The sequence below is a fragment of the Bradyrhizobium sp. USDA 3311 genome (genome assembly GCF_054062495.1).
In genome coordinates this window covers 6701197-6814740 of the sequence record NZ_JBSSFI010000001.1, presented here as the reverse complement: position 1 = coordinate 6814740, position 113544 = coordinate 6701197, and the positions used below count along the sequence as shown (strand labels likewise).

The following is a 113544-nucleotide window of genomic DNA, read 5'->3' as shown; positions in this document are numbered from 1 at the left end:
CGCTCGCGGCCAACACTGCAACCCTGCTTGCAATCCAGTCGACCTACAGCGCGGACTTTGCGTCCTACGCCAATTCCGCCGTTGCCTTCTTCGTCGGCATCGTCGTCGCCGAGATCGTGACGCGGATCGCGCGCGGCGTCGGCGCGGAATGGATCGCCAATCGCCTGGTGCTGTCGAACTGGAAGTCGATCGCGGTCGCCGCCGAACGGCGCGGCAAGCGCGACCGCGCGGAGTTTGCGGGTCTCATGCTGCACCGGCTCGGGCTTCTGGTGCAGCGTATCGCGTTTCTGTCGGAGAGCGATCGCCGCGATACCGACAGCCTTGTCCAGCTTCGTATCGGGATCAACATCATCGACCTGCGCCGCGCGCGTTACGGGCTTGCGGCATCCACCATTGCCGTCATCGACGACATGCTCGATCGGCTCGCCGTCGCTTGCCGCGGCTACGCGGGCGACGGAATGCCGGCCGAGCTGCTGACCAGCGTCGACCGGGCGCTGGCCCAGGCGGTGAAGGATCCCAATGACAGCGCGCGCGAAGACGCCCTGATCGGCCTCGTCGGCATCAGGCGCGGCCTGTTCCCGGATGCACCGGCCTATCGGCCGCGGGCAGAGAGTGTTGCGGCATGAGATATGTGATCGACATCTACGGCGTGCTCGTGCCGTCGCTGCTGCTGTGGATCATTGTTGCTTACGTCCTCAGCGCGATTCTGCGCCGGCTCATGCAGCGCTTCGACCTCTACCGGCTGGTCTGGCACCGCGCGCTGTTCGATTTTTCGATCTTCGTCTGCCTTCTCGGCGGCGTCGTCTACCTCTCGGAGTATCTTTCATGAAGGGCAATTTTGCCTGGCTCGGCCGCCTCGCGCTGACCCTCATCGTTGTCGTCGCCGCGCTCGCAGTGGGCCGCGAGCTCTGGGTCTACTACATGGAGCAGCCCTGGACCCGCGACGGCCGCGTGCGCGCCGACGTGGTCCAGGTCGCGCCCGACGTGTCCGGATTCGTGACCGAGGTGCTGGTCAAGGACAACCAGAAGGTCCGCCGCGGCGACGTGCTGTTCCGGATCGACCGCGAACGTTTCGCGCTGGCGCTGCGCCAGGCCGAGGCGTCGGTTGCGGGTCATCAGGCGACGCTCGATCAGGCCAATGCCGATCTGAAGCGTTACAACGCGCTGACGACCGACGCGGTGTCGCAGCAGAAGCAGGAGCAGGTTCTCGCCACCCAGCTCCAGGCCAAGGCATCCTTCGATCAAGCCGTGGCCGATCGCGCGTTGGCGCAGCTCAACCTCGACCGCAGCGAGGTCCATGCCTCCGTGAACGGTGTGATCACCAACATGGACCTGCGCCCCGGCGCCTACGTCACGGCCGGGAAGGGCGTGATGGCGCTGGTCGATACCGACACGCTGCATGTGGAAGGCTACTTCGAGGAGACAAAGCTCGCGCGCATCCGCACCGGTGACAAGGTCCGGGTCCGCCTGATGGGCGAGAAGGTCACGCTGTCAGGCCGCGTCGAGAGCATCGCCGCCGGCATCGAGGACCGCGACCGCGCGGAGGGAGCCAGCATGCTCGCCAATGTCAACCCGACCTTCAGCTGGGTGCGGCTGGCGCAGCGTGTCCCGGTGCGCATCGCGCTCGATCCGGTGCCGGAGAACATGTCGCTGGTCGCCGGCCGCTCCGCGACGGTGGAGGTATTGGACTAGCGCAGCGAGCAGATGGATCGCGCCTGGCTTGGGGAAAAGCCGGCAATAAGCGTTTCAATGCCAAATCGTAGGGCTAATCCTGATTCGCGTGTGTGAGTCGGGGGAGCGTATGGGCGTTTGGTTTTTAGTCCTAGCAGCCTGCGTCGTCGGCGCGTTGCTCCTTTTGGCATTCTGCCGATAGGGCCGACTGCGGATGCTCTTGTTGCCGCGAAACATCAGCGAGCCGCTGAATAGCGGTTCCAGACCGATGGTTTTTGACTGTGCATGGATGAGCGCGTTCACTTCCAGCGTTGGAGGCGGACGTGAGTTGGTTGCTTGTGCTTATCATCGCTGCGAGCGCAATGGTGTTGATCGCTCATGCGATTGACGCGATGCGTTCCTGATACTCTTTGAGACCCGGTTTCATCGGTAGTCAAGTAAGCCAAGAGAATGTTCCGCGGCCAGCGAGTGTCAATTTGAGGAACTTGGCCCCGCGAGCCAAGGTTGTCACAGCAGGAGGAATACGATCATGCTTATGTTTTACCTGCCGATCATAATCTTCAACGCAATGCTCGAAGCAATTACGAAGCAGAAGAATGTGCCGGTATCCATCGATGAGCCGCCAAGCTTCGATTAGACTCCGATCTCAATGCGTTGGCTTCGATGCTTGCTGAGGCCAACGTCCCCTCAGGCATTTGAATACTTCTTCAGCTCGAACCGTGCGATCTGGTTCCTGTGTACCTCGTCCGGGCCGTCAGCAAGGCGCAGCAAACGTGCGGTGGCATAGGCCTGAGTCAGGCCGAAATCGTTCGAGGTGCCGCCGCCGCCATGGGCCTGGATCGCCCAGTCGATGACCTGGCAGGCCATGTTGGGCACGGCGACCTTGATCATCGCGATCTCGCTTTTCGCCACCTTGTTGCCGACCGTGTCCATGGCGTAGGCGGCGTTGAGCGTCAGCAGCCGGGCCTGTTCGATCATGATGCGGGATTCCGCGATGCGCTCCTGCGTCACTGTCTGCTCGGAGACCGGCTTGCCGAAGGCGACGCGGCTGCGCACGCGGCGGCACATCTTTTCCAGCGTGCGTTCAGACAAGCCAATCAGGCGCATGCAGTGGTGGATGCGGCCGGGGCCGAGGCGCCCCTGCGCGATCTCGAAGCCGCGGCCTTCGCCGAGCAGCATGTTCTCCTTCGGGACCCGCACATTGGTGAAGACGACCTCGGAGGCGCGGTCGGGCACGCCGTAGAAGCCGAACACGGGGAGAGGACGCTTCACCTCGATGCCTGATGTATCCATCGGCACCAGGATCATGGATTGCTGCTTGTGGCGGTCCGGATTGTCAGGATCGGTCTTGCCCATGAAGATGCAGATCTTGCAGCGCGGGTCGGTCGCGTTGGTGGTGTACCATTTGCGCCCGTTGATGACGTAATGGTCGCCGTCGCGCACGATCGAGCTCTCGATGTTGGTCGCGTCGGACGAGGCGACCGCAGGCTCGGTCATCGCGAAGCAGGAGCGGATCTCACCCGCGAGCAGCGGCTTCAGCCAGCGCTCCTTGTCCTCTTTCGTGCCGTAGCGCTCGAGCACCTCCATGTTGCCGGTGTCGGGCGCCGAGCAGTTGAACACTTCGGGCGCAAGATGCGAGCGGCCCATCACTTCGCAGAGCGGGGCATATTCTAGATTGGTGAGGCCCGCGCCGTGGCTCGATTCCGGCAGGAACAGGTTCCAGAGGCCTTCCGCGCGCGCGAGCGGCTTCAGTTCTTCGACGACGGGATAGACCTTCCAGGGCCCGAGCTCCTCGGCCTCGCGGTAGAACCGTTCCTCATTGGGATAGATGTGCCGGTCCATGAAGCTTTCGAGCTTGCGCTTGAGCTCGACGACTTTGGGCGACATCGGGTAAAGCATCTTACGTCTCCTTGATCGATGGACGGCGCGGACTTCAGCGTGATCGCGTGCCGCTTCAAGCGACGCGGTATTCCCTGAACTTCTCGCGCAACGCCGATTTGAGCACCTTTCCGGTGCCGGTCATCGGGAATTCGTCCAGGAACTCGACGGCGTCAGGCATCCACCAGCTCGCGATCTTCGGGCGCATGTGGTCGAGCAGCGCCTTGCCGTCGACGGTCGCGCCCTTCTTGCGAACCACGAGGAGCAGGGGACGCTCCTGCCACTTCTCATGCGCAATCGCGACCACGGCAGCTTGCAGCACGTCGGGATGAGACAAGGCGACGTCCTCGAGCTGGATCGAGGAGATCCACTCGCCGCCGGACTTGATCACGTCCTTGGAGCGGTCGGTCAGCGTGACGTGGCCCTGCGGGTCGATCACGGCCATGTCGCCGGTGATCAGCCAGCCGTCGCGGTCGAGGCCTTCGTCGAGCTTCATATAGCCCGAGGCGACCCAGGGACCACGCGCGCGCAGATGGCCGACGGTCTTGCCGTCGCGCGGCAGCTCGACGCCGCCGTCGTCGACGATGCGCAAGGCGGTGCCGAAACAGGCCCGGCCCGAGACCTGTCGGCGGTCGAACTTCTCCTTGTCGCTGAGGTGCTCCGAGCCGGGACGCAGGCCCGGCATCGAGCAGCCCAGAGCCTCGGTCATGCCCCAGGCCTGGATGTAGTCGATGTTGTAGTCGCGCTTCAGCTTCTCGACCATGGCGCGCGGCGGGGCCGAGCCCGACGACAGCGTTGCACGCAGGGTGGAGAATCTGTTGCCGGTGCGGCCGAGCCAGTCGAGCAGGATCAGCCAGAAGCTCGGCACCCCCGCCGACAGCGTCACCTTCTCGCCTTCGAGCAGCTCATACAGCTTGTCGGGCTCATAGTTGCGGCCGGGCAGCACCAGCTTCGAGCCGGTATAGGGCGCGGTGAACGGCATATTCCAGCCATTGCCGTGGAACAGTGGCGCCATCGGCATCATCACCTCGCGCACGCCTTCGACGTGCCCGGGCAGGAAGTCGAAGCTGCTGCAGGTCATGGTCTGCAGGATCGCGGCGCGGTGCGAATAGATCACGCCCTTGGGATTTCCCGTCGTCCCCGAGGTGTAGCAGATGGTGGAGGCGGATTTTTCGTCGAACTCCGGCCAGGTGAAGCCGGCGTCGTTCTCTCGTCCGAGAAGCTCCTCGTAGCAATGGACGTTTACAAGCTTCGTCTCCGGCATCCGCTCGCGCGAGGACATCACGACGTAAGCCTCGATCGTCTTCAATTGCGGCGCGATCGCCTCGACGATCGGCAGCGTGGCGCGGTCGACGAACAGCAGGCGGTCTTCGGCGTGGTTGATGATGTAGACGAGCTGCTGGGGAAACAGGCGCGGATTGACGGTGTGCAGCACATAGCCCATGCCCGGCGTGGCGTAGAACATCTCGAAATGGCGGTGGGTATTCCAGGCCAGCGTGCCGACGCGGTCGCCTTGCTTCATGCCGAGACGCTTCAAGGCCAGCGCCATGCGCTTGATGCGTGGGAGAGCGTCCGCATAGGTGTAGCGATGGATGTCGCCCTCGATCTCGCGCGCGACGATCTCCGCCTCGCCGTGATAGTCGGCGGCGTACTGGATCAGGCCGCTGATCAGGAGCGGCATGTCCATCATCAATCCCTGCATCATTTCCTCCGGATCGCCATGTCGTTGTATGGCGCTTGTGATTTGCGCGCGAGGTTACCGGAACGTCACGCGCCGTTCACGCAAAAAACGGCAGACGTGATTGCATGCGTCACTTTTTCAAGGCTAACGTGAGGAGAGCTGCCGGCGAAGCAGCGTCTGTCGTGGAGGAAATGGATGTCAGCGGAAAGACACAAGACCGGCGCAGCCGGCGCACCTACGGTCGATCTTTCCGCACTTCGCGCGCGCTATCGCGACGAGCGCGATCGCCGTCTGCGCGCCGAGGGCAAGGCGCAATATGTCGAGGTATCAGGCGATTTCGGCCGCTATCTCGACGATCCCTGGGCCGATCCCGGATTTGCGCGCGATGCCGTCAGCGAAGCGACCGAAGTGCTCATCGTCGGCGGCGGCTTTGGCGGCCTGCTCTGCGGCGCGCGCCTGCGCGAGGCCGGCATCGCGGATTTTCGCATCGTGGAAAAGGCCGCCGACTTCGGCGGCACCTGGTACTGGAATCGCTACCCCGGTGCGGCCTGCGATACCGAGAGCTACATCTATCTGCCGCTGCTGGAGGAGACCGGCTATATGCCGGTGCGCAAATATGCGCGGGCGCCGGAGATTTACGAACACTCCCGCCGCATCGGCTGCCACTTCGGCCTGTACGAGCGCGCGCTGTTTCAGACCGTCATCTCGCGCATGGAATGGCAGGAGCGGGAGGCGCGCTGGCTGGTCGAGACCGATCGCGGCGATCGCATCCGCGCGCGGTTCGTCATTCTGGCCGGCGGCCCGCTGAGCCGGCCGAAGCTGCCGGGCATTCCCGGCATCGAGAGCTTTGGGGGACACAGCTTTCACACCAGCCGCTGGGACTACGCCTACACCGGCGGTACGGCTGAAGGCGGTCTCGCCGGCCTTGCCGACAAGCGCGTCGGCATCATCGGCACCGGCGCCACCGCCGTGCAATGCGTGCCGCATCTCGGCCGCTCGGCGAAGGAGCTCTATGTCTTCCAGCGCACGCCGTCGGCGATCGGCGTGCGCGACGACCGGCCGACGGATCAGACCTGGGCGCAGAGCCTCAGGCCCGGCTGGCAGCGCGAGCGCATGGACAATTTCACCGCGGTGATCTCGGGCGAGCCGTTCGAGCAGGATCTGGTCCAGGATGGCTGGACCGGCCTGCTTGGCGAGATCCTGCTCGCGCCGCGCCGCCAGCCACAGCCGGTGACCTCGCTGGAGGAGGCGTTGAAGGTCATCGAGCAGGCCGACTACCGCAAGATGGAGGAGATCCGCGCGCGCGTCGATGCCGTGGTGAAGGACGAGGCGGCCGCGGCCGCGCTCAAGCCCTGGTACAAGGCGTTCTGCAAGCGGCCCTGCTTCCACGACGAATATCTCGACACCTTCAATCGCCCCAACGTGCATCTCGTCGATACCAAAGGGCAGGGCGTCGAGCGCATCACGGAGAATGCCGTGATCGTCGATGGCAAGGCCTATGAGCTCGACTGCCTGATCTATGCCAGCGGCTTCGAGGTCGGCACCGATTACGCCCGCCGGATGGGCTTCGAGGTCTATGGCCGCGACGGCATGAGCCTGTCCGAGCGCTGGCGCGACGGCGTCAGGACGATGCACGGCTTCTACAGCCGCGGCTTCCCGAACTGCTTCCTGATCGTCACGGTGCAGGCCGGCCAGAGCGCCAACTTCCCGCACATCATCGACGAGCAGTCGCAGCACATCGCCTATGTGATCGATCAGGCGCGCAAGCGCGGCGCCAGAACGCTGGAGCCGACGCTCGCTGCCGAGAACGCCTGGGTCGAGGAGGTCGTGAAAGCCGCGCTCGGCCGTCAGACTTACTTGGCCGAATGCACGCCCGGCTATTACAACAACGAGGGCGTGTTCGATCCGATCGCGGCAAGAAACAGCCAATATTGGCGCGGGCCGGTGGCGTTCCTGCGGTTGCTCGACAAGTGGCGCAAGGAGGGCAATTTGGAGGGGCTGGAATTGAGTTACGAGACCGCTGCGGAGGCCCGGGCTTGAGCGGCATGATCCCGGCCCCGTCAGGCGCCACGCGGCTCCACGTCATCGTCGGTGATCCCATCGCGCAGGTGCGCTCGCCCGCGGGCGTGTCAGCCGCCTTCGCCGCACGGGGGCACGACGGCATTCTCGTGCCCGTTCAGGTCGCCCCGGGGGATTTGCCCGACTTCCTCTCGGTGGCTGCGCGGCTGAAGAACCTCGACGGCATCGTCGTGACCATCCCGCACAAATTTGCCTGCTACCAGGCCTGCACGAGTGCGACCGATCGGGCGCACTTCCAGCGCACCGTGAACCTGATGCGCCGGCGCGCCGACGGCTCATGGCATGGCGATATGGTGGATGGCCTCGGCTTCCTCGGCGCGGCGCGGGCAAAGGGGATCGATCCCAGCGGCATGCGCGCCCTTCTGGTCGGCGCCGGCTCGGCGCTCGCGCTCGCGCTGGTCGAGGCCGGCGTCGGCGAGCTCGCCATTCACGACAGCATGGCCGAGCGCCGCGACGCGCTGATCGGCCGGCTCAATGGGCTCGGCAAAGCGCCGGTGCGGACCGGCACCATGGACCCCGCCGGCTTCGACTTTGTCGCCAATGCGACGCCCGCCGGGATGAAGGACGGCGACCTGCTGCCGGTCGACGTCGCGCGCCTTGCGCCAGCCGCCTATTGCGGCTGCGTCATCACCAGGCCCGAAGTCTCCCCCTTCATCGCCGCGGCCCGCAAGATCGGCTGTGTCACGGGGACCGGTACCGACATGTACCAGCAGCACCAGAGCATCATGGTGGATTTCCTGCTGGGAACGGAGGCTGCGTGATTTGCGGACGTCGCGACTTGCCGGTGTCAAGAGCTTTGCTTGGATCGATTGGTCCTGTCGGGACTTGAGCGATCGCAACCGACGTAGGATCATGCGCGTGCGCGAGCCGGTCGCACCCTAAGGAGAGGAACGAGCAATGATCAAGGGCAGGATTGTGGCGACGGCGGTGATCGGCGCGGCCGCGCTGCTTCTCTCTCTGCCTGCGGCCAACGCCGCGCAATGCGGCAGCTCGCCGGCCGGGTTCGAAGGCTGGAAGCGTGAGTTCAGTGCAGAGGCGCAGGGCAAGGGCATCGGCCCGACCGCGATCTCGGCCCTGATGCAGACGAACTACGCCAGCGCGACCATCGCAGCCGACCGCGGCCAGCGCAGCTTCTCGCTGTCGCTCGACCAGTTCCTGGCCAAGCGCGGCGCCACAACGATCGTCGCCAAGGGGCGGCAGCTCAAGCAGTCGCAGGCGGCCCTGTTCGCCTCGATCCAGCAGCGCTACGGCGTTCCGCCCGGGCCGCTGATCGCGATCTGGGGCATGGAGACCGGCTTCGGCAGCCAGCGCGGCAACCAGAACATGCTGTCGTCGATCGCGACCCTTGCTTATGACTGCCGTCGCCCCGAGTTCTTCACCGACCAGCTCTATGCCGCACTGAAGCTGATCGACCGCGGCACCCTGTCGGGGGCGACCCGCGGCTCCATGCACGGCGAGGTCGGCCAGACCCAGTTCATGCCCAAGAACATCCTGGCCTATGGCACCGGCAATCTCGAGGTTGCCGCCAATGCGTTGAACTCGACTGCGAATTTCCTGAAGGCCCATGGCTGGCGTGCGGGAGCCGGTTACCAGCCGGGCGAGCCGAATTTCGCCGCGATCGAGGCCTGGAATGCGGCCGGCGTCTATCAGAAGGCAATTGCGTTGATGGGACGACAGATCGACGAGGGCGGAACGGCCGCCTCGCGCTGACGAGAGCCCCTTCAAACGGGGCTCTCGATGCTTGTTTTGACGCGTTTTCTTGACGCGAACCGGCATCCACTTCGCTCGAAAACGCTCTTGCTCAGCAAGGCGTGATGCGCCGGCGCGAGAAAGTTGTTGCTATCAGGAACTGACGGCATGAGGTTTGCTTTGATCAGATTCAGGGCTGGGCATGAGGAGACTCAACATGGCAACCCAGATCGTGATGGACCAGACTGGCGACACACGCCACGAGTTTGATCCTGGCAATGCCGAAGCGCTGGCGCGGGCCGAACAGCGCTTTCGGGAGCTGACCGGAGCCGGCTTCACCGCCGCCTTCCGTACCGGGCCCGGCGAAGTGACCCGTATCAAATCGTTCGACCCGACCGCGCAGGAAACGCTGTTCTATCCCCGCTTGGTCGGCGGTTGATCTGAGCTGCCCATGTTCGCGGCACTCCGGTTCCGCGCGCCAGCGCGTGCTCGTTTGCATGCGCTGCGCGAACTCTACCGTCGCTTCTTCGGCGAGAACACGCCGGATGCGCGCGGCCGTCGGCTTCTGGCCGATTGGCTGTCACCGGCGCAGCGCGCCCAGTTCGAGCAGCACCGGTATTTCGATGTGATCGGCTGCGATACCGGCAAGAGGTATCGCATCCACTACGGCACGGCCGCCAACGTCCACGAAATCGACGACGCCGGCATGGCAACGATGGGATGGTGCTTCGTCCCGACAGGCTTCCTGGTGCCCGGCGACGTGATGCTCGCGCAGAAGATCGCGCTCGAGACGGATGAAAAGTCAGCGCTGGCGCTCGCCAACAGGTTTCCGCCGGCAACGCATTCGGAGCATTTTTACCGGCGGCCGTTCTAGCGCCACGCGCGCAGGGCGCTCAGGAGTGCGTGGTGCGATAGGCATCCAGCGCATGCGCCGCAAAGACGCCGATGCTGCAAAGGGCGAGGAGGGCGGAGATCAGCTCGATCATAGCTCATCCTCCCGCGGCGGCTGGGCGACGAGATTTTGGCAGCAGGAATAGTCCAGGATCAGATTGAGAAGGAATTGCATGGTGGCCGTCCCTGTATGATTTTGACAACCAGATAACCGGCCATCTGTTTCAGGCGTGTTTCGTCGCACCGGAAAAGGGGTTTCGCGGGGAACCCTGGGCTGGTTTGTGCGCGGCAGGCCCGCTACATCGCGCTTTTAGTTCAATTCCTTCGGGCCGCGCGTCTTCGCGGGCGGTCCTGCTTTGCGAGGCAAAATCATGGCGCAGGTCGAGTGGTTCGACGATCTCAGCATCGGGATGCGGTTCAAATCGCCGGAGGTCGAGGTCACCGAAGCCGACATCAAGCGCTTCGCGGCCGAGTTCGATCCGCAGCCGATGCACCTCGACCACGAGGCCGCCAAGGGGACCCTGTTCAACGGGCTCGCTGCATCAGGATGGCACACCGCCGCGATTGCCATGAACCTCGCGATCCAGACCCGGCCCTTCGGTCCGCATCCGCTGATCGGCGCGGGCGTCGACGGGCTGCGCTGGACCATTCCGGTGCGGCCCAATGACCGCCTGCATCTGGTCGGCGAAGTGATGAGCCTGACGCCGTCGAAGTCGAAGCCGCAGGGCATCGCGCTGGTGAAATGGACGATGTTCAACCAGAACGGCGAGGAGGTTTACACCTTCACCCCGATCGCGATCGTGCCGCGGCGAGCCTAGGACGCAAGCCGCCTGCCGCTGGCCTTGCCCGCGGCCTGAAGCCCTTGCGGGTCGTCGGCAGAGGTGGTCATCTCGGCCCCGGGAACACGCTGGAGGCCGACATGAGACGATTCCTTCTCGCCGCCGGAATGCTCGCAGGCGCCTTGAGCGCAGCCGCCTTGAGCTCGAGGCCCGCGCTGGCGCAACAATCCAAGGTCGGCGACTGGACCATCGAGAAGCGTACGCAGGATACGCATTGCAATGCGAGCCGCGGCTACAAGGACAAGGAGGACGAGAACCGCGACTACGTCATCGTCATCACCTATTCCGACAAGGCCATCGTGATCGTGATGATCTACGACGGCTGGGAGTGGGACAAGGTCGGCGAGATCCTCCGAGCCGACGTCGCCACCGATGACGCCGATATCATGAAGAAGGCGAAGTGGGAGGTGATGGACAAGACCACCGTGCGCGGCATCTTCGAGTTCGACCAGGCGATCATGGATCGCCTCTCGAAGGCCAGGCGTCTCACGCTCGATTTCGAGGACGATGACGAGGACAGCATCGAGATGCAGATCCCGCGCGCCGGCGAGGCGCTCGCCGCGCTGAAATTCTGCGAGGAGAACCGGAAGTAAGTCGCAGAGGCCGGCCCGCAAGGCGGGCGGGCGACAGCAGGCGATCGCCGCGAGCGGGCGCGTGACTCGTCGCACACTGTCCGGTCGCTGTTCGCATTAATCCTAGTCTTTGGCGGAAACGTCCAAGCCGCATCCTGCGGTTGACGTTACGCAAGGATGATGTTCGATATTCCAGCATTGCGCTGTCGCATTTTTTCTCCGTCCAAGGCGGCGATCGGCCGGCCTGCCTCCTTCAGTTCCCGACGCGCTCGTCCCCCTCGCCACCGGGGCAACACGCAGACCCCATCGTCCATCCGATGACGATCCTCCAGGCAAACCGGTTCTCGTCGCTCGTCGGCGAGATCTACGATGCAGCGGCCAATCCCGCGCTGCGGAGCGCCGCCTTGGAGCAGGTTTCGAATTTCGTCGGTGGATGTGCCGCGACCATCCTGTCCAGGGATGCAGCCAGGCTCTCGATCGAGATCCACGAGCATTTTGGCACGGACACTCGGTTCCGCCAGCTCTATCGCGACAGATATGTCGAACTTGATCCCTTGCTCGACCGCCATCTCGACTTCGCCGCGGGCCAGACGGTCGGCGTGGCCGACGTCATGCCCCAGTCCGACTTCGAGGCGACCAGCTTCTACCGAGAGTGGGTGGAGCCGCAGGGAGCGATAGACCTCGCAACCGTGACGCTCGAGAAAACGGTCGCGCGCACCACGATCTTGCAGGTGCTGCGTCACCGGTCCCGCGGGACCGTCGACGACGCGATGCGCGAGCGTATGCGCCTGCTCGCGCCTCACATCCAGCGGTCGCGGGTCATGGGTCGCCAGATCAGGGCGCGCTCGCATACCGTGGACGATCTTGCCGATGTCCTGGACGGACTGAGCACGGCGATCTGCCTGCTCGACGCAGAAGGGAGAGTCGTCCATGCCAACGCGTCGTGCCGTCAGCTCTTCGTCGACGCCAATCTCCTCGCAATGGTCGGCGACAGAATAGTTGGCCGCAACACCCAGGCTGACAAAATATTCCGCGGCCTGTTCGAATTTTCCGCGGATGCAGGAACTCATTCAAACGGTCGCCGTCAGGTCGAGCTCGTGACATCGTCCGACGGACATCATTATCTGCTCCATGCCGTTCCGCTGAGGCGGGAGCGCCATCTGCCGCGTGACGGAGCTGCCACCGTGCTCTTCGTTCAAAGGGCCACGATGGTGTCATCGCTCGTGCCCGATGCGATCGCAGTGGCGTTCAGGCTGACGCCGTCCGAATTGCGCGTGCTGATGGCGATCGTCGAGATCGGCGGGGTTCCCGACATTGCGGCCAAGCTCGGTATCGCCGAGACGACGGTGAAGACGCATCTCAGCCGGCTGTTCGAAAAGACGGGCGCCGGCAGGCAGGCCGACCTCGTCAAGATCGCCGCCGGATTTGCGGCACCGTTTGGGCGGCAGACCGGCGCCGGCGATGCGGTGTGATCCAATTCACATCGCGGATCATGAGTTCGCGCCATCTCAATCCATTGTGATGAGCAAGGTGCGTGTGTCCTCCGAACGTATGACGCGTATCATTTGATACTTTCGTATATGGCCGCCACTTGAAATGAGAAGGGCAGCGTGCGCCATGGAACAATGCGCACCGGCACCGAACGCGGGTGCGGGGAGATAACAGCGCGTGGCCGGGCCTGCTCGTTGGTTGGAGAGATTGCAGTGAGCGGCAAGGATGAATTTTCAATTTTCAATGTTTCAACGGACCACATTCCCGAAGACGAGCGCGTGCCGCTCCTGCGCGAATTCTACTGCCGCGGCGTGCTGAAGGCGGAGGTCGAGGCAAGGGAAGGAAAGCCGGCCGCGGCGAGCTTCACGTCCCACGTCTTGCCGGAAGCCCAGTTGCTGATCGGCGGATTGTGCGGAGCGCGGGTCGTTCGCACGAAGCATCTGGTTGCAGATGGCGACGACAGTCTCGCCCTGATCGTGAACAGGTCGGGCGTTCTCGGTATATCCGAGCGGGGACACGATTTGAGGCTTCGGGCGGGAGAGGCGGTCCTGACCAGTGCGGAGGACGTCACGACCTTCGAGCGCCTCTCGCTCGGAAGCGGCTTCTCGCTGCGCGTGCCGAGACGCGTGCTGGCCCCGATGATCGTGGATGTCGACGATGCGGTGATGCGCGTCATCCCGGAGAGCACCACCGGGCTACGGCTGCTCGTCGACTACGCGATCGCGCTGGTGCACGAAAAGGTGCTGGCGGTGCCTGCGATGCGGCAGCTCGGCGTCGCGCATCTGCATGATCTCCTGGCGCTCGTTCTCGGCGCCCCGGATCACTCCCGGGAATCGACCGGACGGCGCGGCATCAAGGCGGCGCGACTCCAGAAGGCGAAATTCCTCATCGTCAACAATTGCTGGCAGCAGGATATCTCGGTGGCAAATGTTGCCCAAGAGCTCGGCGTGACCCCGCGCTATCTCCAGCGGCTGTTCGAGGCCGACGGCAAGACCTTTTCGTCCTTCCTCACCGAGCAACGCCTCAAGCGTGCCCATCGCATGCTGCGCGAGCCTGACTTCGCCGAGCGGCCGGTGAGTTCGATCGCCTACGATGTCGGTTTCGGAGATCTCTCTTATTTCAACCGCTGCTTCCGGCGGGCCTATGGCGCGACGCCGAGCGACGTCAGGAGCGGCGAAGCGCTGTAACGCACCCCGACCGGATTTAGTAGATCATGACGCAGCGTTGCGTGCGGAAACGGCGCTGAAGCCGGAGTGTTGAATGCACCGTTTCTTCTTCGACCTCCTGATCGGCAATATCGTGAAGATCGACCCGGGCGGCATGGTGTTCGAACATGCCAAGGCGACCATCGTGGTGGCTGACGAGATGGCGCGGCATCTCTTCGTCTGGCGCGACGACCTGCGCGATCGCGACGCCTGGATCCGCGTCAGGGACAACCGCGGGCGCGAGATCTATCGCGCCGCCGTGTGGGCCGAGAGCGCGGAGAGGGCGGGCTGGGACTAGGTGTGAGCCGCGCAGGCGGTGTCACAACTCTGCACCAGTTCCGGGCGAAGCGCGCTCGGTTCGTTCTGAGCCGCGACCCGGTCGCCTCCGTCCAAGTCGAATACGACGGACATTTCTACTTTAGCGCTCAGCGAATCCAATTCGCAGCGGCAGCCTCCTCCGTTTGGAGGCGGGGCTGCCGACAACGTGCCTGTGCGCCGGTGGGGCGAGATGGCGGCGACCGAGGGACTGGAAATGAATGTGACGGCAACGGCGATCTGCTGACGCCGACGGCGCGGCTGCGCTACGTCGCGGGCCGGTTCGATGGCTACAGCGAGACCGGCTCGGCGCAGGGATTGTCGGTCGGCGGCCGCACGCTGCAGAGGAGCGGGCGAGGTCGATCTGTCCTGCGTGACCAGCCTCGCCGGCGGCGAGCTCAAGGCCAACATCCATGGCGGCGTCATCGCGCTCCAGCGCGTCGGCGACACCACCATCAGCACGGTGCTGCTCGTCTTTCGTGACGCCCGGTAGCCGCAGCACGGTGGGTGCCGTCGCCGGCTTCGGCTTCGACTACCGTACCAGGCGCAACGTGTCCGTGTTCGGCGCGGTCGAGGGCGTGATGATGTCCGACCAGAGCCGCACTGGCACCGCGAGGGGCGGCGTTCGCGTCGCGTTCTGAGCCGGCATTAGCCCCGGCGGCTTGAACGCGACGCGCGCTGGCCGGGCTCCATCCGCCCGGCCGGCGCATCCTCCGATCGGAGGATGCCGCGTGCCGCGGCTGTGGTACGCTTGGTGATATTGATCACTCATGCCATTCATTGCCATGCACGGACCTCGTAAGCTGCCCGTTGCTGGATTCTCGAATCCGCTCGTCAACTGATCGGTGAAATCACGATCGGAGTTGAACCTTTTGCTCCCGTGACAGACTCAACTAAGCCGCCGGGCACGAAGAACATTCCACAGTCTCGATGTTTGACCACTGGCTCTTCCAATGCCCCGACCTCCCAAACATGACGAGTTGATCGAGAGTATATATGACGCGGGTCTCTACCCTGAGTTGTGGAGAGATGTCGTCGTCATGGTTAATGCGTTCATCGGCAGCCAGGCCTGCGGCCTGATTTCGAAGGATCCGGTCAGCAAGTCCGGCGCGACGCATTTCTATTGCGGGGTCGATCCGCACTACATCCAGCTCTATTCCGAGACCTACGCCCGCTACGATCCTCTCGCCAGGCTCCCCCGGTACGGCGAGGTGCGCAACATCCCGGATCTCGTGAATTTCGAGGAATATCGCCGCGGCCGCTTCTATCAGGAATGGCTGCGTCCACAGGGCTATGTCGACGTGGCGAACGTGGTGCTGGAGCAGTCGAAGTCGCCGTGTCCGATGTTGCTGACGGTGATCCCGGGCAGGGAGATGCTCAATGCGGAGCAGCGCGCGCGCATGCAGTCGCTGGTCGCGCACGCCAGCCGGGCGCTGCTGATCAACCGGGCGATCGAGCGAAAGCAGCAGCGAGCGATCGCGCTGGCCGATGTCGTGGACCGGCTCAGTGCCGGCGTCATCCTGCTCGATGCCGCCTGCAATATCGTCCACAGCAATCCTGCCGCGGAAGCCATTCTGGCCGCGGCTGACGTCCTGCGGTCGGTCTCGGGCCGGCTCGTGGCGCGATCCGCCGAGGCAAATCTGGCCCTGCGCGATATCTTCCGCGACTCCGGCGAGGTTGCCGTAGCTGCGGCGGCCGGTCGAAAAATCCCGCTGAGATCCGATGGCGGTTCCTACTATATCGCGAACGTCATCGCGCTGCCGTCGTTGCTGCGTGATGGCGCGACGGAGCGCACGCCGGCCGTCGGAGCCCTGTTCGTCTGGAAGGCGGAACTCGACGGCCGCTCGTGTGCCGGCCTCGTCGACCGCACGTTCGACCTCACTCCGGCGGAATTGAGGGTCTTGCAGTCGATCGTCGAGGTCGGCGGCGTGCCGGAGACGGCGATTGCGCTCGGCATCGCAGAGACGACGGTGAAGACGCATCTGCATCGCGTCTTCGCCAAGACCGGCGTTTCTCGTCAGGCGGATCTCGTCAAGCTCGTGGCGGGATTTTCCAATCCGCTCGTGCACTGACGCGCCTTCGCGTCGCGGGCGGCGTCGCTGTAGCCCGCCATAGGTTCAAACAGACACATCATTAGAAAGTTATCGCGGGTCATTCGATCGAATGACGCGATTTGCCGCGTGCCCCTCTAGGAGATGTCACACGATCTCTTGTTCGACGCGTTCGTGTTTTTGTGAAGCAACTCACAGCGAGCGGAAGTGAATCCCGTCAATCTCTGGTGTAGGTCGAAAGGAGATTGTCATGCGAACGACGTCACCGGTTCTGGCTCGCAAGTTCCGCGACATCGTCGCGCGTATCGGCGCGGCGTTCCGCGCGCAGCGCGCGATCGACGCGCGGCGCGCGTTGCTGCGCTATCGCCATCTGCTGGAGCAGCCGCACGACCCATTGCCTTTGAATGAAATCATTCCGGTCAGCAACAAAGAGGATATTGCAGACAATGCCCACGGATCTGATGCGCGCGAGCGCGCCGCCGGCGACCCCACGTTCGAGCGTGCGTAACGTCAACATCGTCGCAATCGCCGCGACCGTGGCACTCGTCACGCTTCAACTGGTTGGCCTTGCGATGCTGGAACGCTCTCACGCGCACGCGATGCATGTGTCGTTTCCACGCGAACCGCAAGTCTGCTCGGAAAACGTCGACGCTGCCGTCTCGCAAATTCCCTACGATTGACCGGAGGACGGTCCGTGCCTGATGTCACGACACTGGCTCTGCTCAGCGTTGCCGTATTCGCCGGCGCCTTTGTTTCGGGGCTGTCGGGATTCGCATTCTCGGCCGTAGCCGGCGCCATCCTGCTCCGGGTGTTTCAGCCGCTGGAGGCCGTGCCGCTGATGATGGCGTGCAGCATCGGCGTGCAGGCGACCAATCTGTGGGCGCTTCGGCGCAGCATCCGCTGGGAAGGCAGTCTGCTGCTGATCGTCGGCGGATTGATCGGCGTTCCCATCGCGGTGTCGCTGTTGCAATCCACCGATACGCATCTGCTCAGGCGCGGCTTCGGCGTCATCGTCGCGCTCTATGCCGCCTACATGCTGCTGCGTCCGACGCTGGTGACGGCCGGCGAGGCCGTCGGCCGGCACTGGGTTGCGCTGATCGGATTCGGGGGAGGGCTGGTCGGCGGGCTGACGGCCATGCCGGGCGCGATCCCGACGATCTGGTGCGACATGCGCGGCATGCCCAAGAGCGAGCAGCGTGGCCTGGTGCAGCCGTTCATCGCGGCGATGCAGGTCTTCGCCATCGCGCTGCTGGTCGGACATCAGGACCTGTCGTCAAAGGTCTTCGTCGATCTCGCGGTCAGCCTGCCGGCGCTGTTCGCCGGCTCCGCGCTCGGTGTGATCGCCTTTCACCGCGTCAACGAGACGGTCTTTCGCAAGACCGTGCTCGTTCTGCTGCTGGTGTCGGGGATATCACTGATCTAGTGCGTGAGTCCCTGGACCGGCGCTGCGCTAGTGTCGCTGCCGTGGTGCGTCAGCGGCTTCATGCCGGTGACGGTCCGCAGCAGCACGTAGAACACCGGCGTCAGGAACAGGCCGAACACGGTGACGCCGATCATGCCGGAGAACACGGCAACGCCCATGGCCCGCCGCATCTCGGAGCCCGCGCCGGTCGAGAGCACCAGCGGCAGGACGCCCATGATGAACGCCATCGACGTCATCAGGATCGGACGGAGCCGCAGCCGGCTCGCCTCGATCGCGGCGCGGATCGGGGTGCGCCCGGCGAATTCGAGCTCGCGCGCGAATTCGACGATCAGGATCGCGTTCTTGGCCGAGAGCCCGACGAGAACGATGAGGCCGATCTGGGTGAAGACGTTGTTGTCGCCCTTCGAGAGCCAGACCCCGAACATCGCCGCGAGCAGACCCATCGGCACGATCATGATGATCGAGAGCGGCAGGGTCAGGCTCTCGTAGAGCGCGGCCAGCACCAGAAACACCAGCAGGATCGCCAGCGGGAACACCCAGATTCCGGAATTGCCGGCGATGAACTCCTGATAGGTCAGGTCGGTCCATTCGAAGGCAAAGCCGGGCGGCAGCACTTCCGCCGCGATCCGCGTCGCGACTTCCTGCGCCTGGCCCGATGAAAAGCCGGGCGCGGCCGCCGCGTTGATGTCGGACGACAGGAAGCCGTTGTAGCGGATCGCGCGCTCCGGACCCGCACTCTGGCGGATCTTGAGCAGTGCGGACAACGGCACCATGTCGCCGGAGGACGAGCGCACCTTGAGCTGCCGGATGTCGTCGGCCCGGGCGCGGAACGGCGCGTCGGCCTGGACGCGGACGGAATAGGTGCGGCCAAACTTGTTGAAGTCGTTGACGTAGTAGGAGCCGAGGTAGATCTGGAGCGTGTTGAACACCTCCGTCACGGGCACCCCGAGCTGGAGCGCCTTGGTGCGGTCGATGTCGGCGAAGAGCTGGGGCACGTTGACCTGGAAGCTCGAGAACACGCCGGCGATCTCCGGCGCCTTCTGCATCGCCGCCATGAACGCTTTGGTCGCCTCGTTCAGCGCCTCATAGCCGAGGCCGGCGCGATCCTCGATCTGCAGCTTGAAGCCGCCGATGGTGCCGAGGCCGTTGACCGGCGGCGGCGGGAACATGGCGATGAAGGCTTCCTGGATGCCGGCGTATTTCTTGTTCAGCTCGGCCGCGATGGCATTGCCGCTCAGGGCTGCACCCTTGCGCTCGTCGAACGGCTTCAGCGTCGAGAACACGATGCCGGCATTGGACGAGTTGGTGAAGCCGGAGATCGACAGGCCCGGGAAGGCGACAGAGCTCTCGACGCCTGGCTGGGTCAGCGCGACGTCGCTCATCTTGCGGATCACCTCTTCGGTGCGGTCGAGCGTTGCCCCGTCGGGCAGCCGCGAGAAGCCGACCAGATATTGCTTGTCCTGGCCCGGCACGAAGCCGCTCGGCACCTGCTGGAACAGGAAGGCGGTGAGGCCGACCAGCACGACGTAAAGACCCATCACCGCGGCCTTGCCGGAGATCACCTTGGTGACGGTGCCGCTGTAATTCTCGGATGAACGCGTGAAGGCACGGTTGAAGCCGCGGAAGAACCAGCCAAGGCCCTTTTCCATGATGATCGTCAGCCGGTCCTTCGGCTCATTGTGGCCCTTGAGCAGCAGTGCCGACAACGCCGGGGACAGCGTCAGCGAGTTGACGGCGGAAATCACGGTCGAGATCGCGATCGTCAGCGCGAACTGCTTGTAGAACTGCCCGGTCAGGCCGGAGATGAAGGCGAGCGGCACGAACACCGCGATCAGCACCATGGCGATCGCGATGATCGGGCCGGAGACCTCGCGCATCGCCTGATAGGTGGCATCGCGCGGCGACAGCCCGGCCTCGATGTTGCGCTCGACGTTCTCGACCACGACGATGGCGTCGTCGACGACGATGCCGATGGCGAGCACCAGGCCGAACAGGCTGAGCGCGTTGATGGAGAAGCCGAACACGTGCATCACGGCGAAGGTGCCGACGATGGAGACCGGCACCGCGAGCAACGGGATGATCGAGGCGCGCCAGGTCTGCAGGAACAGGATCACGACCAGCACCACCAGCGCGATTGCCTCCAGCAGCGTGTGGATCACCGCCTCGATCGAGGAGCGCACGAACTGGGTGGGGTCGTAGACGATCTGGTAGGACACGCCCTCGGGCATGTTCTTCTTGATCTCGGCCATGGTGGCGCGGACGTGGTCGGAAATCTGGAGCGCATTGGAGCCGGGCGCCTGGAAGATCGGGATCGCGACCGCCTGCTTGTTGTCGAGCAGCGAGCGCAGGCCGTATTCCGACGCGCCGAGCTCGATGCGCGCGACGTCGCGCAAGCGCACCACTTCGCCGCGCGCGCCGGTCCTGACCACGATGTCGCCGAACTGCTCCTCGTTCGCGAGCCGCCCTTCCGCATTGACGGACAGTTGCAGGTCGATTCCCTTGACGTTCGGGGAGGAGCCGACCACGCCGGCGGCGGCCTCGACGTTCTGCGCCTGGATCGATTTGACGATATCGCTCGCGGTCAGCCCGTGTTCGGCCGCCTTCTGCGGGTCGACCCAGACCCGCATCGAATAGTCGCCGGCACCATAGAGCTGGACGTCACCGACGCCGTCGATCCGCGCCAGCCGGTCCTTGACGTTGAGCACCGCATAGTTGCGCAAATACGTCATGTCGTAGCGGCCGTTCGGCGACAAGAGATGCACCACCATGGTGAGGTCGGGCGAGGACTTCTTGGTGATGATGCCGAGCTGGCGCACCACGGCAGGCAGGCGGGGCTCGGCCTGCTGCACCCGGTTCTGCACCAGCTGCGTCGCCTTGTCGGGGTCGGTGCCGAGGCGGAACGTCACCGTCAGCGTCATCGCGCCGTCGGTGGTCGCCTGGCTCGACATGTAGAGCATGCCTTCGACGCCGTTGATTTGCTCCTCGATCGGCGTCGCCACCGTCTCCGCGATCACCTTCGGATTGGCGCCGGGATAGGTCGCGCGCACGAGGACGGAGGGCGGCACCACGTCCGGGTATTCCGAGATCGGCATCGCGAACAGCGAGATGAGCCCTGCGAGGAAAATCAGGACCGACAGCACACCGGCAAAAATCGGACGATCGATGAAGAATTTTGAGAGATTCATGGCCTTGCCCCTGGGCAATATCTTGGTCGTCTCCACACAGCTCCGCCGTCATTCCGGGGCGCGCGAAGCGCGAACCCGGAATCCGGAGGTGATGTGCTCGGAGTTTCGTAACTTCGAGATTCCGGGTTCGCGACTTCGTCGCGCCCCGGAATGACGGTGATTAACGTTGCACCACGTCCTGGTTGCTGCGGTTGGCCGCTTGCTGCCCCCGCGCGCCCATCGCCGCGACCTCCGTCTTGAGGAGGGCGCCGGGACGCACGCGCTGCAGGCCGTTGACGATGATGCGATCGCCGGGCTTCAGGCCCGCGGTGACGATGCGCAAGCCGTCGACCGCGCCACCGAGCGTGATCGGACGGTAGACCGCGCGGCTGTCGTCGCCGACCGCCATCACGAACTTCTTGTCCTGGTCGGTGCCGATCGCGCGCTCGTCGATCATCACCAGCGTCTGCTGCTTCGGCTGGCCCATGCGCACGCGGGCGAACTGGCCGGGGATCAGACGCCCGTCCTCGTTCCTGAACACCGCGCGGACACGGATGGTGCCGCTCTGGCCGTTGACCTGGTTGTCGATGAGCTGGATGTGGCCTTTCGCCGAAAGGCCGCCTGAGGTCGCCATCTCCACCGGGATCTGGTCGAGATTGCCGCGCTTGCCCGAGGCGTCCGCGATCGAGTTCAGCGCATGCAGCACGACCTCTTCATCCGCATCGAAGGACGCGTAGATCGGATTGACGGAAACCAGCGAGGTCAGCACCGGGGAGGCGGTGCCGGCGGCAACGAGATTGCCGACGGTCACCTCGATCTTGCCGACGCGGCCGTCCACGGGCGCGCGCACCTCGGTGTAATCGAGATTGAGCCTTGCGGTCTGCAGCGTCGCTTCCGCCGCCTTGACGTTGGCGATGGCCTCGCGATTGGCGTTGTCGCGCTGGTCGTAGTCGCGCCGCGTGACGACCGCGTTGCCGACGAGCTGCGCACCGCGCTCGAGCTCGCTCTGGGTGAACACCACGCGCGCCTTCGCCGCCTCGAGCTGGGCGTTGGCCTTGTCGACCTCGGCCGCGTAGGGCGCCGGATCGATCTTGAACAGCACGTCGCCGGCTTTCACCAGCGCGCCTTCGGTGAAGTTGGTCGACAGGATCGCACCGGCCACGCGCGGACGAAGCTCGACGCGTTGGATGGCCTCGAGCCGGCCGGAGAAATCATCCCACAGCACGGTCGGCCGTGGCTCGATCATCGCGACCGTGACGGAGACGGCCTGCTCGGCCGCGGCAGCTGTTGCGGTCGCCTGCGCAGCACGAAAGTAATGGCCGGTCGCGATCGAACCGGCCACGGCGAGGGCGCCCACGATGGCGGCGCCGCCGAGAAGGCGGCGGATACGGCCAGGGCGAGAGGTATTTTGGGAGGGGGGCATTTGCGCGCTCCAGATATGTAGTGTTCACTACAGATGTGGAGCTGGATACCGCAGCGCAAGATACTTATGTACCGTTTGCTAAGAAAATTGTAGCCGCTTACCGCAAGCATTGGAAGGCGGAAGAGAAAATAAAGCTAGAACAAATAGATAGGATTTGACGTTAAGCTTCACGCAGAACGTGAATTCCGAGGAGACAGGCACATGGGCATGGGACGCCCCCGGGAATTCGACGCCGAAACGGCGTTGGACCAAGCGATGGAAGTGTTCTGGCGCCACGGCTATGAGGGCGCCACCATCGCGCAGCTCACCGAAGCGATGGGCATCAACCCGCCGAGCCTTTACGCCTGTTTCGGCAACAAGGAAGGCCTGCTGAAGGCCGCGCTCGACCGCTACACCAAGCTGCGTAACGTCTGGATGGACGGCGTGGTCTCGGCGCCGACCGCCCGCGAGGTCGCCGAGCGGATGCTGATGGGCATCGCCGACAAGCAGACCGATCCCGCCAATCCGCCCGGATGCCTGCTCGTGCAGGGCGGCATCGCCTGCGGCAGCGGCTCCGAGAATGTCCCCTTCGAACTCGCCGCCCGCCGCGCTCAGAACGAAGATCAGCTCCGCGACCGTTTTGTTCGCGCCAAGGCGGAAGGTGATCTCAAGCCGGGCTCTGATCCCGCCGCGCTCGCGCGCTACGTCTCTGCGGTCTCCGTCGGCATGGGCGTGATGGCGTCTTCGGGCGCAGATCGCGAAGCGCTGCGGCAGGTGGCGAGCGTGGCCGTGCAGGCGGTCGAGGCGCAATCGGCCGGGAGAACGTGACGGCTGCCAGCGTCGCCGGCTTCTGTCATCTTGTGGACTACATGGCAGGGAGCGACGGCGGCGGGACGAAGCCGCCGAACTCGCGCTCGATCAGCCCGGCCAGCGCAATCGTCGTGCGGTCCTCGAGGTAAGGCCCGATGATCTGGACGCCGATTGGCAAGCCCGTCGCCGTGCGCTCGATCGGAACGGCGGTCGCCGGCAGGCCGCAGGTCGATGCGGGATCAGCCCAGATGAAGCACGCATCGGAGTAGTTGTAGAGCTTTCCATCGATGTCGAGCTGCCGAGCGTCGAACGGTTCGGACTGGTCGTGCGGAAAGGCCGGCACGGCGGCCGTCGGGTAGATCACCGCGTCGAACTCGCGGAAGAAGAGCTGCCACCGCTGCTGCAACTGCAGGCGGGCCGCATCGGTCGCCAGCCACTCCCGATGGATCATGCCCCAGCCGCGGGCGCGCTCGGCCTGCAGGCTGCGGTCGTCCGGCGAGAGTGCGGCGGCAAGTCCTTGCGCCTCCGCGAGGGCGGCCGGTGTCAGGCGCGGACTTCGCGCGGCGTTGAGCAGCTTCATGTAGAGCCGCGCGGATTCGGAGAGATCGGGCAGCGACGTGCTCGAGCGCACGACCTGCGCGCCCGAACGCTGGAGCCGTTCCGCCAGCCGTCCGATCGCGGAACGCACTGCGTCGCCCGTCGGCATGAGAGGATGGGTATCGATCACGAGGATCCTGAAATTCGTGAGCTGGTCATGTCGCGGCGCCGGCAGCGCAAGGCGATAGCCGATCCCGTCGCGTGTCTCGTCAGGGCCGGCAATCACGTCGAGCGCCAGCGCAAGGTCGGAGGCAGTACGCGCCATCGGTCCAACGACAGCCAGATCGCCCTGGCCGGGGACGGGCGGCGCCGGCGGCAGGCTGTATCCGCGCAGCGGGACCAGGCCGAGGCTCGGCTTGTGTCCGAACACACCGCAGAAATGCGAGGGGACCCGGATCGATCCGCCGATATCCGAGCCGATAGAGAGCGGACCGAACCCCGCGGCCAGCGCCGCTCCGCATCCGCCTGAGGAGCCACCGGGCGAGCGGCCGAGGTCCCACGGGTTGTTCGTCGTCCCGTGGATGTCGTTGTAGCTCTGGAAATCCCGCAGCCCGATCGGGATATTGGTCTTGCCGATGATGATGGCGCCCGCCGCCTTCAACCGCGAGACGACGAGGGCATCTTCCTCCGGTTGGAAGTCCTTGAAATGCGGAAAGCCCCATGTCGTCGGCAGGCCGGCGACGTTGAATGGTTCTTTCAGGGTCACGGGGATGCCCAGCAATGGCTGGCGCTCGCCGCGGCCAAGCGCGGCGTCGGCAGCGCGCGCGGCGTCCTTTGCGCGGTCGAAATCGCGTACGATGACGGCATTGATCTTGCCGTCCAGGGCCTCGATGCGGGCGATCGTATGCGCGAGCAGCTCCGACGCCGAGATCTTGCGGGTGTGCAGAGCGCTCAGCAGCATGCTGATCGAGCCGTAGTTCAAGGCGGCGGCATCTGCGGTCATCACGAACTCCATTGCATCTCATCGTCTCGGCGAGCCGATCCGGGGATGGAACATGCAATGTTGGGAGCGTGATGAGGAGGCAGCGCAACGGGAACCAGATCTGCCCGCCGGTCAGGGCGGGGGCTGGTCGCATTTGGGAGCCAGGAGACTGCCGGACGAACTCGGCCTGCATGGTTCGAGACGCCCGCTTTGGCGGGCTCCTCACCATGAGGGGCAGACATCCCGCCGCAAAACGCGACCTCATCCTGAGGGCCCGCCGTAGGCGGGCGTCTCGAAGGATGGGCCGCGGGCGAGCTTCCCGCCACGCCTTCTTATGCGATCGTCCCGACGTCGATGCCGGGGCGCCCGCAGACCAGCGAACAGTGATGCTCAGGAAGCTTCCTTGAGCACCGGCGAAGCCGATTCCTCGGCCTTGAGCTCCTCGAGGCTGCGATGCCGCGGCTCGATGCCGAGCGCCCAGACCGTGATGATCTGCACCACCAGCAGTCCGATCATCAGCGCCATCACGCCGGCCACGCCGCGCGTCTCGAACAGCGACACCACGAGGAATGGTGTGACGATCGTGGCGCCGCGCCCGAGCGTGTTGACGATGCCCGAAGCGCGCAGGCGGACCTCGGTCGGAAACAGCTCGGGGATGTAGATGCCGAACAGAAGCGCGACCAGGACGTAGATCGGCACCGTCAGCGCAAAGCCCACGGCCGGCAGCAGGATCGGATCGGAGATCATGGGGTAGAGGACGCCGAGCGCCACTGCGATCAGCGACGCGCCGATGATGGTCGGCTTCCGGCCCCAGCGGTCGGCGGTCAATGCGCCGATCGCCGCGCCGACGGGAGCGCCGAGCGCCATCAGCAGCGAGTAGCCGAACGAGGTTGCGATCGAGAGCCCTTGCTTGACGAAGAACACCGGGAGCCAGGTCACGAAGCCATAGAGCAGGGTGTTGATCGTGATCAGGCAGACGGCGCCGACGATCATCCGCGACAGCAAGGGAGCAGTGAACAGCGTGCCGAGATCGGGGGACACTGGGGCCGGTGCCGTAGCTGCGGGAGGAGGCAAGGGCTGGCCTTGCGCCGCCTCCTTCTCGATGGCCTGCATCAGCGCTTCCGCTTCAGCGGTGCGACCGACCGCTTCCAGCCAGCGCGGGGATTCCGGCAACGACTTGCGCATGTACCAGACGACGAGCGCGCCGACGCCGCCGAGCACGAACATGGAGCGCCAGCCGAACTGCGGCACGAGTACCGATGCGACCAGCAGGGCGACCGGCAGACCGGTGACGACGCAGACGGCCGTGAAGCCGAGCCATTTTCCGCGGGTGCGCGCGGGCACGAATTCCGTCATCGTCGAATAGCCGACGACATTCTCCGCCCCTAAGCCGACCCCCATCACGAAGCGGCAGGCAATGAGGAAGGCCATATCAGGCGAGAACGCGGCGGCGAGGGAAGCGATGCCGAAAAGCAGCAAATTGAATTGATAGGTGAAGCGGCGTCCGTAGCGGTCGCCGAGAAAGCCGGTGCCGAACGATCCCAGCATCATGCCGACGAAGGTCGCGGAGATGAAAGCCGCGTTCTGGGCGAGCGTCGAAAAGCCCGTCTTCAGCGTCACGCTCAGCACGGTCCCGGCGATATAGATGTCGAAGCCGTCGAAAAACATGCCGATGCCGATCAGCAGCATGATGCGGCGGTGGAATGGCCCGATCGGCAGCCGATCAAGACGGCTGCCTGCGTTCACCGATGTCGACATATACGCTCTCCCTTGACTGTTATCCCCGTTGATGCGGCCCACCTTCTCTGGGCGGTCTGCCGCTTGCAGTTTGGCTAGTTCAGTCGCTTCTGATTGGCCGTGTCGCGATACCAGTCGAACGGCTGCTCGTGGGTCGCGACCATCACGCTCTTGGTGTTGAAATGGTCGTTGAAGCTCTCGGTGCCGCATTCGCGGCCGATGCCGGAATCGTCGACGCCTCCCCAGGGCGAGGCCGGATCGAGCCGGTGGTGGTCGTTGATCCAGACGATGCCGGCCTTGACCGAGGCGGCGACGCGATGCGCGCGGGCGACGTCGCGGGTGCGGATGGCTGCGGCGAGGCCGAAGGGCGAGTCGTTGGCGAGCCGGAGTGCATCGGCCTCGTCCTTGAACGGCGTCACCGAGGTGAACGGACCGAACACCTCTTCCTGGAAGATGCGCATGTCGGATTTGACGTCGGCGAAGACCGTGGGCTCGACGAAATAGCCGTTCTCATGGCCCGGCACCTTCGCGGCAACGCCGCCAGTGACGAGACGCGCGCCGTCGGCGTGACCGTAGCCCGCATAGGTGAGAACGCGGTCGCGCTGCTTGGCCGAGATCACGGGACCCATTTGGGTGGCGGGATCGAAGGGATCGCCGACGCGGATCGTGCGGGTCTTGGCCTGCAGCTTCTCGACGAACTCGTCGTAGATCGAGGCCTGGACGATGTGGCGCGAGGCGCAGACGCAGGTCTGGCCGGCGCCGATGAAGGCGCCGAACGCGGCGTAATTGACGGCGCGGTCGACGTCGAAATCGTCGAACACCATCACAGGCGTCTTGCCGCCGAGCTCCATGGTTTGATGCGCGAACACTTTTGCGGCCGCGCTGCCGGCGATGCGGCCTGCCTCGGTGCCGCCGGTCAGGACCAGCTTGTTGATGTCGCCATGCTCGGCCAGCATCTTGCCGGCGCTCTGGCCGAGGCCCAGCACGATATTGAAGACGCCCGGCGGAAGGCCGGCTTCGGTGAAGATCTGCGCGAGCTTCAAGGTCGTCAGCGGCGTATATTCGGACGGCTTGACCACGGTGACGCATCCGGTCGCCAGCACCACGGCCAGCGACTTGCATAGGATCATCAGCGGATGGTTGAAGGGCGTGCAGTTGGCGACGATGCCGATCGGCGTGCGAAGCGTGTAGTTCAGATACGCGCCTTCCACGGGGATCACGGAGTCGCGGCGCGCCAGCGCAACGCCCGCAAAGTAGCGAAAGAAATCGGGCAGGCGGGAGAGCTGCGCGCGGGTCTCGTTGACCGGGCGGCCGTTGTTGAGGGTTTCCAGCCGGTACAGGCTGTCGAGATTGGCCTCGAAGGCATCGGCGAGCTTGTTGACCAGTCTGGCACGGGCGCGCGTATCCATGCCGCCCCAGGCCTTGCCTTCGAACGCGGCGCGCGCGCTCTTCATGGCGCGGTCGATGTCCTCGGCAGTTGAATTGGGAATGCGGGCAATGACGTCGCCGGTCGCGGGGTTGCGTACGTCGAGCATCGCGCCGTTGCCGGCTTCGACTTCACGTCCGTCGATGAAATTGCCATGGGTTTCGACGTCGATCGACGCAGGTTTTGAAGGAATGTTCATGATGACCTCTCCTCGACGATGACGGCGTTGCGCTTGAGCGCCGGCAGAACGCGTTTTTCGGTGGCCCCGATATGAGCCTTGATGATGCGCGCCGCGGTTCGCGTCTCGCGGCTCTGCATGGCGTCGATCAGGGCGATGTGCTCGGCGACGAGCTTCGCGGGGTCGTGTCCCCTAAGGTTGGAGATGCTGACGCGGACCAGCCGGTCGGCCTGGCCGATCAGGTCGCACAGCGCCGTCGCCATCCGGCGATTGCCGGACGCATGCGCCAGCGCGGAGTGGAAGGCGCGATTGTAGGCGATGAAGTCCTCGTGGTTGCCGGCGAAGCGGCGAAATTCATCGAGCGATTTCAGGACACTGTCGGGCGCGCTCTCGATCGCCTCGGCAACGCAGGCCGGCTCCAGCGCGAGACGGAAGCGTAGCAGGTCGCGGGCGTCCGCCAGCGAGATCGGCGTGACCCGGTAGCCCTGGCGCGGCTGCACCGTCACGAGATGCTCGCGCTGCAGGCGCAGAAGCGCATCCCGGACCGGTTGCCGGCTCACTTCATAGCGCTCGGCAAGGTCCTGCTCGCGCATTTCATCGCCCGGCGCGAAGCGACAAGCTAAAATATCAGACCTGAGACGGTCGTAGATATTCTCGCGCAAAAGCATCATATGTTTGGTCTCCTTGGCATTAATATCTCAATCGTGATATTTCACGTCAAGGGCCAAATGCTTGAATTCCCTGACAGTTGATTTATCAATCAGCGCCTCCGCGGCGCGCCAACGACCGACGAAGTGAGGGAAAGACCGGACATGGACAGGCTTCTTGCCAACGGGACCGTCAACGCCGCGCAATCGGGCGAGGGGCCGCCGCTGTTCCTCTTTCACTCGCTGTTGTCGGATCGCGCGAGCTTCGATGCGATCGTGCCTGAGCTTCAGAGGTCGTTTCGCACCATCGTGCCGGAGCTGCCGGGGTTCGGCCGTTCACGCCCGGTGGACGGCGGCCTTGCTGCGGTCGCGGACCGGATGGCCGAGGCCGTGCGCGAAGGCGCGGGCGGCGCGCCGGCGATCGTGCTCGGCAATGGTTACGGTGGGTTCGTCGCGTTGCAGATGGCGATCCGGCATCAAGAGATCGCCAGCAAGCTCATTCTCGCCGACAGCGGCGCAGCGTTCTCGGAGCCCGGCCGCGAGGCGTTTCGCAACATGGCGAAGGCATCGCGCGAGAAGGGGTTGGAGGCCATCACCGACGTCGCGATGCGTCGCCTGTTTGCGCCCGAGTTCCAGGCGCAGCATCCGGAGTTGATGCAGGATCGTCGTGCCGCGTTTCTGCGGGCGGATCCCGACGTGTTCCGCGCCGCGTGCGATGCATTGGCGAGCCTCGATCTCCGAGCCGAGCTTGCCGCGGTGAAAGTTCCGGTCCTCGTTCTCGTGGGCGAGCGCGACGAAGCGACGCCGCCGCCGATGTCGCGCGAATTGGCCGCCGGATTGCCGCGCGCCGAGCTCAAGGTCATCCCGGGCTGCGCCCACGTGCCGCAGCTTCAATCGCCGCGACAGTTTCTCGGAGCTCTTCAAGGCTTCCTGCTTTGAAGACGCAGCGATGCCTTCCGAACGGTTAATGGTTCGGCTCGGCGGCGAATTCAGCTTTGGGGATCGTGCAATCCTGCGCCTGTCTTGCCCGACGTGTCAAACGTCCTCGCGGGCAAGGCGCGAGCCCGCGCGGCAGGAAATTCCTCATTGATTTGTACTGTGCATGGGGTTGTTTTCGCGTTTTTTGTTTGGACCCCCAGGTAGCGACGATCGGCACGTCAGCCGTCTGCATTGAACCGGACCTCCTAAGAGTTTTTACACACAGTTCTGGCACGCTCCGCGCGTCCATATCCGCACCCCGCATCGTCGCGTCTCATTGCGCGCACGAAAAGATGGAACCCGCGGGCATCGAGGGGGCGTTACCCATGACTGCACTTACTTCGGACGCCGGTCGTGCGAAGGGCGGGATCGTGCCGATCCTGTTGTGCGTCGTGCCGTTCAGCCAGATTCCGCTCGATGCCTATACGCCCGGCCTGCCGCAGATGGTGGTGGATCTTTCCGCCGATCCGGCGTCGATGCAGAACACCGTCACCGCCTACATGCTCGGCATGAGCCTCGCACTGGTGCCGGTCGGCATCGCCTCCGATACGCTCGGTCGCCGCAACGTCCTGCTCGCGGGGCTGTCGGTGCTCATCGCGATGAGCATTGCCTGCGCGCTCGCCAACAGCGCATCGCTGCTGCTTGCGCTGCGCTTCCTGCAAGGCGTCGGCGGCTGCACCTGCCTCGTCGTTGCCTATGCGGTCGCGGCCGATTGCTTTCGTGGCCGCGAGCTCACCGCGATCTCCGGCCTGCTTGGCGCGGCCTGGGGACTTGCACCGGTGCTTGCACCCGCGGCCGGCGGCTTCATCGTCGAGCTGACGTCGTGGCGCGGAGTGTTCGTCATCATCGCCATTGCCGCGGAGATCGTCGCCGCGATCGTCGTGCTGTTGCTGCCCGAGACGTTGCCGGCGGAGCGGCGCACGCCGTTCGATCCGCGCCGCACGGCCAGCATCCTTCGCGCCGCGCTTGTTCGTCCCGGCTTCCTGGCCTTCGTGCTGGTCTTTGCCGCGGCGGCGAGCGCGCAACTGGCGTTCGGCGTCGTCGCGCCCTTCTTCTACCAGACCGGCCTCGGTTATTCGGCGGCGATCTACGGCCTCGTTGCGCTCGGCCTTGGCGGCGTCAATCTCGCCGGCGAGCTCGGCTGCGCGCATTTCGCGCGCTTCATGCCGGCCCGCATGCTGGGCTTCGGCGCCTTCGCGCTGTTTCTCGCAGGCTCCGCGGTCCTGACCATAACAGGCATGACCATCGGTCTCGATTTCGCATCGATCACGATCGGCGGCGCGCTGGTGCTCGGCGGCTGCGGAGTCCTGTGCCCGATGATGTACGGCATGGCGCTCGGCCTGTTCGAGCGTGACCACGGCCTGATCGGCGGCCTCATCAGCGCACTCTGCTATCTCGCGGTGAGCGGCGCCATGGCCATCGCGGCGGTGCTGCCCGAAGCAACGCAGGCGCCGATCGGCTGGCTTTATCTCGGCCTCTGCACTGTTGCGGGCACGCTGCTCGCGATCTCGCTGCCTGCGGCGCGCCACGCCACACAGACTTAAGGAAGGAACCAGTTCATGACCACCGTCGGTATTCGCGGCACGTTCTTCGATTTCGTCGACGATCCCTGGAAGCACATCGGCAACGAGCAAGCGGCTGCGCGCTTTCATCAGGACGGCCTCATGGTCGTCACCGGCGGCGTCATCAAGGCGTTCGGTCCGTACGAGAAGATCGCCGCCGCGCATCCGGGCGTTGAGATCACCCATATCAAGGGCCGCATCATCGTCCCGGGCTTCATCGACGGCCACATCCATCTGCCTCAGACCCGCGTGCTCGGTGCCTATGGCGAGCAGCTCTTGCCGTGGCTGCAGAAGTCGATCTATCCCGAGGAGATCAAGTACAAGGATCGCAACTACGCGCGCGAAGGCGTGAAGCGTTTTCTCGATGCACTGCTCGCCGCCGGCACCACCACCTGCCAGGCCTTCACCAGCTCCTCACCGGTCGCGACCGAAGAGCTGTTCGAGGAGGCAAGCAGGCGCAACATGCGCGTGATCGCGGGTCTCACCGGGATCGACCGCAACGCGCCGGCCGAATTCATCGATACGCCCGAGAATTTCTATCGCGACAGCAAGCGGCTGATCGCGCAGTATCACGACAAGGGCCGTAACCTCTACGCTATCACGCCGCGCTTCGCCTTCGGCGCCTCGCCCGAGCTGCTGAAGGCGTGTCAGCGCCTCAAGCATGAGCATCCGGACTGCTGGGTCAATACCCACATCTCCGAGAATCCGGCCGAGTGCAGCGGCGTGCTGGTCGAGCACCCGGACTGCCAGGACTATCTCGGCGTCTACGAGAAGTTCGACCTGGTCGGCCCAAAGTTCTCCGGCGGCCACGGCGTCTATCTCTCGAACAACGAATTCCGCCGCATGTCCAAGAAAGGCGCGGCGGTGGTGTTCTGCCCGTGCTCGAACCTGTTCCTCGGCAGCGGCCTGTTCCGTCTCGGCCGCGCCACCGATCCGGAGCATCGCGTGAAGATGTCGTTCGGCACCGATGTCGGCGGCGGCAACCGCTTCTCGATGATCTCCGTGCTCGACGACGCCTACAAGGTCGGCATGTGCAACAACACGCTGCTCGACGGCAGCATCGATCCGTCGCGCAAGGACCTCGCGGAAGCCGAGCGCAACAAGCTCTCGCCCTATCGTGGCTTCTGGTCGGTCACGCTCGGCGGCGCCGAAGGCCTCTACATCGACGACAAGCTCGGCAATTTCGAGCCCGGCAAGGAGGCCGATTTCGTCGCGCTCGATCCGAACGGCGGCCCGGTCGCTCAACCCTGGCACCAGTCGCTGGTCGCCGACGGTGCTGGTCCGCGCACGGTCGATGACGCCGCGAACATGCTGTTCGCCGTCATGATGGTCGGTGACGATCGCTGCGTCGACGAGACCTGGGTGATGGGCAAGCGTCTCTACAAGAAGAGCTGAAGCGGACGCGATGAACGGATCACCCGATACGGCCGGCCAGCCGGTCGCCCTCGTCATCCAGCGCCGCATCGCCGACGACGGCTTTGCGGCGTTTGCGCGGTGGAACGGCGAGGTCGGCGAGGTGCTCAAGACCTGGCCCGGCTTTCTCAGCCAGGAGGTGGTACCGCCGCAGCCGCCGGCGCATGTGGACTGGGTGACGATCGTGCGCTTCGCGAGTCCGGCGGCGGCGCGCGCCTGGCTTCAGAGCGAGGTGCGGGCGAAGCTGATTGCGGAGATACAACGCTTCTTCGTTGGTTCGGAGGACGTCCATATCCTGCCCGACACCGGAGTGCAGCGCGACAGCGCGGTCTCCGCCGTGATCTCCTTCAAGGTGCCGGCAGGTTTGGAGGACGCTTTCCTCACCTGGCAGCAGCGCATCCAGGCCGCGGAAGCCGAGTTCAAAGGATTTTTGCGGCACAAGATCGAGCGGCCGATTCCGGGCCTGCACGATGAGTGGATCGTCATCCTGTCATTCGATAGCGATGCCAACCTCAGCGCATGGCTCGACTCGCCGTTGCGGCAGACCCTGCTTAGGGAGGGCGCGCGCTTCAACGCGGGCATGAACGTGAAGCGGGCGAGCTACGGCTTCAATTTCTGGTTCCCGGCCGGCAAGACGCAGGCTCCGGAGCAGGGGCCTGCGTTGATCTGGAAGAGCAACCTCATCGTCCTCCTGGTGCTCTATCCCGTGGTCTACCTCTGGGGCTATTTCGTCAGCGCGCCCTTGATCGACAGCCACGGCGTGCCGGTCTGGCTGTCGCTCTTCGTCGGCAATCTCGTCAGCACCCAGCTGCTCGGCTGGTGGCTGGTGCCGGCCGCCTTCAGGGCGTTGGACTGGTGGGTGACGCCGAAGGCGGCGCTCGGTCGCCAGATCGCGGGCTACGCACTGCTTGGCGCGCTCTACGCCGCGTCGATGGGCCTGTACGCGCTGCTGCTCGCGTGGCATTTGGGGCGGTGAGACCGTCCACCTTGCGCGCCGCTCCGGTGCTGTCGGGGAGAGCGGCGGTCTCTGGACACTGACGAGCATGTTCGCCCTGACATTTCTCGGGACCTCGGCCAGCGTTCCCTCGGCGGAACGCAACCATCCGGCCCTCCTGGTGGAGGCCGCGGGCAAGCGCATCCTGATCGATTGCGGCGAGGGCACGCAGCGTCAGTTGCTGCGCAGTGGCGCCGGCTTCCGGCGGCTCGACCGCATCCTGCTGACGCACGCTCATCTCGATCACGTGCTCGGCATCCCCGGTCTCTTCTCGACGCTGGGCTTGCGGCAATCCTCCGATGTGATGACCATTCATGGCGGCCCGGGCACACTCGACATCGTCATCCGGATGCTGGCGGGCCTGTGGGGCGCGGGCAGGGCGCCGATCCCCGTGGAGTTCGCAGCGCTGAGCGAAGGACAGGTCATCGATGCCGGCGGCTTCACCATCGACTGCTTTCCGGTCCGCCATCGCGACACCGACAGCTTTGGCTTCGTATTCCAAAGCCCCGCGCGCCGTCACCTTCTGTCCGATCGCCTCACCTCGCTCGGTGTGCCCGACGGTCCCTTGCGCGGCGAATTGGCTCAAGGCCGGCCGGTGGTGATCGAAGACGGCCGGACGATCGATCCGGAGGACGTTTTGGGGCCGGCGACCGGCGGCAGGAAGCTCGTCGTGATCGGCGACACCGAGACCACCGAGGGGCTGTCGCAATATGTCGCCGACGCCGACATGCTGGTGATCGAGGCGACGTTTCTCGATCGCGACGCGTCGATCGCGCGGGACTACGGCCACCTTACCGCAGCAGAAGCAGCCGCCTTTGCGGCCGCGAACAATGTCGGACAGCTCGTGCTGACCCATATGTCGGGACGCTACGAGGACGAAGAGATCCTGGCCGAGGCGGCAAGGATCTTCCCGAACAGCCGGATCGCCGCCGACTTCGATCACATCGTCGTCTAGTCCGCCGCCCTCAGCCCGACAATCCCGACTTGATCGCGATATCCTGCACCTGGCGCGTCAACTGCGTCAGTCGCGGCAGCGCCTGGTCGCGAAAGGCCGGCATGTCCATGCGCATCGCGTCGATGGTGACGCTCAATCCCCCGATCACGACACCCTGGGCGTCGAAGATCGGCGTGGCCAGCGTCCGCAAGCCATAGGCGTTCTCGCCGTCGGAGACGGCGTGGCCCTTCTTCTTCACCAGGTCGAGCCGGGCGAGCAGGGCGTCGAGATCGGTCAGCGTTCGCTCCGACAGCTTGACGCGAGGGCGCGCTTCCAGTCGCTCGATCTGCTCGTCCCGCGGCAGATGCGCCAGCATGACATGGCCGAGCGCGGCGCTGTAGGCGGGAATGCGCGAACCCGGCCGGCGATCCATCTTGTGGCGGTCGAGGCCGGCGCCGACGCGCGCGAGATAGATCACGTCGCCGCCGTCGAGGATGCCGAGCGAGGCCGCATCGCCCACGTCAGGCACGAGGTCGCGCAGCAGCGGCTCGACGATGGCTCGCAGCGATCCGTGCGACAGCACGGTGTAGCCGAGGTCGAGACAGGCGAGCCCGAGGCGGAACCGGCGGTTTTGCGGAACCGGCTGGAGATAGCCGAGCTCGATCAGGGTCTGGATCAGCCGGAACGCGGTCCCGCGATCGAGATCGGCGCGTGCGGCGACTTCACTTAAGGTGAGCTCGAAGGCCTCGCTGCTGAAACTCCTGAGCACGGCGAAGGCCTTCCCAACGGAAGCGACATAATTCTTGGGATTCTTTGGGCTAGCTTCAGGTTTGCGCTTCGCGGCCTTCTTCTGGACCTTGGCCATGCTCGAATGCCCCCGTCATGACAGCATCACCCTTGACGCAGGGGCGCGCTGATCTTACTGACAGCATCAGTAAATAACAAATGTTCGCATTCCGAACAATATCGATTTGGCGATCGGAGGAAGTTTTGTCGACATCATCGCTGCACCCTCATGGCGTGTTCTCCGCCGCGCTGACCCCGCTCGACGCCGAGCTCGCGCCCGATCACGCGCGTTTCGTGGAGCATTGCCGCTACCTTCTGGATGAGGGCTGCAACGGCATCGCGCTGCTCGGCACGACCGGCGAGGCAAACTCCTTCTCAGCGGCCGAGCGCACCGCGCTGCTTGAAGCCGTGGTGGCCGCCGGCATCGCGCCGCAGCGGCTTCTGCCCGGCACCGGCGTTGCCGCGCTCACCGAGACCATCGCGCTGACGCGTCACGCGCTTTCGGTCGGCGTCGACACCGTGGTGATGCTGCCGCCGTTCTACTACAAGAACGTCAGCGATGACGGCGTCTACGCCTCTTACAGCGAAGTGGTGCAGCGCATCGGTGATGCGCGCCTGAAAGTCGTGCTCTACCACTATCCGCAGATGTCGGCGCAGCCGATCTCGCATGCGCTGATCGAACGGCTGCGCAAGGCCTATCCGGCCGTCTTCACCGGCATCAAGGATTCGTCCGGCGATTTCGCCAACATGACCGCAATGGTGGAGCGCTTCCCCGGGTTCGCGGTCCTGGGTGGCGCGGACCCGTTGATGCTGCCGTTGCTGCGCAAGGGCGGCGCGGGCTGCATTACCGCGACGTCCAACCTCGTCGCGCGCAGTCTTGCCTACGTCTACAAGCACTTTCGCGACGGCGATGACGATCCGGCCCTCAAGGCGGCGCAGGCGCGCATCGTGAAGGCGCGCGAGCTGGTCTCGCGGTTCCCGCAGATGGCATCGCTGAAGGCGCTGGTGGCCGAGCGCACCGGTCACGCCGGATGGCAGCGGCTGCGGCCGCCGCTGGAGTCGCTGCCGCCGGCTCAAGTGAAAGAACTGCTCGCGGATGCTGCTGCATTCGCTGCCGCCGCCGTCTAGACTTGGCGCGGGCGACGAGGCGATCCGATGTCCGATTCTTTCCAGGGTGCGTTGGCCGGGCTCGCTGATATCGTCGGCGACAAGTACGTCATCGCGTCCGGGCCCGACCAGGAGCCCTATGTGGTGGACTGGCGCGGGCGCTATCACGGCCGCGCGGTGGCGGTGGTGAAGCCCGGCTCGACCGCCGAGGTCGCCTCCGTCGTCAAGTTCTGCGCGGCAAGGCGGCTCGCGATCGTGCCGCAGGGCGGCAGCACCGGCATGTGCGGGGCGGCGACGCCGGACGATCGCGCGGGCAATGTCGTGATCCGGCTCGACCGCATGCGGGCCGTGCGCGACGTCAGCCCGCTCGCCAACACGATCACCGTGGAGGCCGGCTGCATCCTCGCCGAGGTGCAGAACGCGGCCCGGGACGTCGATCGCTATTTTCCCCTGAGCCTCGGTGCCGAGGGCTCTTGCCAGATCGGCGGCAACATCTCGACCAATGCCGGCGGCACGGCCGTGCTGCGCTACGGGCCGACGCGCGATCTCGTGCTCGGGCTGGAGGTCGTGCTGCCCGACGGGCGTGTCTTCAACGGCCTGCGCGCGCTGCGCAAGGACAACACGGGTTACGCGCTCAAGCAGCTCTTCATCGGCGCCGAAGGAACGCTCGGCATCGTCACCGCGGCGGTGCTGAAACTGTTCGCGCCGCCGCGCAGCTCGGCTTTGGCGCTATTGAAGTTGCAGGGCGTCGAGCAGGCGCTCGAGATCATGCAGCGCCTGCGCGGTGCCGTCGGCGACCGGCTCGGCAGCCTCGAGATCATGTCGCGGTCGCAGATCGAGGCGATCGCGAAGACGGTGCCGCATGTCACGATCTCCTTCGAGCTGACGACGCCGTGGTATCTGATCGTCGAGCTGACCGACACGCTCGCAGGCGTGGACCTGAGCGAGCCGCTGGCCGCGGTGCTTGCCGAGGCGATGGAGGCGGGGCTTGCCGAAGACGCCATATTCGCCTCCAACCTGGCGCAGGCGAAGGCGATCTGGGCGGTCCGGCACAGCGTGTCCGAAGGCAACAAGCGCAGCGGTTACGTGGTGTCGCATGACAGCGTCGTGCCGCTGGAGCGCCAGGCGGCCTTCGTCAACAATGTCGAGGCCCGGATCAAGGCCGCCGTGCCGCATGCGAACGTCGTCATGCACGGCCATATCGGCGACGGCAACATCCATGTCGTGGCACTGATCGATCGCGCGCATTGCCAGGACCCGGATGCGACGGCCGAGCTGGTGGCCGAGATCAACGAGATCGTCGACGACGAGACCGCGGCGCAAGGTGGGGCCATCAGCGCCGAGCACGGTATCGGGATCACCAATCGCGGCCGGCTCGCCCGCGTCGCCGATCCGCTCGACATCGAGCTGATGCGCGATATCAAGCATCTGCTCGATCCGAATGGCCTGATGAATCCGGGCAAGATTTTCGCCGCAGGAGGCGTGCGCCGATGACGAGTGTCCGCCTGCTTGCCGACGACCTCACCGGTGCGCTCGACACCGCGGCGGAGTTCGTCGGCCTGTGCGGATCGTTCGACGTTACCTGGCCGGAAGCGCCCGCGACGCAGGGCGCCCGGAGCCTCGCAATCGACAGCGGCACGCGGGAGCGCTCCAAGGCCGAGAGCGTCGAGATCGTCGGGCGGCTGGCGCCGCAGCTCCACGGGGCGACGATCGGCTACAAGAAGGTCGATAGCCTCCTGCGTGGCGCATGGGCGGCAGAGCTCGGCGCCTGCCTGCGCAGCGGCCATTGGGCATCTTGCGTGGTCGCGCCCGCCTTCGACTATCAGGGACGCCGGACCGTCGATGGCCAGCAATTCGCGCGCACGGTGCAAGGCGACTGGCATCGCGTTGGCGACAATCTCCTCGCCCAATTGCAGCTCGAGGGCATCGAGGCGCGGCAGGGGCAGGCCGACACGCTGGCGCAGGCCGGCGTTCAGGTCTTCGATGCCGAGAGCGACATCGATCTCGATCGTGTGGTGGAGATGGGACGGCGCATGCCGGGGCCCGTGCTGTGGTGCGGAAGCGGCGGCTTGGCCGGGGCGCTCGCCCGCAGCCATCGTGCCGACGCGCCGAGCCAGTTGAAGCTGCCGGTGCTGGGATTGTTCGGCTCGGACCAGGCTGCCACGGCGTCGCAGCTCGCCGCATGCGGCGAGGCAACCATCGCGCTTGCGGAAGGTGAGGGCGCGACGCGTGTCCAGCGCAAGCTGGCCGGTGACGGAATCGCATTGGTCAAATTCTCTCTCGCCGAAGGCCTGACGCGCGCCGAGGCGGCGCGGCGGATCGCGCGCGAAATGACGGCGCTGATCGCGGCGCTCGATCGACCCGGCACGTTGATCGTCGCCGGCGGCGAGACCCTGAAGGCCGCATGCATTGCCCTTGGCGCGCATGCCCTTCAGGTGACAGGACGCATCGTGCCGGGACTGCCGCGTTCAGTGCTGCAAGGCGGGCGCTGGGCCGGCGTTGACGTCGTCTCGAAGTCCGGAGCGTTCGGAACCCGCGATCTCTGGCGTGATCTGCTCCGGGATAATCATCTGCTCAGAATGGAGAGTCCGACATGACCTCTCGTCATCTTGCCATCACCATGGGCGATCCGGCCGGGATCGGGCCGGAGATCATCGTCAAGGCCTGCCTCGGGCTGAAGGACCGGATCGCGACGGGCGATCTGCGCCTGCTGATCATCGGCAGCGGCGCGGCGCTGGACGGTGCGAAGGCCGCGCTCGGCACCGACGTTGCCATCCCGCAGGTGTCGGCGGACGATCGCGAATGGCCCAACCTCTGCTACCTGCAGGCCGACACCGAGGGCGACCCGATCAAGCCGGGCGTGCTCAGCGCCGATGGCGGCCGCTTCGCCTACAAGGCGATCGAGCAGGGCGTGCGTCTGACGCAGGCGGGCCGGACCGCGGCCATCGTCACGGCCCCCCTCAACAAGGAGGCCCTCAACAAGGCCGGCTATCATTTCCCCGGCCATACCGAGATGCTGGCCCATCTGACCGGCGTGCGCGGCTCGGTGATGCTGCTCGCCCATGGCAACATGCGCGTCAGCCATGTTTCAACCCATGTCGCGCTGGAAGACGTGCCGAAGCGTCTGACGCCGGAGCGGTTGCGCATGGTGGTCGACCTCACCAACGATGCGCTGCGCCGGCTCGGCATTGCCAAGCCGAAGATCGCGGTCGCCGCGCTCAATCCACATGCGGGCGAGGGCGGCCTGTTCGGCCGGCAGGATATCGACGTGTCGGCGCCGACGATCGCCAAAGCGGTCGCTGACGGCCTCGACGTCGTCGGCCCCGTGCCCGGCGACACCATCTTCGTCAAGCTGCGCGCGGGCCAGTTCGACGCGGCGGTCGCGATGTATCACGACCAGGGGCACATTCCCGTCAAGCTGCTCGGCTTCCAGGTCGATCCCGCGACCGGCCGCTGGCAGGAGCTCTCCGGCGTCAACATCACGCTGGGCCTGCCGATCATCCGCACCTCCGTCGATCATGGCACCGCCTTCGACATTGCCGGCAAGGGCATCGCCAACGAGCACAGCCTGATCGAAGCCATCGACTATGCCGAACGGCTGGCCGCTGGCGCCTCCGCATCCAAATCATGAGATCGGCCACACGATGACCAACGCTTTCACGCCTATCGAAATCCAACGTCCGACCATCCTGGAATTCGGCAACGGCACGATCGCGGCTGCGGCGCGCTTCGCCGAGCGGATCGGCGCCAGGCGGCCGCTCGTGATTTCCGATGCGTTCAATGCGCGCCGCATCGACATGCTGGCGTTGCCGGGGGCGGTGAAGGTGTTCGGCGACGTCAAGCCCGAGCCGGACCTGCCCAATCTCGAGAAGGCGGTGGCGATGGCGCGCGAGGCCAAGCCCGATCTCGTGGTCGGCTTCGGCGGCGGCAGCGCGATGGATCTCGCCAAGCTGGTCGCGGTGCTCTGCACTTCCGACGTGGCCTTTGCCGACATCGTCGGGCCGGAGAAGGTGGCCGGCCGCAGCGTGGCGCTGATGCAGATTCCGACCACGTCGGGCACCGGCAGCGAGGCCGGCACCCGCGCGCTCGTCACCGATCCCGTCAGCCAGAACAAGCAGGCGGTGCAGAGCCGCTTCATGCTCGCCGACATCGCCATCGTCGATCCGGACTTGACGATGACCGTGCCGAAGGAGGTCACCGCGGCCACCGGCGTCGATGCGCTCGCGCATTGCGTCGAGGCCTATACCAGCCGCAAGGCGCATCCGACGATCGATCTCTATGCGCTCGAGGGAGCGCGGCTGGTCGGGCGCTATCTCAAGCGCGCGGTGGCCGACGGCGGCGACCGCGAGGCGCGCGCCGGTCTTGCCCTGGCTTCGCTCTATGGTGGCTACTGCCTTGGACCGGTGAACACCACCGCCGGCCATGCGGTGGCCTATCCGCTTGGCACGCGCCATCATGTCGCGCACGGGCTCGCCTGCGCGGTGATCTTCCCGCACACGCTGGCCTTCAACATGCCGGCGGTCGAGGCGAAGACGCGCGCAGTGCTCCAGGCGCTCGGACTGCCGGAGCAGGGCGATGCGAAACGCGCGTTCGACGCGACTTACGAGTTCTGCAGGGATCTCGGGATCGAGATGCGGCTGTCCGCGCTCGGCGTGCCCAAGGACGACCTCGGGGTGATGGCCGACGAGGCGCACGCCATTCGCCGCCTGCTCGACAACAACCCGCGCGATCTCGGCCGGGATGCGATCCACGGGATGTATGAGGTCGCGTTCTAAAACACCCGCCGCGCGCGGCGGCCAATCAATAACACAGTGAAAACAGAGGAAACTTCGATGAGATCGATGTGGCTTGTTCTTGCCTCGGTGATGCTGCTGGCGACGTCGCCGGCGAAGGCGCAGGACGGCTATCCGTCCAAGCAGGTGACGGTGATCGTTCCCTTCGCCGCCGGCGGCACCGCTGACATCTTCGCGCGCATGGTCTCCAACCATTTGCAGGTCAAGCTCGGCAAGCCCTTCGTGGTGGAGAATGTCGGCGGCGCCGGCTCGATCCTCGGCGTGACACGGCTGGCGAAATCGGCGCCTGACGGCATCACGCTCGGGCTTGCCAGCACGTCGGCGCTCGCCATCAACCCCTCGCTCTATGGGCCGAAGCTCAGCTACCAGCCGGACAAGGATCTGGTGCCGGTCGCCCAGATCAGCGTCGTGCCCAACGTTCTCGTCGTGAACCCCAACAAGATCAAGGCGCGCACCGTGCCGGAGCTAATCGCCTATCTGAAGGCGAATCCGGACAAGGTCTCGTTCGGCTCGGCCGGCGTCGGTACTTCGCAGCATCTGGCCGGCGAGCTGTTTCAGCAGATGACCGGCACGAAGATGGTGCACGTGCCTTACAAGGGCTCCAGCCAGATGCTGACCGATCTCCTCAGCGGTCAGATCGATCTCGCCTTCGACAACGTGCCGCTGCTGCTGCCGCAGGTGAAGACCGGCCAGCTCGCGATGCTTGCGACAGCAACGCCGAAGCGCGCCGCGTTCGATCCGGAAGTCCCGGCCGTCGCCGAATTCCTACCGGGCTTCGAGGCGGTCGCCTGGCACGGCTTCCTCGTCCCTGCGGGCACGCCGAAGCCGATCGTCGAAAAGCTCTCGGCCGAGATCCGCGCCTTCATGCAGCAGCCGGACACGGTGCAGAGGATGGCCGAGCTCGGCGCGGCTGCGGTCGCGGTGGATTCGGAGCCGTTCGCAGCCTACATCACCGCAGAAACGGCGCGCTGGAAGAAGGTGATCGAGGCCGCGAACATCAAGCTGGAGTAGGGGGCAGGCGTTCACTCCAAGGCTTGGCCGGCGCGTGTCGCCGGCCAAGCTGTACCGCGCACGCGAGAAACAGCGCGATCGACCTCCACGCGGAAGCCGTCCGGCATTCGCGGCGCGTCGCCGTCGGCCGGGATGTTGCAGGCCGGGCAGGGTGCGCCGGCGCCGCCGCAACCGCATGCGCGCGGGCCGTCCCATGGGCAGTCCGGGTGGTTCTCGCATACCCAGCCGAGATCGTCACAGGCCGTGCACTTAGCCACGGCCGGCGATTCGCAGCGGCAGCGCCAGTTGCACGCCGATCGCGCGGCCCAGCTGGCTTTCGATGAAATCGCGCAGCGCCTCCGGAATATCGCAGCCCTCGTCGTTGATGCGGCGCTCCAGCTCGCGCGCGATCTCCTCGGATACGTCGCGCGACCTTTGGCGCCAAGCTGAACGCCAAAGCCTATGGTCGGTGTCAGAGTTGTGGCCAGATCAGTAGCGGTATCGCCCAGGCGCGCGCCTCCAATTTGGATAGCAGCGTCCGTTGTCATAGTTGAAGTCGTACCCATCGGGGCAGGATCCGTACCCATAGGCTCTATAGCCTTGATAGTCCGGCTGCGGTCGGGCATAGGTACCTGGCGCTTTGTATTCGTTAGGATAACAGCGCCCATTGGAGTAGTTGAAATCATAGCCGTGCGGACACCCGCCACTCGGCGAGCCTGGAAACTGAGCCATGGCCGATGAGACTGATCCTAGGATTGCCAGCGCCAGAATTGCAGCACGAATAAACACTGTTCTCTCCTCTTGATTGATCTTCAACGAAGGGCGTGGATACGGGTTCCAATAGGCAGATTACGCCTATGATATGCAACGCTTATTGAATGGGGCATTCACCAGCCGTTCAGCTGCTACGTTGGATTGTGAGATTTCTCGATCTCTATTGACGCAAGACGTTCAGTCAACCAATTTCCGGCCCTCGGGCAAGCCGTTAGAGCGCGCCGCGAAGCCGATGAGACTGAGAATTGCCAATTTTAGGGATAGCCTCAGGCGCCGTCCTGTAATTTGTTCTCTACCGGACGTTTCATTATTGGCATTCCGAAGAGCCGCATGATCGGCTCATCGAGGTGATGATTGAGGGGGCCAAGTGGGGAATGTGCTGGCTCCACTAACCTCCAAGCCCTCCGACAGCGTTACTGGCGGATTGCCGTCGTCTTCAGGGGCGAGCGGTTACGGTTCGAAACGAAGCCATTCTCCGCAGTATCCAGCGAGCGAGTTGTTTGTGTCGGGCTTCGGTGACCATGGCGAAGAGCCAAGCGACGAAATTTGAGATGAGGATCGCCAGCACGAATCTCACCCAGAGCGGCGACGTCAAGTGCCAAACGACGATCTTCACTATCGTGAAGTGGATTAAGAACAGGCTATAGGAATAACCTGCGAAGAACCCGACGATTGATTGAAATCTTCGGAGCCAGTTTTGGCCCTGCGCTGCGATCGCAAGACTCACAAAAAACAGCGCAAAATAGGGTTGTGCAGCTAGCGCGTACTCGTCGCCGCGCACATGAGAGCCGCGCCACTTCCAGAACAACAGGATAGAGAGTATGGCGCAGGCGACTGTCACCAGCCGATCGATCCTCATATTGATCGCGACGAAGTACCCGCCGAAGCCCAGCAACCAGAGCACGAAGAGGCCGTGGGACGCGTCCGGCCTCTCAGCAAAATGGAACAGTGGAACGGTGGCGGTTGCGATTGCCAGCACGAGGCCAGCGATCTGGTCGCGACCTTTGCAGAAGAAGAACAGGCCGCCGACGAAGAAGTAGATGTGAAATTCGATGGCGAGCGTGCTGAGCTGGCCGGCTGAGCCGAATGTGTCTCCGCCCCACCTACCAGGATAACCCTGCAGCATCACCAAGTTCTTCAAAAAGCTTGCCGCGCTGTCGAGTCGAAACCGCTCAACTCCGAGCGCCCAGGCGGAATAGTCCAGTACGGCGATCAAGATCAGCGCCGGCGCGTATGCGGAGTATATGCGGGCGAAGCGCTCGACGGCATAGTTCAGCAGGGAATAATCATCAGCTTTGGTTCGCTCGTGGAGCGTGAATGCGATGACGAAGCCGGACAGCACGAAAAACAGAAGAACGCCGATATCGGGGATTAGCGTCTGCGTAGCCCCGCCGAAGAACGTGAAAGTCAAATTCCAAGTGTGCCCGACGCAAACCATTTGGGCGGCGAGCGCGCGGAGGAGATCCAGCAATGTGGAAGTATCGTTCTTCGTTCGATCGAGGCTGAACATTTTGATCTGCGCGGCGGCTTCGTGCTTTATGGAGCGTCAGCAAGTATCCGGTCATACGGCCCGCGCTCATGTAACTCAAGGCAGTCGTTCTCCACAGCATATTTGATGCCGGTGCCGAACTCGCTGCCTTGCCCGTTTCCGGGTTCGGCTCCGGCGCGTATTCGGAGAAGCTGTTCGCCGGCACTAGGCAACGGCTCTCCGGCTTCAACCAGCGACGCCAGTGTGGCGACGTCGTGTTACGCTCGTTGGTGACGGGGGGCCCCTTGATGCTCGGCGGCGACGGCATGCCCGGCGCATCAAGGCACGCTCGCGCTCGCCGTTGTCGGCGGCACGCACCACGGGCGCCGGATTGTCCTGGAAGGCCGAAGGCATCGCCGGCAGGTTGCCGACGTAGCGATTGACGACGCGAAACAGCGCGCTGTTCGCCGCCTGGCTGGCGGTGACGCTCTAGAGATTGCACATCGTCAGCAGGCCTTCTTGGTGCGGCGAGATGGTGCGGCGGGTTGCGGATCGCCGGCCTGACGCAGGCCGATCAAATCCGGCCGGCGCTTCTTCGCTGGCACGGACTGCCGTACAGAAGTTACGCATGAGCGCGACCTGCGGATCGCGCGGCTGCGTGAGTCGTCGCGCGTCCTCGAGACGTTGTGCGGAAGGTGACCTCCGCCTTGCGGATCTCACGGGCGTAGTATTTGCGATCGCCGCCGGAAAGCGGTGGCGGCTTGACGATGCGGGCGGCGGGCATGGCGCCGAGTCATAGGACGAGAACGCAAGGCGAACAAGCCGCGATAGTCACAGAGGGGCTGGACCGCGAACGCCGAGGCGGCTATATGAGCGCCAGCGCGCCGCCGATTTGCAAAACTTTTGCTCCGGCTTGCAAAAACTTCCGAAGAAAGACTTGTAATATCAAGTGCTTCGGTGGGGAATGGTGTAACGGTAGCACAACAGACTCTGACTCTGTTTGTCTTGGTTCGAATCCAGGTTCCCCAGCCAGTTCAGGCGCTTTTCCCAAGCCATGATTGACCCGCCCCGCGGCCGCGCCATTTGCGAAGCCCCGCTCGCCGTGCCGCCGCTCGCGACGGTTTGCCTCATCTGAAAGCGCATCCGCGGCGTCGGATCGCGGTGCGCTCCATCGTCCTTGGGACACACAACCCAAGGAGATCCGTGATGCCCTATGTCGATGGTTTCGTGCTGGCCGTGCCGAAGGACAAGATCGAGGCCTACAAGGCGCTGGCGAAGACGGCCTGCGCAGTCTGGATGGAGCACGGCGCGCTCGATTATGTCGAATGCATCGGCGACGACGTTCCCTATGGCGAGCTGACATCGTTTCCGCGCGCGGTGATGGCGAAGGATGATGAGCTCGTGGTGTTCTCCTGGATCGTCTATCGGGATCGGGAGACACGCGATGCGGTCAACAAGAAGGTGATGGCGGACCCTCGGCTGAAATTGGACGGCATGCCGTTCGACGGCAAGCGCATGATCTATGGCGGCTTCACGACGCTGCTGCGCGCGAGCGATGTTATCAGTTGAGTGAGGTCGAGCAGGGAGGCTCGTGGCCCGGATGGAGCGTAGGCGAAATCCGGGTCCGCTGTCCGTGCTCCAGGTCGGCAGAAGCGTGCTGTCGGGCACCGCGGCCGCGCTCGCCGAGGACCCGCAGGTGCAGAAGGCCTATCTCGGTGTCGGGTGACCCATCTCCGCCTGAAGCAGCAGCAACAGGCAACCGGCGAGCCGCCTCTCCATCTCTTTCGACGAAAGCGACAGCGGTCCGGGATCGTTGAGGATCGCGTTCACCAGCGTGCCCAGCACGACCTGGAAGCCGAAGGCGATCGTGCGGGTCTTGGCGGCCTTGCGCCCCTTGCCCATTCCCTTGCCCATGGCTGGCAGCAGGAGAGGGGTGGCGCGCATCGTGGTGGCTTGGGCGAGCGCCTTGAACGGCGTCCATTTGTCCGGGCGGGTGTCGTCATGCTGAAGCGCTGCGCGCAGCACGCCCTCATGGTTGCGCATCCAGGCGATGATGCCGCCGACAATGACATGGCAGAGCTTGTCGAGGCCGGTGTCGGGTGACGGGCGCCTGATCTCGCCCAGCCGCTGCTCGCCGTCGCGCGTGGCCAGCGCCATCAGGGCGTTGAAGTAGGCCTCCTTGCTCTCGAAGCGGCTGTAGAAGGCGCCGACGGTGACGCCGACCTCGGCGCAGAGCGCCTCGATCGAGAGTTCGGCAAGGCTGCGCGCCCGCAGCATGTCGGCGCCGGCGCGCAGCAGCGCCAGCGTCGTCTCCCGGCTGCGCTTCTGGCGCGACGGGGCGACGCCCGGCAGGTCGAAATCGCGAAATCCGGGCTCTTCTGAACGTGCTCGCATCCGCGCTTGCATCCGTTTCAAATCATAATCATAATTCTGATTATAATTTAAGCGTGGTCAGACCGCGGGTCAACCGTCCGGTTCACGCAACAAGCAGGGAGAAGCAGATGAGCGCAGGCAGCGGCACGCCGTTCCGCGGCACCGTCGGCAAGACGGTTGCGGAGTCAAAACCCTGGTGGCCGCAGGCACAGAGGCCGCCAGAGGGCGCGCCGAACATCCTCATCGTGCTGTTCGACGATGTCGGCTTCTCCGATTTCGGCTGCTACGGATCGTCCATCAAGACGCCGGCCATCGATAAGCTCGCCGCGGAGGGCCTGCGCTACAGCGGTTTCCACACCACGGCGATGTGCTCGACGACGCGTGCGGCGCTGCTCACCGGGCGCAACCACCATTCGGTCGGCGTCGGGTGCCTTGCCAATTTCGATTCCGGCTATCCCGGCTATCGCGGCAAGATCGCGCGCGAGGCGGGGACGCTCGCCGAGATGCTGCGGGTGCACGGCTATCGCAACTACATGGTCGGCAAGTGGCACGTCACCCCGCTGACCGAGAGCGGCGCCACCGGCCCGTTCGACGGCTGGCCGCTCGGGCGTGGTTTTGATCGTTTCTACGGCTTCCTCGATGCCGAGACCGACCAGTATGCGCCCGAGCTCGTCTCGGACAACACGCACATTGATCCGCCGGGCACCTATGCCGACGGGTATCACCTGACCGAGGACCTGATCGACCAGTCGATCCGCTTCATCGGCGATCACGTCGCCGACCGGCCGGATATTCCCTGGCTCACCTGGGTCGCGCTGGGCGCCTGCCATGCGCCGCATCAGGCGCCCGCCGATATCATCAGGAGCTACGACGCGGCCTTCGCGCACGGCTGGGACGTCGAACGGGAGCAGCGGCTGGCGCGCCAGAGGGCGATGGGCCTCGTGCCGGCGGCAACGCGGATGCCCGCGCGCAACGACGGCGTGAAGGCCTGGGAGGAGCATACCGCGGACGAGCGCCGCGTCTTCACGCGCCTGCAAGCAGCCTTCGCCGGCATGCTCGACCATTCCGATCGGCATCTTGCCCGGCTCGTTGCGTTTCTCGAGACGGCCGGCATCCGCGACAACACTGTCATCATCGTGATGTCCGACAATGGCGCGAGCCAGGAGGGCGGGCCGCTCGGTTTCGTCAACGCGATGGGGCCGTTCAACTTCAAGCCGGAGCCAATCGCGGAGAAGCTCGCCCGCATCGACGACATCGGTGGGCCCGACACCCACAGCAATTTCCCGCATGGCTGGGCGATGGCGTCGAACACGCCGCTGCGCCGCTACAAACAGAACACGCATGGCGGCGGCATCCGCGATCCCTTCGTCATCAACTGGCCGAAGAAGATCGCAGGCAAAGGCGAACTGCGGCACCAGTTCGTGCACGCCTGCGACCTCACGCCGACGCTGCTGGAATTGATCGGCATCGAGTCGCCGCCGACGATCGCGGGCTGCCGGCAGATGCCGCTCGAAGGCGAGAGCTTTGCGCGCTCGATCACGGACGCGTCCGCGCCCTCAAAAAGCTCGCCGCAATATTTCGAGATGTTCGGCCATCGCGGCCTCTGGCAGGCGGGGTGGAAGGCGGTCGCCTTCCATCCGCCCGGCACGCCGTTCGAGAACGACAGATGGGAGCTGTTCCATCTGGATCAGGATTTCTCCGAGACGAATGATCTCGCCACCAAGGAGCCGGAGCGTCTCGGCCGCATGATCGCGACTTGGTGGGAGGAGGCGGAGAAGCACAACGTGCTGCCGCTCGACGACCGTTTCGGGCCGCGCTTTGCGGAGAACGCCGCGCGCTTCCACGGTGCGCGTCACCATTTCGTCTTCCATCATGGAATGGGCCACGTGCCGACCGACGTCGCGCCCGACGTGCGCAGCCGCAGCTACACGATCGAGGCGCATGTCGAGATCGACGAGGCGGGCGCCAACGGCGTGCTGATCGCGCATGGCGATGCGACGTCGGGCTACAGCCTCTACATCAAGGACGGCCATCTCGTGCACGACCTCAACATCGGCGGCAGCCACCAGGTCGTGCACTCGAACCGCAAGGTGCCGTCAGGTGCGCGGCGGCTCGGTGTGCACGTCGAGCGCCTCCTGCGCAAGGAGCCGCCGGCCAAGGGCTCGCGCACCGGCGTTACCGAATACACGCTGCTGATCGACGGCGAGCCGGCGGGCACGCTCCAGACCCAGCTCGGCTTCCACACGCTGATCTCGTGGTCCGGCCTCGACATCGGCCGCGACCGCGGCAGCCCGGTGTCGCATTACGAAGCGCCGTTCGAGTTCGAGGGCCGGCTGCTGCGCGTCACCGTCACCATGCACAACGACCAGGAGCTCGACGGTGATGCCGTCGGCAACGCGCAGATGGCGCGGCAGTAGGGGCGAAACGTCCCGTTACTTGATCTTGTCGTAGGCGGCCGCGAAATCGCCCAGCGGCATCGGGATCGCGATCGTCTCCTTGGCCATGTTCTGGAAGGAGACCTTGAGCTGCTTGCCCGACCGCAAGGCTGCGAGCAAGTCCGCCGCGATCGGCGTCGAGGCGTAGCAGCCGCGGTTCTCGCAGGTCTGGATCTGGAGGTCGACCGTCTTGCCCTCGTCGACCTGGAGCTTGGCGCCGATCGGAAGGTTGAGGCCAAGCGGCAGTTGCAGCAGTGCCACCGGCGTGCGCGTGTCGGGCGCGATGCGGATGTTGATCAGGACGATGGTCTGGCCGGTCTTGGTCAGCACCGCGTTCTGCTCCATCGCGCATTCGAGCGGCGAATCGCGGCTGACGCTGGTGCAGCGCACGACCCAGCCGGCCTGCTGCGCGCCGTCAGCCTGCGGCTGTGTCGGCGCCGGCGCGGGCTGTGCGGCCGGGGCAGGAGCCGCGTTCTTCTTGGCGCTCTGCTGGGCATACGCGGCACCGGTCGACAACAGGAGGCCGGCGGCAAGGGCGACAAGTCTGGATTGCATGGGCATGGCGAGACTGCGTTGGCGTGAACCGGAAGCCTCGCTGTAGCGTCGCGGGAGCGGCGGCGCAAGCTTACTCGGCGGCCTGCTTGACGGTGCCGCGCGCGGGTGCCTCGTGGCCTTCGCCGTCATCCGAACGGCCCCAGCCCGAGAACCAATTGTTGAGCTCGTCGAGATAGAGATAGACCACCGGGGTGGTGAACAGCGTCAGCGCCTGGCTGACGATCAGCCCGCCGACCATGGCGTAGCCGAGCGGCTGGCGGATCTCGGCGCCGGTGCCGTGGCCGAGCATCAGCGGCACGCCGCCGAGCAGCGCCGCCATCGTCGTCATCATGATCGGGCGGAAGCGCAGCAGCGCAGCCTGGCGGATCGATTCCGCCGGCGTCTTGTGCTCGTCGCGTTCCGCGGCGATGGCGAAGTCGACCATCATGATGCCGTTCTTCTTCACGATGCCGATCAGGAGGATGATTCCGATCAATGCAATGAGGCTGAAGTCGAAACCGGACGCCATCAGGATCAGGAGCGCACCGACGCCGGCCGAGGGCAGGGTCGACAGGATCGTGATCGGATGGATGTAGCTCTCGTAGAGGATGCCGAGGATCAGATAGACCACGACGAGCGCGGCGAGGATCAGCAGCGGCACGGTGCCGAGCGACTGCTGGAATGCCTGCGCAGTGCCTTGGAAGCTCGAGTTCAGCGTCGGCGGCGCGCCGAGATCGGCCATCGCCTTCTGCACGGCTTCGGTGGCCTGGCCGAGCGCGACGCCCTGGGCGAGGTTGAAGCTGATGGTGATCGCCGGGAACTGGCCCTGGTGGCTGATCGAGAGCGGGCGGACCGGATCGGTGGTCCAGGTCGCGAAGGTCGACAGCGGCACCTGGTCGCCGGTCAAAGGCGATTTCAGATAGAGCTTGTTCAGGCTCTCGAGACTGCCCTGCATCTCCGGCAGGATCTCGAGGATCACCTTGTAGGTGTTGAGCTGGGTGAAATACTGCGTGACCTGGCGCTGTCCGAAGGCGTCGTACAGCGTGTCGTCGATCAGCTGCGGCTGGATGCCGTAGCGTGAGGCGGTGTCGCGGTTGATCTTGAGCTGGACCGTGGTGCCCTGCGTCTGCTGGTCGGTCGCGACGTCGCGCAGCTCCGGCAGCGTCTGCATCTTGGCGAGGATCTTCGGTGCCCAGTCGTTGAGCTCGCCGAGATCGGCATCCTGCAGGGTGAACTCGAACTGCGTGCGGGTCGGCCGGCCGCCGAGCCGGACGTCCTGGGCCGCCTGCATGTAGAGGCGGGCGCCTTCGACCTTGTCGAACTGCGGACGCAGTCGCGCGATGATCTGCTGGGCCGATGCCTCGCGCTGGTTGCGAGGTTTCAGCGTGATGAACAGGTTGCCGTTGTTGCCGGCGCGGCCGCTGCCGCCGATCGACATGGCAACGCTGGCAACGTCGGGATCGGCCAGGATGATCTTGCCCAGTTGCTCCTGGCGTCTCACCATCTCCTTGAACGAGATGTCCTGCGAGGCTTCGGAGGTCGCCGTGATGAGGCCGACATCCTGCTGCGGGAAGAAGCCCTTCGGGATCAGGACGAACAGGTAGATCGACAGGCCAAGCGTGGCGAAGAAGATCGTGAGCGTGGTACGGCGCCAGGCCAGGGCATGATCGAGGATGTATTCGTAGCCCCGCAGCATCCCGTCAAAGGCGCGCTCGCTCCATTGGTAGAACTTGCCGTGGGTCACCTCGCCATGGGCGCGCAGGAAGCGCGAGGCCATCATCGGCGTCAGCGTCAGCGACACGAACATCGAGACGAAGATGGTCATCGCCAGCACGACGGCGAACTCGCGGAACAGACGGCCGATGATGCCGCCCATCAGCAGCAGCGGGATCAGCACCGCGACCAGCGAGATGCTGATCGAGACGATCGTAAAGCCGATTTCCTTCGAACCCTTGAAGGCGGCGGCCATCGGCGATTCGCCTTCCTCGATGTACCGGGTGATGTTCTCGAGCATCACGATGGCGTCGTCGACAACAAATCCGACTGCGATCGTGAGTGCCATCAGCGACAGATTGTCGAGTGAATAGCCGACGACCCACATCAGGGCGCACGCGCCCAATAGCGCCAGTGGAACCGTGATGGTGGGAATGACGGTCGCCCAGAAGCTGCGCAGGAAGATGAAGATGACCATGACCACCAGGGCGATGGTCAGCAGCAGTGTGAACTGCACGTCCTCGACTGCGGCGCGGATGGTCGTGGTGCGGTCGCTGATGAGCTCGATCTTGATCGCGGGCGGAATCGCCGCCACGAGGCGGGGCAAGGTCGCCTTGATCTTGTCGACGGTCTCGATGACGTTGGCGCCCGGCTGCTTGAATATCACCAGGAACACGCCGCGCTTGCCGTTGGCCCAGGCCGCCTGCTTGGCGTCTTCGGCGCCGCTGACCGCCTGGCCGATGTCGCGGATCCGCAACGGACCGCCGTTGCGATAGGCGATGATGACGTCGTTCCAGTCCTTGGACTGGGTGAGCTGATCGTTGGCGTAGATCGTGTAGGCGCGCTTGTCGCCGTCGATATTGCCCTTGGGGCTGTCGACCGTGGTGATCGCGATCTGGCTGCGCACGTCCTCCATCGATAGGCCCTTGGCGACGAGTTTCGCCGGATCGACCTGAATGCGGATGGACGGCTTCTGCTGGCCGCCGATGAACACCTGCGCGACGCCGGAGAGCTGGCTGATCTGTTGGGCGAGCTGGGCGTCGACTGCGTCACTGACGCTGGTCAGAGGCAGCGTCTCCGAGGTCGCCGACAGCAGCAGGATCGGCGCGTCGGCCGGGTTGACCTTGCGATAGGTCGGCGGCGAGGGAAGATTCTTCGGCAGTTGGCCACTGGCGGCGTTGATGGCGCCCTGCACGTCATTGGCCGCGCCGTCGATGCTGCGGTTGAGGTCGAACTGGATGGTGATCGACGCGGTGCCCAGATAGCTCGTCGAGGTCATCTGGGCGATGCCGGGGATCTGGGCGAACTGGCGCTCCAGCGGCTGCGCCACCGACGAGGCCATGGTTTCGGGGCTGCCGCCCGGCAGGTTGGCGGTGATCTGGATGGTCGGAAAGTCCACCTGCGGCAGCGGCGCGACCGGGAGCAGGGGATAGGCGACGAGACCGACAAAGAGAATGCCCGCCATCAGCAGCGAGGTGCCGATGGGATAACGGATGAAAGGTGCCGAAATCCCGCCCGCGTTCATTCCTGTCGAACCTTGTTCTGGGCCGGATCCGAACTCGCCACCGCCGTCGAGACGAGGCTTCCGGGCTGCACCTTGAACTGGCCGCCGGTGATCACCTGCTGCCCCGGCGCGAGGCCTTCGTCGACGACCGAACGTCCGTCGATCGCGTAGCTGACCTTGACCTTGTGCACTTCGGCCTTGTTGTCCTGATTGACGGTATAGGCGTAAAGGCCGTTGGTCGAATGCTGGACCGCGTCATCCGGGACCACCGTCGCGTCCTTCAGCGTCCGCACCAGAAGCCGCGTCGAGACCGACTGTCCCGGCCACAGCGTGTGGTCCTTGTTGTCGAACACCGCCTTGAGCCGGATCGTCCCGCTGGTCGTGTCGACCTGGTTGTTGATGACCGCGAGCTTGCCCTCGGCCAGCGTCTTCTTGCCGTCGGTGGTGAACGCGATCACCTTGAGTGCCCCGGCCTTCTGGCCCTCGCTGATATAGGCGAGCTGATCTTCCGGCGCGGTGAAGATCACCGAGATCGGCTCGACCTGCGAGATCGTGACGATACCCGTCTGCGTCGAGGCGTTGACGATGTTGCCGACGTCGACCTGGCGCAGGCCGGCGACGCCGGCGATCGGCGCCTTGATCTGGGTGTAGTCGAGCTGGGTCTGGGCATTGGAGATCGCGGCGTCGTCGGCGGCGATCTGGGCGGTTAGCTGGGCGACAGTGGAGCGCTGGGTGTCAACCCGCTGCGCGGTGGCGAATTCGCCGAGCTTCATGGCGCGCTGGAGCTCGAGATTGGCGTTCGCCAGATTTGCCTCGTCCTGCGCCTTCTTGGCCTTGGCCTGGTCGAGCGCGGCTTGATAGGGGCGGGGATCGATCGAGACCAGAAGCTCGCCCTCTTTGACGATCTGGCCTTCGGTGAAGGCGATCCTGTCGATCTGGCCGTCAACCCGGGGCCGGACCTGGACGGTGTTGAAACCCTGAACCGTGCCGAGACCGGTCAGGTAGACCGGGAAATCGACCTTCTGGACCGGCGCAACGCTCACGGGAACGGCGAGGGCGCGGGGCGGACCTTTTTGTGCCGTCTGGGTTTTTCCGGCATCCGACGAGCCGAATTTCTGCCAACCATAGTAACCCGCGGAGGCCACGGCCGCGATGATCAGAATCCAGAGGATCGGCCGTGTTTTTTTCATATCGGCTCGTGTCGGCTCTTGTGCCCTCAGTTACGAATTGTGGGGCAATCATTGGGTTCCAAGGCGCTTGTATAATACACGCCAAGTTCCAGTGTAAACAGCACTATCGATCGGGAAACCTAAACAATTGGAAAGCTTTGCACGGCTTAGGCAACTCGCTGGCGCGCCGGTGTGCAGTGCTGCATTTTCCCGCCGCGAGCGATCAGCGTGCAAAAATGAGGCAATGCCCGTAGCCGGTGTGGGTGGCCGCGGCGAGTTGGGAACGAGGCTGGCGCAACACCCGGGCAGGAGCGTCGGGATGTGCGCGTTCCGAGAACGGTTCTAAATCGCGCGGGCGGTGTTTCGGTTGTCAGGAAAATCGGCATCGTTCATATCGGCGCGCCACAACGGGAGCGCAGGATGGACGAATTGAACGGCAAGCTGATCGCGTGTCAGATTCTGATCACGGGATTGATCGCCCGCGTCGCCAACGAGCAGCGCGACCCCTTGCGCTTCCTCACCGACTTCCGCGACGAGATCAAGGCGGTGGTGAAGGGAGTCAACATCGCCGGCATGGACAACACCGATCGTGTGCGTGCCGTCGCGCAGAAGACTGTCGACGAATTGTTCTCGCTGATGAAGCCGCCGAGCAGCGATTGACGCTGCGCACGCGATCGTTGATTTCGCGGCTTTTTTCGCGCTCGTTTTAGAACGACTCCAATCTCACTTTAGAACCGTTTGAAACTGTAGATTAGAATCGTTTTGATCTGGACTTATTCAAGCGTTCTCGCGGCTTGCCCGCATTGACCCACTATTTTGCCGTCGATACCAACAGCCCAATCGCTCATCGAAGTGAATGAGCGGACATGAAGATGGGGCGTGTTGTAATGGGGCAGGTGGTCGCACCGAAGTCGTTGCGTTCGGTCGCAGCATTCGATCTGGCGTATGAAAAGTCCGCGGGCATTTCCGGCAAGAAGGTCTCGGCAGTCGCAAGCCTGATCGCGGCGGCGTCGGTGTCGAGCGGCGCAGAGGCGCAGCAGTCGAACCTGCCGCCGGTGACGGTCGATGCTCCGGTCCAGCGTCCGCGCCCGACGGCCTCGAAGCCCACGCCGGATCAGGTCCGCGCCCGCAACGCGCTTCGCCGCGCCGCGCAGCGCCAGCAGGCCCAGCAGGCTGCTCCGGCGACGCCCTCCGGACCCGCCGACGCGGATCCCTATGCCGATCCGGCCGCGCCCTACAAGGTCGATCACGTGCAGGCCGGGGGCAAGTTTCCGGAGAAATTGGTCGATACGCCTAAGTCGATCACGGTTCTCAGCAAGGAAGTGCTCGAGGACAAGAACGCCACGACGCTGAAGCAGGCGATTCTCAGCACGGCTGGCGTGACGCTTGGATCGGGCGAGGGCGGCAATGCCTTCGGTGACCGCTTCTTCATCCGCGGCTTCGACGCGCGCAACGACATCTTCATCGATGGCGTGCGCGATGCCGGCGTCAGTGTGCGCGAGAACTTCTTCACCGAGCAGGTCGAGATCCTGCGCGGTCCCGGCTCGACCTTTTCCGGCCGCGGTGTCGCCGGTGGTGCGATCAACATCGTCACCAAGCAGGCGACGACGGCAAAGAGCTTCTACAACATGGACACCACGTTTGGCACCGACCAGACCAAGCGTGTCACACTCGACGTCAATCAGGTGATCGACCCGACGCTCGCCGTCCGCGTCGGCGGCCTGTTCCAGGATGCCAACGTCGCCGGCCGCGACTACGTCACCGACAATCGAAACGGCGCCTTCGTCGCCACGACCTGGAAGCCGACCGATACGGTCAAGGTCACCGGCAACTACATTCACACCGAGCTGACCGGCCGCCCGGATTTTGGCGTGCCATATTATCGGCCCAGCACGACGTCGACTGCCGGCGGTCCGTTTCCGGACTTCGGCGCCAATCGCAATAACTGGTACGGCTTCGTCAACCGGGACTTCTTCCGGACCGGCCAGGACATCGGCACAATCAACGCGGAAGTGCAGATCACCCCCGACCTGATGGTCAGCAACAAGATCCGCGCGTCCCGCTCGACGCAGAATTACATCGGTACGCTTCCTGAAGCGCCGAAGCTTGTCGATCCGCTCTCGGCCTCGACGCTGAGTGCAAATCCGCAGAGCCGATTCCAGGTCACGGACGTGTTCGCCAACCAGACCGAGGCAACTTACAAGTTCAACGACGATGTAGGCTTCAGGCACACCTTGCTCGGCGGTGTCGAGTATGATCGCGAGAGATCGTCGATCGACAGTTATACCGGCCTCAGCTCGGAGCTGACGACCGGCACGCCCTTCAGCGGCAGCGGATCGAAGACCGACGTCAGCGTATTCGCTCCGCAATATACCAATCTTCCCTTCGGGATTCCGAGCCTCACCGGCAGTCCCACCAAGATCGGCATCGACACCGTCAGCGGCTACGTCATGGATAGCGCAAACTATCGTGACTTGGTGATCCTGAACGGCGGGTTCCGCTATGATGATTACAGCATCAACACGCGGAAGGTCGGCAGTCCTGGCCAGCAATCGGCGGAGTTTCTAATTCCGAACTTCAACCTCGGCCTGACGTTGAAGCCGGCACCGAACGGCAGTGTCTATGTGGCGTATGCGACCTCGGCGAACCCGGTTGGTGCCGAATTCGACGGCACCAGCACAGCCTATGGCGGCCTCAATCCGAACCTGCCGGGCGGCAATACGCAGATATTCGGCCCCGAGAAGAACAAGGCCATCGAACTCGGCACCAAGTGGGAGCTGTTCGATCGTCATCTGCTTCTGACCGCAGCGTTGTTCCAGACGACGAAAGAGAACGCACGCGAGTCGCAGAACGTGGGCAGTGCGGCCGCTGCAGCTCCTTTGGGATGCGTCTATCCGACCGGAACGACTGGCAATATATCGTGTATCACCGCCGGAGCAGCCTACCGCATCCGCGGCATCGATCTCGGCGTCGGCGGCAAGATCACCGACAAATGGAGCGTGTTCGGCGGTCTCGTGCTGATGCAGTCGGAAGTGACGCAGTCGCTGGCGCCGTCGGCCAACAAGGCGCTGTATCCGACCAATGTCGGGCGTCCGCTCGCCAACATTGCACACGAGTCCTTCAGCTTGCTGACGAAGTACCAGCTCACCGATGTCTGGGAACTGGGTGGGCAGGCGGTCTACCGTTCGAAGATTTACGGCGGCACTTTGCTCGCGGCCAACCAGGGCACGTCGATTCCGAGCTATTGGCGTTTCGACATGTTCGCGGAGGCCAAGATCAACAAGAACTGGCAGGTCAAGCTGTTCGTGAACAACATCTTCGACAAGCGCTACTACGACGCGTTGTACCAGAGCGCGGCACCGTTCGTGCTGGAGGCACCGGGCCGTGCCGCCTATGTGGTGCTCTCGGCGCGCTACTGATGGAGCGATAACCAGTTTCATGCTGACATGCATCGAAAACGTTCTCAGCAAGGATGATGTGGCGGATTTCCGCCGCATCATGGACGCCAGCGCATGGGAGGACGGCCGCTCCACTGCCGGCTCGCAGTCGGCCATGGTCAAGCGCAACGAGCAATTGCCGCCGGACAGCGAGGTCGCGCGCAAGCTCGGCAACCGCATCATCTCGGCGCTGACGTCGAACCCGCGCTTCATCGCGGCGGCGATCCCGCTTCAGATCTTCCCGCCGCTGTTCAACCGCTATGCGGCGAGCAGCGGTCATCATTTCGGCCTGCATGTCGACAATGCGATCCGCGGCGACCGCCTGACCGGCCTTCGCATCCGCACAGACCTGTCGGTCACGCTGTTCCTCGCCGAGCCGGAGGAGTATGACGGTGGCGAACTTGTGATCGAGGACACCTACGGCTCGCACGAAGTCAAGTTGCCAGCCGGCGACTGCGTGCTCTATCCCTCGACCAGCCTGCATCTGGTGACGCCGGTGACCCGGGGAGCGCGGGTTGCATCTTTCTTCTGGCTTCAGAGCATGATACGGGACGATCAAGCCCGGAGCATGATCTTTGACCTCGACACCGCGATACAGGCGCTGGTGGAACGGCTCGGGCGTGACGATCCCGAAACGGTCAAATTGACGGGTATCTATCACAACCTCATTCGCTACTGGGCCGAAGTATGAAGATCATGTCCTTCCAAGCAAGCCGTGCCGCAGCCTTGATGCTGGCGGCCGCCTGGCTCGCATCTCCGGTTTCTGCCCAGACACAGACCCCGCCTGCGGCCCCGGCACAGTCTACGGCCCGGCCGGCACCGGTCAGCCCGGTCCCAGCGGCACCATCGACGACCGCGCCTGCCGCCCCGGCGCCTGCGGCCTCGACGGCGACCGCTCCCGCGGCACCGACGGCATCCCCCGCAGCCATCGCTCCGGCGACTGCGAAGCCCGACGCCGCGTCCGTTACCGCGCCGGCCATGAAGGAATTGTCGCCCTGGGTGATGTTCATGTCGGCGGACGTCATCGTGAAGGCGGTGATGATCGGGCTCGCCTTCGCATCGCTGATGACCTGGACCGTCCTCATCGCCAAGTCGATCGAGCTGTCGGTCGCGTCCGGCAGGCTTCGCTCGGCGCTGAAGAAGATCTCGGAGGCACGGTCGCTCGCTGAAGCGCAGATGGCGCTCGGCACCAAGGAGGGCATCCTGCCGTCCTTCCTGGCGGCAGCGCTGCGCGAGGCACGGATGTCGGCCGGCCTGTCCAGCGATGCCGGCATCAAGGAGCGCGCGGCCTCGAGCTTTTCCGAGATCGTGCGCGCGGAGGCGCGGCGCATCCGCATTGGCATGGGCGTGCTCGCGACCATCGGCTCCACGTCGCCCTTCGTCGGCCTGTTCGGCACGGTCTGGGGCATCATGAACAGCTTCATCGGCATCTCGAAGTCGCAGACCACGAACCTCGCCGTGGTCGCGCCCGGCATCGCCGAGGCGCTGCTCGCCACCGCGATCGGCCTCGTCGCCGCGATCCCTGCGGTCATCATCTACAATCACTTCTCGCGCGTGACGAAGAGCTATCTCGAGCTCGTCAGCCGTGCCTCGGGCGCGGCGGGGCGGCTGCTCTCGCGCGATCTCGATCGCAGCCACGGCAGCGTGCATTCGCGCGCGGCGGAGTGAACCATGGCCGTTTCGCTCGCAGACAACGATGATGACGACGACTTCTCGGAAACGCATGACATCAACGTCACGCCGTTCATCGACGTCATCCTGGTGCTGCTGATCATCTTCATGGTCGCAGCCCCGCTCTCGACGGTCGATCTGCCGATCGATCTGCCGACGTCGAGCTCGACGCCGCAGAAGAAGCCGGACAAGCCGACCTATCTCAGCATCAAGCGCGATCTGACGCTCGCCATCGGAGAGGATTCCGTCCACCGCGCCGAGCTGATCGGCACGCTCGACGGGCTGTCCGACATGAGCAAGGACAAGTACGTCTTCCTGCGTGCCGATCGCTCCGTGCCCTATGGCGAGTTGATGGGCGTCATGGAGCTGTTGCGCTCCGGCGGCTACACGCGGGTGAAGCTGGTTGCGCTCGAAGGCTCGCCCACGGCGGCGGGATCGGCCGCCGCTGGCGCGGCGCAGCCATAGGGGGCGTCATGTCCGACGTCGAACTCGAACCCAGACCAGCCCGGCGGCTTTGGATTTTGGCGGCGGTTGCGGCGCTCGCGCTCCATTTGGGCGGGGCCGCGCTGGCGCTCGCGAACCTGCGGGCCGACGACGGCGACGAGGGGTTGGGCGCTGCGGGAGCGGAGTTCGCGGTCGAGATGACGTCGCCGCCGGTTCAGGAGTCCGACAGGGCACCCGGGCCGACGGACTCTGAGGAGCAGGAAGAGCGCCCGGCGCTGCCCGAGCAGAAGGCCGAGGTCAAGGAGACGGATCTTCCACAGGATCGGCCGCAACAGGCCGAGGATCCCGATCGCCTCGTCACCGAGAACAAGCCGAAGAAGGAGCAGGACGACGATCCGAAGGTGGCCGCCGTCGAAACGCCGGCCATGGAGGCATCGCAGAAGTCGGTCGCCATGGAGCGCCAAACCTTTGAAGACGCCACGCGCGAGGCCGAGAAGGCGATGGCGCCGGTTCTCGGCATCGGCAAGGACATCCTGAAGCTGACGGCCGACTGGAACCGTAAGATCAGCGCGCACCTATCTGCGCACAAGGTCAACCCGGAGGGCAAGGAGCCCAATAACCAGACGGTCAAGGTGAGCTTCGCGCTCAACCGACGGGGGAACGTGATCTCGGTTGACGTCGTGGAGTCGTCCGGAGATGCGGCTTACGATGCCGCCGCGATCTCCATGGTCCACAAATCCGATCCTTTCCCGACACCGCCCGCCGCGCTGACCGAGGACCGGATCGAGCGCACGGTCCCCATCATCTTCAAGCCGCCGGACGAGAAGAAAAAGAAGAAGACGGCTCAGCGCCAGTAGAGCCGGATTCCGACATAGACCACGACCAGGCAGGCGAAGATCAGCGCCACCGGAAGCGGTCGCTTCTGGGTTCCACCGAGTGTCGTCGCCCCGAAGGCGGCAGACCTCTTCGGCTTCGGTGCCGGACGGCGGAAAGCGGTAACATTGTCCGCCGCCGTTTCAGGCGGGCGGGTGCGGACGTCGGGCGGGGTTCCGGCGCCGCCCATCTCGGCATAGTAGGCCCGGTAGATCGCGCCGATGGTGGCTTCTGTAGCCTCGCCCTCGCTCATCTGCGCCAGCAGGTTCTTGTAGCTCGCGAGGAACTCCTGGGCTTCCGGCGGCAGCGCGGACGACCCGTTGAGCTTGGCCATCATCTTCCAGGTGGCAAAATCGGCGCGGGCTCGGGTGTCGGCGCGTCGCGCGATCAGCATATCGGCAGCTTTGACCAAGTCGGCCTCTGACCCTTCGGCTTGTGTTCGGGTGTCGTAGTTCAACTACGCGTTGCCGGTCAGGAAGAGAACAGCCTGAATCACATAACCGGTCAACGTTCGCAGTATTGCTGAAATAACATCAAGATTTAGACCGAACTGCGAGCCCGCAAGCGGCAGCAGGATCAACAGGCCGATCAGGATCAGCATACCGAACGGCTCGAGCCGGGCCAGCGGCAGGGCGAGCGGCCGTGGCAGCAGCCCGACCGCGACGCGCCCGCCGTCGAGCGGCGGGATCGGCATCATGTTGAACACGGCCAGGACGGCGTTAATCAGCAGCGCATTCTTGAGATTGTCGAAGATCCACTGCGCGGACCCCGCCGGCGCCAAGGGCAGGGCGTGGAGAGTGAGAGCCGCCGCCAGCGCCAGCAGGATGTTGGTCGCGGGCCCGGCCAGCGCCACCCAGACCATGTCGAGCCTGGGGTTGTTGAGCTTGCGGAAATTCACCGGCACCGGCTTGGCGTAGCCGAACAGGAACGGCGAATGCGCAAACAGCAGCATTGCCGGCAGGATCAGGGTACCGAAAGGGTCGATGTGGCGGAGCAGGTTGAAGCTGACGCGGCCGAGCTGCCAGGCCGTGTTGTCGCCGAGCCGATGCGCGACGAAGGCGTGCGCCGCTTCGTGGAAGGTGATGGCGAGCACCAGCGGCAGCACCCACACCGAAAGGTCATAAAGGGAAATGTTCACGGCTCGTCCGTCCCGGTTTGCCTGCGGCCTTGCAGCCGTCCCAGCCAACCGGCGGTGCAGCAACGCTTCAGCTCAAGATAGGGTGGCGGGTTCCGAAATACCACGCCGCAAATGACCGGCGGACCGTCCCCGCCGTGCAGTCGTGCAAATTCATGCAGGAATCGTCGTCTGATATTGCGTCAGGCCGTCGTCGAGCTTCAGCCAGGCGAGCTTCTCCGACACCCAGATGTGCTCGGTCGGCGCGAAGGCGTTGCGGTCGTCGAAGGTGGCGAGTGCTACACCGGCCAGCGTGCCGTTGCGTCGCCAGGCGAACAGGCGTGTGCCGCAGCGCTTGCAGAACACGCGGTCGATGTTCTCGGACGAGGCATAGCGCTCGGTCTCGCCCTCGACGGTCAGCGCACGCTGGTCGAATTGTGCGCGGGCGAAGTAGGGCGAGCCCATCGCCTTCTGGCACAAGCGGCAATGGCAGATGCGGACGTTGAGCGGCTCGCCCTCCGCCTTGAACCGCACCGCGCCGCACAGGCATCCACCTTCCCGGATCATGTCAGGCCACCCGCCATTCGCCGACCTGGCGCGCCATGCTCCAGTTGAGATTGTCGAGATCGCCATCCATGTTGGAATTCCCGCGTCTTGTGTTGGTGAAGGCGGCCCAGCAGAAGCCGCCATGGGTGCGCACGGCAATCGTGCTCGTGCCCGGCAGGCTGCCATTGTGCCACCAATTGTCTGACTTGTTGACACAGAAACCCTTGGCATAGTCCGGGCTGTAGCTGGGCGCGGTGGTCATGACCTCTATGGTGCGCGGCCGCAGGATGTTCGCGGGTCTCGTGTAACCGTCGACATGCATCAGGAACTGCACGAGATCCGCCGGCGTCGCGATCCAGCCGCCATGGGAATCCATCCGCCTCACTTTCATGTCGTAGGGATTTTCGCCCTGGCCGTAATAGGCGACCTCGCCGGTCTGGCGCTGCTCGCGCGTGTTGCCCGCGATGGTCATGTCGGTGACGCCGCAGCGCGCGAGCACATCGGTGCGGACGTGCTCGGCATAGGGCTGGCCGGTGAGCTTCTCGATCACGCGCCCGAGCACGCAATAGCCGAAATTGGAGTAGGCGTAGTGCTGGCCCGGCGGGCGGTCGAGCGGCCGGTTGGCCAGCGTCCAGGCGATCAGCTCGGCATGATCCATCCGCGGATGGGTGAACATGGGATCGCGGTTGTCGTTGCTCCAGCCGCCGGCGGTGTGGGTCAGCAGATGCTCGAGCGTGATCTGGTCGATGCCGGCGGAGTAGGGCGGCTGTCCGTAATCGGTGCCGAGCAACGCGCCCGGGCCGAACACGCGATCCGCCAGCTTGAGGCGGTTCTCCTCGATCAGGCGGAAGATCGTGACCGAGGTGATCATCTTGCTGACGCTGGCGATCCGGAACAGATGCCGCGGTGTTACGGCCTCGTTCCGCTCGATATCGGCAACACCGAAGGCGTCCTCATGGACAACAGTGCCGGCATAGCCGATAGCAACGGAGAGTGCCGGCACGCCGTACTTGTCCATGAAGCTGTGCGCGAGCCGTGCCATGGCGCCGCGCTCGGCGGGTGAGGGCGGGCGGATGTTCGGCGGGTTGGGCGAGAGTTGCGCGAACGTCGTCGACGACAGCAGCGGCAGCGCGCCTGCGCCCGCTGCGAGCTTCACGAAATCCCGACGCCCAAAATCCCGACAACCAAGCCGCATGGTCCGCCCCTTCCAGGGGCGGCCAATGCTTCAGTAGGTCGCCCGTCCACCGGAAATATCAAACACCGCGCCGGTGGAGAAGGCACAATCTTCGGATGCGAGCCAGCTCACCATCGCGGCGAGCTCTTCCACCTGCACGAAGCGCGCTTTCGGGATTTTCGACAGCATGAAGTCGATATGCTGCTGCGTCATCTGGTCGAAGATCGCGGTCTTCGCCGCCGCCGGCGTCACCGCATTGACGAGGATGTCGTGCGCGGCGAGCTCCTTGCCGAGCGATTTCGTCAGCGCGATCAGGCCGGCCTTGGACGCCGAATAGTGCGAGGCGTTCGGATTGCCTTCCTTGCCGGCGATCGAGGCGATGTTCACGATCCGCCCGTATTTCTGCTTGAGCATTTCCGGCACGATCGCCTTGCAGCAGATGAAGGGGCCGTCGAGGTTGATGCGCAGCACCTTGCGCCATTCCTCGAGGTCAGTCTCCCAGACCGGCTTGTTGACGCCGGCGATACCGGCATTGTTGACCAGGATGTCGATCTTGCCGAAGGCGGCCAGCGTGGCATCGCGGGCCTGCTCGACGGCTGCGGTGTCGGTGACGTCGACCTTGAACACCTTGGTCTCGCCGCCGATCTCCTTTGCCGTCATCTCGGCCAGCGCGGCGTCGAAATCCCAGATCGCGACCTTGGCGCCGGAGGCGGCGAAGCGCTGAACGATGGCGCGGCCAAAGCCCTGTGCGCCGCCGGTGACGATGGCGACGCGGCCGTTGAGGTCGATCTTGTTCATCGAAAAATCCCTCTATCTGTCCCTCACGGTGAGGAGCGCGCGCTTGGCGCGCGTCTCGACCCATGGAGCCCGTGGCCCGTCCCTCGAGACGGCGCTTGTCGCGCCTCCTCGGGACGAGACGTGATCAGAGCATGTAGCCGCCGTCGACGACGAGGTCGACGCCGGTGGTGAACGCGCTCTCGTCGCTGCCGAGATAGACCGCCATGGAGGCGATTTCGTCGGCGGTGCCGAGCCGGCCCATCTTCTGGCGGGAGATGAACATCTCCTTGCCCTGCGGTCCTTGCGCGGCGGCGCGGTCGAGCATCGAGGGAGTCTCGACGGTGCCCGGGCAGATGCTGTTGCAGCGGATGCCCTTGGTGATGAAGTCGAGCGCGACGGCGCGGGTCAGCAGCGACACGGCGGCTTTCGAAGAGCTGTAGACATAGCGGTTGGCAGGCGGCCGCAGCGCGGCGCAGGACGAGATGTTGACGATGCTGCCACCGCCGCCAGCGAGCATGTCCGGCAGAAAGGCCCTGATGGTCCGGTGCATCGACTTGACGTTGAGATCGAACGAAAAGTCAAAATCCTCTTCCGAACATTCCAGGATGGTGCCGTGGTGCACGAAGCCGGCCGCATTGAGCAGGATGTCGATCTTGCCGACGCGTTTTGCAAAAGCATTGACGTCGGCGGTGTTGCGGACGTCGAGCTTGGCGACCTCGGCGATGCCTTCCTTGGTCAGGCCCGCGATGCCGGCCTCGTTGATGTCGGTGGCAATGACGGTTGCGCCTTCACGCGCGAATGCGAGGGCGCAAGCGCGCCCGATGCCAGCTGCTGCTGCCGTGATGACGGCGCGCTTTCCCTTGAGGCGGTCTGCCATTTTCTTGTTCTCCTTTGAATTTTTTGTCGTCATTCCGGGGCGCGCCTCTTGGCGCGAACCCGGAATCCATCGGGCCACAGCGTCCGTTGATCAATGGATTCCGGGCTCGCGACTTCGTCGCGCCCCGGAATGACAATGTCAGTGATTATCCCGCGCCACTCCAAAGGTGCCGGCGACGTTCTGGTAGCGCGTGGCGAGCTCCATGCAGGCGCCGGTCGACTGCTGGCCGACGGTGCTGCGGTAGATCTCCTGCCACGGCGTCTGGTTCGGCGGATGCTTGAAGCCGCCATTGGCCTTGAGCTCGGCGTGGCGCTTCTTCAGCTCGTCGTCCGAGATCAGGATGTTGGCGCTGCCCTTGTTGAGGTCGATGCGGACCTTGTCGCCGGTCTTGAGGATCGCGAGGCCGCCATTGGCGGCCGCTTCCGGCGAGGCATTCAGGATCGACGGCGAGCCCGAGGTACCGGACTGGCGGCCGTCGCCGATGCAGGGCAGGGACAGGATGCCGCGTTTGATCAGCGCCGCCGGCGGCTGCATGTTCACGACCTCGGCGCCGCCAGGATAGCCGATCGGGCCGGTGCCGCGGATGAACAGCACGCAGCGCTCGTCGATGTCGAGCGAGGCATCGTCGATCCGCGCGTGATAATCCTCCGGACCCTCGAACACGATGGCGCGGCCCTCGAAGGCGTTGAGATCTCCAGGCTTGCTGAGATAGCGGTCGCGGAATTCCTTGGAGATCACGCTGGTCTTCATGATCGCGGAATCGAACAGATTGCCCTTCAGCACCAGGAAGCCGGCGTCCTTCACCAGCGGCTTGTCGTAGGACCAGATCACGTCGTTGTCGGGCGTGGGCGCATTGGCGCAGTTCTCGCCGATGCCGCGACCGTTCACGGTGACCGCGTCTTCGTGGATGCGCTTGTGCTTCATCAGTTCGCGCACCACGGCCGGCACGCCGCCGGCGCGGTGGAATTCTTCGCCGAGATAGAAGCCGGCCGGCTGCATGTTGACCAGCAGCGGCACGTCGTGGCCGACCTTCTGCCAGTCGTCGATCGAGAGCTCGACGCCGATGTGGCGCGCCAGCGCGTTGATGTGGATCGGTGCGTTGGTCGAGCCGCCGATCGCCGAATTGATCACGATGCAGTTCTCGAACGCCTTGCGGGTCAGGATGTCCGAGGGCTTGAGGTCCTCCCAGACCATCTCGACGATGCGCTTTCCGGTCTCGTAGGCGATCTGGCCGCGCTCGCGATAGGGGGCGGGGATCGCCGCACAGCCCGGCAGCGAGAAGCCGAGCGCTTCGGCCAGCCCGTTCATGGTCGAGGCGGTGCCCATGGTGTTGCAATGGCCGACCGAGGGCGCCGAGGACGCCACGATCTCCATGAACTCTTCATAGTCGATCTCGCCGGCGGCAAGCCGCTCGCGCGACTTCCAGACGATGGTGCCGGAGCCGGTCCGCTCGCCGGCATGCCAGCCGTTCAGCATCGGGCCGCCCGACAGCACGATCGCGGGCAGGTTCACGGTCGCCGCCGCCATCATGCAGGCGGGCGTGGTCTTGTCGCAGCCGGTGGTCAGCACCACGCCGTCGAGCGGATAGCCGTAAAGGATTTCGACGAGGCCGAGATAGGCGAGGTTGCGGTCGAGCGCCGCGGTCGGGCGCTTGCCGGTCTCCTGTATGGGATGGGTCGGGAATTCCATCGCGATGCCGCCGGCCTCTCGGATGCCCTCGCGGACGCGGTGGGCGAGCTCGATATGGTGGCGGTTGCAAGGGGAGAGGTCGTTGCCGGTCTGGGCGATGCCGATGATCGGCTTGCCGGACTGCAGCTCGGCGCGGGTGAGGCCATAGTTCAGATAGCGCTCCATATAGAGCGCCGTCATGCCCGGGTTATGCGGGTTGTTGAACCATTCCTGCGAGCGAAGGTGGCGACGGGCGCCGTTACCGGCGGGCGCGTGCCCATTGGTTGGCTTTTTTGTCATTGGGTTCTCCTGCAATGCAAACGCACTGGCGTCGGTCTTGGGGTGTCGGCTTGTGCGATGCCCAGCGGCGCTAGCGATGACCTGCCTTCCCGCTGGCGGGTCGTTTCCTCACAAATCCGATACTAGTCATGGCTACTTGGTAACGCTACCATTTTGTTCGCAGTGCCCGCACCTGACGCAGCCGGCCTGCCGTCTGAACGTCGCGCCGACGAGCTTTGCCGCTCGATCACCTTGAAGCCGAGATCGAGCACCGGCTGCTCCGGGCGCCGTCCGTCGATCGCCTCGATCAGCATGGTGGCGGCTGTCTTGCCCATCTCGTAGCGGTTGGTGCGCACGCTGGTCAGGGTGGGGACGGCGGAGGCCATGAATTCGAGGTCGTTGAAGCCGACGATCGCGATCTGCTCGGGGACGCCGATCTCGCGGCGCCGGCATTCGAACAGCACGCCGAGCGCGAGGTCGTCGTTGGCGCAGAACACCGCATCGAGGTCGGGCTCGCGTGCCAGGAGATCGGTGAACAGGGCGCCGCCGAGCGTCACCGACGTCGGCGTGGCGGTCGTGACGACGAGGCGTTGCTCGAACAGGGAGGCGTCCTTCATGGCCGAGACATATCCGTCCAGCCGCCGCTGCACCCGCGGGTCCATGCGCGCGCCGACGAATCCGATCTTGCGGTGACCTTGCGCGAACAGGTGGGCAACCGCCGCGCGTGCTGCCTCATAGTGGGAAAAGCCGATCATCATGTCGACCGGATTGGGCCCGATCTCCATGATCTGCACGATCGGACAGTCGGCCGCCTCCAGCATCGCGCGCGATTCCGCGGTCTGGTCGATGCCGGTGACGATCAGCCCGGCAGGCTTCTGCGCAAGAAACAGGCGCAGCAGCTTCTCCTCCTGGAGGATGCTGTAGCGTGTGTTGGACAGCTGGATCGAGTAACGGCCGCCTTCGGAGGCGTCATAGATGCCGCGCAGCACGTCGGAAAACACGTTGTTGGTCAGTGACGGAATCAAGACACCGATAACCTCGGTGCGTTGCGAGGCGAGCGCGCGTGCCGCCAGGTTCGGCACATAGCCGAGCTCCTTGGCCGCGCTCTCGACCCGCGTCCGCTTGGCGACCGAGAGCGCTTCGGGGTTACGGAAGAAGCGGGACGCCGTGATCGGGCTGACGCCGGCAAGCTCGGCGACTTCCGCCAGCCGGATTTTGCCTGACTTGGTGCGTTTTCGACCCATTGCTGCTCTTAACACAGTCACTGCCGCAAACAAAGGAACGTTGACAGCGCTACCAGCAACGACTAACCAAAGACAAATTGCCAAAACCGCACAAACTGCCGACAATGTCGCCTGTTAAGACCGGGCTTCGTTCGGCGAAGTTCAGAAAAAACAAGACGGTCGCGGCGCGAGGCGCCGTGGACTTTCGAGGAGGGAGCTAGATGTCGTCTGTGCAAATCCGCGACGTGCGGAAATCGTTCGGCAACTTTGAAGTCCTGCACGGCGTCTCGATCCCGATCGAGGACGGCCAGTTCGTCGTTCTGGTGGGCCCCTCCGGCTGCGGCAAGTCGACGCTTCTGCGCATGCTCGCAGGCCTCGAGAACATCACCTCCGGCACGATCTCGATCGGCGACCGCGTCGTCAATAATGTCCAGCCCAAGGAGCGGGACATTGCGATGGTGTTCCAGAACTACGCGCTCTATCCGCATATGACCGTTGGCGAGAATATGGGCTTCTCGCTGAAGCTGCGGAACGCGAGTTCCGACGAGATCAACAAGCGCGTCAAGCGCGCCGCCGAGATCCTCGCGCTGTCGCCGCTGCTCGAGCGCTATCCGCGCCAGCTCTCCGGCGGCCAGCGTCAGCGCGTCGCCATGGGCCGCGCCATCGTGCGCGATCCGCAGGTCTTCCTGTTCGACGAGCCCTTGTCGAACCTCGACGCCAAGTTGCGCGTCGCCATGCGCACCGAGATCAAGGAGCTGCACCAGCGGCTGAAGACCACGACCGTCTACGTCACCCACGACCAGATCGAGGCCATGACTATGGCCGACAAGATCGTCGTCATGCATGACGGCATCGTCGAGCAGATGGGCACGCCGCTCGAGCTCTACGACAAGCCTGAAAACCAGTTCGTTGCCGGCTTCATCGGCTCGCCGGCCATGAACTTCCTGAAGGGGCATGTCCGCGTCAACGGCACTGCGACCTTCGAAGGGCCGAACGGCGTCAAGCTGCCGCTCAGGAACGCGCCGGAGGGGGCCGACGGCCGTCCCGTGGTCTTTGGTGTCCGGCCCGAGCATTTCACCATCGCCGACGATGGCGCTGAGGCCGAGATCGTCGTGGTCGAGCCGACCGGCTCGGAAACCCAGGTCTTCGCCAAGCTCGGCGGCGAGCAGGTCGTCGCCGTTTTCCGCGAGCGTCACCAGTTCAACCCGGGCGACAAGGTCCGGCTGAGGCCCGATCCGTCGGTGGTTCACCTGTTCGACGAGGCCACGGGGAAACGGCTCAATGCGTAATGCAAGCTGAATAAGGCAGACTGCAAAAGACTACAAAAAAGCATCACAGGGAGGACGACATGCAAGACTTTACCCGCCGGGCTCTGCTCCAAGGCGGAACCGCGCTGGCTGCCACCGGCGCACTGACCGGGCCGGCACTGTTCGACTTCGCAAGGGCTTGGGCGGCGGACTCGCCGTGGAAGGCCGAGCCGGGCGCCAAGCTGACGGTGATGCGCTGGAAGCGTTTCGTGCCGCAGGAAGACGAAGCATTCAACGCCATGGTCGCGGCGTTCAAGACTGCGACCGGCACCGAGATGAACGTGTTCAGCGAGTCCTTCGAGGACGTGCAGCCGAAGGCATCGGTTGCCGCCAACACCGGCTCGGGTCTCGATCTGGCCTGGGGCCTGCACACGCTGCCGCAGCTGTTCCCGACCAAGGTCCTCAAGATGAACGACGTCGCCGATTATCTCGGCAAGAAGTACGGCGGATGGACCGATGCGGCAGCCAAGACCTGCAAGCTCGGTGACGACTGGTTGGGAATCCCGGTTGCGACCAACGGCGGCTACATGACGTACCGCAAGTCGGCGACGGACAAGGCCGGCTTCAAGGAATTCCCGAAGGACTTCCCCGGCTTCCTCGAGATGTGCAAGGCACTGAAGGCAAACAACACGCCGGCCGGCTTTGCCCTCGGCCATGCCAGCGGCGACGGCAACTCATGGCTGCACTGGGTCCTCTGGGGCCACGGCGCTTACACGGTCGACCAGAACGACAAGGTCATCATCAATTCGCCGGAGACGGCGAAGGCGCTGGAGTATTGCAAGGCGCTTTACGAGACCTTCATCCCGGGCACGCCGTCGTGGAACGACTCCTCCAACAACAAGGCGTACCTGGCTGGCGAACTCTATTGTACGGCCAACGGCATCTCGATCTACGTGGGGGCCAAGACCGATCCGACCAAGAAGGAGCTGACTGAGGACACCTATCACGCCCTGTGGCCGGTGGGTCCGATCGGCAAGCCGACCGAATTGCAGCTTGCGCTGCCCATCCTCGCGTTCAACTTCACCAAATATCCGAACGCAGCGAAGGCCTTCATCGCCTTCATGCTGGAGAAGGAGAACTACGAGAAGTGGTTGAGCGGTGCGCAAGGCTATTTGACGCAGACCTTGAACGCCTATGAGACGGCCCCGGTCTGGACCGCGGATCCCAAGAACGCCGTGTTTGCGCAGGCGTCCAAGCGTACGTTGCCGGCCTCGGGCATCGGCACTGTGGGCGAGAAGGCGGCAACCGCAATCGCCGACTTCATCGTCGTCGACATGTTCGCCAACTATTGCACCGGCACCAAGGACGTGAAGGGCTCAATGGCGGAAGCCGAGCGCCAGTTGAAGCGCATCTATCGTTAACCGTCGCGGAGTGGGTGGTCTCGCCGGCCACCCCACTCGTCAACACTCCGATCAGGGATCCGAGCATGGCCGATATCGCAGTTGCTCCCCGCGCCAAGCCGCAGATTCAAAAGGCACGCGCCTGGGACCAGCTCAAGCACAACCGCAACTGGCTCGGTTTCTGGTTCATGGTGCCGGCCATGGCATTCCTGATCTTCTTCCTGGCCTATCCGCTCGGGCTCGGGATCTGGCTGTCCTTCACCGATACCCGCATCGGCCGCGTCGGGCACTTCATCGGCACCGAGAACTACGAATGGCTCTGGGACGATTCCATCTTCTGGCTGTCGGTGTTCAACACGCTGCTCTACACCTTCGTCGCCAGCGCCGTTAAATTCGCGGTCGGGCTCTATCTCGCGCTGCTCCTGAACGAACACATGCCGTTCAAGGCGATGCTGCGCGCAGCCGTACTGATCCCGTTCATCGTGCCCACGGTGCTCTCCGCGCTGGCGTTCTGGTGGATATTCGACTCTCAGTTCTCCATCATCTCATGGTCGTTGCGGCATCTCGGGCTGATCAGCCAGAACATCAATTTCCTCGGGGATACCACCTGGGCGAGGATCTGCGTTATCTTCGCCAATATCTGGCGCGGAGTGCCGTTCGTGGCGATCACGCTGCTCGCCGGCCTGCAGACGGTATCGCCCTCGCTCTATGAAGCAGCGACCCTGGACGGCGCCACGCGCTGGCAGAATTTCCGCTTCATTACCTATCCGCTGCTGACGCCGATCATTGCGGTGGTGATGACTTTCTCGGTGCTGTTCACCTTCACCGACTTCCAGCTGATCTGGGCGATGACGCGCGGCGGCCCGGTCAACGCAACCCACCTGATGGCGACGCTGTCCTATCAGCGCGCGATCATCGCAGGGCAACTCGGCGAGGGCGCCGCGATCTCGAGCGCCATGATTCCATTCCTGCTTGCCGCGATCATGGTCTCGTGGTTCGGCCTCCAGCGTCGCAAGTGGCAACAGGGAGAAAGCAATGACTGATCTTCCTGCCTCGAAAGTCGATCTCAAGTCGGTGCTGTCGACGCCGGCGCGCGCCGATAACAGCGAGGGCATGAGCTACCTCCAGTCCGTGCCGCGGCGCATGGTGACGCTCTATCTGCCGCTCACGATCATCGTCGTGGTCCTGCTGTTCCCGTTCTACTGGATGGCGCTGACCTCGGTGAAGCCGGACGAGCAGCTGCTCGATCTCGACAAGTTCAATCCGTTCTGGACCTGGAATCCGACCTTCAAGCACTTCTACAAGCTGCTGTTCGAGAGCTACTATCCGCATTGGCTCTGGAACACGATGTATGTGGCGATCTGCGCCACGGTGCTCTCGATCGTCGCATCGGTGTTTGCGGCCTACGCCATCGTGCGGCTGCGTTACAAGGGCGCCAACCTCGTCGGAGGGCTGATCTTCCTTGCCTATCTCGTGCCGCCTTCGATCCTGTTCATTCCGCTCGCCACCGTCGTGTATCAGTACGGCCTTTTCGACTCGCCGCTGGCGCTGATCTTGACCTATCCGACGATCCTGATCCCGTTCTCGACCTGGCTGTTGATGGGCTATTTCAAGACCATCCCCTTCGAGCTCGAGGAATGCGCGCTGATCGACGGAGCGAGCCGCTGGCAGATCCTGATCAAGATCGTCGTGCCGCTCGCAATCCCCGGCCTCATCTCGGCCTTCATCTTCTGTTTCACGCTGTGCTGGAACGAGTTCATCTACGCACTGACCTTCCTGCAATCGACCAGCAACAAGACGGTGCCGGTCGCGATCGTCAACGAGTTCGTGGATGGTGACATCTACCGTTGGGGTTCGCTGATGGCGGGGGCGCTGGCCGGCTCGCTGCCGCTCGTCATCCTTTACGCCTTCTTCGTGGAGCATTATGTGTCGGCGATGACCGGCGCCGTGAAGGAATGATCGCGGGGCTTGCCGAGGGCGCGTCAGGAGCGGCGCGGTCCGGCCAATAAGAAGGAGTTAAGCTCTTGCACATTCTGGTTCTGGGCGCCGCCGGCATGGTCGGGCGTAAATTCTGTGAACGGCTGCTGCGCGACGGCCGGCTCGGCAAGAGCGAGATCACCAAGCTGACCATGCACGACGTGGTCGAGCCCAAGAAGCCGGAGAAGGCCGGTTTCCCGGTCGAGACGGTGTCGGGCGATTTCGCCGTGCCGGGCGCGGCCGAAAAGCTGATCGCCGGACGCCCGGATGCGATCTTCCATCTCGCCGCGATCGTGTCGGGCGAGGCCGAACTCGATTTCGACAAGGGCTACCGCATCAATCTCGACGGCACGCGAATGCTGCTCGACGCGATCCGCCTCGTCGGCGGCGGCTACAAGCCGCGCGTGGTGTTCACCTCGTCGATCGCGGTGTTCGGCGCCCCGTTCCCGGACGCGATCGGCGACGAGTTCTTCCACACCCCGCTGCTCAGCTACGGCACCCAGAAGGCGATCGGCGAGCTGCTGCTCGCCGACTATTCCCGCCGCGGCTTCCTCGATGGCATCGGCATCCGCCTGCCGACCATCTGCATCCGGCCCGGCCTGCCCAACAAGGCGGCATCGGGCTTCTTCTCCAACATCCTGCGTGAGCCGCTGGCCGGCAAGGAAGCGATCCTCCCGGTGTCCGAGGACGTCCGCCACTGGCACGCGACGCCGCGTTCGGCGGTCGGCTTCCTGCTCCACGCCGGCACCATGGACCTCGCCACCGTCGGCCCGCGCCGCAACCTGACCATGCCGGGCCTGTCGGCGACCGTCGGCGAGCAGATCGCCGCCTTGAAGCGCGTTGCCGGCGAAAAGGTCGCAGCCCGCATCAAGCGGGAGCCCGATCCCTTCATCGTCGGCATCGTCGGCGGCTGGCCGCGCAACTTCAACGCAAAGCGGTCGCTCGAGCTCGGCTTCACCACTGCCGAGAAGAATTTCGACGATATCATCCGCATTCACATCGAAGACGAGCTCGGCGGCAATTTCGTCGCCTGACGCAATCGATGAACAGCGTGGATCTGATGATGGCGAGCGTTGCTTGCATCGGCGAATGCATGGTCGAGCTCCGGCAGGCCCAAGGTGGACATTCCGCGGGACAATCTGCCGGACAGTCCGCCGGGCAGGGCGGCGGTCTCTATTCGCGCGGCTTCGGCGGTGACACCCTCAACACCGCGGTCTATCTGGCGCGGCTCGAGGTCAAGGTCGATTACCTCACCGCGCTCGGCGACGATGCCTTGAGTGATGAGATGATCGCGGCCTGGACCGCGGAGGGCGTCGGCACGCGGCGCGTCGTACGGTTGCCGGGCAAGCTGCCCGGCCTCTACATGATCCAGACGGATGCGAAGGGCGAGCGCCAGTTCTTCCACTGGCGCGACAGCGCGGCCGCCCGCCAGCTGATGAGCCTGCCGGAGACGGACGAGCTGCTCAACTCGCTGATGAGCTACGACATCGTCTATCTCTCCGCGATCACGCTCTCGATCTACGACGCCCCTGGCCGCGAGCGCCTGCTCGCGGCGATCAAGCGCGCCCGCCTGCTCGGTACCCGCTTCGTGTTCGACACCAATTTTCGCGCGCGGGGATGGCCCGATCGCGATGTCGCCCGCGAGGCCTTTGCCGCGGCGTTTGCGACCGCCGACATCGTGCTGACCTCGACCGAGGATCTGCTCGCGCTCTATCCGGGCGAGAGCCACGACCAGCTGATGGCGCGCATCCCGAGCCCCGAGCTGGTGTTCCGGCTGGCCGAGCCGGTCAGCCTGTTGCGCTTTCCGGGCGGGACCAGCGAGGTCCGTGCCGAGCCCATGACCAAGCCCGTGGTGGACACCACGGCGGCCGGCGACAGCTTTGCCGCGGCCTATATCGCAGCCCGGCTCGCCGGTTCCGAGCCGGTCGAGGCGGCGCAGGCCGGTCATCGCCTCGCCAGCCTCGTGATCTGCTATCCCGGCGCCATCATTCCAGGCTATGCCATGCCGCCGAAGAAGCGGCACCGGCCGGCGAGCGCTCGCCAGGCGACCAAGTGAAACGAAAGCCAAGATGACCACGACTGCCCAACAGAACCAACTCGTCGCGCTATTCAAGGCCGCGACCGTTATTCCCGTCCTCACCATCGAGCGCATCCAGGATGCTGTGCCGCTGGCCCGTGCGCTGGTTGCCGGCGGCGTCCGCACGCTCGAGGTGACCCTGCGCACCCCTGTCGCGATCGAGGCGGCGAGGGCGATGATGGCCGAGGTGCCCGAGGCGATCGTCGGCATCGGCACGATTCTCAATCCGGCCGACTTCACCCGTGTGGAGAAGCTCGGCGTCGCGTTCGGCATCAGCCCGGGCCTGACCCCGGACCTGTTGAAGGCCGCCACCGATAGCTCGTTGCCGTTTGCGCCGGGCATTGCCACGGCGTCCGAACTGATGATGGCGCTGTCCTACGGCTTCGACGTTGCAAAATTCTTCCCGGCCGAGCAGGCCGGCGGCATCAAGGGCCTGCGCGCGCTCGGCGGGCCATTCCCCAACGTGCGGTTCTGCCCGACCGGCGGGGTGGGCGAGGCCAATGCGGCGACCTGGCTGGCGGAGCCCAACGTGGTCGCGGTCGGCGGATCCTGGCTGTGCCCGACCGCGGAGATCAAGGCGGGGAACTGGGCCGGCATAACTGCCATCTGCCAGCGCACCCTCAAGGCCCTGAAAGGCGCGTGAAGTCTTGCCATCCCTGGGCTAAGACATAGCTCAGGGGAGAGCTTCCAGGGAGAAAAGACCATGACTGCCAGCATCGTCGGATGGGCGCATACGCCGTTCGGCAAGTTTGATACTGAGACCGTCGAAAGCCTCGTCGTCCGCGTGGCCAATGAGGCGCTGGCGGATGCCGGCATTTCGGCCGGCGACGTCGACGAGATCGTGCTGGGTCATTTCAACGCCGGCTTCTCGCCGCAGGATTTCACCGCTTCCCTGGTGCTCCAGGCCGACCCGAAGCTGCGCTTCAAGCCGGCAACCCGCGTCGAGAACGCCTGTGCGACCGGCTCTGCCGCGGTGCACCAAGGCCTGCGCGCGATTGCCGCAGGTGCGGCCAGGATCGTGCTCGTCGTCGGCGTCGAGCAGATGACCCGCACGCCGGGGCCGGAGATCGGCAAGAACCTGCTCAAGGCGTCCTACCTGCCTGAGGACGGCGACACGGTGGGCGGCTTTGCCGGCGTGTTCGGCAAGATTGCCAGCTCCTACTTCCAGAAATACGGCGACCAGTCCGATGCGCTGGCGCTGATCGCGGCCAAGAACCACAAGAACGGCGTCGCCAATCCCTTCGCCCAGATGCGCAAGGATTTCGGCTTCGAGTTCTGCCGCGCCGAGAGCGAGAAGAACCCTTACGTCGCCGGCCCCCTGAAGCGCACCGATTGCTCGCTCGTCTCCGACGGCGCGGCGGCGCTGATCCTGGCCGACGCCGAGACCGCCAAGGGCATGAGCAAGTCGATCGGCTTCCGCGCCACCGCGCACGCCCAGGACTTCCTGCCGATGTCCAAGCGCGACATCCTCCAGTTCGAGGGCTGCACGGTCGCCTGGCAGCGGGCGCTGGAGAAGGCGGGCGTCGCGCTCACCGATCTCTCCTTCGTCGAGACCCATGACTGTTTCACCGTCGCCGAGCTGATCGAATATGAAGCGATGGGCCTGACGCCGAAGGGGCAGGGCGCCCGCGCCATCAAGGAAGGCTGGACGCTCAAGGACGGCAAGCTGCCGGTCAATCCGTCCGGCGGGTTGAAGGCCAAGGGCCACCCGATCGGTGCCACCGGCGTTTCCATGCACGTGATGACCGCGATGCAGCTTGCGGGCCAGGCGCCCGAGGGCATGCAGCTCAAAAATGCAAAACTCGGCGGCATCTTCAACATGGGCGGTGCAGCGGTTGCCAACTACGTCTCCGTGCTGGAGCCGCTGAAGTAAGGCTTGTAGGGTGGGCAAAGGCGCGAAGCGCGGTGCCCACCTTCTTTCTTTATTGCGCTAGATCATGGTGGCCCCGCCCGGGCCCCTTAAAGCTCTTGATTGATTTGCAGGGAATGCATCATGAGCAATGACTACGAAGACTCGCTGTCGATGGACGCACTCAACGATCGCATCGCGATCCTCGAGGACAATATCAGGCAGCTCATCGAGCAGGCCGCGGCTGCTTCCGGCGAGCAGAACGAGTCGCGCATCGCGGACCGGATCAGCCAGCAGAACGAAGAGCTCGACCGGCTGCTGAAGATCCGGGAATCCCGCGAGAAGAAATAGCGGCCGCGCCACCACGCATGCAGCCATACGCCGGCCGCCCTTGCGCGCGCGGCGTCGCTGCCGTTAGCTGGACCGAAATCGCGGGCTGAGCCGAGCCCGCGCAATCGGGAGCGAACGAATGGGGCCGCTAAAGGGCATCAAGGTCGTCGACATGACCACCGTGCTGATGGGGCCCTATGCGACCCAGATGCTCGGCGACTACGGTGCCGACGTGATCAAGGTGGAGTCGCTGGACGGCGACGTCACCCGCCTGATCGGCCCGATGCGCCACGCCGGCATGGGCCCGGTGTTTCTCAACACCAACCGCAGCAAGCGTTCGATCTGCCTCGATCTGAAGAAGCCTTCGGGGCGCGATGCCGTGCTGCGCCTGCTCCGGGACGCCGACGTTCTCGTCTACAACGTCCGCCCGCAGGCGATGGCGCGGCTCCAGCTCGGCTATGACGTCGTCTCGGAGATCAATCCGCGCCTCGTCTACGCCGGCGTGTTCGGCTTCGGCCAGGACGGGCCCTATGCGGCCAAACCCGCCTATGACGATCTGATCCAGGGTGCCACCGCGCTGCCGGCGCTGATGGCGCAGACGGGCGACGGCGTGCCGCGCTACGTGCCCAACGCGCTGGTCGACCGCATCGTCGGCCTCACTGCCGTCGGCGCGATCTGCGCCAGCCTCGTGCACCGCGACCGCACCGGGCGCGGCCAGCGCGTCGACATCCCGATGTTCGAGACCATGGCCGGCTTCGTCATGGGCGATCACATGGGCGGGCTCACCTTCGAGCCGCCGCTCGACAAGGGCGGCTATGCCCGCCACCTCTCGCGCGACCGCAGGCCCTACAAGACGTCGGACGGCTATCTCAGCGTCATCGTCTACAATGACAAGCAGTGGGAAAATTTCTTCAAGGCGACGGGTCGCGACGATCTGCGCGCCGACCCCAAATTCGCGACCTTCGCCGGCCGGGCCAATAATATCGACGTCGTCTATGCCGAGCTCGCCCGCATCTTCGAGACGCGCACGACAGCCGAATGGATCGACCTGCTGACCAAGGCCGATGTGCCGGTCATGCCGATGCACGACCTCGCCTCGATGCTGCACGACGAGCATCTGGAGGCGACCGGCTTCTTCCCGGTCGTGAACCATCCGACCGAGGGCCCGATCCGCAGCATGAAGGTGACGGCGAGCTGGTCGGAGACCGAGGCCGAGACCATCAGGCTTGCGCCGCGTCTCAACGAGCACGGCGCGGAGATACTGAAGGAGATCGGCTATTCCGCCGACGAGATCGCAGCCATGGTCCGCGACGGCGTGACGCGCTCCGCGCCGGAATAGAGGAGGAAGCGATGGCGCAAACCCTCTCATCCGTCATTCCGGGGCGCGACGAAGTCGCGAGCCCGGAATCCATAACCACCATCGGGAGTATGGATTCTCAGGTGCGCAATTGCGCACCGGGGCTCGCGCCTAAAGAAGGCGCGCCCCGGAATGACGGGGAGGAGAGAGCATGAGCTTCATCACCGGCGTCGGCCTCACGCCGTACGGCAAGCACGAAGGCTCATCCTCGCTCGACCTGATGAGCAGGGCCGCGCAAGCCGCGCTCGACGATGCCGGGCTGAAGCGTGCCGAGATCGACGGCGTCCTCTGCGGCTACTCCACCGTCTCGCCGCACATCATGCTGGCGACCGTGTTCGCCGAGCACTTTGGTATCCGCCCGAGCTACGCCCACGCCGTGCAGGTCGGCGGCGCCACGGGGCTGGCGATGACGATGCTCGCGCATCATCTCGTTGAGGCCGGCGTCGCGCGCAATGTGCTCGTCGTCGCCGGCGAGAACCGCCTCACGGGACAGAGCCGCGATGCCTCGATCCAGGCGCTGGCGCAGGTCGGCCATCCCGATTACGAGGTGCCGCTCGGCCCGACCATTCCCGCCTATTACGGCCTCGTTGCTAACAGGTACATGCACGAATATGGCGTGACCGAAGAGGACCTCGCCGAATTCGCGGTGCTGATGCGGGCCCACGCCTGCACCCATCCCGGCGCGCAATTCCGAGATCCCATCACGGTCGCGGACGTCATGGCCTCGAAGCCGGTGGCGATGCCACTCAAATTGCTCGACTGCTGCCCGGTGTCGGACGGCGGCGCGGCCTTCGTCATCAGCCGCGAGCGGACGGGCGAGGCCGGCGTGCGCATCCGCGGCTGCGCCCAGGCCCATACCCATCAGCACGTCACGGCCGCGCCCGGCTTGAGCGAGCTCGGTGCCGAAATCTCGATCGCGCGCGCCAGGGAGGCCACCGGCCTTGCGATCTCCGACGTGCGCTACGCCGCGATCTACGACAGTTTTACGATCACGCTTGCGATGCTGCTGGAGGATCTCGGTCTCGCCGGCCGCGGCGAGGCCGCGGCCCGCGTACGATCAGGCCATTTTGGCCGCGACGGCGCGATGCCGCTCAACACCCATGGCGGTCTGCTCAGCTACGGCCATTGCGGCGTCGGCGGTGCGATGGCGCATCTGGTCGAGGCGCATTTGCAGATGACGGGGCGGGCGGCGAATCGCCAGGTGCGCGATGCCTCGATCGCACTCCTGCACGGCGACGGCGGCGTGCTGTCGTCCCATGTCAGCATGTTCCTGGAGCGGGTGCGATGAGCGAGCGTCTGGCCGACTGGACCACGGGCGAACGGGCCATCACCTTTCAGACCTGCGGCGCATGCGGTCACGTGCAGTATTTCCATCGCGCCTTCTGCGCGGCCTGCGGTGCGTCCGGCCCATCCGAGCAGCGCGCCAGCGGCAAGGGCAGGGTCTATGCGACCTCGCTGGTCTGCCGCGCCGCCACGCCCGAGACGCGCGCGCACGTGCCCTACAACATCCTGCTGGTCGATTGTGCCGAGGGTTTTCGCATGATGGCCCACGGCGAGACCGACCTCGCCATCGGCGACGGGGTCAATGCGAGCTTCAAGCCGTTCGCCGGGAAGCTCGTGCCGTTCTTCACCAAGAGCAAATAGCGGGATTTCGTCATTCGGGGGCGGTCCGAAAGACCGAGCCTGGAACGGGTATTCTGGGCCTGGCCTGTGCGAGGGCCACCCCGGAACGACGAAAACTCTTACAACGCTTACAACTCTTACTAGCGCCCGTAGAACAAGATGCTGGCGATGACGAGCATCGCCGTCACCGCCAGCATATGCGCGAGCGCTCCCGAGGCCGCCCCCTTGGTGGCTTCCTTCATGCCTTTTCTCCCTAGACCTGGGCGTGACTCATCGTTGCGCGGCTAGCGCACCCGACGGCCAATTGTTTTTACTCGGAACACCCCTTGCGAGTATCCGCCGCGATTTGTCCCCACGCGGCGAATATCGACTGTGCCAAGGTCGATCAGCAATGCGGCGGGATTTTGACTCGATGATGTTGCTCTTGCGGTCGCGCAGCACAGGGTTTGCGGAAACTTGCTTCAACCGCGAAAAGTTTCACCGGGCCTTCTTGGGAGGATTCGCGGGCGCCTTGGTCGTGGCCATCGATCTGGCATTCGAAGCCTCCATCAGCGCATCCCTGATGTTGGTGAGGTGACGCGTCATGGCAAGGCTCGCCTTGCGCGGGTTCCTCGCTTGAACGGCTTCGAAGATGGCCTCGTGATCCTTGCGCCACATGGGACGATAATCCTCCATCTGCATGTGGTTGTGAATTTCCTGCCAGATGCCGGACTCGGTTTGCGCGCGCCACAGCGAGTCGCTGATCTGCACCAGCGCGCCGTTCCCCGTCGCCTCGGCCAGCACCATGTGGAAACGGTGATCCGACGTGTCGGCCTCGCGTCCCTGCGCATGTTCCCAGCGCATCATGGCGAGCGCTTCGGCGAGCTGCGCGAAGGTGGCTTCGGTGCCGCGCTGCGCCGCGATCGCGGCGATCTGCGGCTCGATGAGCTGGCGCGCTTCCAGATTCTCGAACGGCCCGAAGCCTTCGAGCGCGTGCACGTCGGGTGCTTCCTGACGACTGATCACATAGACGCCGCTGTTGCTGCGCACCTTCAGCATGCCGGCCATCGCCAGCGACAGGATGGCCTCGCGCACCGTCGGCCGCGACACGCCAAAGGTCTTCGCGAGATCGCGCTCTGCCGGCAGGCGCTGGCCGATCCGGTAACTCGCCTGGATCATCGCAGCAATGCGCCGGGCGACGATCTCGAAGCTGCGTTCGGGCTTGGACGGGGGGTCGTGCAACATCTTCGTGCTCATCAGCTCTTTATTTGAGTTTGACAAGCTGCCGCACGAAAGCCAAGCTGGTCAGACCAATTTGGACTGACCAGTTTCGCACGACCGGGGTTGGGAATGCTCCGTCGGTGGGACGATGGAGGCTGCGCGCGTGTTCGACAGCAAGCCCAATTCAGCCGAGGCGCGCGACATCGCGTTCCATCTGCATTCGCAGACCAACCCACAGCGTCATGCAGAAATCGGACCGCTGATCATGGCGCGCGGCGAGGGCGTCCATGTCTATGACGCGAGCGGCAAGCGTTATCTGGAAGCGATGGCCGGGCTCTGGTGCACCTCGCTCGGCTTTTCCGAGAAGCGCCTCAAGGCCGCAGCAGCGGCGGCCTACGACAAGTTCGGCTTCTATCACAGCTTCAATCACAAGACGCCTGATAACACGATTGAGCTCGCCGAGAAGCTGGTCGAAATCTCGCCGATCCCGGATGCGCAGGCCTATTTCGCCACCTCAGGCTCGGAAGCCACCGAGACGATGGTGAAGCTTGCCTGGGTGTATCACGCGGTTCACGGCAAGCCCGGGAAGCGGAAGATTATCGCCCGCGATCGCGGTTTCCACGGCTCGACGATCGTTGCGGCCTCGATGTGCGGCCTGCCGCGCATGCATCGTGAATTCGGCCTCCCGCTCGACGGTTTCCTGCACACGCATTGCCCGGATGCCTATCGCGGCACCAGGCCGGGCGAGAGCGAGGCGGCGTTCGTCGATCGCCTTGCCGCCGATCTCGAAGCGCTGATCATGGCCGAGGGACCTGATACGATCGCCGCCTTCATCGCCGAGCCGATCAACGCCGGCGGTGGCATCGTCGTGCCGCCCAAGGGATATTTCGCTGCGATCGAGGCGGTGCTGCGCCGTCACGACATCCTGGTGCTTGGCGACGAGGTGGTCTGCGGCTTCGGCCGCACCGGCAACTGGTTCGGCTGCGAGACGGTCGGCATGAAGCCGGACATGGTGGCGCTCGCCAAGGGCATCACCTCGTCCTACTTCCCGATGTCAGCGGTGTTGCTGGGACGTCCGATCCGGGATGCACTCAGCGAGATGAACAAGGGCGGTGAGCTGTTCGGCCACGGCTTCACCAATTCCGGACACCCGGTCGGCGCGGCCATCGCGCTCGAGACATTGAAGATCTATCACGAGATGGATGTGGTCCCGCATGTCCGCCGCATGGGCAGCCGGCTCCGCGCCGGGCTGGAGCAGATCGCGCGGGATTCGCGCATCGTCGGGCAGGTGCGCGGCGAGGGATTGATGATCGGGGTCGAGCTCGTCGCCGACCCCGCGACGCGGCAGGCCTTCGATCCCGCGTTGAAGGTCGGCGCGATGTTCGACGCCCTCGCGATCGAGAATGGCCTGATCATCCGCGCGATGGGCGACACGATCGGGTTCTGTCCGCCGCTGATCATCGACGAAGCCGGGGTTGACGAGGCGCTCGAGCTTTTCGGGCGGACCTTGTTCAGCGCCGAAGCGAAGCTTGCCGAGAAACGTCCATCTGCGTAACCCGTTGAGGAGACCATAGCATGCGCCGTCGAGACCTGCTCCGATCCACACTGGGCGCCGGTCTCGGCGTCGCCTTGGGCTCGACTTTGCCGATGCCGCGGCTGGCCCGCGCGCAAGCCTCGCGCGTGCTGCGCTTCGTACCGCAGGCCGATGCCGCAATTCTCGATCCGATGATCACCACCGGCCTGGTCAACCGGAACCACGGTTTCCTGATCTGGGATACTCTCTACGGCGTGGATGAGAAATTCCAGGTTCAGCCGCAGATGGTCGCCGGCCATACCGTCGAGAACGACGGCAAGCTCTGGACGATGACGTTGCGGGATGGCTTGAAATTCCACGACGGTGAGCCCGTGCGCGGACGCGACGTGGTGGCGAGCCTGAAACGCTGGGCCTCGCGCGATGCGTTCGGCAATTCGCTCTTCAACCTGGTCGACGAGGTCTCGGCGCCTGATGACAAGACCGTGCGCTGGCGTCTCAAGTCGCCGTTTCCGCTGCTGCCGGAAGCGCTCGGCAAAGTGGGCGCCATCGTTGCCTTTATCATGCCGGAGCGTCTTGCACAGACGGACAGCGTCACGCCGGTCAAGGAGCTGATCGGCTCCGGTCCGTTCAAGTTCCAGGCCGATCAGCACGTGCCCGGCGCGCGTCTGGTCTACACGCGTTTCGACGGCTATGTGCCGCGCCCCGAGGGGACGCCGAGCCTGCTCGCCGGTCCGAAGGTCGCGCATTTCGACCGGGTCGAGTGGCAGGTCATCCCGGATCCCGCGACGGCGGCGGCCGCACTTCAGCAGGGTGAGATCGACTGGTGGGATCAGCCCATCGTCGACCTGTTGCCGAAGCTGAAGGGCAACAAGGCGCTGAATGTCGAGCTGCTCGACCCGATAGGCAATGTCGGCGTGCTGCGTTTCAACCATACGCAGCCGCCCTTCGACAACCCGGCCATCCGCCGCGCGGTGCTCTCCGCCATCAGCCAGAAGGAATTCATGTCCGCAGTCGCGGGAGAGGACAGCAGTCTCTGGCGGGACAAAATCGGCTTCTTCGCGCCCGGCGGCAACATGGCGAACGATGCCGGCATGGAAGCGCTGACCGGCCCCCGGGATATCGCCGCCGCGGCCAAGGCGATCAAGGACGCCGGCTACAAGGGCGAGAAAGTGCTGCTGATGGCGCCGGGCGATTTCCCTGTGATCGGGCAGATGAGCGAAGTCGCGGCCGATCTGTTCCGCAAGCTCGGTTTCAATCTCGACTACGCGGCGATGGACTGGGGCTCGATGCTGCGGCGCATGGGCAACCGCGAGACGCCGGACAAGGGCGGATACAGCGCCTTCTGCACCTATTCCGCGGGTGTCACGCAGCTGAATCCGTCGGCGCATAACTTCATCCGCGGCAGCGGTGACAAGGCAACCTTCGGCTGGGCGAAGAGCGAGAAGCTGGAACAGTTGCGGGATGCCTGGTTCGCCGCGCCCGATGCCGCCGCGCAGGCCCGGATTGGCGTCGAGATGCAGAAGCAGTGCTTCGTCGATGTTCCCTACGTTCCGCTTGGTGTCTTCTATCAGCCGACCGCTTACAAGAAGAGCCTGACGGGCATGCTCAAGGGCCTGCCGTTGTTCTGGAACGTGCGCGGCGCCTGAAGAGGGATTATCGATGCTTGCGATCACCGGCTATGCGGACCGCTGGAGCGTGCGCCCCGGCGACGCCATCAACTTCATGATCGCGGTCAAGGGCGGTGGCCGCTATTCGGCGCGGATCGCCCGCGTGATCTGTGGCGACCCGAACCCGAGGGGACCCGGCTATCGCGAGATTCCGGTCAAGTGGGATCTCGAAGGCCAGCACGATGGCATCGAGCAGACCATCGCCAAAGGCTCTTGGGTCGATGTATCAGCATTGGCGTTGCCGGCAGGTCCGATCGCCTTTGCCGCGACCGTCTGGCCGACCCTGCTCGCCGCGGGCAGGCAGGCCGTGCTGAACTGGGCGGGCGCCAGCGGCGCGCTGACGCTTGGCGTCGGCAAGGCGGGCGCTTTTGCGCGGCTTGTCGTTGGCGAGACAACATTCGAGGTCGAGACCGGCATCGCGCTCACCGAGCGGGCGTGGCACGATATCGCGTGTCTGTTCGACCCGGTGACCGGATCGCTGGCGATCGCACAGGTCCCCCGCAAGATCAGGCTCGACCGCGACGAGCGTGCGACGAAAACGCTGGGTGCGCCGCGCACCGCGTTGGCCGGCATGGGGGCCGTCGCGATTGCGGCGGAGCGCGCAGGGCAAGGCGCAGTCCACCATTTCAACGGCAAGATCGAACGGCCGCGCATCACCGATGGCGGTGCGGGCCTTGAGGGCGTCATCGCCGTGCAAGGCTCTGGAGCCGCGGCCCCGGCCGTCGCCGAATGGGATTTTTCCATCGGCATTCCGACCGACATTGCGACCGATATCGGTCCTTCCAGGGCGCACGGCGTTTGCATCAATTTGCCGACGCGCGCGATGACGGGATCGCGCTGGACAGGCGGCGTGACGCATCGCTGGACAGAGGAGCCGAAGCTCTGGGGCGCGATCCATTTCCACGACGACGATATCGGCGATTCCGGCTGGCAGCCGTCGCTGACCTTCACCGTGCCGGACGACTGGAAGAGCGGCGTCTATGCGCTGCACCTGGAAAAGGACGGCGCGCGCGACAACATCGTCTTCTATGTCCGCGCCCGCATACCGGGATCGCAGGCCAAGGTGGCATTCCTCGCCCCGACCTTCAGTTACACGGTCTATAGCCAGTATCAGAAGAAGGGCAGGCAGGCCCTGATCACGGAGCGGTCACTGGCCTGGGGCGCGCTGGCGCAGGCGCCGGACGGCCATCCCGAATACGGCGTGTCGCCCTACAACTTCCATTCGGACGGCAGCGGCGTGGTGATGTCGACCATGCGCCGGCCGCTGATCGACAAGCGCGTGAACCAGATCCACCTCGTCGATCCCAGCGACTACGGTTCCGGCCTGTACTGGATCTCCGCCGACAGCGCCATCACCGATCTTCTGACCCGCAAGGGCATCGACTTCGAGGTCATCACCGATCACGACGTCCATGCCGAAGGCGTCGATCTGCTGTCGAAATATTCCGTGGTTCTGACCGGCCAGCATCCGGAGTACCACACGCACGAGACGCTCGATGCGCTCGGTGCCTATATCGGCAATGGCGGCCGCTTTATGTATCTCGGCGGCAACGGCTTCTACTGGAAAGTGGTGCCGCACGCGACGGGCACATGGGCTTTCGAATTGCGACGCGCCGAGGGCGGCATCCGGCTCTGGGAAACGCTCCCCGGCGAGAGCTATCATGCTTTCGACGGGTCCTATGGCGGCCTCTGGCGACGGCTCGGCCGCCCGCCGCAGGCGCTGGTCGGCGTCGGCTTTAGTACGCAAGGGGAGTACATGGGCTTCCCCTACACCTTCCTCGACGGCATTCTCGATCCCCGCGTCGCATTCATGCGCGAGGGCATCGAGGATCTGGCAAGGCCGGGCGCCAAGCTCGGCGAGCGCGGCTTCATGGGCGGTGGCGCCGCAGGCCACGAACTCGACCGCGCCGACACGCGCCTCGGCACGCCGCATCATGCGATCATCATCGGCCGGGCCGTGCTTGCCGATCCGACCTATCAGCCGGTCAATGAAGAGCGCTACGACCACACCTGGCCGGCGTCGCGCGAGGAGATCATCCGTTCCGACCTGACCTTCTTCGAGACGCCGAATGGCGGCGCGGTCTTTTCCGTCGGCTCGATGAATTTCATCGGTGCGTTGCCGGTTGACGGCTACAACAACGTGGCGGCCCTGCTGGTGACCAATATCGTCCGCCGCTTTGCCGATTCCACGCCGTTCCAGGCGCCGAAAGCGTCGACCGCGTAGCGATGACGCGATGCGCGATGATGTTGCGCTTGCGTCAGCGCAAGATTAGTCTTGGGAACTCCTGAAAAACGACAACAAGACCAAGACCCAAGGTGACTGATGGCCCGTATCAACTACAGCGACCCGTCCAAGGCGTCCGATCGCACCCGCGAAATCCTCGACAAGAACCGCCACGCCAACATCTTCCGGATGATGTCGCATTCGCCGAGCTATTTTGAGCAGTATTGCCGGCTCGGCGGCGCCATCCGCCACAAGGGCGAGCTCGATCCGGTCGTGCGCGAGCTCGCCATCACGCGCACCGGCATCCTGTGCGAGGCGCCGTACGAGATCGTCGCCCACAAGCGCATCGGCAAGAATGTCGGCGTCACCGACGAGCAGAATGAGGCGCTGGAGAACTGGCAGGCCGCGAGCTGCTTCAATGAGGTGCAACGCGCCGCGCTCGCCTTCACCGACGAGATCGTCAAGCTGAACAAGCCGACGGACGCGACCTTCAAGGCGATCGCATCGAAGCTGACGCCGGCCGCGCTGGTCGAGCTGCAGCTCTCGGTCGGCTTCTACATCATGACGTCGAAATTCCTGGAGACGTTCGAGATCGATCTTCAGCCGGTCACGGAAGTGGTGGGCTGATCCGAAAGCCGGGGCGAGGGATGCCGATGACGATCGATGAATATGCGGCCTGGGCCGCAAGCGTTGCGAAAGTCGACGAGCATCCGTCGAACGAGCGGCTGTCCTATCTCGGGCTCGGCCTCGCCGGTGAATCGGGCGAGGTCGCCGACCACATCAAGAAGCTGCTGCGCGATGACTGGCTCGACAAGGCGGGTCTCGTCGAAGAGCTCGGCGATGTCATCTACTACTGGGCCTGCCTGTGCGCCGCGACCGGCCAGCAGCCATCGGAATTGCTCAAGGCCAGCGCCGCCAAGATCAGGCGGCGGATCAGCGAGGCGGCAAGCCGATAAGCCGCATCGGCGGATTCACGTCGACGTCAAGATATCCACCTTGGCGTTGGCGACGATCAGGCGATCGGCGAGCAGCTGCGCCAGGTTGCGCATGATGCGCTCGCTGGCGTGGGGGTGCTGCTTGCGGAAGCGCTCGAAATCCTTCAGCGGGGCTTCGAAGGCCGTCGCCGCCATGTCGGCGAACACGTCGGCGGAACGAGTCTGCTCCAACAGTGCCATTTCGCCAAAGGCCATGCCGGCGGTGAGGGTTGCCAGCCGCACGCCGTCGGGCAGCGTGACATGCACCGCGCCGCTGCGCAGGAAGAACAGGGCATCGGCGGGATCGCCTGTCGTGAGGATCTTTGCGCCGGACTGATAGGTCCTGATGGTGCAGATCGCGCCGAGCTCCGCCAGCTCGTCCGCGCTCAGACCTTCCAGCAGCGGCTGCTCGGCAAGCTCGGTGGTTTCGTGGAAATCGATCGAACCGCCATAGCGGTAGACGATCTGGTCTTCGGCCCATTCGATCGCGGTGTCGAGCAGGTAGAAGTCGCGGACGTTCTTCAGCTCCGCGGTCCACTCTCGCAGGGTATTCCACTCCTTCGAGGCACGCCTGACGCCCGATAGCACCACCGTGACGTTCAGCGCGGCGAGCTCCTCGAAAGCCTCGGCCACGAGCCGCGCGCCGGCGCGCGTGGTGGAGGTGACGCGGTGAAGGTCGAAGATCACGAATTGCGGCCGTGGCCGGCCCGCGAGCCGCCGCGACACGTAGTCGACCGCCGACAGCGACAGCGTGCCGACCAGCTCGATGATCCGCACCTCCTGCTCGTGCGCGGCCAGGATCTCGCGCTCCTGCGCGCGTCGCACGCGCCGCGACGGGCTCTTGCCGATGTCGTAGTCGGCGATGACGGCGTTGCGCGCGTCGTCGCTGCGGTTGAGCATGTGCAGGTCGTAATGCGAGGACAGCGCCTCGCAGACCTTGATGCCGCGTACGCTGTTGCCGTGCTTGTCGAGCTTCGGCGAATAGCTGCCGAGCCCGAGCCGGGCAGGGAGCGCCGCCAGAATGCCGCCGCCGACGCCGCTCTTGGCGGGAATGCCGATGCGGTAGATCCATTCGCCGGCATAGTCGTACATGCCGGAAGACGTCATCACCGACAGCGTGCGCGAGATCGCGTAAGCGCTCATCACCTGCTCGGCGGTCACCGGATTGATGCCGCGATTGGCGAGCGTTGCCGCCATCACCGCGATGTCGCGCGCCGTGACCAGCACCGCGCATTGCCGGAAATAGACGTCGAGCACGGCGGCGACGTTGTCCGAGATCACCGCATTGGTCTTCAAGAGATAGCCGATGGCGCGGTTGCGGTCGCCGGTCTGGCTCTCCGAGCTGTAGACGGCCTCGTCCACGGCGAGATCGCGCCCGGCGAAGCGGCTGAGCGCAAGGCGGATCTGCTCGAAGGCCTCCGCGCCCTTGCTGTCGTAGATCAGTCCGGTGCAGGCGATCGCGCCGGCATTGACCATCGGGTTGAACGGGTGGTTGTCGGAATTGAGCCGGATCGAGTTGAAGGGATCGCCCGACGGCTCGACGCCGATCGCGCTCTCGACGCGGCCGGCGCCCAAAAGATCCAGCGCCAGCGCGAACACGAACGGCTTTGACATCGACTGGATGGTGAAGGGCACCCTGGAGTCGCCGACCTCGTAGACATGGCCGTCCAGCGTGGCGAGGCTGATGCCAAAATAGGCAGGGTCGGCCTTGCCCAGCTCCGGAATGTAATCGGCCACCGCGCCGGAGGTTTCGGCGGAGAATTCGTTGAGGCAGGTGTCGAGAAACCGCAGCAAGGGCGGCTTCGAGCGGGTCCAGGCGGAGGCGGGCGGCGGTGTCATCGCCTCCTTGTGCAACGCAATCAGGGCACGCGCAACCCGTCCGGTATCGGCCCTTGCCGTCGGATCAACAGCAGCGCGATCAAAATCGTTGGCGCGAGGATCGCAAGGCCCAGCATGGTGACCTGCATCTGCGACAGCGGCATGATTCCGCCGCCGGGGGTCGCCACCACGAATCCGCCGATCACCAGCAGCACGCGGATCGGCCATTCCAGCGCGCCTGCGCCGCGGAGGTCGCCGACGAAGGGCTGGTAGCCCTGGATGCCGCCGCAGATGAACAGCGTGCCGAACGCGGCCAGCGCCATCAGGCCGAGGCCGGCGAGATAGGGGCTCGCCCCCTGCAGCACCAGCGCCGGATTGAGCACGAAGAAGAACGGGATGAAATAGATGATGCTGCCGACCCACATCGATTCCCAGCCCGTCTTCATCGCGGGCGAGCCGGCGATGCCCGCGGCGGCGAAAGAGGCTATCGCAACCGGCGGCGTGATCGACGACAGCATGCCCCAGTAGAAGATGAACATGTGCACAGCCATCCTGTTCAGCCCGAGCTTCTCCAGCGCCGGCGCGACCAGGATGGCGAGGAAGATGTAGCAGGCCGTCGTCGTCAGCCCGAGGCCGAGAATGAGGCTGGTGAGGGCGCACATGCCGAGCAGCAGGAAGGGATTGTCGCCGGCAATATGCAGCAGGTCGTTGGCGAGGCTCGACACCACGCCGGTCATCGAGAATGCGCCGATCAGGAGGCCGCAGCCGGCGAGGATGCCGACCAGCTCGACGAAGGTACGGCCGTTGACCTCGAGGAATTTGCCGATCGTTGCGAGCGTCCAGCGCGTGTCCTTGGAGAACAGCTGGTTGAGCACGAGCAGCAGCGCGGTGGCGTAGAACGGCGCGTGGCTCTCGCGCTTGAAGTAGAGCAGCATCACGATCAGGAGCGCGATGACGAAGACGTAGTACCAGCCGTCCTTGATCGTATCCATGATCCGCGGCAGCTCGGCGCGCGGAATGCCCTTCAGCCCGTGGCGCGCCGCGTAGGCGTCGACCTGCATGAACAGGCCGACATAATAGAGCGCCGCCGGAATGATCGCGGCGACCGCGACGTCGGCGTAGCTGACATTGAGGAACTGCGCGATCACGAAGGCGGTCGCGCCCATCACCGGCGGCGCCAGCACCGCGCCCGTGGAGGCGCAGGCCTCGATCGCGCCGGCATAGGAGGCGCGAAAGCCGCTCTTCTTCATCACGGGGATGGTCATGGTGCCGGCGGTGAGCACGTTGGAGATGATCGAGCCCGACATCATGCCGAGCAGGCCGCTGGCAAAGATGCAGACCTTCGCCGCGCCGCCGCGGAACGTGCCGCACAGCGCGAAGGCGAGGTTGATGAAGAATTTGCCGGCCCCCGTCATCATCAGCGCGGTGCCGAACACGAGGAAGCCGATCACGGTGTCGGCAAAGGCCTGGATGGGAATGCCGAGCAGGCTCTCGCCCGACAGCACGTGATAGGCGGTGGCCTGCTCCAGCGTCGATTGCGTGCCGCGGAACGGACCTAACCAGCCGGATTCGGCGAACAGCGGATAGACGGTGAAGGGAAACACGCTCAGCAGCAGGCTCCAGCCGCCGGTGCGGCGCAGCGCCTCCATCAGCATCACCCACATGACGAGGCCCGCGGCGATCACGCTGTTCGGCGCGCCGCCGAATTCCCACCCGGCCTCCGCCGCCTTGCGCACGTTCGACATCAACAGCAGCGCGGCCGCGAAGGTCACGACGAAGAAGACGAGGTCGTACCAGGGAATGCGGTCGAGCGGCGCGCGCTCGGTTCCCGGGAAGATCAGGAAGGTGAAGGGCAGCATCAAGGCGATCAGGAGATAGAAATACTCCGTGTTGAGCTGGGTGTAGCCGATGAAGAAGCGCAGCGAGAACTGCTGATTGATGCAGAGCAGGATGGTCGCCGCGGTCGCAGCCACCAGCGTCCAGCGCCAGGCGCCGCGCAACGCGCGCACGCGCGTCACCTCGGCCTCCTGCATGTTGGCGGCGGCGCCGTGCGGATCGTCGAACACGACCCGCTTGGCCTCGTCCTTGGGGGCCGTGGAGACTGAAGCAGACGACATGATCGACCCCGATCGTAGGCAGTTAACCGCTGTGGATTAGTCCTCGAACCCGTTCGGCATGTCGGCTTTCGCAAGCGCAGTGGCGCGCGCCTTCATCCAGCCGTCGAGGAACGCCTTGTCGTCGGACGGCGGACTGGACTTGCCGTAGTCCGCCCAGGCGGCTGCGAGCACCTCTTGCCGCTTGATCAGCTTGTTGTTGTGCGCGTCCTGCGCATCGCTCCATTGCCCGGCTTCCTTCAGTGCCTTCACCGCGCCGGGATGCACCGGCACCACCCAGTTCTTGGTCTGGCGGTCGGCGGCGAGACCGCCGGCGCCGGGCGCGGAGTCCTTGTAGGCGTCGTAGTTCACGATCATCGCCTTGGTGATCGCGTAGACCTGGTCGGGTGCTTGCGAGGCGTAGGTCACGAAGATCGGGTAGGGATAGTTGCCGAGCTCGATCGGCTTGTCCGGCGAGATGCCGGCGCCGCAGGTCGCGACTTGCGGGAAGAAGAACGAGCCGACCTTCTGCATCCGCGCCCAGCCCTCCTTGTCTTTGGCCGGCAGCGGCGGCCAGATCAGGCCGCGCGGCGAGGTCTCGGCTTCCTTGGCGGGGCCGGTGATGGTGGTGCCGAAGGCCGCGTCGGTGTCGTTGTTGATCAGGCCCTTCCACATCGCGCCGTAGCTTGCGAACTCGACGACCTTGACGTCTTTCTGCGTCAACCCGGCGAAGGCGAGCACAGCGAGCGAGTTCTGGTTCAGCGCGGGCGAGCCCACGACGAATCCGACGCGCCTGCCTTTCAGGTCTTTCAGATCTTTCACGCCGGTATCGGCTGCGACGCCAAGCGAACCGCAATTGCAATCGACGCTCGAGAGCAGGATCTGAAGCGACTGCGGCCCCCATTCTTTGCTACCGAACTCGAACACGCCTTCTTGCGCGAAATAGGTGCCCGATCCCATCGCCGCCGCCGCGGCACGCTTGGCGCGCAGCGGCGCCAGCCGCGCGACGTCGTTGCCTGCGGGGAGCACGCGCACGTCGGTGCTGTACTTGTCCTTCATCATCTTGCCGACGCCGACCGCGATGTTGAAGCCGGCAGTGCCGGTGTCATAGGCGGTGAACGTCAATGTCGGCGGCAGCTTGATGTCTTCGGCCGACGCATAGCGTGTAGACGCAAAAGAAATGCCCGCAACCAAGGCAGGCGCGAGCACGAGCAGCCCACGAAGCATGTTTTCCTCCCAACATCCTCGCTTGGTTCGCGAAGACCTTCTTGCTTGAAAAGATCATGTCATCCGTATCAGGCGATGGCAACGTCGTACCGCGGAGGTGAAGCGGAGGTCTGACAGATTGTCGCGGGCCACTGACGGCGATAGCGCATCGCTCGGCCATGGTTCGAGACGCGCCGTGAGCGGCGCTCCTCACCATGAGGATGTGTGATTTGCTGCGAAAACCAGCCTCATCCCGATGAGCCTCCCAAAAGCAGGCGTCTCGAAGGCTGGCCACAAAAAGATTGCGCAACCACGTCAGGCGATGCGCATGCGCTTCAGCTCGCGACGATCGCGATGGCCTGTCCCTCGGCGACGATGTCGTCGAGTTTGACGAGAAGCGATGTGATCGTGCCAGAAGCAGGCGAGGGTACCGGGATCTCCATCTTCATCGCCTCGACCACCACAACGTCGTCACCATCCGCAACGGTTCCTCCAACTTGCACGGGAGAGTTGCGCAGATGCGTCCAGCGACCTCCGTGACGATCTTAATTTCTGGCATGCCATCGCCTTTTTGTTGTCGTCGCAAAATGCCTGAGGTAGCGTCGTCTGCAAGTGGAATTTAATTCCGCACAGCGGAACAGATGGTAGGGAACATGGGACGACGTTCGGAGCGGTTGAGTAGGCAAGGTGCGCTCGCTGGCGAAGCCGGTGAGGGTGATGTCATCCAGGTGGTGTCGCGCGCGTTCGATGTGTTGCGATGCTTCGAGGGCCACGAGGCGCGGCTCGGCAATCTCGAGATTTCAAATCGCTGCGGACTGCCGCGCTCGACCGTGTCGCGGCTCACGCACACGCTGACGCGCATGGGCCAGCTCGTCTATCTGCCGCGCGACCAGAAATATCGCATCGGCCCGAGCGCGGTGGCGATGAGCGCATCGATGATGAAGGGCGCGCAGCTGCGCAGCATGATCCGGCAACGCTTGCAAGAGGTCGCTGAGCAACTGCCGGGGACGGTCGGCTTCGTGGTCCCCGATCGCTTCCATCTCGTCTATCTCCAGTTCGCGCGATCCGCGACTGCGCTCGGCCTGCATGAAGGCACCGGCAGCCGCATCTCGATGGCCTCGACCGCGGCAGGCGCAGCCTACACCGCGGCGCTGGCGCCCGAGGTCGGCGATGCCTTCATTGCGGACATGGAGCGCGAAGCTCCCGAGGCGGCCAAGATCCTGAAGCCTCGCATCGAAGCCAACCGGCAATCGCTGCGCGAGCGCGGCTATGTCACGGCCTGCGGCCTCTGGAGCCCGCACATCAACGGCCTCGCGGTGCCGATCTGGTCGCCGCAGTACCAGACCTTCGTCGTCATCACGATCGGCCTTCTGTCTGCGATGTACGACGAGCTGCGTCTGCATGCGGAAGTCGCGCCGCTGATGCTCGCGCTGGGCCGATCGCTGGGCAGCCTGCTCGAGGGTGCGGAAGGCGACGTCTTCAACAACCGTATCCCGCGCAAACCGGTCGCAATGGCCGTGCACAACAATAACAAGCCGATCAATTCGGAGGGAGTGAATGACCTGGAAGCCGGAACTCGACGAGCTCGCCCGGCGCGAAGCCTTCGCGCGGGAGATGGGCGGCGTTGACAAGGTCAAGCGACAGCATGACCAGGGCCGGCTGACTGTTCGGGAGCGTATCGACAAGCTGATCGACAAAGGCAGCTTTCACGAGATCGGTGCCGTCTCCGGCATCGGTGAGTACGATTCCAGCGGCGAGTTGCAGAAGTTGACGCCGGCGAACTGCGTGTTCGGCCGCGCGCGCGTGGACGGCCGCACGGTGGTCGTAGTCGGCGACGATTTCACCGTGCGCGGCGGCTCGGCGGATGCATCGATCTCCGCGAAACCGCTGATGGCGGAGGAGATGGCGCACGACTTCCGTCTGCCCATCGTCCGCATCATCGAAGGCTCCGGCGGCGGCGGCTCGGTCAAGACCATCGAGACCAAGGGCGCGGCGAACCTGCCGGGTGGCATCGGCGGCACGCGCTGGTATCGCTTCACGACGGAAAACCTGTCGCAGGTGCCGGTGGTCGCGCTCGGCCTCGGTTCGGTTGCAGGGCTCGGTGCCGCGCGCCTCGCCGCCAGCCACTATTCCATCATGACCCGGAAGTCCGCGATGTTCGTCGCGGGGCCGCCTGTGGTGAAGGCGCTGGGACAGGACCTCTCGAAGGAGGAACTCGGCGGCTCCGACATCCAGACCCGCGCCGGCGCGATTGACCATGCCGTCGACACCGAGGAAGAGGCGTTCGCCTGCGCGCGGCGCTTCCTGTCCTATCTGCCGTCGTCGGTCTACGAGCTGCCGCCGACCTTGCCCTGCACCGACAATCCGGAGCGCACCGAGGAAGCGCTGATGAACGCGGTGCCGCGCAACCGCAAGCAGGTCTACAAGATGCGGCCGATCATCGAGTCCGTTGTCGACAAGGGCTCGTTCTTCGAGGTCGCGAAGAATTTCGGCAAACCAATCATCGTCGGCCTCGCGCGGCTCGAGGGCAGGGCGGTGCTGCTGCTTGCCAGCGACAGTTTTCACTATGGCGGCTCCTGGACGGCGGATGCGTGCCAGAAGGTGGTGCGCTGGGTAGATTTCGCCGAAACCTTCCATCTGCCGATCGTCTATCTCATGGACTGCCCCGGCTTCATGATCGGGCTCGATGCCGAGAAGGCGGCGACCATCCGCCACGGCGTCCGCGTCATGGCCGCGGTCAACCAGACCACCGTGCCCTGGTGCACCGTGATCCTGCGTAACGCGTTCGGCGTCGCCGGCGTGGTGCATCAGCCGGCCGACCGCTTCTCGATCCGCTACGCTTGGCCGTCGGCCTATTGGGGCTCGCTTCCGCTCGAGGGCGGCATCGAAGCGGCCTACCGCGCCGACATCGATGCGGCCGAGGACAAGGCGGCGAAGCTGAGGGAGATCGAGGAGCGGCTGAACAAGCTGCGCTCGCCGTTCCGTTCGGCCGAGAAGTTCTGGGTCGAGGAGATCATCGATCCCAGGAAGACGAGATCGTTGCTCTGCGAGTTCGCAAGGCTGGCCGAGCCGCTGCGAAAAGCCGGACCGCCGGAGAACATGACGATCAGGCCTTAGCAGCAGAGTTCGTCGCAGAGGCGACGGCGTCCGAAAGTCCCGAATCGGTCCGAAAGGCCCCTTTGCCAAGAGCGGGACGGGCTTTCCGCCGTTTGCGAGCTGCCTGGAGACGGCGCGCGGCCGTGCCTGATAGCGCCGGTCGTGAGGCCGCAACAGGCGCGGCGAGCACCCGTTGCCGGTTACCCGCCGGTCTCTGCGATCGCGTTTAACCGACGTTAATGATGCCTTCTCAATATGATACATCCAACCTGTTGCAGCCCATGTTGTGGATTGCTCGTAAGCCTTGATTAAGGGAGCCCTCCGCATATTCCGCCCGTGACGGCGAGCGCCGGGATCGAAACCCGGCAGTCGTTTCCGTCGATTTCAGGGGAAGGGCCGCTGCCGTAGCGACGGCAGCCAGGATGAAACTCATGCTCCGCAGCGCAATGCTTCGTTTCGCGAGAGACCGGAAGGCCAACGTTGCCATCATCTTCGCGCTGATGATGGTCCCCACGATCTTTCTTCTGGGCATGGCGCTCGACTATACGCTGGCCCTGCGCAAGCGGGAGCAATTGAACGCAGCTGCCGACGCGGCCGCGATCGCGGCCGTGAGGCCGGCGATGCTGACGCAGAGCGACACCACCGTCGTCAAGGCGACCGCGGAAGCCGTCTTCGCAGCGAAGGCGAATCTTCCCGGATTGTCCGCGGTCCCGACACCGACGGTCACGATCGTCGATTCCGGTCTCGCGCGAACCATCACGGTGTCCTACACCGCGCAGTCCACGAACAATTTCCCCGGCGTTCTCGGCAAGCAGACCTGGCAGGTCGCCGGTTCCGCGACGGCGAGGGCGTCGAGCGCGCCCAACATGAATTTCTATCTGCTGACGGATGACTCGCCGTCCATGGGGATCGGCGCGACCGCGGGCGACATCAGCAATCTCATCAACAAGACCGCCCCCGCGTACCAGACAGCAGCGGCCTCGCAGAATTGCGGCTTCGCCTGTCATCAAACCAATATCGCGCACGACGGCGGGACCAAGGACAACCTTGCGATCGCACGCGCCAACAATATCACGTTGCGGATCGATCTCGTGACGAATGCCGTCAACCAGTTGCTCAATACATGGTCGAACTGCCCGCAGTCGGGCGTTTCGGGCGGCGTCATGCAGTGCATGTCGGCGTTGAACAACACCACCTACAAAGCGGCGCTCTATACGTTCGACCTGAGTTTGAACGAACTGGCCAAGCTGACCACCCCGACCCTCGCCGGAGCCCAGGTTAACAACATCTCGCTGATGCCGGTCGCCTACCAGAACTGCGTCGTTCCGACGACCAACTGCAAGACCGACAACGGCACGGATATCGCCGGCGCGCTCAAAAGCATCAACGACATCATGCCCACTCCCGGGCTTGGCACCAACGCGTCGGGAGATACGCCGCAGGAAGTGGTGTTCCTTATCACCGACGGCGTCGAAGACAAGATCTCCGCGACCTGCCCCAACGCGACCTTCGCCTCCAACAGTCGATGCCAGCAGCCGCTCGACACGACAATGTGCACGACCATCAAGAACCGGGGCATCAAGATCGCCGTCCTCTACACCGAGTATCTGCAACTTATCGCCAATCCTCTCACCGGTATCCAGAAAACGGACGGCTGGTACATGAGCTGGATCGACAAGTACGACCAGCCGAGTTCCCTAACCGGCCAGATCGCACAAAATCTGCAATCCTGCGCGTCGCCGGGGTTCTACAAGAGTGTTCAAAATGGCCAGAACATTTCCGACGCCCTGAGGGACCTCTTCATCAAGGTCGCGTCAAGCACTGCCAGCCTCGTGCAGTAGGGAAAGCGCCATGACTGGTCCAAAGGCTACAACGAGAAAGAGGCGCGGCGGGTCGCTGCGCAGCTTTCGCGCGGGACAGCAGGGGCGCCACGGCCGTCGAATTCGCGCTCGTCGCCGCGCCGTTCCTCGCCCTCATTATCGCGCTCATTCAGACGTTCATCGTTTTCTTTGCGCAGGAATTGCTCGAATCCGTGGTGCGTCAATCGGCGCGCCTGGTCATGACGGGACAGGTTCAGTCCGCGCAGATGACGCAGGCCGCATTCAAGCAGAAGGTCTGCGACCAGGTCGTGATCTTGTTCAACTGCAACGGCATGATGGTGGACATGCAGGTCGCCACGTCGTGGAATTCCACGAACACCGCCATGCCCTCCCTGACCTTCGACAGCAAGGGCGCGGTCACCAACACCTGGCAGTTCAATCCCGGCAACTCCGGCGATATCGTCGTTCTCCGGGTGATGTATGTCTGGCCTGTTATGCTCGGGCCACTCGGTTTCAATCTGTCGAATCTTTCCAACGGCAACCGGCTGATCATGGCGTCCGCCGCGTTCCAGAACGAGCCAGGGAGCTGACTGATGATCGCCGGCCTGTCGTTTCGCGCACGCGACCTGTGGACCGACGCTCGCGGCGTTGCGGCGACGGAGTTCGCCATCGTGAGCCCGTTCATGCTGCTGCTCTATATCGGCGGCGTGGAGCTCGGGAACGGGTTGGCCATGAACGTCAAGGTCACAGCGACCGCGCACAGTGTCGCGGACATGGTTTCGCAGAACACCCAGGTCTCGCCCTCCCAGATGTCCGGCATCCTTGCGGCCTCGACCGCCATCATGGCGCCTTATCCCGTCAAGAGCGGCAGCACCTCCCTGATGACGATCACGGTCTCGGGAGTCTCGACCGACAGCAAAGGCAATGCGACGGTGCAATGGAGCACGTCGACCTCGGGAGCGGGGAGAACCGTGGGGCAGCAGATGACCTTGTCCCAGTTCACCGCGACCGATCCGAACAATCCCAACAACGCCAACATCTCGCTCATCCTGAGCGAGGTGTCCTATGACTACACGCCCAACCTCGGCTATACGATCGCCGGCACCGTCAAGCTGACCGACAGCTATTACCTGTTCCCGCGCTGCTCGACGAACAGCCCGGCCAACTCGAGCTTCCCATATTACGACGTGAAGTATACCCCGACGTCGACGACGTGCACATGCGTGCAGCATCTGCAGCAGAAGTCCTGCTAGCGCCGCGACGCGGCGCCGGTTAACCGGGATGCTGGCGGGCGATGCTGGCGTGATGCCGCTGTCCGACGTGTCAAACGGTCCGATAGGTGCACGTGGCATCTGGCGCGAGGCCACCGCTTGGTGCTGGCAAGGCAAGAGTTCGTACTCTGCGGGTTAATCATATCGGTCGCAACGTGTGGCTTATGGGGATTGAAGAGGGCCGCCCGCAAATGCAGCCATTTTCGGCCGCTCTTTAGGCCCATTTCAGCCAAACTGTTATCAGTTGCTCGTCGACCGGGGCAGGACCTTTCAATTTGGAGTCCTGCGATGTTCAAGCTAGTTCTTTCTGCGTGTCTCTTTGTTGCCGTCAGCTCTATTGCTTCGGAAGCACGACCCTACCGCATTGATCACGCGCCCGAGTGCAATGTCATCATGCCCTGCGACTTCTCGTCTTCGCAAACGCGCCGCGAGCGCGTTTCCAGTTACTCGTCACAGACGCCCCATTCAAGACAACTCACAATGGTCGCCGCTGGCAATGCCGTTCCGGCGGCGAATGTCACTGGCGATCGGATCGTCGGCGGCCGACCGGCCGGTTGCCCTTCATCCTTCTGCGGTTGCGGCGCAGCCCTGCGCGTGTTTGGTCGCATGGTGCCGGAATTGAATCTCGCGGCTAACTGGCTACGTTTTCCGCGTACATCGCCAGCGCCGGGAATGGTGGCGGCACGACGCGGCCACGTGTTCGTCCTGGAGCAGCACCTCGGGGGAGACCTCTGGATGGCGTATGACGCCAACTCCGGCGGACACGCAACAAGAATGCACGCGCGTTCCTTGCGGGGGTATACGGTCGTCAACCCGCGCGTCGCGACGCTTTGAGCAAGGCTTCCTGCAACAATGTCGGGCAGGGCATCGGCGACTTGTGTATCCCGCCACGATCACATCATGCCGGTGTCTTGCCCGACGAGTCAAATCGCCTTGCGGACGCGTAAGTCATTGATCCGCCGTGCCTCGGCTACTGTGCATGGGGTTGTTTTCGCGGTTTTTGTTTGCGCCCCCGCTCCAGTGCCCCTTACGCGCTCTCCGTCTCCCGGTGCACGTCGTGCACCACCAGCCCCATGCCTTGCTCGGGCATCTTGATCCAGTCGCGCCGATCGCCGCGGGCCGCGAGATCTGGGGCTTCCGCAAGAAATACGCCCATCCCAAGCTCGAGATCGTCAAGGACACGCTGACGGGCACGCTGGAATATGCCGGCCAGCTCGTCGCCATGGGCACGATGGGCTACAAGCACGAGAGCATGGCCGGCAACGGCGATCTCACCCGCGCGACGCTGTCGATGACGCAGGTGAATCTGAAGATGATCCCGGGCGTCGACGGCCTGCTCGAAGTCTGCCAGCTCGTCGCGATCAACCTCACCGATATCGTGCCGAAGGGCTCCTGGATGGGGCCGGACGTCTTCACCTTGTGCCGCACGTCAATGCGCCGGTTGCCGATTTCCCGGTTCGTCGCGTCGTCTGCGCGCATCACTACATCGCCGATCTGACGCTGCCGTTCGGCCGCGTCGTGCACGACTATATCAGGGAAGCCGAGGCGGCGGCCGCGACGGGGCTGGCCGCGGAGTAGGGCGGCTCCATCATCAAACTGTAACAAAGGCGTAATTGAGTACCCGCGTGGATCCGGAAGATGCCGTCAGCCATCTTCCGGAGACGGGGCATTTGTTGACGGTTGGGGCTACCATGGCTGAGCCGGCAAAGCTTGTCAGCGCGATATCGGGGGCTGAGCCTGTCATTCCGGGCCTCGTCTGGGCGTTCCGCCTGCACAGCGACGGCAGCGCCGAGGCGCTGCCGATCGACCGGCCGATCGAGTTCAGCCATGACGGCCGGCTCTGGCTGCATTTCAACCTGACCGATGCGCGGGCGCGGCCGTGGATTGCGGCATCGACGCTGCCGCCGCTTGCGCGCGAGCTGCTGCTGTCCAACGACACGTTCCAGCAGCTCCATGTCATCGACCACTGCGTCTACGGCGTGTTCTCCGATCTCGTGCGCGACATCGACAGCGCCACGGAGGAGACCGCGTTCCTGCGCTTCGCCATGACCGAGCACCTGCTGGTCAGCGGCCGCCATCAGGCGCTGTGCTCGGCGGATGCGACGCGCCGGGTGCTCGAAGGCGGCTACCGCGTCGACAACGTCGCCCATCTCCTGGAAAAGATCGTGGACGAGGTCGCCGACACGCTTGATCGGATGGCCGACAAGCTCGGGCAGGAGATCGACGGCATCGAGGAACGCATCCTCGCCGACGATGCCAAGCCGGAGATGCGCCGCAATCTCGGCCGGCTGCGCCGCACCTGCGTCAGGCTGCATCGTCAGCTCACCGGCCTGCGCGTGCTGTTTCACCGGCTCGACCAGAAGAACACGGACCATCTCTCGCCGGGCTTGCGGATCCACGCCGGCAAGCTGGCGCAGCGGCTCGATGGCCTCGACCACGACATCGTCGAGCTGCGCGAGCGCAGCCGGCTGCTCGAGGAGGAGCTGCGCTTCAAGAACGAGGAGGAGAGCAACCACCACCTCCACACGCTCTCCATCGTGACGTCGCTGCTGCTGCCGCCGACGCTGATCACCGGCATCTTCGGCATGAACACCAAGGGCCTGCCGCTCACCGACGTCGAGACCGGATTCCTCTGGGCGGCGGCGCTGATGGCCTCGTCGGTCGGCGCGGCCTATTTGTTCATGCGGCGCACGGGCATTTTCAAGTAGCGTACCCAGCCGTGAACGCGACTGCCGATAGCTCTCTGCTGCGAAGCATGGCTGCAATTGCGCTGGCGTGCACCTTGGCGAGTACGAGCGCGCGCGCCGGCGCCAAGGACGAAAGCGCGGCGGAATGGCTGGCGCCAAAATGGTTCAACGAATGGCATGACGGGCTCGCCAACAAGGGCCTGAATTTCGGCGCCACCTATATCGCCGACAACATCGGCAATGTGTCCGGCGGTGTTGCGCGCGGCGCGATCCATTTCGGCCGCCTCGATCTCTCGGTCGATGCCGATCTGGACAAGCTCGTCGGCTGGAGCGGCGGCCGCTTCTACGCCAACGCCTTCGTGATCTACGGCCGCGGGCTCTCGCGCAGCTACGTGCAGAACCTCGCCACCATCAGCGAGATCGAGGCGCTGCCGGACCAGCGGCTCTACAACGCCTATTTCGAGCAGAGCTTCTTTGGCGACAGGCTGAACATCAGGGCCGGCCAGCAGGCCGCGGATGTGGAGTTCTTCGACAGCCAGACCGACGACCTCTTCATCAACGGCACCTTCGGCTGGCCGGCGATCAAGGCCTCCAACCTTCCGGCCGGCGGCCCGGCCCCGCCGATCGCGGTGCCCGGCATTCGCGTCAAGGCCGCGTTGACGGACCAGATCACCGCCTATGCTGCGGTGTTCAACGGCGATCCGTCCGGGCCGGGCGATGCCGATCCACAGATTCGCGACCATCACGGCCTCGCGTTCCGCGTCAACGATCCGCCCTGGGTGATCGGGCAGGTCCGCTTCAACTACGACATCGATATCGGGGGCCGCCCGCTCGCCGGCAATTTTACGCCGGGCGCCTGGAAGCACTATGGCTCGTTCGACAGCCAGCGGTTTACCGCGGAGGGACTGTCGATCGCCGATCCCTCCGGAAGCGGCGTTCCGGCGAAGCTCCGCGGCAACTACGGCATCTTCGCGGTGATCGAGCAGGTGCTCTACCGCCCGCCGGAGGTGAAGGACAACACCACCTCCGCTTCGATCCCGGGCATCACCGCGTTCGGCCGCATCGCCTACAGCCCGCCGGATCGCAATCTGATCGACCTCTATCTCGACGGCGGCATCGGCTTCGTCGGCTTCACGCCAGGCCGTCCGCTCGACCGCTTCGGCGTGGCGATGGCCTATATGCGGATTTCGAACACGGCCCGCACGCTCGATCTCGATACGCAGGCCTTCACCGGCGTGCAGAGCCCGGTGCGCAGCAACGAGACCCTGATCGAGATGATCTACGAGGCGCATATCAAGCCGGGCTGGCTGGTGGCGCCGTATTTCCAGTACGTGTTCCGCCCCTCGGGCGGCATCCCCAATCCGAACGATCCGAGCGGGACTTCGCGGATCGGTGACGCCGCAGTCTTCGGCGTCACCACCACGATCCGGTACTAGGGCGGCTTACGCCATTGCGGGTTGCGCCTTTGGCTTCGGCTGCCGCGACAGTGCCAGCACGATCAACGAGGCGAACACGCAGAGCGCGCCGGCGATGAAGAAGGCGGGCAGATAGCTCTGGAGCAGCGTCCGCGACAGGCCCGCTCCGAAGGCCGCGGTGCCGGCGCCGAGCTGATGCCCGGCGAAGATCCAGCCGAACACCAGATTGGCGCGCTCTGGGCCGAACTTCTGCGCGGTGAGGCGCACCGTCGGCGGCACGGTGGCGATCCAGTCGAGGCCGTAGAACATCGCGAAGATCGACAGGCCGTAGAACGAGAAATCGCTGAAGGGCAGGAAGATCAGCGAGAGACCGCGCAGGCCGTAGTACCAGAACAAGAGCCAACGATTGTCGTAACGGTCCGACAGCCAGCCCGAGAAGATGGTGCCGAAAAAGTCGAAAATACCCATCGCAGCCAGCAGGCTTGCGGCCTGCACCTGCGGGATGCCGAAATCGAGGCACATCGGGATCAGGTGGACCTGGACGAGGCCGTTGGTCGAGGCGCCGCAGACGAAGAAGGTCGCAAACAGGATCCAGAACGCGCTCGACTTCGAGGCATCGCGCAGCGTGCCGAGCGCCACCGCCGTGATCGAGCCATTGTTGACGGGCGGGGCGGGCAGGGGCTCGGTGCCCTCGTCGCCGAACGGGCGCAGGCCCAGATCGCTGGGACGGTCGCGCATCGCGAGCAGGACCGCGAGTGCGGAAACGCCGAGCATGATGCAGACGAAGCCGAGTGCCAGTCGCCAGCCGAAGCGTTCGGTGAGGCTTGCGAGCAGCGGCAGGAACACGAGCTGACCGGTGGCGACGCTCGCGGTCATGACGCCGACGACGAGGCCGCGTCGCGCCGCGAACCAGCGCGTGGCGATGGTGGCTCCCAGCACCAGCGCGGTCATGCCGGTGCCGATACCGATCACGACGCCCCACAGGGCTATGAGCTGCCAGACCTCGGTCATGCCAAGCGATGCGACCAGCGCCGAGACCACGATCAGCTGCGCCGTGAGCGTGACGTTGCGCAGGCCGTAGCGGTTGAGCAGGGCGGCGGCGAATGGCGCCATCAGCCCGAACAGGATGAAGCGGATCGACAGCGCGGAAGAGATCTCCGCCGTGCTCCAGCCGAACTCCTTTTGCAGGGGAACGATGAACACGCCGGGCGCACCGACCGTGCCGGCGCTGATCAGCGCGGCCAGGAAGGTCACGCCGACCATCACCCAGCCGTAGTGGATATTGCGGCGGCTGAGCCTTGCCGCGAGCCAGTTCGAGATCATTGGGCCTCAATCATGGTTGGCGGTCCCTCCCGGGACTCGCGTCATCGTTATAATCTGGCATATTCGTCGGAAGTCTAAAATGTCAGACTTCCCTCAATTTCGGACATCACGGCTAGTGCGGCAGCCGCTCCACCGCGATGGCCGTGGCTTCGCCGCCACCGATGCAGAGCGCGGCGACGCCGCGCTTGAGGTTCTGCGCCTCGAGCGAATGCAGCAGCGTCACGATCAGCCGCGCGCCGGTGGCGCCGATCGGATGGCCGAGCGCGCAGGCGCCGCCGTTGATGTTCAGCTTGTCGCGGGGAATGCCGAGATCGCGCTGCGCCGCCATCGCCACCACGGCGAAAGCCTCGTTGATCTCGAACAGGTCGACGTCACCGGCGCTCCAGCCGATCTTGTCGAGCAGCTTGCGGATCGCAGGGATCGGCGCCGTGGTGAACCATTGCGGCTCCTGGCTGTGGGTGGCGTGGCCCTTGATCACGGCAAGCGCCGGAAGGCCGTTGCGATCGGCCAGCGACCGCTTCGTCAGCACCAGCGCGGCGGCACCGTCGGCATTGGCGGAGGAGGCGGCGGGCGTGATCGTGCCATTGGCGCGGAACGCCGGCTTCAGTCCGGGAATCTTGGCCGGATCGACCTTCAGCGGGTGCTCGTCATTGGCGATGACGCGCGGGCCAGCCTTCTCGGTCAGTGTGATCGGCGCGATCTCGGCCTTGAACGCGCCGCCCTCGACCGCCCTGCGGGCGCGGCTGAGCGTCTCCATCGCATAGGCGTCCTGGTCCTTGCGGGTGAACTGGTAGGCCTCTGCCGTGGCCTCGCCGAAATCGCCCATGGAGCGGCCGGTCTCGTAGGCGTCCTCCAGCCCGTCCATCATCATGTGGTCGATGATGCGGTCATGGCCGACGCGATAGCCTCCGCGTGCCTTGGCGAGAAGATAGGGCGCGTTGCTCATGCTCTCCATGCCGCCGGAGACGACGATCTCGGCCGAGCCGGCGCGGATGATGTCGTGCGCCAGCATGGTCGCCTTCATGCCGGAGCCGCAGACCTTGTTGACCGTGGTGGCGCCGGTTGCATCGGGCAGGCCGGCCGCGCGGGCAGCCTGGCGTGCCGGGGCCTGGCCTTGTCCTGCGGGCAGCACGCAGCCCATGAAGACCTCATCGACCTTCTCAGGCGCGAGCTTGGCGCGCTCCAGCGCAGCGCCGATCACATGCGATCCAAGCTTATGCGCGGCCAGCGGCGACAATTCGCCCATGAAGCGGCCGAGCGGGGTACGGGCGGCGGAGACGATGACGACGGGATCGGCGGCTTCGGCCATGACGGGACTCCCTGCGATGACGGTTGAGTAAGATTATGCTCATCATATGATGCGGCGCAAAAAATGCAACCGCGGCTGGGATGAGAAAATCTTGTGGTTCGCATGAGATTTCCTCCTGCGATCGGAGGAGGGGCTGTGACTCTAGGAACGAAAGCGCTCCCCCAATGACGATGTCTGCCCCGCGAAGGCGAGGGCATCCAGAACGCCGCGGCTTCTCGGCTCAATCACCGCAGCCTCTGGAATACTGAATCGCCCGCCGCGCGGGCGATGACAGCGTCATGCGGAACGAAGCACCCCGTCCAGCGCTTACCGCTTCCTGTTCACGAACGCCTGCATCAGGCGCGTCGGCTCGTCGGTCAGGAACGACTCGCCGAACACCTTGACGCTGAGGTTCACCGACTCCGTCAGCGGCAGTTCCTCCCATTGCCGCAGCAGCGCCTTTTGCGATCGCAACGCCTCGGGGCCGCATTCGAGCAGCGCCTTCACTGTGTGCTCGACGGCTGCATTCAGCCCGCCCTCGGGCGCCACCTTGTCGACCAGTCCCCAGGCGAGCGCCGTGGCTGCGTCGATGTTCTCTGCCGTCATCACCAGCCAGCGCGCGCGGGCCCAGCCGATCAGGCGCGGCAACAGCGCGGCGTGGATCACCGAGGGAATGCCGACGCGGACCTCCGGCATGCCGAAATGCGCATCATGCGCGGCGATGCGGAAGTCGCACGCGGCCGCCACTTCGAGGCCGCCGCCAAGGCACCAGCCGGGCATACGCGCGATGATGGGGGCCGGGAACTGACGCACGGCCTCGCAGAGATCGCGCAGCCGGCTGATGAAGGCTTCGGCCGATGTCTGGTCGAGCTTGGCCATCTCCTTGATGTCGGCGCCGCCGATCATGCTCTTCTCGCTCTGGCCGCGCAGCACCACGACGCGGATGCTGCGATCGGAGGCGAGCTGTTGCAGGCCTTCGCGCACGGCGTCGGTGACGGGCGAGCCGAGGATGTTGAGCGAGCCGGCGTTGCAGATCGCGACGTGAACGACGCCGCGCGCATCGCGCGTCACGCCGCAGTGGTTGTTGAGCATTTCCATCGTGGGATCTCGACGTTTGTTGGACGTGCGCGGGCGCACCGGTCGGGATCACTTCCGGGCCGAAACGCGCTGCTTGTCAAGCGGGCCGGGGAGACGGAGTTGCCAGCGCGAAGTTCGTGGCATAGTATGATGTATGTCATACAAAGAGGCTGCCATGACCGACATCGATCAACTCGACCTGTTTTCGCCCACGCAGCGGCGCGAGCGTGTGGTGGACTGGCAGGTCCCTGCGCCGGTCGCGAAAGCGGCGATGGGCCTGTCGGGCATGGACGCCATGCTGGGCATTCGCGACGGCCGGCTGCCGCCGCCGCCCTTCGCAAAGCTGATCGGCTTCACCATGGCGGTGGTCGAGCCGGGCCGGATCGTGATGCAATTGGAGCCGCGCGAGGATCTCGAAAATACCATCGGCCTCCTGCATGGCGCGACGGCCGCGGCGCTGATCGACACCGCCATGGGATGCGCCATTTCGACCCGGCTGGAGGCCGGGCAGTCGTCCGTGACCCTCGATCTGAAAATGACGTTCCTGCGTCCGCTGTCGGTCCAGTCCGGGCTGATCGCGGCCGAAGGCAAGATCATCAAGCTGGGACGGCAGACCAGCTACACCGAGGGGTTCGTCCGCGACGGCAAGGGGGCGCTCGCGGTCCATGCAACTGCAACCTTTTCCATGATTGGCAATATCTTAACATGAATTAATTCACCGTCCGGTCCATTCTTGTGTTATGAAATGATCTCCGACATTCAATGAGACCCGCATGCGCTATTCCCGGGAACACAAGCAGGAAACCCACGACCGCATCGTGAAGAAGGCCTCCGTGCGGCTGCGCGAAAAGGGTGCGCACGGCATCGGCGTCGCCGACCTCATGAAGGAGGCGGGCCTGACCCATGGCGGCTTCTACGCGCATTTCGATTCCCGCGAGGCGCTGGTGATCGAGGCCTTTGCCTACGCCATGGACCGCTCGATGGAGCACTGGCGCAAGATCAGTGGCGAGGTTTCTCCCGAGAAACGGCTGGCGCTGATCGCGGAGACCTATCTCTCCGCGCTGCATCGCGACAATCCCGGCCATGGCTGCTCGATTCCCGCGCTGGGCGCGGAGATCGCCCGCGAGAGCCCGAAGACGCGAAAAGCCTTCGCCGGCAAGCTCGACGAGATGATCGAGATGATGACCGACTACATCCCGAACCTGCCGCGCAAGGCGGCGCGCAAGCAGGCGATCGCGACGCTGGCGACGATGGCCGGCACCATGCTGCTGGCGCGCATCGCCGGCTCCAGCGAACTGTCGGACGAGGTGCTGAAGGCGGGCAGGGACAGCGCGCTGGATGGTGCGAAGCGTGAGCCGAAGGTGGCGGCGGTGAAGAAGGCGAAGCAGAGTTAGGCCGAGATGCCGTAGGGTGGGCAAAGGCGCTCTTGCGCCGTGCCCACCGTCTCTCCGTGATCGTAGTTGGCATGGTGGGCACGCTTCGCTTTGCCCACCCTACGGGATCGGTGCTTACCGCCCCGCAAACAACGCCCGCTCGCGCTCCACGATCTCACCGATGTAGTCCGCCACGGCCCTGATCCGGGCGAGGTCCTTGCTGTCGGCGTGCATCAGCATCCAGAACGTCCGCGTGATCGAGATCTCCTCCGGCAGCACCGCGACAAGGTGCGGATAGTCGCTCGCCATGAAATGCGGCAGCACCGCGATGCCGAAGCCCGAGAGCGTGGCGTTGAGCTGTGCGATCAGATTGGCGCTGCGGAAGCGTGCGGAAATCCGCGGCGACACCTGCGGCAGATAGTCGAGCTCCGGCGTGAACAGGAGCTCCTCGATGTAGCCGACAAAGCGGTGCTGCGGCAGCACCTCGCGCGAGACGATCGGCGGGAAACGGTCGAGATAGGCGGGGGCGGCATAGAGCCCGAGGCGGTAGTCGAGCAGCTTGCGGCCGACGATGCGGCCCTCCTTCGGCATGGTCAGGCTGATCGCGATGTCGGCCTCGCGCTTGGAGAGACTGAACAGCCGCGCAGTAGCCACAAGTTGCAGATCGAGATCGGGATACCGGTCCGCGAAGGGCGCCAGCCGCGGCGCCAGGAAGGCGGTACCGAAGCCATCGGGCGCACCGATCCGCACCGTTCCGGTCAGTCGCGCCACGGAGCCGCCGACCTGCTCCTGATTGGCGACGATGGTCGATTCCATCGCTTCCGCGCTGTCGGCGACGCGCTGGCCGGCCTCGGTGAGGAGATAGCCGGTCTTGCGCCGGTCAAACAGCTTCGCCGAGAGGTGCTTTTCCAGCCTGTCGACGCGACGGATCACCGTGGCATGGTCGACGCCGAGCTGTTTTGCCGCAGCCGAAACCGAGCCGCCCCGCACGATGGCCAGCACGAAGCGAAAGTCGTCCCAGTCGATAGCGCCTTGATCCAGCATTTTCGCACATCTATGGTGCAATATATCAGACTTGAATCCTATAAAATGCAGGTCGATAGGATTTGTCAAAGCGAACAGGCTGGCCTGAAGGAGATATTTCCATGCGTTCAATCGGACATTTCATCGGCGGCAAGGAGGTCAAAGGTACCTCGGGCCGCACCGCCGACGTTTTCGAGCCGATGACCGGTGACGTCCAGGCCAAGGTGGCGCTGGCGTCCAAGGCCGAGGTCCGCGCTGCCGTGGAGAACGCCCGCGCCGCGCAGCCGGAATGGGCCGCGACCAACCCGCAGCGCCGCGCCCGCGTCATGATGAAATTCGTCGAGCTGGTCCAGCGCGACTACGACAAGCTCGCCGAGCTGCTGGCGCGTGAGCACGGCAAGACCGTGCCGGACGCCAAGGGCGACATCCAGCGCGGCCTCGAGGTCGCCGAGTTCGCCTGCGGCATCCCGCATCTGATGAAGGGTGAGTACACCGAAGGCGCCGGCCCCGGCATCGACATCTATTCGATGCGCCAGGCGCTCGGCGTCGTCGCCGGCATCACGCCGTTCAATTTCCCGGCGATGATCCCGATGTGGAAGTTCGCGCCCGCGATCGCCTGTGGCAATGCCTTCATCCTCAAGCCCTCCGAGCGCGATCCCGGCGTGCCGATGCTGCTTGCCGAACTGATGATGGAAGCGGGCCTGCCAGCCGGCATCCTCAACGTCGTCAACGGCGACAAGGAAGCGGTCGACGCCATCCTCGACGATCCCGACATCAAGGCCGTCGGATTCGTCGGTTCCACGCCGATCGCGCAGTACATCTATGAGCGCGCCGCGCAGACCGGCAAGCGCTGCCAGTGCTTCGGCGGCGCCAAGAACCACGCCATCATCATGCCCGACGCCGACATGGACCAGGCGGTCGATGCGCTGATCGGCGCCGGCTACGGCTCGGCCGGCGAGCGCTGCATGGCCGTCTCCGTCGCGGTGCCCGTCGGCAAGTCCACCGCCGACCGCCTGATGGAAAAGCTGGTTCCGCGCGTCGAGTCCTTGAAGATCGGCACCTCGATCGATCCGTCGGCCGATTACGGTCCGCTGGTGACGCGCGAGGCGGTCGAGAAGGTCAAGGGCTACATCGACATCGGCATCAAGGAAGGCGCGACGCTCGCCGTCGACGGCCGCGGCTTCAAGATGCAGGGCTACGAGAAGGGTTTCTATCTCGGCGGTTCGCTGTTCGACAACGTCACCAAGGACATGCGGATCTACAAGGAAGAGATCTTCGGCCCGGTGCTCTCCGTGGTGCGCGCGCACGACTACAAGGAAGCGCTGGCGCTGCCGTCCGAGCATGACTACGGCAACGGTGTTGCGATCTTCACCCGCGATGGCGACGCCGCGCGCGACTTCGCGGCCAAGGTCAATGTCGGCATGGTCGGCATCAACGTGCCGATCCCGGTGCCGATCGCCTACTACACCTTCGGTGGCTGGAAGAAGTCGGGTTTCGGCGACCTCAACCAGCACGGCCCGGACTCGGTCCGCTTCTACACCAAGACCAAGACGGTGACCTCGCGCTGGCCGTCCGGCGTCAAGGAAGGCGCGGAGTTCTCGATCCCGCTGATGAAGTGATCTCCTCAGCCGTCATTGCGAGGAGCTCTTGCGACGAAGCAATCCAGGATCTTTCCGCGGAGACAGTCTGGATTGCTTCGCTTCGCTCGCAATGACGAGAAAAATGAGCAGCCCAGCATGCAGTTCGCTCTGAACGAGGATCAGATCGCGGTTCGCGACATGGCGTTGGCGTTTGCGGCGGAAAAGATCGCGCCGCACGCGCTGCGCTGGGACGAGGAGAAGCATTTCCCCGTCGACGTGATGCGCGAGGCGGCGACGCTCGGCATGGGCGGTATCTACATCCGCGAGGATGTCGGTGGCTCCGCTATGACCAGGTTCGACGCGGCGCTGATCTTCGAGGCGCTGGCGACGGGCTGTCCGACCACGTCGGCCTTCATCTCCATCCACAACATGGCGTCCTGGATGATCGATGCCTACGGCAGTGACACCCAGCGCCACAAATGGCTGCCGAAGCTCTGCACCATGGAGCTGATCGCGAGCTACTGCCTGACCGAGCCGGGCGCCGGCTCGGATGCGGCGGCGCTGCGCACCCGCGCGGTGCGCGACGGCGACCATTATGTGCTCAACGGCCAGAAGCAGTTCATCTCGGGCGCCGGCGGCACCGACCTTTTGGTCGCGATGGTCAGGACCGGCGGCGACGGCCCCGGCGGCATCTCGACGCTCGTCATTGACGGCAACACACCGGGAGTGTCCTTCGGTGCCAACGAGCGCAAGATGGGCTGGAATGCGCAGCCGACCCGCGCCGTCATGTTCGAGAACGCCCGCGTGCCGGTTGCCAACCGGCTGAGCGAGGAGGGCGTCGGCTTCAAGATCGCGATGGCCGGCCTCGATGGCGGCCGTCTCAACATCACAGCCTGCTCGCTCGGTGGCGCGCAGACCGCGCTCGACAAGGCGCGCAACTACATGAAGGAGCGCAAGGCGTTTGGAAAACGCCTCGACGAATTCCAGGCGCTGCAATTCCGCCTTGCCGACATGGCGATTGAGCTCGAGGCCGCGCGCACGTTCCTGTGGCGGGCCGCAGCGGCGCTCGACCGCAAGGATCCTGACGCCACCATGCTCTGCGCGATGGCCAAGCGCTTCGGCACCGATGTCGGCTTCGAGGTCGCCAACCAGGCGCTCCAGCTTCACGGCGGCTATGGCTACCTCAGCGAATACGGCATCGAGAAGATCGTGCGCGATCTGCGCGTGCACCAGATCCTCGAAGGCACCAATGAAATCATGCGGCTCATCGTGGCGCGCAAACTGATCGAGGGCGCGCGATGACGGCAGCGGAAGAGGGCGATCTGGTCGCCCGCGTCGAGGGATCGGCCGGCGTCATCAGGCTCAACCGTCCCAAGGCCATCAATGCCGTGACGCTCGAGATGTTTCGCGACATCGAGACCGCGCTCGACCGCTTCGAGACCGATCCGGCCGTCGCCGTGGTCGTGCTGGAGGGCGCCGGCGAGCGCGGCCTGTGTGCCGGCGGCGACATCCGCACGCTCTGGGAAAGCTCGAAGGTTCATGGCGACCTCGGCAAGATCCTGTGGCGCGAGGAATATATCCTCAACGCCCGGATCAAGAGGTTTCCAAAGCCCTATGTCGCCTTCATGGACGGCATCGTGATGGGCGGCGGCGTCGGGCTCTCCGCGCATGCGAGCCACCGCGTCGTCACCGATCGCACCAAACTCGCGATGCCCGAGGTCGGGCTCGGCTTCTTCCCGGACGTCGGCGGCACTTATCTGTTGTCGCGCTCGCCGGGCGAGATCGGCACCTATTTCGGCCTGACCGGCCAGACCATGAACGGGCCGGACGCGATCCACGCGAAGTTCGCCGATTGGGTGGTGCCGGCGGCGAAATGGCCGGAGCTGCGGGATGCGCTGACGAAGCTGCGCTCCGGTGCAACCGCGGCCGAGGTCGGCAAGCTCATCAACGGCTTTGCGACCGGCGAGACCGCCGGGCCGGTCGCGGCAAAGGAGCCGATGATCGATGCGCTGTTCGGCTTCGACCGGATGGAGGACATCGTCGCCGCGCTCAAGCGCGACGGTTCCGAATTTGCTCTGGCGACACTGAAGACGCTTGGCGAAAAATCGCCGCGCGGCATGGTGGTGACGCTGAAGCTGCTGCGGCTGGCACGCGCCGCGTCGAGCCTGGAAGAATGTCTGGTGCGCGAATATCGCGCCGCGCTGGAGGTCTTCCGCAGCGACGATTTCCGCGAGGGCGTACGCGCCGCCGTGATCGACAAGGACCGCAATCCGATCTGGTCGCCGCCGCGGATCGAGGACGTGACGCCGGAATTGCTTGCGCCGTATCTCGCCGAGATTGGCGCCGACGAACTCAAGTTCAACTAACAACAGTCTCAAGCGGAGGAAACGACAATGGCCACGATCGCATTCATCGGTCTCGGCAACATGGGCGGCCCGATGGCGGCCAATCTGGTCAAGGCCGGCCACAAGGTCGTCGCGTTCGACCTCGTCGAGGCCTCGCGCGCGCAAGCCAAGGCCGATGGCGCCGGCATTGCCGACAGCGCATCGGGCGCAGTGAAGGGCGCCGATGTCGTCGTCACCATGCTGCCGGCCGGCAAGCATGTGCTCGGCGTCTGGAACGAGGTCGTCCCTGTCATGACCAAGGGCGCGCTGATCATTGACTCCTCCACCATCGACGTCGAGAGCGCGCGGCAGGCACACGCGCTGGCCGCCAAGAACGGCGTGCTTTCGGTAGA

Annotated in this window: 99 protein-coding genes, 1 tRNA gene and 4 pseudogenes (2 of these 104 cut by a window edge); 71 read left to right on the top strand and 33 right to left on the bottom strand. The window is 64.7% G+C overall.

Annotation, left to right across the window (positions count from 1 at the left end):
- The 3 genes in view from ACVWW6_RS32910 to ACVWW6_RS32900 are tightly spaced (each overlapping or abutting the next) and all read left to right on the top strand, a layout consistent with a single transcriptional unit that may run on beyond the window.
- A protein-coding gene (locus tag ACVWW6_RS32910; RefSeq protein WP_456682121.1) for an FUSC family protein crosses the window boundary here: on the top strand, nucleotides 1-626 show its 3' end. The gene continues 1423 nt to the left of window position 1, outside the view; the window shows 626 of its 2049 coding nt (coding positions 1424-2049); the start codon falls outside the window, past its left edge; its stop codon occupies nucleotides 624-626.
- Entirely contained in the window at nucleotides 623-829 is a 207-nt protein-coding gene (locus tag ACVWW6_RS32905; RefSeq protein WP_028170911.1) for a DUF1656 domain-containing protein, read from the top strand. Before ACVWW6_RS32910 ends, ACVWW6_RS32905 begins: the two co-directional genes overlap by 4 nt.
- Complete coding sequence (locus ACVWW6_RS32900; protein ID WP_161535309.1) at nucleotides 826-1692, top strand: efflux RND transporter periplasmic adaptor subunit; 867 nt, start codon at nucleotides 826-828, stop codon at nucleotides 1690-1692. The genes ACVWW6_RS32905 and ACVWW6_RS32900 overlap by 4 nt, the downstream gene beginning before the upstream one ends.
- 666 nt (nucleotides 1693-2358) lie before the next feature.
- Here the strand turns inward: ACVWW6_RS32900 and ACVWW6_RS32895 are convergent.
- Nucleotides 2359-3570, bottom strand: coding sequence for an acyl-CoA dehydrogenase family protein (locus ACVWW6_RS32895; RefSeq protein WP_028170912.1), 1212 nt, complete (start codon nucleotides 3568-3570; stop codon nucleotides 2359-2361).
- A 55-nt stretch (nucleotides 3571-3625) separates the two neighbouring features.
- Nucleotides 3626-5251 (bottom strand): long-chain fatty acid--CoA ligase, encoded by a 1626-nt coding sequence (locus ACVWW6_RS32890; RefSeq protein WP_456682120.1) that lies wholly within the window; start codon nucleotides 5249-5251, stop codon nucleotides 3626-3628.
- A 174-nt stretch (nucleotides 5252-5425) separates the two neighbouring features.
- On the opposite strand from ACVWW6_RS32890, the gene ACVWW6_RS32885 reads away from it, so the two are divergent.
- The 14 genes from ACVWW6_RS32885 to ACVWW6_RS32820 all read left to right on the top strand — a co-directional run bounded on the left by ACVWW6_RS32885 (nucleotide 5426) and on the right by ACVWW6_RS32820 (nucleotide 17785).
- Nucleotides 5426-7270 (top strand): flavin-containing monooxygenase, encoded by a 1845-nt coding sequence (locus ACVWW6_RS32885; protein ID WP_456682119.1) that lies wholly within the window; start codon nucleotides 5426-5428, stop codon nucleotides 7268-7270.
- A 5-nt stretch (nucleotides 7271-7275) separates the two neighbouring features.
- The gene (locus ACVWW6_RS32880) at nucleotides 7276-8070 is read left to right on the top strand and encodes a shikimate dehydrogenase family protein (RefSeq protein WP_456683208.1); all 795 of its coding nucleotides are present in this window, start codon (nucleotides 7276-7278) and stop codon (nucleotides 8068-8070) included.
- 136 nt (nucleotides 8071-8206) lie between these two features.
- The gene (locus ACVWW6_RS32875) at nucleotides 8207-9019 is read left to right on the top strand and encodes a lytic murein transglycosylase (RefSeq protein ID WP_404522634.1); all 813 of its coding nucleotides are present in this window, start codon (nucleotides 8207-8209) and stop codon (nucleotides 9017-9019) included.
- A gap of 196 nt (nucleotides 9020-9215) precedes the next feature.
- On the top strand, nucleotides 9216-9437 hold the full coding sequence (locus ACVWW6_RS32870) for a hypothetical protein (RefSeq protein ID WP_008137329.1): 222 nt from the start codon (nucleotides 9216-9218) through the stop codon (nucleotides 9435-9437).
- 12 nt (nucleotides 9438-9449) lie between these two features.
- Complete coding sequence (locus ACVWW6_RS32865; RefSeq protein ID WP_011086641.1) at nucleotides 9450-9872, top strand: hypothetical protein; 423 nt, start codon at nucleotides 9450-9452, stop codon at nucleotides 9870-9872.
- 388 nt (nucleotides 9873-10260) lie between these two features.
- Entirely contained in the window at nucleotides 10261-10707 is a 447-nt protein-coding gene (locus ACVWW6_RS32860) for a MaoC family dehydratase (RefSeq protein ID WP_011086642.1), read from the top strand.
- A gap of 101 nt (nucleotides 10708-10808) precedes the next feature.
- Nucleotides 10809-11321 (top strand): hypothetical protein, encoded by a 513-nt coding sequence (locus tag ACVWW6_RS32855; RefSeq protein WP_011086643.1) that lies wholly within the window; start codon nucleotides 10809-10811, stop codon nucleotides 11319-11321.
- Nucleotides 11322-11617: 296 nt separating this feature from the next.
- Nucleotides 11618-12772, top strand: coding sequence for a LuxR C-terminal-related transcriptional regulator (locus ACVWW6_RS32850; RefSeq protein ID WP_456682118.1), 1155 nt, complete (start codon nucleotides 11618-11620; stop codon nucleotides 12770-12772).
- A gap of 231 nt (nucleotides 12773-13003) precedes the next feature.
- A complete protein-coding gene (locus ACVWW6_RS32845; RefSeq protein WP_456682117.1) occupies nucleotides 13004-13978 on the top strand; it encodes a helix-turn-helix transcriptional regulator in 975 nt (324 codons plus the stop codon).
- Between the two features lie 73 nt (nucleotides 13979-14051).
- A complete protein-coding gene (locus tag ACVWW6_RS32840) occupies nucleotides 14052-14294 on the top strand; it encodes a DUF6894 family protein (RefSeq protein ID WP_456682116.1) in 243 nt (80 codons plus the stop codon).
- Between the two features lie 496 nt (nucleotides 14295-14790).
- The gene (locus tag ACVWW6_RS32835) at nucleotides 14791-14952 is read left to right on the top strand and encodes a hypothetical protein (protein WP_456682115.1); all 162 of its coding nucleotides are present in this window, start codon (nucleotides 14791-14793) and stop codon (nucleotides 14950-14952) included.
- Nucleotides 14953-15264: 312 nt separating this feature from the next.
- Nucleotides 15265-16383 (top strand): helix-turn-helix transcriptional regulator, encoded by a 1119-nt coding sequence (locus tag ACVWW6_RS32830; RefSeq protein WP_456682114.1) that lies wholly within the window; start codon nucleotides 15265-15267, stop codon nucleotides 16381-16383.
- Nucleotides 16384-16612: 229 nt separating this feature from the next.
- A complete protein-coding gene (locus tag ACVWW6_RS32825; RefSeq protein ID WP_456682113.1) occupies nucleotides 16613-16870 on the top strand; it encodes a hypothetical protein in 258 nt (85 codons plus the stop codon).
- A 186-nt stretch (nucleotides 16871-17056) separates the two neighbouring features.
- The gene (locus ACVWW6_RS32820; RefSeq protein ID WP_011086649.1) at nucleotides 17057-17785 is read left to right on the top strand and encodes a sulfite exporter TauE/SafE family protein; all 729 of its coding nucleotides are present in this window, start codon (nucleotides 17057-17059) and stop codon (nucleotides 17783-17785) included.
- Here the strand turns inward: ACVWW6_RS32820 and ACVWW6_RS32815 are convergent.
- Both ACVWW6_RS32815 and ACVWW6_RS32810 read right to left on the bottom strand, forming a co-directional pair.
- On the bottom strand, nucleotides 17782-20970 hold the full coding sequence (locus tag ACVWW6_RS32815) for an efflux RND transporter permease subunit (RefSeq protein WP_456682112.1): 3189 nt from the start codon (nucleotides 20968-20970) through the stop codon (nucleotides 17782-17784). The genes ACVWW6_RS32820 and ACVWW6_RS32815 overlap by 4 nt on opposite strands.
- 160 nt (nucleotides 20971-21130) lie before the next feature.
- Nucleotides 21131-22372, bottom strand: coding sequence for an efflux RND transporter periplasmic adaptor subunit (locus ACVWW6_RS32810; protein ID WP_456682111.1), 1242 nt, complete (start codon nucleotides 22370-22372; stop codon nucleotides 21131-21133).
- Nucleotides 22373-22573: 201 nt separating this feature from the next.
- Here ACVWW6_RS32810 and ACVWW6_RS32805 point away from each other — a divergent pair, with 201 nt between their 5' ends.
- The gene (locus ACVWW6_RS32805; protein WP_211433437.1) at nucleotides 22574-23179 is read left to right on the top strand and encodes a TetR/AcrR family transcriptional regulator; all 606 of its coding nucleotides are present in this window, start codon (nucleotides 22574-22576) and stop codon (nucleotides 23177-23179) included.
- Nucleotides 23180-23216: 37 nt separating this feature from the next.
- Here ACVWW6_RS32805 and ACVWW6_RS32800 read toward each other — a convergent pair whose 3' ends face one another.
- The 4 genes from ACVWW6_RS32800 to ACVWW6_RS32785 form a co-directional block, all read right to left on the bottom strand.
- Nucleotides 23217-24701 carry an amidase gene (locus ACVWW6_RS32800; protein WP_456682110.1) on the bottom strand — a complete coding sequence of 495 codons (1485 nt, stop codon included), beginning with the start codon at nucleotides 24699-24701 and terminating at the stop codon, nucleotides 23217-23219.
- Nucleotides 24702-25070: 369 nt separating this feature from the next.
- A complete protein-coding gene (locus tag ACVWW6_RS32795; protein ID WP_304552724.1) occupies nucleotides 25071-26438 on the bottom strand; it encodes an MFS transporter in 1368 nt (455 codons plus the stop codon).
- A 74-nt stretch (nucleotides 26439-26512) separates the two neighbouring features.
- A complete protein-coding gene (locus ACVWW6_RS32790; protein WP_456682109.1) occupies nucleotides 26513-28042 on the bottom strand; it encodes an aldehyde dehydrogenase in 1530 nt (509 codons plus the stop codon).
- Entirely contained in the window at nucleotides 28039-28689 is a 651-nt protein-coding gene (locus tag ACVWW6_RS32785; protein ID WP_456683207.1) for a GntR family transcriptional regulator, read from the bottom strand. Before ACVWW6_RS32785 ends, ACVWW6_RS32790 begins: the two co-directional genes overlap by 4 nt.
- A gap of 144 nt (nucleotides 28690-28833) precedes the next feature.
- Between ACVWW6_RS32785 and ACVWW6_RS32780 the strand changes: the two genes are divergently transcribed.
- The 5 genes from ACVWW6_RS32780 to rnz all read left to right on the top strand — a co-directional run bounded on the left by ACVWW6_RS32780 (nucleotide 28834) and on the right by rnz (nucleotide 34570).
- Complete coding sequence (locus ACVWW6_RS32780; protein ID WP_028170933.1) at nucleotides 28834-29607, top strand: alpha/beta fold hydrolase; 774 nt, start codon at nucleotides 28834-28836, stop codon at nucleotides 29605-29607.
- A gap of 365 nt (nucleotides 29608-29972) precedes the next feature.
- The gene (locus ACVWW6_RS32775) at nucleotides 29973-31190 is read left to right on the top strand and encodes a multidrug effflux MFS transporter (protein WP_271556524.1); all 1218 of its coding nucleotides are present in this window, start codon (nucleotides 29973-29975) and stop codon (nucleotides 31188-31190) included.
- Nucleotides 31191-31205: 15 nt separating this feature from the next.
- A complete protein-coding gene (gene guaD / locus ACVWW6_RS32770; RefSeq protein ID WP_271556526.1) occupies nucleotides 31206-32603 on the top strand; it encodes a guanine deaminase in 1398 nt (465 codons plus the stop codon).
- A gap of 10 nt (nucleotides 32604-32613) precedes the next feature.
- On the top strand, nucleotides 32614-33597 hold the full coding sequence (locus tag ACVWW6_RS32765) for an antibiotic biosynthesis monooxygenase (RefSeq protein ID WP_271556528.1): 984 nt from the start codon (nucleotides 32614-32616) through the stop codon (nucleotides 33595-33597).
- 67 nt (nucleotides 33598-33664) lie between these two features.
- Entirely contained in the window at nucleotides 33665-34570 is a 906-nt protein-coding gene (gene rnz, locus ACVWW6_RS32760) for a ribonuclease Z (protein ID WP_456682108.1), read from the top strand.
- A 10-nt stretch (nucleotides 34571-34580) separates the two neighbouring features.
- Here rnz and ACVWW6_RS32755 read toward each other — a convergent pair whose 3' ends face one another.
- Nucleotides 34581-35414, bottom strand: a complete 834-nt coding sequence (locus ACVWW6_RS32755; protein ID WP_456682107.1) for an IclR family transcriptional regulator — start codon at nucleotides 35412-35414, stop codon at nucleotides 34581-34583.
- Nucleotides 35415-35539: 125 nt separating this feature from the next.
- Here ACVWW6_RS32755 and ACVWW6_RS32750 point away from each other — a divergent pair, with 125 nt between their 5' ends.
- The 6 genes from ACVWW6_RS32750 to ACVWW6_RS32725 are packed head-to-tail and all read left to right on the top strand — an operon-like array spanning nucleotide 35540 to nucleotide 42246.
- A complete protein-coding gene (locus tag ACVWW6_RS32750) occupies nucleotides 35540-36463 on the top strand; it encodes a dihydrodipicolinate synthase family protein (RefSeq protein ID WP_456682106.1) in 924 nt (307 codons plus the stop codon).
- Nucleotides 36464-36490: 27 nt separating this feature from the next.
- Nucleotides 36491-37936 carry an FAD-binding oxidoreductase gene (locus ACVWW6_RS32745; RefSeq protein WP_456682105.1) on the top strand — a complete coding sequence of 482 codons (1446 nt, stop codon included), beginning with the start codon at nucleotides 36491-36493 and terminating at the stop codon, nucleotides 37934-37936.
- Complete coding sequence (locus ACVWW6_RS32740; protein ID WP_456682104.1) at nucleotides 37933-39039, top strand: four-carbon acid sugar kinase family protein; 1107 nt, start codon at nucleotides 37933-37935, stop codon at nucleotides 39037-39039. Before ACVWW6_RS32745 ends, ACVWW6_RS32740 begins: the two co-directional genes overlap by 4 nt.
- Entirely contained in the window at nucleotides 39036-40073 is a 1038-nt protein-coding gene (gene pdxA, locus ACVWW6_RS32735; protein WP_456682103.1) for a 4-hydroxythreonine-4-phosphate dehydrogenase PdxA, read from the top strand. The genes ACVWW6_RS32740 and pdxA overlap by 4 nt, the downstream gene beginning before the upstream one ends.
- A gap of 13 nt (nucleotides 40074-40086) precedes the next feature.
- On the top strand, nucleotides 40087-41217 hold the full coding sequence (locus tag ACVWW6_RS32730; protein ID WP_456682102.1) for an iron-containing alcohol dehydrogenase: 1131 nt from the start codon (nucleotides 40087-40089) through the stop codon (nucleotides 41215-41217).
- Nucleotides 41218-41274: 57 nt separating this feature from the next.
- The gene (locus ACVWW6_RS32725) at nucleotides 41275-42246 is read left to right on the top strand and encodes a Bug family tripartite tricarboxylate transporter substrate binding protein (protein ID WP_456682101.1); all 972 of its coding nucleotides are present in this window, start codon (nucleotides 41275-41277) and stop codon (nucleotides 42244-42246) included.
- A 1189-nt stretch (nucleotides 42247-43435) separates the two neighbouring features.
- Here ACVWW6_RS32725 and ACVWW6_RS32720 read toward each other — a convergent pair.
- Together ACVWW6_RS32720 and ACVWW6_RS32715 are read right to left on the bottom strand one after the other, a co-directional pair.
- Complete coding sequence (locus ACVWW6_RS32720; protein WP_011086669.1) at nucleotides 43436-44509, bottom strand: acyltransferase family protein; 1074 nt, start codon at nucleotides 44507-44509, stop codon at nucleotides 43436-43438.
- A gap of 127 nt (nucleotides 44510-44636) precedes the next feature.
- Nucleotides 44637-44923 (bottom strand): annotated as a pseudogene (locus ACVWW6_RS32715) (SOS response-associated peptidase); the annotation flags it as partial.
- Nucleotides 44924-45425: 502 nt separating this feature from the next.
- Between ACVWW6_RS32715 and ACVWW6_RS32710 the strand changes: the two are divergent.
- From ACVWW6_RS32710 to ACVWW6_RS32700, 3 genes are all read left to right on the top strand, one after another.
- Nucleotides 45426-45499: transfer RNA gene (locus ACVWW6_RS32710), tRNA-Gln, on the top strand.
- Between the two features lie 174 nt (nucleotides 45500-45673).
- Nucleotides 45674-46036 (top strand): DUF1428 domain-containing protein, encoded by a 363-nt coding sequence (locus tag ACVWW6_RS32705; RefSeq protein WP_456682100.1) that lies wholly within the window; start codon nucleotides 45674-45676, stop codon nucleotides 46034-46036.
- A gap of 31 nt (nucleotides 46037-46067) precedes the next feature.
- On the top strand, nucleotides 46068-46193 hold the full coding sequence (locus tag ACVWW6_RS32700) for an ABC transporter ATP-binding protein C-terminal domain-containing protein (protein ID WP_236842238.1): 126 nt from the start codon (nucleotides 46068-46070) through the stop codon (nucleotides 46191-46193).
- Here ACVWW6_RS32700 and ACVWW6_RS32695 read toward each other — a convergent pair.
- On the bottom strand, nucleotides 46175-46861 hold the full coding sequence (locus ACVWW6_RS32695; protein WP_039185093.1) for a TetR/AcrR family transcriptional regulator: 687 nt from the start codon (nucleotides 46859-46861) through the stop codon (nucleotides 46175-46177). The two genes, ACVWW6_RS32700 and ACVWW6_RS32695, sit on opposite strands and share 19 nt — an antisense overlap.
- Before the next feature lie 107 nt (nucleotides 46862-46968).
- Here ACVWW6_RS32695 and ACVWW6_RS32690 point away from each other — a divergent pair, with 107 nt between their 5' ends.
- On the top strand, nucleotides 46969-49257 hold the full coding sequence (locus tag ACVWW6_RS32690; RefSeq protein ID WP_456682099.1) for an arylsulfatase: 2289 nt from the start codon (nucleotides 46969-46971) through the stop codon (nucleotides 49255-49257).
- Nucleotides 49258-49272: 15 nt separating this feature from the next.
- Here ACVWW6_RS32690 and ACVWW6_RS32685 read toward each other — a convergent pair whose 3' ends face one another.
- The 3 genes from ACVWW6_RS32685 to ACVWW6_RS32675 form a co-directional block, all read right to left on the bottom strand.
- Nucleotides 49273-49836: an invasion associated locus B family protein gene (locus ACVWW6_RS32685; protein ID WP_456682098.1), complete on the bottom strand. Its 564-nt coding sequence runs from the start codon at nucleotides 49834-49836 to the stop codon at nucleotides 49273-49275.
- Nucleotides 49837-49900: 64 nt separating this feature from the next.
- On the bottom strand, nucleotides 49901-53047 hold the full coding sequence (locus tag ACVWW6_RS32680) for a multidrug efflux RND transporter permease subunit (protein ID WP_011086679.1): 3147 nt from the start codon (nucleotides 53045-53047) through the stop codon (nucleotides 49901-49903).
- Nucleotides 53044-54216: an efflux RND transporter periplasmic adaptor subunit gene (locus ACVWW6_RS32675; RefSeq protein ID WP_456682097.1), complete on the bottom strand. Its 1173-nt coding sequence runs from the start codon at nucleotides 54214-54216 to the stop codon at nucleotides 53044-53046. The genes ACVWW6_RS32680 and ACVWW6_RS32675 overlap by 4 nt, the downstream gene beginning before the upstream one ends.
- Before the next feature lie 399 nt (nucleotides 54217-54615).
- Here ACVWW6_RS32675 and ACVWW6_RS32670 point away from each other — a divergent pair, with 399 nt between their 5' ends.
- From ACVWW6_RS32670 to ACVWW6_RS32645, 6 genes are all read left to right on the top strand, one after another.
- Complete coding sequence (locus ACVWW6_RS32670; protein WP_028170951.1) at nucleotides 54616-54855, top strand: hypothetical protein; 240 nt, start codon at nucleotides 54616-54618, stop codon at nucleotides 54853-54855.
- A 227-nt stretch (nucleotides 54856-55082) separates the two neighbouring features.
- Nucleotides 55083-57614 (top strand): TonB-dependent receptor, encoded by a 2532-nt coding sequence (locus ACVWW6_RS32665; protein WP_456683206.1) that lies wholly within the window; start codon nucleotides 55083-55085, stop codon nucleotides 57612-57614.
- A 19-nt stretch (nucleotides 57615-57633) separates the two neighbouring features.
- On the top strand, nucleotides 57634-58323 hold the full coding sequence (locus tag ACVWW6_RS32660) for a Fe2+-dependent dioxygenase (protein ID WP_456682096.1): 690 nt from the start codon (nucleotides 57634-57636) through the stop codon (nucleotides 58321-58323).
- Complete coding sequence (exbB, locus tag ACVWW6_RS32655; RefSeq protein WP_456682095.1) at nucleotides 58320-59300, top strand: tonB-system energizer ExbB; 981 nt, start codon at nucleotides 58320-58322, stop codon at nucleotides 59298-59300. The genes ACVWW6_RS32660 and exbB overlap by 4 nt, the downstream gene beginning before the upstream one ends.
- Before the next feature lie 3 nt (nucleotides 59301-59303).
- The gene (gene exbD / locus ACVWW6_RS32650; RefSeq protein ID WP_456682094.1) at nucleotides 59304-59768 is read left to right on the top strand and encodes a TonB system transport protein ExbD; all 465 of its coding nucleotides are present in this window, start codon (nucleotides 59304-59306) and stop codon (nucleotides 59766-59768) included.
- An 8-nt stretch (nucleotides 59769-59776) separates the two neighbouring features.
- The gene (locus ACVWW6_RS32645) at nucleotides 59777-60604 is read left to right on the top strand and encodes an energy transducer TonB family protein (protein ID WP_011086685.1); all 828 of its coding nucleotides are present in this window, start codon (nucleotides 59777-59779) and stop codon (nucleotides 60602-60604) included.
- On the opposite strand, the gene ACVWW6_RS32640 is transcribed toward ACVWW6_RS32645, so the two are convergent.
- The 8 genes from ACVWW6_RS32640 to gntR form a co-directional block, all read right to left on the bottom strand.
- Complete coding sequence (locus ACVWW6_RS32640) at nucleotides 60592-61014, bottom strand: hypothetical protein (protein ID WP_011086686.1); 423 nt, start codon at nucleotides 61012-61014, stop codon at nucleotides 60592-60594. The two genes, ACVWW6_RS32645 and ACVWW6_RS32640, sit on opposite strands and share 13 nt — an antisense overlap.
- Before the next feature lie 63 nt (nucleotides 61015-61077).
- Complete coding sequence (locus ACVWW6_RS32635; protein WP_456683205.1) at nucleotides 61078-61758, bottom strand: site-2 protease family protein; 681 nt, start codon at nucleotides 61756-61758, stop codon at nucleotides 61078-61080.
- A 150-nt stretch (nucleotides 61759-61908) separates the two neighbouring features.
- Nucleotides 61909-62301, bottom strand: a complete 393-nt coding sequence (locus ACVWW6_RS32630) for a GFA family protein (RefSeq protein WP_271613036.1) — start codon at nucleotides 62299-62301, stop codon at nucleotides 61909-61911.
- Nucleotide 62302: 1 nt separating this feature from the next.
- Complete coding sequence (locus tag ACVWW6_RS32625; RefSeq protein ID WP_456682093.1) at nucleotides 62303-63436, bottom strand: serine hydrolase domain-containing protein; 1134 nt, start codon at nucleotides 63434-63436, stop codon at nucleotides 62303-62305.
- A gap of 69 nt (nucleotides 63437-63505) precedes the next feature.
- Nucleotides 63506-64252 (bottom strand): SDR family NAD(P)-dependent oxidoreductase, encoded by a 747-nt coding sequence (locus ACVWW6_RS32620; protein WP_028170956.1) that lies wholly within the window; start codon nucleotides 64250-64252, stop codon nucleotides 63506-63508.
- A gap of 124 nt (nucleotides 64253-64376) precedes the next feature.
- On the bottom strand, nucleotides 64377-65108 hold the full coding sequence (locus ACVWW6_RS32615) for an SDR family oxidoreductase (RefSeq protein ID WP_271613034.1): 732 nt from the start codon (nucleotides 65106-65108) through the stop codon (nucleotides 64377-64379).
- Nucleotides 65109-65246: 138 nt separating this feature from the next.
- On the bottom strand, nucleotides 65247-67076 hold the full coding sequence (locus ACVWW6_RS32610) for an IlvD/Edd family dehydratase (RefSeq protein ID WP_011086692.1): 1830 nt from the start codon (nucleotides 67074-67076) through the stop codon (nucleotides 65247-65249).
- A 122-nt stretch (nucleotides 67077-67198) separates the two neighbouring features.
- Nucleotides 67199-68299 carry an HTH-type transcriptional regulator GntR gene (gene gntR / locus ACVWW6_RS32605; RefSeq protein ID WP_161535276.1) on the bottom strand — a complete coding sequence of 367 codons (1101 nt, stop codon included), beginning with the start codon at nucleotides 68297-68299 and terminating at the stop codon, nucleotides 67199-67201.
- 200 nt (nucleotides 68300-68499) lie between these two features.
- Between gntR and ACVWW6_RS32600 the strand changes: the two genes are divergently transcribed.
- The 12 genes from ACVWW6_RS32600 to ACVWW6_RS32545 all read left to right on the top strand — a co-directional run bounded on the left by ACVWW6_RS32600 (nucleotide 68500) and on the right by ACVWW6_RS32545 (nucleotide 80159).
- Nucleotides 68500-69567: an ABC transporter ATP-binding protein gene (locus tag ACVWW6_RS32600; RefSeq protein WP_011086694.1), complete on the top strand. Its 1068-nt coding sequence runs from the start codon at nucleotides 68500-68502 to the stop codon at nucleotides 69565-69567.
- Between the two features lie 59 nt (nucleotides 69568-69626).
- A complete protein-coding gene (locus tag ACVWW6_RS32595) occupies nucleotides 69627-70946 on the top strand; it encodes an ABC transporter substrate-binding protein (RefSeq protein ID WP_011086695.1) in 1320 nt (439 codons plus the stop codon).
- 65 nt (nucleotides 70947-71011) lie between these two features.
- Nucleotides 71012-71968 (top strand): carbohydrate ABC transporter permease, encoded by a 957-nt coding sequence (locus tag ACVWW6_RS32590; RefSeq protein ID WP_028170961.1) that lies wholly within the window; start codon nucleotides 71012-71014, stop codon nucleotides 71966-71968.
- The gene (locus ACVWW6_RS32585; protein WP_011086697.1) at nucleotides 71961-72884 is read left to right on the top strand and encodes a carbohydrate ABC transporter permease; all 924 of its coding nucleotides are present in this window, start codon (nucleotides 71961-71963) and stop codon (nucleotides 72882-72884) included. The genes ACVWW6_RS32590 and ACVWW6_RS32585 overlap by 8 nt, the downstream gene beginning before the upstream one ends.
- 65 nt (nucleotides 72885-72949) lie before the next feature.
- Nucleotides 72950-73936 carry a D-erythronate dehydrogenase gene (gene denD, locus ACVWW6_RS32580; RefSeq protein ID WP_028170962.1) on the top strand — a complete coding sequence of 329 codons (987 nt, stop codon included), beginning with the start codon at nucleotides 72950-72952 and terminating at the stop codon, nucleotides 73934-73936.
- Nucleotides 73937-73965: 29 nt separating this feature from the next.
- Nucleotides 73966-74958, top strand: coding sequence for a sugar kinase (locus ACVWW6_RS32575; protein WP_456683204.1), 993 nt, complete (start codon nucleotides 73966-73968; stop codon nucleotides 74956-74958).
- A 13-nt stretch (nucleotides 74959-74971) separates the two neighbouring features.
- Nucleotides 74972-75622, top strand: coding sequence for a bifunctional 4-hydroxy-2-oxoglutarate aldolase/2-dehydro-3-deoxy-phosphogluconate aldolase (eda, locus tag ACVWW6_RS32570; protein WP_304565258.1), 651 nt, complete (start codon nucleotides 74972-74974; stop codon nucleotides 75620-75622).
- A gap of 60 nt (nucleotides 75623-75682) precedes the next feature.
- The gene (locus ACVWW6_RS32565) at nucleotides 75683-76852 is read left to right on the top strand and encodes an acetyl-CoA acetyltransferase (protein WP_011086701.1); all 1170 of its coding nucleotides are present in this window, start codon (nucleotides 75683-75685) and stop codon (nucleotides 76850-76852) included.
- 120 nt (nucleotides 76853-76972) lie between these two features.
- Nucleotides 76973-77179 (top strand): hypothetical protein, encoded by a 207-nt coding sequence (locus tag ACVWW6_RS32560; RefSeq protein ID WP_011086702.1) that lies wholly within the window; start codon nucleotides 76973-76975, stop codon nucleotides 77177-77179.
- Between the two features lie 118 nt (nucleotides 77180-77297).
- Nucleotides 77298-78497: a CaiB/BaiF CoA transferase family protein gene (locus ACVWW6_RS32555; RefSeq protein ID WP_456682092.1), complete on the top strand. Its 1200-nt coding sequence runs from the start codon at nucleotides 77298-77300 to the stop codon at nucleotides 78495-78497.
- 169 nt (nucleotides 78498-78666) lie between these two features.
- Nucleotides 78667-79803, top strand: a complete 1137-nt coding sequence (locus tag ACVWW6_RS32550) for a thiolase family protein (RefSeq protein WP_304552776.1) — start codon at nucleotides 78667-78669, stop codon at nucleotides 79801-79803.
- Complete coding sequence (locus ACVWW6_RS32545; protein ID WP_456682091.1) at nucleotides 79800-80159, top strand: Zn-ribbon domain-containing OB-fold protein; 360 nt, start codon at nucleotides 79800-79802, stop codon at nucleotides 80157-80159. Before ACVWW6_RS32550 ends, ACVWW6_RS32545 begins: the two co-directional genes overlap by 4 nt.
- A gap of 456 nt (nucleotides 80160-80615) precedes the next feature.
- On the opposite strand, the gene ACVWW6_RS32540 is transcribed toward ACVWW6_RS32545, so the two are convergent.
- Nucleotides 80616-81362, bottom strand: a complete 747-nt coding sequence (locus ACVWW6_RS32540; protein WP_456682090.1) for a FadR/GntR family transcriptional regulator — start codon at nucleotides 81360-81362, stop codon at nucleotides 80616-80618.
- Nucleotides 81363-81486: 124 nt separating this feature from the next.
- On the opposite strand from ACVWW6_RS32540, the gene ACVWW6_RS32535 reads away from it, so the two are divergent.
- The 5 genes from ACVWW6_RS32535 (at nucleotide 81487) to ACVWW6_RS32515 (ending at nucleotide 87719) form a co-directional block, all read left to right on the top strand.
- A complete protein-coding gene (locus ACVWW6_RS32535; RefSeq protein WP_456682089.1) occupies nucleotides 81487-82893 on the top strand; it encodes an aspartate aminotransferase family protein in 1407 nt (468 codons plus the stop codon).
- Between the two features lie 20 nt (nucleotides 82894-82913).
- Complete coding sequence (locus tag ACVWW6_RS32530) at nucleotides 82914-84518, top strand: ABC transporter substrate-binding protein (protein WP_456682088.1); 1605 nt, start codon at nucleotides 82914-82916, stop codon at nucleotides 84516-84518.
- Nucleotides 84519-84531: 13 nt separating this feature from the next.
- Nucleotides 84532-86763: a N,N-dimethylformamidase beta subunit family domain-containing protein gene (locus tag ACVWW6_RS32525; protein ID WP_456682087.1), complete on the top strand. Its 2232-nt coding sequence runs from the start codon at nucleotides 84532-84534 to the stop codon at nucleotides 86761-86763.
- A 99-nt stretch (nucleotides 86764-86862) separates the two neighbouring features.
- Entirely contained in the window at nucleotides 86863-87390 is a 528-nt protein-coding gene (locus ACVWW6_RS32520) for a carboxymuconolactone decarboxylase family protein (protein ID WP_011086710.1), read from the top strand.
- A gap of 26 nt (nucleotides 87391-87416) precedes the next feature.
- Nucleotides 87417-87719, top strand: coding sequence for a nucleoside triphosphate pyrophosphohydrolase family protein (locus ACVWW6_RS32515; protein WP_027543134.1), 303 nt, complete (start codon nucleotides 87417-87419; stop codon nucleotides 87717-87719).
- A gap of 15 nt (nucleotides 87720-87734) precedes the next feature.
- Here the strand turns inward: ACVWW6_RS32515 and glsA are convergent, their stop codons facing one another.
- From glsA to ACVWW6_RS32495, 4 genes and pseudogenes are all read right to left on the bottom strand, one after another.
- Nucleotides 87735-89576 (bottom strand): glutaminase A, encoded by a 1842-nt coding sequence (gene glsA, locus ACVWW6_RS32510; protein WP_456682086.1) that lies wholly within the window; start codon nucleotides 89574-89576, stop codon nucleotides 87735-87737.
- 20 nt (nucleotides 89577-89596) lie between these two features.
- Nucleotides 89597-91672, bottom strand: coding sequence for a TRAP transporter permease (locus ACVWW6_RS32505; RefSeq protein ID WP_456682085.1), 2076 nt, complete (start codon nucleotides 91670-91672; stop codon nucleotides 89597-89599).
- 36 nt (nucleotides 91673-91708) lie between these two features.
- Nucleotides 91709-92875, bottom strand: a complete 1167-nt coding sequence (locus ACVWW6_RS32500; RefSeq protein ID WP_456682084.1) for a TAXI family TRAP transporter solute-binding subunit — start codon at nucleotides 92873-92875, stop codon at nucleotides 91709-91711.
- Between the two features lie 314 nt (nucleotides 92876-93189).
- Nucleotides 93190-93413, bottom strand: a pseudogene (locus ACVWW6_RS32495) (acetyl-CoA carboxylase biotin carboxyl carrier protein subunit).
- 94 nt (nucleotides 93414-93507) lie between these two features.
- Here ACVWW6_RS32495 and ACVWW6_RS32490 point away from each other — a divergent pair.
- From ACVWW6_RS32490 to ACVWW6_RS32480, 3 genes are all read left to right on the top strand, one after another.
- A complete protein-coding gene (locus ACVWW6_RS32490; RefSeq protein WP_456682083.1) occupies nucleotides 93508-94482 on the top strand; it encodes an IclR family transcriptional regulator in 975 nt (324 codons plus the stop codon).
- Nucleotides 94412-95971, top strand: coding sequence for an acyl-CoA carboxylase subunit beta (locus tag ACVWW6_RS32485; protein WP_456682082.1), 1560 nt, complete (start codon nucleotides 94412-94414; stop codon nucleotides 95969-95971). Before ACVWW6_RS32490 ends, ACVWW6_RS32485 begins: the two co-directional genes overlap by 71 nt.
- Before the next feature lie 410 nt (nucleotides 95972-96381).
- Complete coding sequence (locus tag ACVWW6_RS32480; protein WP_304552790.1) at nucleotides 96382-97791, top strand: TadE/TadG family type IV pilus assembly protein; 1410 nt, start codon at nucleotides 96382-96384, stop codon at nucleotides 97789-97791.
- Between the two features lie 26 nt (nucleotides 97792-97817).
- Here ACVWW6_RS32480 and ACVWW6_RS32475 read toward each other — a convergent pair whose 3' ends face one another.
- Nucleotides 97818-97994 (bottom strand): hypothetical protein, encoded by a 177-nt coding sequence (locus ACVWW6_RS32475; protein ID WP_456682081.1) that lies wholly within the window; start codon nucleotides 97992-97994, stop codon nucleotides 97818-97820.
- On the opposite strand from ACVWW6_RS32475, the gene ACVWW6_RS32470 reads away from it, so the two are divergent.
- The 6 genes and pseudogenes from ACVWW6_RS32470 (at nucleotide 97926) to ACVWW6_RS32445 (ending at nucleotide 103164) form a co-directional block, all read left to right on the top strand.
- Complete coding sequence (locus tag ACVWW6_RS32470) at nucleotides 97926-98360, top strand: pilus assembly protein (RefSeq protein ID WP_456683203.1); 435 nt, start codon at nucleotides 97926-97928, stop codon at nucleotides 98358-98360. The genes ACVWW6_RS32475 and ACVWW6_RS32470 overlap by 69 nt on opposite strands.
- Nucleotides 98361-98363: 3 nt before the next feature.
- Complete coding sequence (locus ACVWW6_RS32465) at nucleotides 98364-99023, top strand: TadE/TadG family type IV pilus assembly protein (RefSeq protein ID WP_304552792.1); 660 nt, start codon at nucleotides 98364-98366, stop codon at nucleotides 99021-99023.
- A gap of 306 nt (nucleotides 99024-99329) precedes the next feature.
- A complete protein-coding gene (locus tag ACVWW6_RS32460) occupies nucleotides 99330-99875 on the top strand; it encodes a hypothetical protein (RefSeq protein ID WP_271556603.1) in 546 nt (181 codons plus the stop codon).
- Nucleotides 99876-100128: 253 nt separating this feature from the next.
- Nucleotides 100129-100619: pseudogene (locus ACVWW6_RS32455) on the top strand (acetoacetate decarboxylase); the annotation flags it as partial.
- A gap of 113 nt (nucleotides 100620-100732) precedes the next feature.
- Nucleotides 100733-101749 carry a transporter gene (locus ACVWW6_RS32450; protein ID WP_456682080.1) on the top strand — a complete coding sequence of 339 codons (1017 nt, stop codon included), beginning with the start codon at nucleotides 100733-100735 and terminating at the stop codon, nucleotides 101747-101749.
- A 47-nt stretch (nucleotides 101750-101796) separates the two neighbouring features.
- The gene (locus ACVWW6_RS32445) at nucleotides 101797-103164 is read left to right on the top strand and encodes a carbohydrate porin (protein WP_456682079.1); all 1368 of its coding nucleotides are present in this window, start codon (nucleotides 101797-101799) and stop codon (nucleotides 103162-103164) included.
- Between the two features lie 6 nt (nucleotides 103165-103170).
- On the opposite strand, the gene ACVWW6_RS32440 is transcribed toward ACVWW6_RS32445, so the two are convergent.
- The 3 genes from ACVWW6_RS32440 to ACVWW6_RS32430 form a co-directional block, all read right to left on the bottom strand.
- The gene (locus ACVWW6_RS32440) at nucleotides 103171-104466 is read right to left on the bottom strand and encodes an MFS transporter (protein ID WP_456682078.1); all 1296 of its coding nucleotides are present in this window, start codon (nucleotides 104464-104466) and stop codon (nucleotides 103171-103173) included.
- A 112-nt stretch (nucleotides 104467-104578) separates the two neighbouring features.
- Entirely contained in the window at nucleotides 104579-105775 is a 1197-nt protein-coding gene (locus tag ACVWW6_RS32435; RefSeq protein ID WP_456682077.1) for an acetyl-CoA C-acyltransferase, read from the bottom strand.
- Nucleotides 105776-106081: 306 nt separating this feature from the next.
- Complete coding sequence (locus ACVWW6_RS32430) at nucleotides 106082-106852, bottom strand: enoyl-CoA hydratase (protein ID WP_456682076.1); 771 nt, start codon at nucleotides 106850-106852, stop codon at nucleotides 106082-106084.
- A gap of 154 nt (nucleotides 106853-107006) precedes the next feature.
- Here ACVWW6_RS32430 and ACVWW6_RS32425 point away from each other — a divergent pair, with 154 nt between their 5' ends.
- Nucleotides 107007-107540, top strand: a complete 534-nt coding sequence (locus ACVWW6_RS32425) for a PaaI family thioesterase (RefSeq protein ID WP_456682075.1) — start codon at nucleotides 107007-107009, stop codon at nucleotides 107538-107540.
- A gap of 64 nt (nucleotides 107541-107604) precedes the next feature.
- Nucleotides 107605-108225 carry a TetR/AcrR family transcriptional regulator gene (locus ACVWW6_RS32420; RefSeq protein ID WP_028170985.1) on the top strand — a complete coding sequence of 207 codons (621 nt, stop codon included), beginning with the start codon at nucleotides 107605-107607 and terminating at the stop codon, nucleotides 108223-108225.
- 114 nt (nucleotides 108226-108339) lie between these two features.
- Here ACVWW6_RS32420 and ACVWW6_RS32415 read toward each other — a convergent pair whose 3' ends face one another.
- Entirely contained in the window at nucleotides 108340-109248 is a 909-nt protein-coding gene (locus ACVWW6_RS32415; RefSeq protein ID WP_271556616.1) for a LysR family transcriptional regulator, read from the bottom strand.
- 101 nt (nucleotides 109249-109349) lie between these two features.
- Between ACVWW6_RS32415 and ACVWW6_RS32410 the strand changes: the two genes are divergently transcribed.
- The 4 genes and pseudogenes from ACVWW6_RS32410 to mmsB form a co-directional block, all read left to right on the top strand.
- Nucleotides 109350-110846: a CoA-acylating methylmalonate-semialdehyde dehydrogenase gene (locus tag ACVWW6_RS32410; RefSeq protein ID WP_271613025.1), complete on the top strand. Its 1497-nt coding sequence runs from the start codon at nucleotides 109350-109352 to the stop codon at nucleotides 110844-110846.
- Between the two features lie 117 nt (nucleotides 110847-110963).
- The gene (locus tag ACVWW6_RS32405) at nucleotides 110964-112109 is read left to right on the top strand and encodes an isobutyryl-CoA dehydrogenase (protein ID WP_011086732.1); all 1146 of its coding nucleotides are present in this window, start codon (nucleotides 110964-110966) and stop codon (nucleotides 112107-112109) included.
- Nucleotides 112106-113173 (top strand): enoyl-CoA hydratase/isomerase family protein, encoded by a 1068-nt coding sequence (locus ACVWW6_RS32400; protein WP_456682074.1) that lies wholly within the window; start codon nucleotides 112106-112108, stop codon nucleotides 113171-113173. Before ACVWW6_RS32405 ends, ACVWW6_RS32400 begins: the two co-directional genes overlap by 4 nt.
- A 21-nt stretch (nucleotides 113174-113194) precedes the next feature.
- Nucleotides 113195-113544 (top strand): annotated as a pseudogene (mmsB, locus tag ACVWW6_RS32395) (3-hydroxyisobutyrate dehydrogenase) (its annotated part continues 544 nt past the right edge of the window); the annotation flags it as partial.

Bases quoted from the DNA above. Each gene is read 5' to 3' on its own strand.
- ACVWW6_RS32825 (WP_456682113.1), top strand. From the start codon at position 16,613: ATGCGAACGACGTCACCGGTTCTGGCTCGCAAGTTCCGCGACATCGTC.
- ACVWW6_RS32415 (WP_271556616.1), bottom strand. From the start codon at position 109,248: ATGCTGGATCAAGGCGCTATCGACTGGGACGACTTTCGCTTCGTGCTG.
- ACVWW6_RS32520 (WP_011086710.1), top strand. From the start codon at position 86,863: ATGGCCCGTATCAACTACAGCGACCCGTCCAAGGCGTCCGATCGCACC.
- ACVWW6_RS32865 (WP_011086641.1), top strand. From the start codon at position 9,450: ATGTTCGCGGCACTCCGGTTCCGCGCGCCAGCGCGTGCTCGTTTGCAT.
- exbD (WP_456682094.1), top strand. From the start codon at position 59,304: ATGGCCGTTTCGCTCGCAGACAACGATGATGACGACGACTTCTCGGAA.
- ACVWW6_RS32795 (WP_304552724.1), bottom strand. From the start codon at position 26,438: ATGTCGACATCGGTGAACGCAGGCAGCCGTCTTGATCGGCTGCCGATC.
- ACVWW6_RS32585 (WP_011086697.1), top strand. From the start codon at position 71,961: ATGACTGATCTTCCTGCCTCGAAAGTCGATCTCAAGTCGGTGCTGTCG.
- ACVWW6_RS32810 (WP_456682111.1), bottom strand. From the start codon at position 22,372: ATGCCCCCCTCCCAAAATACCTCTCGCCCTGGCCGTATCCGCCGCCTT.
- gntR (WP_161535276.1), bottom strand. From the start codon at position 68,299: ATGGGTCGAAAACGCACCAAGTCAGGCAAAATCCGGCTGGCGGAAGTC.
- ACVWW6_RS32460 (WP_271556603.1), top strand. From the start codon at position 99,330: ATGTTCAAGCTAGTTCTTTCTGCGTGTCTCTTTGTTGCCGTCAGCTCT.
- ACVWW6_RS32890 (WP_456682120.1), bottom strand. From the start codon at position 5,251: ATGCAGGGATTGATGATGGACATGCCGCTCCTGATCAGCGGCCTGATC.
- ACVWW6_RS32435 (WP_456682077.1), bottom strand. From the start codon at position 105,775: ATGGCCGAAGCCGCCGATCCCGTCGTCATCGTCTCCGCCGCCCGTACC.
- ACVWW6_RS32565 (WP_011086701.1), top strand. From the start codon at position 75,683: ATGACTGCCAGCATCGTCGGATGGGCGCATACGCCGTTCGGCAAGTTT.
- ACVWW6_RS32405 (WP_011086732.1), top strand. From the start codon at position 110,964: ATGCAGTTCGCTCTGAACGAGGATCAGATCGCGGTTCGCGACATGGCG.
- exbB (WP_456682095.1), top strand. From the start codon at position 58,320: ATGAAGATCATGTCCTTCCAAGCAAGCCGTGCCGCAGCCTTGATGCTG.
- ACVWW6_RS32465 (WP_304552792.1), top strand. From the start codon at position 98,364: ATGATCGCCGGCCTGTCGTTTCGCGCACGCGACCTGTGGACCGACGCT.
- ACVWW6_RS32695 (WP_039185093.1), bottom strand. From the start codon at position 46,861: ATGCGAGCACGTTCAGAAGAGCCCGGATTTCGCGATTTCGACCTGCCG.
- ACVWW6_RS32830 (WP_456682114.1), top strand. From the start codon at position 15,265: ATGCCCCGACCTCCCAAACATGACGAGTTGATCGAGAGTATATATGAC.
- ACVWW6_RS32885 (WP_456682119.1), top strand. From the start codon at position 5,426: ATGTCAGCGGAAAGACACAAGACCGGCGCAGCCGGCGCACCTACGGTC.
- ACVWW6_RS32675 (WP_456682097.1), bottom strand. From the start codon at position 54,216: ATGAAAAAAACACGGCCGATCCTCTGGATTCTGATCATCGCGGCCGTG.
- ACVWW6_RS32425 (WP_456682075.1), top strand. From the start codon at position 107,007: ATGACCGACATCGATCAACTCGACCTGTTTTCGCCCACGCAGCGGCGC.
- rnz (WP_456682108.1), top strand. From the start codon at position 33,665: ATGTTCGCCCTGACATTTCTCGGGACCTCGGCCAGCGTTCCCTCGGCG.
- ACVWW6_RS32590 (WP_028170961.1), top strand. From the start codon at position 71,012: ATGGCCGATATCGCAGTTGCTCCCCGCGCCAAGCCGCAGATTCAAAAG.
- ACVWW6_RS32895 (WP_028170912.1), bottom strand. From the start codon at position 3,570: ATGCTTTACCCGATGTCGCCCAAAGTCGTCGAGCTCAAGCGCAAGCTC.
- eda (WP_304565258.1), top strand. From the start codon at position 74,972: ATGACCACGACTGCCCAACAGAACCAACTCGTCGCGCTATTCAAGGCC.
- guaD (WP_271556526.1), top strand. From the start codon at position 31,206: ATGACCACCGTCGGTATTCGCGGCACGTTCTTCGATTTCGTCGACGAT.
- ACVWW6_RS32875 (WP_404522634.1), top strand. From the start codon at position 8,207: ATGATCAAGGGCAGGATTGTGGCGACGGCGGTGATCGGCGCGGCCGCG.
- ACVWW6_RS32785 (WP_456683207.1), bottom strand. From the start codon at position 28,689: ATGCTTTTGCGCGAGAATATCTACGACCGTCTCAGGTCTGATATTTTA.
- ACVWW6_RS32730 (WP_456682102.1), top strand. From the start codon at position 40,087: ATGACCAACGCTTTCACGCCTATCGAAATCCAACGTCCGACCATCCTG.
- ACVWW6_RS32805 (WP_211433437.1), top strand. From the start codon at position 22,574: ATGGGCATGGGACGCCCCCGGGAATTCGACGCCGAAACGGCGTTGGAC.
- ACVWW6_RS32515 (WP_027543134.1), top strand. From the start codon at position 87,417: ATGACGATCGATGAATATGCGGCCTGGGCCGCAAGCGTTGCGAAAGTC.
- ACVWW6_RS32745 (WP_456682105.1), top strand. From the start codon at position 36,491: ATGTCCGATTCTTTCCAGGGTGCGTTGGCCGGGCTCGCTGATATCGTC.
- ACVWW6_RS32855 (WP_011086643.1), top strand. From the start codon at position 10,809: ATGAGACGATTCCTTCTCGCCGCCGGAATGCTCGCAGGCGCCTTGAGC.
- ACVWW6_RS32665 (WP_456683206.1), top strand. From the start codon at position 55,083: ATGGGGCAGGTGGTCGCACCGAAGTCGTTGCGTTCGGTCGCAGCATTC.
- ACVWW6_RS32645 (WP_011086685.1), top strand. From the start codon at position 59,777: ATGTCCGACGTCGAACTCGAACCCAGACCAGCCCGGCGGCTTTGGATT.
- ACVWW6_RS32755 (WP_456682107.1), bottom strand. From the start codon at position 35,414: ATGGCCAAGGTCCAGAAGAAGGCCGCGAAGCGCAAACCTGAAGCTAGC.
- ACVWW6_RS32860 (WP_011086642.1), top strand. From the start codon at position 10,261: ATGGCGCAGGTCGAGTGGTTCGACGATCTCAGCATCGGGATGCGGTTC.
- ACVWW6_RS32610 (WP_011086692.1), bottom strand. From the start codon at position 67,076: ATGACAAAAAAGCCAACCAATGGGCACGCGCCCGCCGGTAACGGCGCC.
- ACVWW6_RS32525 (WP_456682087.1), top strand. From the start codon at position 84,532: ATGCTTGCGATCACCGGCTATGCGGACCGCTGGAGCGTGCGCCCCGGC.
- ACVWW6_RS32670 (WP_028170951.1), top strand. From the start codon at position 54,616: ATGGACGAATTGAACGGCAAGCTGATCGCGTGTCAGATTCTGATCACG.
- ACVWW6_RS32530 (WP_456682088.1), top strand. From the start codon at position 82,914: ATGCGCCGTCGAGACCTGCTCCGATCCACACTGGGCGCCGGTCTCGGC.
- ACVWW6_RS32780 (WP_028170933.1), top strand. From the start codon at position 28,834: ATGGACAGGCTTCTTGCCAACGGGACCGTCAACGCCGCGCAATCGGGC.
- ACVWW6_RS32615 (WP_271613034.1), bottom strand. From the start codon at position 65,108: ATGGCAGACCGCCTCAAGGGAAAGCGCGCCGTCATCACGGCAGCAGCA.
- ACVWW6_RS32630 (WP_271613036.1), bottom strand. From the start codon at position 62,301: ATGATCCGGGAAGGTGGATGCCTGTGCGGCGCGGTGCGGTTCAAGGCG.
- ACVWW6_RS32445 (WP_456682079.1), top strand. From the start codon at position 101,797: ATGGCTGCAATTGCGCTGGCGTGCACCTTGGCGAGTACGAGCGCGCGC.
- ACVWW6_RS32555 (WP_456682092.1), top strand. From the start codon at position 77,298: ATGGGGCCGCTAAAGGGCATCAAGGTCGTCGACATGACCACCGTGCTG.
- ACVWW6_RS32725 (WP_456682101.1), top strand. From the start codon at position 41,275: ATGAGATCGATGTGGCTTGTTCTTGCCTCGGTGATGCTGCTGGCGACG.
- ACVWW6_RS32620 (WP_028170956.1), bottom strand. From the start codon at position 64,252: ATGAACAAGATCGACCTCAACGGCCGCGTCGCCATCGTCACCGGCGGC.
- ACVWW6_RS32545 (WP_456682091.1), top strand. From the start codon at position 79,800: ATGAGCGAGCGTCTGGCCGACTGGACCACGGGCGAACGGGCCATCACC.
- ACVWW6_RS32640 (WP_011086686.1), bottom strand. From the start codon at position 61,014: ATGCTGATCGCGCGACGCGCCGACACCCGAGCCCGCGCCGATTTTGCC.
- ACVWW6_RS32420 (WP_028170985.1), top strand. From the start codon at position 107,605: ATGCGCTATTCCCGGGAACACAAGCAGGAAACCCACGACCGCATCGTG.
- ACVWW6_RS32410 (WP_271613025.1), top strand. From the start codon at position 109,350: ATGCGTTCAATCGGACATTTCATCGGCGGCAAGGAGGTCAAAGGTACC.
- ACVWW6_RS32870 (WP_008137329.1), top strand. From the start codon at position 9,216: ATGGCAACCCAGATCGTGATGGACCAGACTGGCGACACACGCCACGAG.
- ACVWW6_RS32540 (WP_456682090.1), bottom strand. From the start codon at position 81,362: ATGTTGCACGACCCCCCGTCCAAGCCCGAACGCAGCTTCGAGATCGTC.
- ACVWW6_RS32560 (WP_011086702.1), top strand. From the start codon at position 76,973: ATGAGCAATGACTACGAAGACTCGCTGTCGATGGACGCACTCAACGAT.
- ACVWW6_RS32700 (WP_236842238.1), top strand. From the start codon at position 46,068: ATGGAGCGTAGGCGAAATCCGGGTCCGCTGTCCGTGCTCCAGGTCGGC.
- ACVWW6_RS32480 (WP_304552790.1), top strand. From the start codon at position 96,382: ATGCTCCGCAGCGCAATGCTTCGTTTCGCGAGAGACCGGAAGGCCAAC.
- ACVWW6_RS32685 (WP_456682098.1), bottom strand. From the start codon at position 49,836: ATGCCCATGCAATCCAGACTTGTCGCCCTTGCCGCCGGCCTCCTGTTG.
- ACVWW6_RS32790 (WP_456682109.1), bottom strand. From the start codon at position 28,042: ATGAACATTCCTTCAAAACCTGCGTCGATCGACGTCGAAACCCATGGC.
- ACVWW6_RS32450 (WP_456682080.1), top strand. From the start codon at position 100,733: ATGGCTGAGCCGGCAAAGCTTGTCAGCGCGATATCGGGGGCTGAGCCT.
- ACVWW6_RS32765 (WP_271556528.1), top strand. From the start codon at position 32,614: ATGAACGGATCACCCGATACGGCCGGCCAGCCGGTCGCCCTCGTCATC.
- ACVWW6_RS32550 (WP_304552776.1), top strand. From the start codon at position 78,667: ATGAGCTTCATCACCGGCGTCGGCCTCACGCCGTACGGCAAGCACGAA.
- ACVWW6_RS32680 (WP_011086679.1), bottom strand. From the start codon at position 53,047: ATGAACGCGGGCGGGATTTCGGCACCTTTCATCCGTTATCCCATCGGC.
- ACVWW6_RS32740 (WP_456682104.1), top strand. From the start codon at position 37,933: ATGACGAGTGTCCGCCTGCTTGCCGACGACCTCACCGGTGCGCTCGAC.
- ACVWW6_RS32430 (WP_456682076.1), bottom strand. From the start codon at position 106,852: ATGGAAATGCTCAACAACCACTGCGGCGTGACGCGCGATGCGCGCGGC.
- ACVWW6_RS32600 (WP_011086694.1), top strand. From the start codon at position 68,500: ATGTCGTCTGTGCAAATCCGCGACGTGCGGAAATCGTTCGGCAACTTT.
- ACVWW6_RS32490 (WP_456682083.1), top strand. From the start codon at position 93,508: ATGGGACGACGTTCGGAGCGGTTGAGTAGGCAAGGTGCGCTCGCTGGC.
- ACVWW6_RS32900 (WP_161535309.1), top strand. From the start codon at position 826: ATGAAGGGCAATTTTGCCTGGCTCGGCCGCCTCGCGCTGACCCTCATC.
- ACVWW6_RS32535 (WP_456682089.1), top strand. From the start codon at position 81,487: ATGGAGGCTGCGCGCGTGTTCGACAGCAAGCCCAATTCAGCCGAGGCG.
- ACVWW6_RS32815 (WP_456682112.1), bottom strand. From the start codon at position 20,970: ATGAATCTCTCAAAATTCTTCATCGATCGTCCGATTTTTGCCGGTGTG.
- ACVWW6_RS32905 (WP_028170911.1), top strand. From the start codon at position 623: ATGAGATATGTGATCGACATCTACGGCGTGCTCGTGCCGTCGCTGCTG.
- ACVWW6_RS32840 (WP_456682116.1), top strand. From the start codon at position 14,052: ATGCACCGTTTCTTCTTCGACCTCCTGATCGGCAATATCGTGAAGATC.
- ACVWW6_RS32440 (WP_456682078.1), bottom strand. From the start codon at position 104,466: ATGATCTCGAACTGGCTCGCGGCAAGGCTCAGCCGCCGCAATATCCAC.
- ACVWW6_RS32850 (WP_456682118.1), top strand. From the start codon at position 11,618: ATGACGATCCTCCAGGCAAACCGGTTCTCGTCGCTCGTCGGCGAGATC.
- ACVWW6_RS32880 (WP_456683208.1), top strand. From the start codon at position 7,276: ATGATCCCGGCCCCGTCAGGCGCCACGCGGCTCCACGTCATCGTCGGT.
- ACVWW6_RS32800 (WP_456682110.1), bottom strand. From the start codon at position 24,701: ATGACCGCAGATGCCGCCGCCTTGAACTACGGCTCGATCAGCATGCTG.
- ACVWW6_RS32485 (WP_456682082.1), top strand. From the start codon at position 94,412: ATGACCTGGAAGCCGGAACTCGACGAGCTCGCCCGGCGCGAAGCCTTC.
- ACVWW6_RS32660 (WP_456682096.1), top strand. From the start codon at position 57,634: ATGCTGACATGCATCGAAAACGTTCTCAGCAAGGATGATGTGGCGGAT.
- pdxA (WP_456682103.1), top strand. From the start codon at position 39,036: ATGACCTCTCGTCATCTTGCCATCACCATGGGCGATCCGGCCGGGATC.
- ACVWW6_RS32575 (WP_456683204.1), top strand. From the start codon at position 73,966: ATGGCGAGCGTTGCTTGCATCGGCGAATGCATGGTCGAGCTCCGGCAG.
- ACVWW6_RS32400 (WP_456682074.1), top strand. From the start codon at position 112,106: ATGACGGCAGCGGAAGAGGGCGATCTGGTCGCCCGCGTCGAGGGATCG.
- ACVWW6_RS32690 (WP_456682099.1), top strand. From the start codon at position 46,969: ATGAGCGCAGGCAGCGGCACGCCGTTCCGCGGCACCGTCGGCAAGACG.
- ACVWW6_RS32505 (WP_456682085.1), bottom strand. From the start codon at position 91,672: ATGTCGTCTGCTTCAGTCTCCACGGCCCCCAAGGACGAGGCCAAGCGG.
- ACVWW6_RS32500 (WP_456682084.1), bottom strand. From the start codon at position 92,875: ATGCTTCGTGGGCTGCTCGTGCTCGCGCCTGCCTTGGTTGCGGGCATT.
- ACVWW6_RS32775 (WP_271556524.1), top strand. From the start codon at position 29,973: ATGACTGCACTTACTTCGGACGCCGGTCGTGCGAAGGGCGGGATCGTG.
- ACVWW6_RS32595 (WP_011086695.1), top strand. From the start codon at position 69,627: ATGCAAGACTTTACCCGCCGGGCTCTGCTCCAAGGCGGAACCGCGCTG.
- ACVWW6_RS32705 (WP_456682100.1), top strand. From the start codon at position 45,674: ATGCCCTATGTCGATGGTTTCGTGCTGGCCGTGCCGAAGGACAAGATC.
- glsA (WP_456682086.1), bottom strand. From the start codon at position 89,576: ATGACACCGCCGCCCGCCTCCGCCTGGACCCGCTCGAAGCCGCCCTTG.
- ACVWW6_RS32720 (WP_011086669.1), bottom strand. From the start codon at position 44,509: ATGTTCAGCCTCGATCGAACGAAGAACGATACTTCCACATTGCTGGAT.